This is a genomic window from Pseudomonas salmasensis, assembly GCF_014268375.2.
Classification (GTDB): Bacteria; Pseudomonadota; Gammaproteobacteria; order Pseudomonadales; family Pseudomonadaceae; genus Aquipseudomonas; species Aquipseudomonas salmasensis.
Window position 1 is genome coordinate 1437036 of record NZ_CP077083.1, and the last position, 112103, is coordinate 1549138.

Annotated in this window: 109 protein-coding genes, 1 tRNA gene and 7 pseudogenes (1 of these 117 only partly in view); 50 read left to right on the plus strand and 67 right to left on the minus strand. The window is 58.3% G+C overall.

Annotated elements, in window-relative coordinates:
• On the plus strand, positions 1–339 hold the final stretch of the coding sequence (locus HU731_RS06150; RefSeq protein ID WP_032896123.1) for an ABC transporter ATP-binding protein. 426 nt of this gene lie to the left of the window's left edge; the window shows 339 of its 765 coding nt (coding positions 427–765); its start codon lies off the left edge, out of view; the stop codon is at positions 337–339.
• A 104-nt stretch (positions 340–443) separates the two neighbouring features.
• Here HU731_RS06150 and HU731_RS06155 read toward each other — a convergent pair whose 3' ends face one another.
• The 3 genes from HU731_RS06155 to tspO are packed head-to-tail and all read right to left on the minus strand — an operon-like array spanning position 444 to position 2294.
• Positions 444–935, minus strand: coding sequence for a GNAT family N-acetyltransferase (locus tag HU731_RS06155; protein ID WP_186606718.1), 492 nt, complete (start codon positions 933–935; stop codon positions 444–446).
• Positions 925–1854, minus strand: a complete 930-nt coding sequence (locus tag HU731_RS06160) for an alpha/beta hydrolase (RefSeq protein ID WP_186606719.1) — start codon at positions 1852–1854, stop codon at positions 925–927. The genes HU731_RS06155 and HU731_RS06160 overlap by 11 nt, the downstream gene beginning before the upstream one ends.
• Positions 1854–2294, minus strand: coding sequence for a tryptophan-rich sensory protein TspO (tspO, locus tag HU731_RS06165; RefSeq protein ID WP_186606720.1), 441 nt, complete (start codon positions 2292–2294; stop codon positions 1854–1856). The genes HU731_RS06160 and tspO overlap by 1 nt, the downstream gene beginning before the upstream one ends.
• A 191-nt stretch (positions 2295–2485) precedes the next feature.
• Between tspO and chrA the strand changes: the two genes are divergently transcribed.
• Positions 2486–3682: a chromate efflux transporter gene (gene chrA, locus HU731_RS06170; protein ID WP_186606721.1), complete on the plus strand. Its 1197-nt coding sequence runs from the start codon at positions 2486–2488 to the stop codon at positions 3680–3682.
• Positions 3683–3772: 90 nt separating this feature from the next.
• Here the strand turns inward: chrA and HU731_RS06175 are convergent, their stop codons facing one another.
• The 3 genes from HU731_RS06175 to HU731_RS06185 form a co-directional block, all read right to left on the minus strand.
• Positions 3773–4339 (minus strand): nucleotidyltransferase family protein, encoded by a 567-nt coding sequence (locus HU731_RS06175; protein ID WP_186606722.1) that lies wholly within the window; start codon positions 4337–4339, stop codon positions 3773–3775.
• A gap of 293 nt (positions 4340–4632) precedes the next feature.
• Positions 4633–5145 (minus strand): hypothetical protein, encoded by a 513-nt coding sequence (locus tag HU731_RS06180; protein ID WP_186606723.1) that lies wholly within the window; start codon positions 5143–5145, stop codon positions 4633–4635.
• Between the two features lie 99 nt (positions 5146–5244).
• On the minus strand, positions 5245–6762 hold the full coding sequence (locus HU731_RS06185) for a hypothetical protein (RefSeq protein WP_186606724.1): 1518 nt from the start codon (positions 6760–6762) through the stop codon (positions 5245–5247).
• 388 nt (positions 6763–7150) lie between these two features.
• Between HU731_RS06185 and HU731_RS06190 the strand changes: the two genes are divergently transcribed.
• The 5 genes from HU731_RS06190 to HU731_RS06210 all read left to right on the plus strand — a co-directional run bounded on the left by HU731_RS06190 (position 7151) and on the right by HU731_RS06210 (position 13000).
• On the plus strand, positions 7151–8491 hold the full coding sequence (locus HU731_RS06190) for a cytochrome C (protein WP_186606725.1): 1341 nt from the start codon (positions 7151–7153) through the stop codon (positions 8489–8491).
• Between the two features lie 4 nt (positions 8492–8495).
• Positions 8496–8987: a sorbitol dehydrogenase gene (locus HU731_RS06195; protein WP_186606726.1), complete on the plus strand. Its 492-nt coding sequence runs from the start codon at positions 8496–8498 to the stop codon at positions 8985–8987.
• Positions 8984–11206, plus strand: coding sequence for a GMC oxidoreductase (locus tag HU731_RS06200; protein WP_186606727.1), 2223 nt, complete (start codon positions 8984–8986; stop codon positions 11204–11206). The genes HU731_RS06195 and HU731_RS06200 overlap by 4 nt, the downstream gene beginning before the upstream one ends.
• A gap of 403 nt (positions 11207–11609) precedes the next feature.
• Entirely contained in the window at positions 11610–12353 is a 744-nt protein-coding gene (locus tag HU731_RS06205) for a class I SAM-dependent methyltransferase (protein ID WP_186606728.1), read from the plus strand.
• A complete protein-coding gene (locus HU731_RS06210; protein ID WP_186606729.1) occupies positions 12350–13000 on the plus strand; it encodes a hypothetical protein in 651 nt (216 codons plus the stop codon). Before HU731_RS06205 ends, HU731_RS06210 begins: the two co-directional genes overlap by 4 nt.
• A 192-nt stretch (positions 13001–13192) precedes the next feature.
• Here HU731_RS06210 and HU731_RS06215 read toward each other — a convergent pair whose 3' ends face one another.
• Entirely contained in the window at positions 13193–14110 is a 918-nt protein-coding gene (locus HU731_RS06215) for a LysR family transcriptional regulator (protein ID WP_044274742.1), read from the minus strand.
• Positions 14111–14174: 64 nt separating this feature from the next.
• Here HU731_RS06215 and HU731_RS06220 point away from each other — a divergent pair, with 64 nt between their 5' ends.
• Entirely contained in the window at positions 14175–14780 is a 606-nt protein-coding gene (locus HU731_RS06220; RefSeq protein WP_044274743.1) for a LysE family translocator, read from the plus strand.
• Positions 14781–15098: 318 nt separating this feature from the next.
• Positions 15099–15506 carry a GFA family protein gene (locus HU731_RS06225; RefSeq protein WP_186606730.1) on the plus strand — a complete coding sequence of 136 codons (408 nt, stop codon included), beginning with the start codon at positions 15099–15101 and terminating at the stop codon, positions 15504–15506.
• On the opposite strand, the gene HU731_RS06230 is transcribed toward HU731_RS06225, so the two are convergent.
• Entirely contained in the window at positions 15479–15925 is a 447-nt protein-coding gene (locus HU731_RS06230) for a GNAT family N-acetyltransferase (protein ID WP_186606868.1), read from the minus strand. The two genes, HU731_RS06225 and HU731_RS06230, sit on opposite strands and share 28 nt — an antisense overlap.
• 439 nt (positions 15926–16364) lie before the next feature.
• On the opposite strand from HU731_RS06230, the gene HU731_RS06235 reads away from it, so the two are divergent.
• From HU731_RS06235 to HU731_RS06245, 3 genes and pseudogenes are all read left to right on the plus strand, one after another.
• Positions 16365–16595, plus strand: a complete 231-nt coding sequence (locus tag HU731_RS06235; protein ID WP_186606731.1) for a DUF6124 family protein — start codon at positions 16365–16367, stop codon at positions 16593–16595.
• A gap of 200 nt (positions 16596–16795) precedes the next feature.
• Positions 16796–17087: pseudogene (locus HU731_RS06240) on the plus strand (hypothetical protein); the annotation flags it as partial.
• 169 nt (positions 17088–17256) lie between these two features.
• Positions 17257–17952: a hypothetical protein gene (locus tag HU731_RS06245; protein WP_186606732.1), complete on the plus strand. Its 696-nt coding sequence runs from the start codon at positions 17257–17259 to the stop codon at positions 17950–17952.
• Positions 17953–18593: 641 nt separating this feature from the next.
• Here HU731_RS06245 and HU731_RS06250 read toward each other — a convergent pair.
• The gene (locus HU731_RS06250) at positions 18594–18740 is read right to left on the minus strand and encodes a hypothetical protein (protein ID WP_186527504.1); all 147 of its coding nucleotides are present in this window, start codon (positions 18738–18740) and stop codon (positions 18594–18596) included.
• Positions 18741–18926: 186 nt separating this feature from the next.
• Here HU731_RS06250 and HU731_RS06255 point away from each other — a divergent pair, with 186 nt between their 5' ends.
• Positions 18927–19118 carry a DUF6124 family protein gene (locus tag HU731_RS06255; protein WP_225931680.1) on the plus strand — a complete coding sequence of 64 codons (192 nt, stop codon included), beginning with the start codon at positions 18927–18929 and terminating at the stop codon, positions 19116–19118.
• A 267-nt stretch (positions 19119–19385) separates the two neighbouring features.
• Positions 19386–19961, plus strand: a complete 576-nt coding sequence (locus HU731_RS06260; protein ID WP_003192617.1) for a hypothetical protein — start codon at positions 19386–19388, stop codon at positions 19959–19961.
• A 295-nt stretch (positions 19962–20256) separates the two neighbouring features.
• Here the strand turns inward: HU731_RS06260 and HU731_RS06265 are convergent, their stop codons facing one another.
• The 5 genes and pseudogenes from HU731_RS06265 to HU731_RS06280 form a co-directional block, all read right to left on the minus strand.
• The gene (locus HU731_RS06265) at positions 20257–21294 is read right to left on the minus strand and encodes a GGDEF domain-containing protein (RefSeq protein ID WP_186606733.1); all 1038 of its coding nucleotides are present in this window, start codon (positions 21292–21294) and stop codon (positions 20257–20259) included.
• Between the two features lie 179 nt (positions 21295–21473).
• The gene (locus tag HU731_RS28905) at positions 21474–21980 is read right to left on the minus strand and encodes a methyl-accepting chemotaxis protein (protein ID WP_370706276.1); all 507 of its coding nucleotides are present in this window, start codon (positions 21978–21980) and stop codon (positions 21474–21476) included.
• Positions 21981–22073: 93 nt separating this feature from the next.
• Positions 22074–22757: pseudogene (locus HU731_RS28910) on the minus strand (PAS domain S-box protein); the annotation flags it as partial.
• Between the two features lie 68 nt (positions 22758–22825).
• On the minus strand, positions 22826–23719 hold the full coding sequence (locus HU731_RS06275) for a hypothetical protein (protein ID WP_138762945.1): 894 nt from the start codon (positions 23717–23719) through the stop codon (positions 22826–22828).
• 430 nt (positions 23720–24149) lie between these two features.
• Complete coding sequence (locus HU731_RS06280; RefSeq protein ID WP_186606735.1) at positions 24150–24665, minus strand: GNAT family N-acetyltransferase; 516 nt, start codon at positions 24663–24665, stop codon at positions 24150–24152.
• Between the two features lie 119 nt (positions 24666–24784).
• Here HU731_RS06280 and HU731_RS06285 point away from each other — a divergent pair, with 119 nt between their 5' ends.
• Complete coding sequence (locus HU731_RS06285) at positions 24785–25279, plus strand: GNAT family N-acetyltransferase (RefSeq protein ID WP_186606736.1); 495 nt, start codon at positions 24785–24787, stop codon at positions 25277–25279.
• A gap of 6 nt (positions 25280–25285) precedes the next feature.
• On the opposite strand, the gene HU731_RS06290 is transcribed toward HU731_RS06285, so the two are convergent.
• On the minus strand, positions 25286–25519 hold the full coding sequence (locus tag HU731_RS06290) for a hypothetical protein (protein ID WP_186606737.1): 234 nt from the start codon (positions 25517–25519) through the stop codon (positions 25286–25288).
• Positions 25520–25679: 160 nt separating this feature from the next.
• Here HU731_RS06290 and HU731_RS06295 point away from each other — a divergent pair, with 160 nt between their 5' ends.
• The 3 genes from HU731_RS06295 to HU731_RS06305 all read left to right on the plus strand — a co-directional run bounded on the left by HU731_RS06295 (position 25680) and on the right by HU731_RS06305 (position 27455).
• Entirely contained in the window at positions 25680–26222 is a 543-nt protein-coding gene (locus tag HU731_RS06295) for a GNAT family N-acetyltransferase (RefSeq protein WP_186606738.1), read from the plus strand.
• Between the two features lie 32 nt (positions 26223–26254).
• Positions 26255–26497 (plus strand): hypothetical protein, encoded by a 243-nt coding sequence (locus HU731_RS06300; protein WP_186606739.1) that lies wholly within the window; start codon positions 26255–26257, stop codon positions 26495–26497.
• A gap of 592 nt (positions 26498–27089) precedes the next feature.
• Entirely contained in the window at positions 27090–27455 is a 366-nt protein-coding gene (locus HU731_RS06305; RefSeq protein ID WP_186606740.1) for a hypothetical protein, read from the plus strand.
• Positions 27456–27471: 16 nt separating this feature from the next.
• Here the strand turns inward: HU731_RS06305 and HU731_RS06310 are convergent, their stop codons facing one another.
• Positions 27472–28188 (minus strand): class I SAM-dependent methyltransferase, encoded by a 717-nt coding sequence (locus tag HU731_RS06310; RefSeq protein ID WP_186606741.1) that lies wholly within the window; start codon positions 28186–28188, stop codon positions 27472–27474.
• Positions 28189–28392: 204 nt separating this feature from the next.
• Between HU731_RS06310 and HU731_RS06315 the strand changes: the two genes are divergently transcribed.
• From HU731_RS06315 to HU731_RS06325, 3 genes are all read left to right on the plus strand, one after another.
• Positions 28393–28836 (plus strand): putative periplasmic lipoprotein, encoded by a 444-nt coding sequence (locus HU731_RS06315; RefSeq protein WP_186606742.1) that lies wholly within the window; start codon positions 28393–28395, stop codon positions 28834–28836.
• A 142-nt stretch (positions 28837–28978) separates the two neighbouring features.
• Positions 28979–30739, plus strand: coding sequence for a S8/S53 family peptidase (locus HU731_RS06320; protein ID WP_186606743.1), 1761 nt, complete (start codon positions 28979–28981; stop codon positions 30737–30739).
• Positions 30740–30813: 74 nt separating this feature from the next.
• On the plus strand, positions 30814–31182 hold the full coding sequence (locus HU731_RS06325; RefSeq protein ID WP_005789834.1) for a cupin domain-containing protein: 369 nt from the start codon (positions 30814–30816) through the stop codon (positions 31180–31182).
• Positions 31183–31317: 135 nt separating this feature from the next.
• Here the strand turns inward: HU731_RS06325 and gbdR are convergent, their stop codons facing one another.
• The 4 genes from gbdR to HU731_RS06345 form a co-directional block, all read right to left on the minus strand.
• Positions 31318–32403, minus strand: coding sequence for a choline metabolism transcriptional regulator GbdR (gene gbdR / locus HU731_RS06330; RefSeq protein WP_054896289.1), 1086 nt, complete (start codon positions 32401–32403; stop codon positions 31318–31320).
• Positions 32404–32425: 22 nt separating this feature from the next.
• Entirely contained in the window at positions 32426–33832 is a 1407-nt protein-coding gene (locus tag HU731_RS06335) for an amino acid permease (protein WP_186606744.1), read from the minus strand.
• 131 nt (positions 33833–33963) lie between these two features.
• Positions 33964–35694: an OPT family oligopeptide transporter gene (locus HU731_RS06340; protein ID WP_186606745.1), complete on the minus strand. Its 1731-nt coding sequence runs from the start codon at positions 35692–35694 to the stop codon at positions 33964–33966.
• A 206-nt stretch (positions 35695–35900) separates the two neighbouring features.
• The gene (locus tag HU731_RS06345) at positions 35901–36527 is read right to left on the minus strand and encodes a glutathione S-transferase family protein (RefSeq protein WP_186606746.1); all 627 of its coding nucleotides are present in this window, start codon (positions 36525–36527) and stop codon (positions 35901–35903) included.
• Between the two features lie 130 nt (positions 36528–36657).
• Here HU731_RS06345 and HU731_RS06350 point away from each other — a divergent pair, with 130 nt between their 5' ends.
• Positions 36658–37197, plus strand: a complete 540-nt coding sequence (locus HU731_RS06350) for an AAA family ATPase (RefSeq protein WP_044274776.1) — start codon at positions 36658–36660, stop codon at positions 37195–37197.
• Here HU731_RS06350 and HU731_RS28310 read toward each other — a convergent pair.
• The 3 genes and pseudogenes from HU731_RS28310 to HU731_RS06360 all read right to left on the minus strand — a co-directional run.
• Positions 37167–37283: pseudogene (locus HU731_RS28310) on the minus strand (DUF3144 domain-containing protein); the annotation flags it as partial. The gene HU731_RS06350 and the pseudogene HU731_RS28310 sit on opposite strands and share 31 nt — an antisense overlap.
• Before the next feature lie 23 nt (positions 37284–37306).
• Positions 37307–38002: a tRNA (adenine(22)-N(1))-methyltransferase gene (locus HU731_RS06355; protein WP_186606747.1), complete on the minus strand. Its 696-nt coding sequence runs from the start codon at positions 38000–38002 to the stop codon at positions 37307–37309.
• Positions 38003–38012: 10 nt separating this feature from the next.
• On the minus strand, positions 38013–38726 hold the full coding sequence (locus HU731_RS06360) for a FadR/GntR family transcriptional regulator (RefSeq protein WP_186606748.1): 714 nt from the start codon (positions 38724–38726) through the stop codon (positions 38013–38015).
• A 336-nt stretch (positions 38727–39062) separates the two neighbouring features.
• Between HU731_RS06360 and HU731_RS06365 the strand changes: the two genes are divergently transcribed.
• Complete coding sequence (locus tag HU731_RS06365; protein WP_186606749.1) at positions 39063–40412, plus strand: MFS transporter; 1350 nt, start codon at positions 39063–39065, stop codon at positions 40410–40412.
• A 19-nt stretch (positions 40413–40431) separates the two neighbouring features.
• Positions 40432–41757, plus strand: a complete 1326-nt coding sequence (gudD, locus tag HU731_RS06370) for a glucarate dehydratase (protein WP_186606750.1) — start codon at positions 40432–40434, stop codon at positions 41755–41757.
• Between the two features lie 196 nt (positions 41758–41953).
• Here the strand turns inward: gudD and HU731_RS06375 are convergent.
• The 4 genes and pseudogenes from HU731_RS06375 to HU731_RS06390 all read right to left on the minus strand — a co-directional run.
• A pseudogene (locus HU731_RS06375) lies at positions 41954–42955 on the minus strand (chitinase); the annotation flags it as partial.
• 40 nt (positions 42956–42995) lie between these two features.
• Positions 42996–43631: a lytic polysaccharide monooxygenase auxiliary activity family 9 protein gene (locus HU731_RS06380; protein ID WP_056785932.1), complete on the minus strand. Its 636-nt coding sequence runs from the start codon at positions 43629–43631 to the stop codon at positions 42996–42998.
• 210 nt (positions 43632–43841) lie between these two features.
• Positions 43842–44225, minus strand: coding sequence for an addiction module antidote protein (locus HU731_RS06385; RefSeq protein WP_186606752.1), 384 nt, complete (start codon positions 44223–44225; stop codon positions 43842–43844).
• Position 44226: 1 nt separating this feature from the next.
• Positions 44227–44529, minus strand: a complete 303-nt coding sequence (locus HU731_RS06390; RefSeq protein ID WP_014719210.1) for a type II toxin-antitoxin system RelE/ParE family toxin — start codon at positions 44527–44529, stop codon at positions 44227–44229.
• A 627-nt stretch (positions 44530–45156) separates the two neighbouring features.
• On the opposite strand from HU731_RS06390, the gene HU731_RS06395 reads away from it, so the two are divergent.
• From HU731_RS06395 to HU731_RS06405, 3 genes are all read left to right on the plus strand, one after another.
• On the plus strand, positions 45157–45492 hold the full coding sequence (locus HU731_RS06395) for a DUF6124 family protein (protein ID WP_186606753.1): 336 nt from the start codon (positions 45157–45159) through the stop codon (positions 45490–45492).
• A gap of 188 nt (positions 45493–45680) precedes the next feature.
• Complete coding sequence (locus tag HU731_RS06400) at positions 45681–46421, plus strand: type 1 glutamine amidotransferase domain-containing protein (protein WP_186606754.1); 741 nt, start codon at positions 45681–45683, stop codon at positions 46419–46421.
• 106 nt (positions 46422–46527) lie between these two features.
• Entirely contained in the window at positions 46528–47454 is a 927-nt protein-coding gene (locus tag HU731_RS06405; protein WP_186606869.1) for an acetoacetate decarboxylase family protein, read from the plus strand.
• A 14-nt stretch (positions 47455–47468) separates the two neighbouring features.
• On the opposite strand, the gene HU731_RS06410 is transcribed toward HU731_RS06405, so the two are convergent.
• Positions 47469–47927, minus strand: a complete 459-nt coding sequence (locus HU731_RS06410) for a MerR family transcriptional regulator (protein ID WP_186606755.1) — start codon at positions 47925–47927, stop codon at positions 47469–47471.
• Between the two features lie 175 nt (positions 47928–48102).
• Between HU731_RS06410 and HU731_RS06415 the strand changes: the two genes are divergently transcribed.
• A complete protein-coding gene (locus tag HU731_RS06415) occupies positions 48103–48933 on the plus strand; it encodes an alpha/beta fold hydrolase (RefSeq protein WP_186606756.1) in 831 nt (276 codons plus the stop codon).
• 29 nt (positions 48934–48962) lie between these two features.
• Here HU731_RS06415 and HU731_RS06420 read toward each other — a convergent pair whose 3' ends face one another.
• Both HU731_RS06420 and HU731_RS06425 read right to left on the minus strand, forming a co-directional pair.
• On the minus strand, positions 48963–50324 hold the full coding sequence (locus tag HU731_RS06420) for a hypothetical protein (protein ID WP_186606757.1): 1362 nt from the start codon (positions 50322–50324) through the stop codon (positions 48963–48965).
• Between the two features lie 80 nt (positions 50325–50404).
• Positions 50405–51004, minus strand: a complete 600-nt coding sequence (locus tag HU731_RS06425) for a hypothetical protein (protein WP_186606758.1) — start codon at positions 51002–51004, stop codon at positions 50405–50407.
• Between the two features lie 159 nt (positions 51005–51163).
• Between HU731_RS06425 and HU731_RS06430 the strand changes: the two genes are divergently transcribed.
• Positions 51164–52192, plus strand: coding sequence for an alpha/beta hydrolase family protein (locus HU731_RS06430; RefSeq protein WP_186606759.1), 1029 nt, complete (start codon positions 51164–51166; stop codon positions 52190–52192).
• 43 nt (positions 52193–52235) lie between these two features.
• Entirely contained in the window at positions 52236–52406 is a 171-nt protein-coding gene (locus tag HU731_RS06435; RefSeq protein ID WP_069558568.1) for a DUF2986 domain-containing protein, read from the plus strand.
• Here the strand turns inward: HU731_RS06435 and HU731_RS06440 are convergent.
• The 5 genes from HU731_RS06440 to HU731_RS06460 all read right to left on the minus strand — a co-directional run bounded on the left by HU731_RS06440 (position 52378) and on the right by HU731_RS06460 (position 56589).
• Positions 52378–53373 carry a GlxA family transcriptional regulator gene (locus HU731_RS06440; RefSeq protein ID WP_186606760.1) on the minus strand — a complete coding sequence of 332 codons (996 nt, stop codon included), beginning with the start codon at positions 53371–53373 and terminating at the stop codon, positions 52378–52380. The genes HU731_RS06435 and HU731_RS06440 overlap by 29 nt on opposite strands.
• Positions 53374–53377: 4 nt before the next feature.
• A complete protein-coding gene (locus tag HU731_RS06445; protein WP_186606761.1) occupies positions 53378–53920 on the minus strand; it encodes a cysteine hydrolase family protein in 543 nt (180 codons plus the stop codon).
• 90 nt (positions 53921–54010) lie between these two features.
• Positions 54011–54544, minus strand: coding sequence for a GNAT family N-acetyltransferase (locus HU731_RS06450; RefSeq protein WP_186606762.1), 534 nt, complete (start codon positions 54542–54544; stop codon positions 54011–54013).
• Complete coding sequence (locus tag HU731_RS06455) at positions 54534–55745, minus strand: YeeE/YedE family protein (protein ID WP_186606763.1); 1212 nt, start codon at positions 55743–55745, stop codon at positions 54534–54536. The genes HU731_RS06450 and HU731_RS06455 overlap by 11 nt, the downstream gene beginning before the upstream one ends.
• Positions 55746–55971: 226 nt before the next feature.
• Positions 55972–56589: a TetR/AcrR family transcriptional regulator gene (locus HU731_RS06460; RefSeq protein WP_186606764.1), complete on the minus strand. Its 618-nt coding sequence runs from the start codon at positions 56587–56589 to the stop codon at positions 55972–55974.
• A gap of 134 nt (positions 56590–56723) precedes the next feature.
• Between HU731_RS06460 and HU731_RS06465 the strand changes: the two genes are divergently transcribed.
• Positions 56724–57164, plus strand: a complete 441-nt coding sequence (locus HU731_RS06465; RefSeq protein ID WP_186606765.1) for a hotdog fold domain-containing protein — start codon at positions 56724–56726, stop codon at positions 57162–57164.
• 75 nt (positions 57165–57239) lie between these two features.
• Here HU731_RS06465 and HU731_RS06470 read toward each other — a convergent pair whose 3' ends face one another.
• Both HU731_RS06470 and HU731_RS06475 read right to left on the minus strand, forming a co-directional pair.
• On the minus strand, positions 57240–58550 hold the full coding sequence (locus HU731_RS06470) for a sensor histidine kinase (RefSeq protein ID WP_186606766.1): 1311 nt from the start codon (positions 58548–58550) through the stop codon (positions 57240–57242).
• Positions 58543–59217: a response regulator transcription factor gene (locus tag HU731_RS06475; RefSeq protein WP_186606767.1), complete on the minus strand. Its 675-nt coding sequence runs from the start codon at positions 59215–59217 to the stop codon at positions 58543–58545. Before HU731_RS06475 ends, HU731_RS06470 begins: the two co-directional genes overlap by 8 nt.
• A gap of 137 nt (positions 59218–59354) precedes the next feature.
• Here HU731_RS06475 and HU731_RS06480 point away from each other — a divergent pair, with 137 nt between their 5' ends.
• On the plus strand, positions 59355–59528 hold the full coding sequence (locus HU731_RS06480; protein WP_186606768.1) for a hypothetical protein: 174 nt from the start codon (positions 59355–59357) through the stop codon (positions 59526–59528).
• Positions 59509–59856, plus strand: coding sequence for a hypothetical protein (locus tag HU731_RS06485; RefSeq protein ID WP_186606769.1), 348 nt, complete (start codon positions 59509–59511; stop codon positions 59854–59856). The genes HU731_RS06480 and HU731_RS06485 overlap by 20 nt, the downstream gene beginning before the upstream one ends.
• 120 nt (positions 59857–59976) lie before the next feature.
• Here the strand turns inward: HU731_RS06485 and pdxR are convergent, their stop codons facing one another.
• A complete protein-coding gene (pdxR, locus tag HU731_RS06490) occupies positions 59977–61473 on the minus strand; it encodes a MocR-like pyridoxine biosynthesis transcription factor PdxR (RefSeq protein WP_186606770.1) in 1497 nt (498 codons plus the stop codon).
• Between the two features lie 96 nt (positions 61474–61569).
• On the opposite strand from pdxR, the gene HU731_RS06495 reads away from it, so the two are divergent.
• Entirely contained in the window at positions 61570–62793 is a 1224-nt protein-coding gene (locus HU731_RS06495) for a benzoate/H(+) symporter BenE family transporter (RefSeq protein ID WP_186606771.1), read from the plus strand.
• A gap of 214 nt (positions 62794–63007) precedes the next feature.
• Positions 63008–63559 carry a hypothetical protein gene (locus HU731_RS06500; protein ID WP_186606772.1) on the plus strand — a complete coding sequence of 184 codons (552 nt, stop codon included), beginning with the start codon at positions 63008–63010 and terminating at the stop codon, positions 63557–63559.
• 89 nt (positions 63560–63648) lie between these two features.
• Here HU731_RS06500 and HU731_RS06505 read toward each other — a convergent pair.
• Positions 63649–64008 (minus strand): annotated as a pseudogene (locus HU731_RS06505) (LysR substrate-binding domain-containing protein); the annotation flags it as partial.
• Positions 64009–64050: 42 nt separating this feature from the next.
• Positions 64051–64125, minus strand: a pseudogene (locus tag HU731_RS28915) (transposase domain-containing protein); the annotation flags it as partial.
• Positions 64126–64511: 386 nt separating this feature from the next.
• On the opposite strand from HU731_RS28915, the gene HU731_RS06510 reads away from it, so the two are divergent.
• The 5 genes from HU731_RS06510 to kefC all read left to right on the plus strand — a co-directional run bounded on the left by HU731_RS06510 (position 64512) and on the right by kefC (position 68702).
• The gene (locus tag HU731_RS06510; RefSeq protein ID WP_186606773.1) at positions 64512–64844 is read left to right on the plus strand and encodes a carboxymuconolactone decarboxylase family protein; all 333 of its coding nucleotides are present in this window, start codon (positions 64512–64514) and stop codon (positions 64842–64844) included.
• 45 nt (positions 64845–64889) lie between these two features.
• Positions 64890–65996 (plus strand): alkene reductase, encoded by a 1107-nt coding sequence (locus HU731_RS06515; RefSeq protein ID WP_186606774.1) that lies wholly within the window; start codon positions 64890–64892, stop codon positions 65994–65996.
• A 30-nt stretch (positions 65997–66026) separates the two neighbouring features.
• Positions 66027–66245: a tautomerase family protein gene (locus HU731_RS06520; RefSeq protein WP_094773784.1), complete on the plus strand. Its 219-nt coding sequence runs from the start codon at positions 66027–66029 to the stop codon at positions 66243–66245.
• A gap of 108 nt (positions 66246–66353) precedes the next feature.
• The gene (gene kefF, locus HU731_RS06525) at positions 66354–66875 is read left to right on the plus strand and encodes a glutathione-regulated potassium-efflux system oxidoreductase KefF (protein ID WP_094773853.1); all 522 of its coding nucleotides are present in this window, start codon (positions 66354–66356) and stop codon (positions 66873–66875) included.
• Complete coding sequence (gene kefC / locus HU731_RS06530) at positions 66876–68702, plus strand: glutathione-regulated potassium-efflux system protein KefC (protein ID WP_186606775.1); 1827 nt, start codon at positions 66876–66878, stop codon at positions 68700–68702.
• Between the two features lie 29 nt (positions 68703–68731).
• Here the strand turns inward: kefC and HU731_RS06535 are convergent, their stop codons facing one another.
• The 11 genes from HU731_RS06535 to HU731_RS06585 all read right to left on the minus strand — a co-directional run bounded on the left by HU731_RS06535 (position 68732) and on the right by HU731_RS06585 (position 78380).
• On the minus strand, positions 68732–69061 hold the full coding sequence (locus HU731_RS06535) for a thioredoxin family protein (RefSeq protein WP_029290787.1): 330 nt from the start codon (positions 69059–69061) through the stop codon (positions 68732–68734).
• A 64-nt stretch (positions 69062–69125) separates the two neighbouring features.
• Positions 69126–69824, minus strand: coding sequence for a DsbA family oxidoreductase (locus HU731_RS06540; protein WP_029290786.1), 699 nt, complete (start codon positions 69822–69824; stop codon positions 69126–69128).
• Between the two features lie 3 nt (positions 69825–69827).
• A complete protein-coding gene (locus tag HU731_RS06545) occupies positions 69828–70418 on the minus strand; it encodes a TetR/AcrR family transcriptional regulator (RefSeq protein WP_029290784.1) in 591 nt (196 codons plus the stop codon).
• Between the two features lie 92 nt (positions 70419–70510).
• Positions 70511–71284, minus strand: a complete 774-nt coding sequence (locus tag HU731_RS06550) for an SDR family NAD(P)-dependent oxidoreductase (protein ID WP_029290782.1) — start codon at positions 71282–71284, stop codon at positions 70511–70513.
• Between the two features lie 72 nt (positions 71285–71356).
• Entirely contained in the window at positions 71357–71911 is a 555-nt protein-coding gene (locus HU731_RS06555) for an OsmC family protein (RefSeq protein WP_029290780.1), read from the minus strand.
• Between the two features lie 702 nt (positions 71912–72613).
• Complete coding sequence (locus HU731_RS06560; protein WP_029290777.1) at positions 72614–73174, minus strand: TetR/AcrR family transcriptional regulator; 561 nt, start codon at positions 73172–73174, stop codon at positions 72614–72616.
• A gap of 124 nt (positions 73175–73298) precedes the next feature.
• On the minus strand, positions 73299–73715 hold the full coding sequence (locus tag HU731_RS06565; protein WP_225931627.1) for a ParA family protein: 417 nt from the start codon (positions 73713–73715) through the stop codon (positions 73299–73301).
• Between the two features lie 289 nt (positions 73716–74004).
• Positions 74005–74910, minus strand: coding sequence for a DMT family transporter (locus HU731_RS06570; RefSeq protein ID WP_032896059.1), 906 nt, complete (start codon positions 74908–74910; stop codon positions 74005–74007).
• Positions 74900–76222 carry a diaminobutyrate--2-oxoglutarate transaminase gene (gene ectB, locus HU731_RS06575; RefSeq protein ID WP_186606776.1) on the minus strand — a complete coding sequence of 441 codons (1323 nt, stop codon included), beginning with the start codon at positions 76220–76222 and terminating at the stop codon, positions 74900–74902. The genes HU731_RS06570 and ectB overlap by 11 nt, the downstream gene beginning before the upstream one ends.
• A gap of 64 nt (positions 76223–76286) precedes the next feature.
• Complete coding sequence (locus tag HU731_RS06580; RefSeq protein ID WP_186606777.1) at positions 76287–77630, minus strand: SidA/IucD/PvdA family monooxygenase; 1344 nt, start codon at positions 77628–77630, stop codon at positions 76287–76289.
• 126 nt (positions 77631–77756) lie between these two features.
• Complete coding sequence (locus HU731_RS06585; protein ID WP_186606778.1) at positions 77757–78380, minus strand: glutathione S-transferase family protein; 624 nt, start codon at positions 78378–78380, stop codon at positions 77757–77759.
• Between the two features lie 83 nt (positions 78381–78463).
• On the opposite strand from HU731_RS06585, the gene HU731_RS06590 reads away from it, so the two are divergent.
• Both HU731_RS06590 and HU731_RS06595 read left to right on the plus strand, forming a co-directional pair.
• Positions 78464–79309, plus strand: coding sequence for a helix-turn-helix domain-containing protein (locus tag HU731_RS06590; RefSeq protein ID WP_186606779.1), 846 nt, complete (start codon positions 78464–78466; stop codon positions 79307–79309).
• A 743-nt stretch (positions 79310–80052) separates the two neighbouring features.
• Entirely contained in the window at positions 80053–80427 is a 375-nt protein-coding gene (locus HU731_RS06595) for a hypothetical protein (protein ID WP_044274447.1), read from the plus strand.
• Positions 80428–80755: 328 nt separating this feature from the next.
• Here the strand turns inward: HU731_RS06595 and HU731_RS28320 are convergent.
• From HU731_RS28320 to HU731_RS06605, 3 genes and pseudogenes are all read right to left on the minus strand, one after another.
• Positions 80756–80926, minus strand: a pseudogene (locus HU731_RS28320) (ParA family protein); the annotation flags it as partial.
• Positions 80927–80996: 70 nt separating this feature from the next.
• Positions 80997–81072 (minus strand) — tRNA-Asn (locus HU731_RS06600).
• Positions 81073–81105: 33 nt separating this feature from the next.
• Positions 81106–82029, minus strand: a complete 924-nt coding sequence (locus HU731_RS06605) for a LysR family transcriptional regulator (RefSeq protein WP_186606780.1) — start codon at positions 82027–82029, stop codon at positions 81106–81108.
• Between the two features lie 100 nt (positions 82030–82129).
• On the opposite strand from HU731_RS06605, the gene lldD reads away from it, so the two are divergent.
• Positions 82130–83260 (plus strand): FMN-dependent L-lactate dehydrogenase LldD, encoded by a 1131-nt coding sequence (gene lldD, locus HU731_RS06610; RefSeq protein WP_003192725.1) that lies wholly within the window; start codon positions 82130–82132, stop codon positions 83258–83260.
• Positions 83261–83672: 412 nt separating this feature from the next.
• Positions 83673–84599 carry a GGDEF domain-containing protein gene (locus HU731_RS06615; protein ID WP_186606781.1) on the plus strand — a complete coding sequence of 309 codons (927 nt, stop codon included), beginning with the start codon at positions 83673–83675 and terminating at the stop codon, positions 84597–84599.
• Positions 84600–84642: 43 nt separating this feature from the next.
• Here the strand turns inward: HU731_RS06615 and HU731_RS06620 are convergent, their stop codons facing one another.
• From HU731_RS06620 to HU731_RS06650, 7 genes are all read right to left on the minus strand, one after another.
• Positions 84643–85416 (minus strand): iron-containing redox enzyme family protein, encoded by a 774-nt coding sequence (locus HU731_RS06620; RefSeq protein ID WP_189661118.1) that lies wholly within the window; start codon positions 85414–85416, stop codon positions 84643–84645.
• 78 nt (positions 85417–85494) lie between these two features.
• On the minus strand, positions 85495–87957 hold the full coding sequence (locus HU731_RS06625) for an EAL domain-containing protein (protein WP_186606783.1): 2463 nt from the start codon (positions 87955–87957) through the stop codon (positions 85495–85497).
• 71 nt (positions 87958–88028) lie between these two features.
• Positions 88029–89831, minus strand: a complete 1803-nt coding sequence (locus HU731_RS06630; protein WP_186606784.1) for an ABC transporter ATP-binding protein — start codon at positions 89829–89831, stop codon at positions 88029–88031.
• Positions 89824–90459, minus strand: coding sequence for a DsbA family protein (locus HU731_RS06635; protein ID WP_186606785.1), 636 nt, complete (start codon positions 90457–90459; stop codon positions 89824–89826). The genes HU731_RS06630 and HU731_RS06635 overlap by 8 nt, the downstream gene beginning before the upstream one ends.
• 3 nt (positions 90460–90462) lie before the next feature.
• Positions 90463–91404 (minus strand): oxygen-dependent tRNA uridine(34) hydroxylase TrhO, encoded by a 942-nt coding sequence (gene trhO / locus HU731_RS06640; RefSeq protein WP_014719256.1) that lies wholly within the window; start codon positions 91402–91404, stop codon positions 90463–90465.
• A 101-nt stretch (positions 91405–91505) separates the two neighbouring features.
• Positions 91506–91799 carry a BolA family protein gene (locus HU731_RS06645; RefSeq protein ID WP_186606786.1) on the minus strand — a complete coding sequence of 98 codons (294 nt, stop codon included), beginning with the start codon at positions 91797–91799 and terminating at the stop codon, positions 91506–91508.
• A gap of 6 nt (positions 91800–91805) precedes the next feature.
• Positions 91806–92324: a DUF2059 domain-containing protein gene (locus HU731_RS06650; RefSeq protein ID WP_105227472.1), complete on the minus strand. Its 519-nt coding sequence runs from the start codon at positions 92322–92324 to the stop codon at positions 91806–91808.
• 196 nt (positions 92325–92520) lie between these two features.
• Here HU731_RS06650 and HU731_RS06655 point away from each other — a divergent pair, with 196 nt between their 5' ends.
• The gene (locus HU731_RS06655) at positions 92521–93903 is read left to right on the plus strand and encodes a class II fumarate hydratase (RefSeq protein WP_186606787.1); all 1383 of its coding nucleotides are present in this window, start codon (positions 92521–92523) and stop codon (positions 93901–93903) included.
• On the opposite strand, the gene HU731_RS06660 is transcribed toward HU731_RS06655, so the two are convergent.
• The 3 genes from HU731_RS06660 to pap all read right to left on the minus strand — a co-directional run bounded on the left by HU731_RS06660 (position 93904) and on the right by pap (position 98386).
• Positions 93904–94860 carry a DMT family transporter gene (locus HU731_RS06660; RefSeq protein WP_186606788.1) on the minus strand — a complete coding sequence of 319 codons (957 nt, stop codon included), beginning with the start codon at positions 94858–94860 and terminating at the stop codon, positions 93904–93906.
• Positions 94861–95486: 626 nt separating this feature from the next.
• A complete protein-coding gene (locus tag HU731_RS06665) occupies positions 95487–96671 on the minus strand; it encodes a thiolase family protein (protein ID WP_186606789.1) in 1185 nt (394 codons plus the stop codon).
• A 200-nt stretch (positions 96672–96871) separates the two neighbouring features.
• A complete protein-coding gene (gene pap / locus HU731_RS06670; protein ID WP_186606790.1) occupies positions 96872–98386 on the minus strand; it encodes a polyphosphate:AMP phosphotransferase in 1515 nt (504 codons plus the stop codon).
• 154 nt (positions 98387–98540) lie between these two features.
• On the opposite strand from pap, the gene mnmC reads away from it, so the two are divergent.
• Positions 98541–100520: a bifunctional tRNA (5-methylaminomethyl-2-thiouridine)(34)-methyltransferase MnmC2/FAD-dependent 5-carboxymethylaminomethyl-2-thiouridine(34) oxidoreductase MnmC1 gene (gene mnmC / locus HU731_RS06675; RefSeq protein WP_186606791.1), complete on the plus strand. Its 1980-nt coding sequence runs from the start codon at positions 98541–98543 to the stop codon at positions 100518–100520.
• Positions 100521–100562: 42 nt separating this feature from the next.
• On the opposite strand, the gene HU731_RS06680 is transcribed toward mnmC, so the two are convergent.
• Positions 100563–105377 carry an NEL-type E3 ubiquitin ligase domain-containing protein gene (locus tag HU731_RS06680; protein WP_186606792.1) on the minus strand — a complete coding sequence of 1605 codons (4815 nt, stop codon included), beginning with the start codon at positions 105375–105377 and terminating at the stop codon, positions 100563–100565.
• A 366-nt stretch (positions 105378–105743) separates the two neighbouring features.
• Here HU731_RS06680 and HU731_RS06685 point away from each other — a divergent pair, with 366 nt between their 5' ends.
• The 4 genes from HU731_RS06685 (at position 105744) to HU731_RS06700 (ending at position 110897) form a co-directional block, all read left to right on the plus strand.
• Entirely contained in the window at positions 105744–107516 is a 1773-nt protein-coding gene (locus HU731_RS06685) for an N-acetylglutaminylglutamine amidotransferase (protein WP_034126154.1), read from the plus strand.
• A gap of 3 nt (positions 107517–107519) precedes the next feature.
• Positions 107520–109265, plus strand: a complete 1746-nt coding sequence (gene ngg, locus HU731_RS06690) for an N-acetylglutaminylglutamine synthetase (protein ID WP_186606793.1) — start codon at positions 107520–107522, stop codon at positions 109263–109265.
• A 145-nt stretch (positions 109266–109410) separates the two neighbouring features.
• Positions 109411–110595 carry an osmoprotectant NAGGN system M42 family peptidase gene (locus HU731_RS06695; protein ID WP_186606794.1) on the plus strand — a complete coding sequence of 395 codons (1185 nt, stop codon included), beginning with the start codon at positions 109411–109413 and terminating at the stop codon, positions 110593–110595.
• Between the two features lie 74 nt (positions 110596–110669).
• Positions 110670–110897 (plus strand): YheU family protein, encoded by a 228-nt coding sequence (locus HU731_RS06700; protein ID WP_003192759.1) that lies wholly within the window; start codon positions 110670–110672, stop codon positions 110895–110897.
• A 9-nt stretch (positions 110898–110906) separates the two neighbouring features.
• Here HU731_RS06700 and csrA read toward each other — a convergent pair whose 3' ends face one another.
• Positions 110907–111104 carry a carbon storage regulator CsrA gene (gene csrA, locus HU731_RS06705; protein ID WP_186606795.1) on the minus strand — a complete coding sequence of 66 codons (198 nt, stop codon included), beginning with the start codon at positions 111102–111104 and terminating at the stop codon, positions 110907–110909.
• A gap of 127 nt (positions 111105–111231) precedes the next feature.
• Positions 111232–112047, minus strand: coding sequence for an SDR family oxidoreductase (locus HU731_RS06710; protein ID WP_047711466.1), 816 nt, complete (start codon positions 112045–112047; stop codon positions 111232–111234).
• Positions 112048–112103 lie beyond the last annotated feature (56 nt).

Genomic DNA, 112103 nt, shown 5'->3' on the forward strand with positions numbered 1-112103 from the left:
GGCGAACGCCAACGCGTGCACATCGCCCGCGCCCTGGCGCAACGCCCGCAGATTTTGTTGCTGGACGAGCCGACCAATCACTTGGATATCCAGCATCAACTGGCGATTTTAAAAGGCGTGCAAGGCTTGCCGGTGACCACCCTGATTGCGCTGCACGACCTGAACCAGGCGTTGACCTGCGATCGCCTGGCCGTGCTGGATCGCGGGCGGCTGGTGGCGCTGGGTACGCCACTGGAGGTGCTGACGCCGCAGCGTTTGCAAGAAACGTTCGGAGTGCAGGGGCATTACCTGACGGACCCGTTCGACGGCGCACACATCCTGCGCCTGCGCTCCAACTGAAACTGAACCTGTAGGAGCGAGCTTGCTCGCGAAAAACCCACAGGCGCCGCGTTCATCCAGGAAACACGCGTTATCGTTGACGTTTTTCGCGAGCAAGCTCGCTCCTACAGAAGGCGGTGCATATGGGTTGTGTGCCAGACCGGGTCTGCCTCGACATCCACCACCTCGAAGCCCTGCCGCCGCCAGAAATCAATCGCCCCCGGCAGAAACGGATGGGTGTGCAGGTAAACCACTGCCACACCCGCGTCCCGCGCCAACGCCTCCAACGAGCGGTATAACTGGCCCGCCAGGCCCAAGCGACGGAACGCCGGGCGCACATACAGGCGCACCACTTCCACTGTCTTGCAACCTTGGTAGTCCAACTGGGGAAAGCGACCGTCATAAGGCCGATACCCCACCGCGGCCACGATTTGGCCGTCGGCACGGGCAATCAGAAACTGCCCGCCACCCTGAAGGTAAACGGCTTCGAACTGCGCCAGATCATCGGGTATTCCGGTTGCGCTGAGCGTTGGAAACAGCTCATCGCGAGCCTGCAAAGCGAAGCTCAGCACCTCGGGAATATCAGCGGCTTTTACCGCCCGAATGCTAACGCCCATTGCCAAGGATTCGACCTGTTATCCACTGGCGGCTGTACGCCAACACCCTGTCGGCCATCGCCACCGGAAAATGAATAAAACCATGAGCCGCCTCCGGCAGCAGGTGCGCCTCAACCCCTGCCCATCGTTGGGCGATCAGCAGGGTGTCATCCTTGAGCGGGTCCAACTCGCCCACGAACATCAGCGCAGGCGGCAACCCGTCAAAATCCCCATACAAGGGCGACAACGGCGGCTGCTGGCGCGCTTCGTCGCTGAGCCCCGGCGTCAGCAGGCGCAGCGCGTCGACCATGCCCGGCCCGTCCAACAACAAGGTGTCCGGCCCGGCCGTGCGCACGCTCGGTGTGCCGGTCAGGTCGTAAACGCCGTAGTACAGCACGGCCCCGCTCACCCGTTGCAGCAACTCGGGCCATTGCTTGAGCGCCAACAACGTGGCCGCCGCCAAGTGCCCGCCGGCCGACTCACCGACAAAAATCACCGGCAGGCCGGCAAACTCCGGGCAGTCGGCCAACAGCCAACGCGCCGCCACCAGGCAGTCGTCCAGCAGCCCTTCAATCGGTGTATCGACCGCCAGCCGGTAATCCACCGAAACCACCGCGACGTCGCAGGCGTTGACCATGCCGAGGTTCAGGTCGTCATCCATTTGCGCATTGCCGATCACCCAGCCACCGCCGTGGATATCCAACACCACGCCTTTGGGCTTGCCGCTGGGGCGCAGGATGCGCACGGGCACCGTGCCTACCTTTTTCAGCTCCACCACGGGCGCCTTCTTGAACATCTGGCTGGCGCGCAGCAGTGCCTGGATCAGGCGCGGCGTGACGCGGTTGCGGATCTTGAACCGCGGCGTCCACGCCAGTTTCTGATTGAAGCGGCGCATCTGCGCCAGTTCGGGCTCGCTGGCGGGCCAATGCTGGTAGGCCATCAGCGGTTATTACGCAGGATCGAGAAGTTCAACGCCGCGGCCACGCACAGCCACACCAGATACGGGAACAGGATCAGGCCGGTAATCAGGTCCAGGCGCACGGCCAGCAGCACCATCGCTGCCACGGTCAGCCACAGCAGCACGATAATCACCATCCCGGCGAACAACCGATGGGCGCCGAAGAACACCGGCGTCCACAGCGTGTTCAACGCAATCTGCGCCGCCCACAGGGCCAACACTATTTCGCTGCCGGGGATCAGGGTCAGGCGGTAGCCGGCCCAGGCCAGCAGCAGGTAGATGATCGTCCAGGCCACCGGGAACAGCCAATTGGGCGGGGTGAAGCTGGGCTTGACCAGGGATTCGTACCAGGCGCCCGGTTTGAAGATCACCCCGGTACTGGCGGCAGCGGCGCAGGCAAGCAGGAAGATGAAGAAAGTCATGGTCGGTCCTTGAGGTCGAGTGGGTGGAAAACAACGCTCTGCTTTCAGTGACTCAAATCAGCGCCCATAAATTCAATGTGGGGCGCAAAAATGACATGCGGGCGGCCTCTTCTACGCGTCATAAAAAATGGTTAAGGTGCTGAAACCCTATCGATCTGCGCTGTATTGAACAGCTCGCCCCGAGGCAACCCTTGCCCCCTATCGCCGATCACCGTAGCAGCCCCTGGTCAGTATTTCTGATCTTCCTGCGCCTGGGCCTCACCTCCTTTGGCGGCCCGATTGCGCACCTGGGTTATTTTCGCGAAGCGTTCGTCATTCGGCGCCAGTGGCTGAGCGAGCGCAGCTACGCCGAACTGGTTGCCCTGTGCCAATTCCTGCCCGGCCCGGCCAGCAGCCAGGTCGGCATCGCGCTGGGCCTGTCACGGGCGGGCTACAGCGGCGCCGTGGCGGCCTGGGCCGGGTTCACCCTGCCGTCGGCCATCGCCCTGATCCTGTTTGCCTTGGGGTTGGCCCACTACGGCGGCGCCCTGCCCAACGGCGCGCTGCATGGCCTCAAAGTTGTCGCCGTGGCCGTGGTGGCCCAAGCCGTGTGGGGCATGGCGCGCACCCTGTGCCGAGGCGCCTCGCGGGTGGCGTTGATGTTGATTGCCGCAGGCGTGGTGCTGCTGGCACCTTCCGCCTGGGCTCAAGTCGGGGTCATGATCGCCGCTGGCATGGCTGGCCTGCTGTTGTTCAAGCCCCAGACCCGTGCCGAGCCCGACGCACTGCCCATCGCCATCAGCCGCCGTGCCGGGGCCCTGTGGTTGATGCTGTTTGTGCTGTTGCTGATAGGCTTGCCGATCCTCGCCGGCTGGGTGTCCAACCCCACGCTGGCACTGGTAGACGCCTTCTACCGCACCGGCTCACTGGTATTCGGCGGCGGCCACGTGGTGCTGCCGTTGCTGCAAGCCGAAGTGGTGCCCAGCCAATGGGTCAGCAACGATGTATTCCTCGCCGGTTACGGCGCCACCCAGGCCGTGCCCGGCCCGCTGTTCACCTTCGCCGCCTTCCTCGGCGCCTCCATGACCCACGCCCCGAGCGGCTGGCTTGGCGGGGTGATAGCGCTGCTGGCGATCTTCGCCCCGTCGTTCCTGCTGATCTTCGGCGCCTTGCCCTTCTGGGCCAGCCTGCGCAAAAGCCCGCGTACCCAGGCGGCGCTGGCCGGTGTCAATGCGGCGGTGGTCGGCCTGCTGTTGGCAGCGCTGTATCGGCCGGTCTGGACCAGCGCGATCTTCAACGGCTACGACCTCGCCCTGGCGTTGCTGGCACTGGTCGCGTTGATGGTGTGGAAACTGCCGCCCTGGCTGGTAGTGATAAGTGGCGGCCTACTCGGCGCCGCACTTCTGTAGGAGCGAGCTTGCTCGCGAAAAACTTACAGGCGCCGCGTTTAATCTGAAGGCACGCGTTATCGTTGACGTTTTTCGCGAGCAAGCTCGCTCCTACAGCATTGGGGCTGCAATCTTGAGCCATGGCCAACGCGCCTGATAACTCCTGGCCTTGTGCAAAAACAGCTCCGGCTCCGGATGCAAAGGGTTGATACGCAACAGCCCCTGCTCCACATCCTCCAAGCCATAAGGCGCATACACCTCGCCCGAGGCAATCTCCAGCGCAATGCACGTACCCGCCACCAGGTAACGGTCAACCCCCTGCCGAGCCGAATGCAACTGCGGGTAAGGCCGGCCAAACCGCTGGCCGTACCAAAGGTGAACCCGCGCCTGATTCCTGACCTCGACGTTCACGCCCAGGTCTTGGAATAGCCCCTGCGCCGCACGAATTACCGCGTCTTCCGCCTCGTAGGACAGGTCCTCGTCAAAGTAAAAAACGTCGTAGTCCTTCACGCTCTGAGCCGCCGGCAGATTCGCCTGATGGTTCCACACCGCCTGGAACAAACAGCCCGCCGTGAGCATGCACTGCTGCACACCCAGATCCGGCAGTCGCGCGGTGATTTGCGCATTGATAGGGTTGGCCATGGCCAATTCGAGCAGGGTGTCGACCGTCAATGTCATGTTCAGTCCTCCATCGTCAGCGCCAACCATAACACCGGAATATGCACTTCTGTAGGAGCGAGCTTGCTCGCGAAAAACCCAAACGATCACGCAGCGCCTGAAAGCAAAATTCGATTCCCCCGCCGCGCCTTGCGCCATTGTGCGGACTTGAGCGCCAGGGTGGCCGTCTCTAAGGTATGAAGGATGATCGTTAACACCGGCCCCCATCAGAGATTCAATGAAAGGCCGAATGACGAGAGCGGCGATTGCGTTCGACCTGTTCCGTCATGCCAAAAGCACGGCATCTGCGGTCGTTACTCCACCTCCCAGAGTAACAAGCACACTTCTCCCTGCTCACCATCACTAAAGTCTTTTTTCGAGTCTGGCGCGGCCCAAAAAGGCATATCCTCAAACCAGTAGGCCCACTGGGTCTGAAGGTCTGTTTCTACATCACTGCACAGCAACATCAACTGAACCTTGCGAACCCCTTGTGCAACGGCGCCTTGGAGTTTTGCCCGATCTTCTGTGATTTTGGCTTTCCATTTATTTTGCGTATAGGCATGCACCAACGACGTTTCCACCAACCAGGTTGTACCATCCTTCGCCGAAATCGCGATATCACCCAATTGGCCAGATGCGTGGCCAGTAAAGTGTGTCTTGTAGCCAGGTTTGGGATTGCACTCGAACGCTAGAGCGGTAAACGCGCTGAACTGTTCCCAGTTGAACCACTCTTCAAACGAGTAGCCGGTGCCTGCAAAGCGCGTGATGTCACGGGCCTTGGGCCTGAAGTGGTCTTCCAATATCTGAGCGAGATCACCTAGGGTCATGCGCATCGTCCTTGTATTGCTAATGGGGAAACACCCAGCGTGCGCCTACAGGTGCCTTGTAGAACCACTTAACTAATTTGTAAGGCGACTAACAGCCGCCTAGCTCAACCGCACCAGTCCGAGGATGGCCTCGCTGAGGCTAGTCGCGCCTTTGTTGCTTTGGGTCAGCACCACATCCACATTGGTTCCGTCACGCTTGACCATCGTCAGCTTTTTATTCATTAGACCGCTGATGGTCACGTCGGCAATATCGGCAAGTGCCACGCGGTGCGACTCCTTGAATTGCAGGCGCACGTATACGTACTCAAGATCAACCAGTACGCCCTTGTCGCCAGAGCCGAACACTGTTTCGTCGAAGAAGAACACAACCTCGTCCTTGGCAATGTTCAACGCGTTCTTGGATTCGAAGGTCAGGACCTTCTTCATCGGCAAGTCCGGCGCCACATAGAACTTGTGATCGGCGTTGGACCTGAAACCTTGGGCGGCAGTCGCCACGGTCAACCCGCAGCCGCCGCGTTTCGCTGAGCCTGGTAGTACAGGTGTAACAACCGATAGCGCGCTTGCCTGCGTCTCGCGCGCCACGATTTTCTCGATCACTCGCTCACAGTATTCATCGAAACGTTCATAATTGATAAATTGCGCATAGCGCTCGATGTCCGGGCGACTGGCGCTGAAACTTTCAACAGTGCTGAGGTCGCACTGGCGCAATTGCTCCTGGATAAGAGCTTGCTTTTCCTTGAGCAGGCCGCCCATGCCGAAGTACTCCACAACGCCATCAAGTCGTCCTTGATCACCGCCAAACTTTCGTAGCAGGATCGGATAGATACGCTCGTTGTAGGGATAAACGCTGATCGCCTTGACCGCCGACGGCAGCACGGCCTCGTCGGGGATCAGGCCTTTTTCAATATTCTCGGTAATCGCCTGGGACTTTCTGATCTCGTCCTTTGAATAGCTGTGCAACTTGCCGGGCGAATCGGCATTGATCGCGTCGAGGGTCGCAAGGTAGGCCGCATTAATGATCTTGCTGGCACCGTCTGCAAAAGCCTTGACCGTTGCCGGGCTCTTGAAAATCTCATCTTTCTTGAACGAGTCGCCGAGTGCGCTGACCCCTTTGGCCATCAAGTTGAATACGCCATGACCAATATTGGACATCAGGTTTTTTGCGTCGGCATCGTATACCGCCTTCTCTGAGCCATAGCCTACCCATTGGCGACGACCACGGCGACGATTGGTGCGATGCGCATCCACCTCGGCTGAACGCTCGACAATGGCTTCGTATTGCTCGGCCAATACGCCGAAGTCTTCGTCCCATGAGTCGTAGCGCTGCATGAACATGTCGTAGAAGCGTTCTTCGTCGATATCGTAGATCCCGTGGGCCACGGTGAGCTTGATACTTTGGCCTATTGCCTGGATGCGGATCTTGTCTGCCAGATCATCGCCGCCTTCGTAGAGGTTATCCAGGTTGGAAAACAGATCGTAAAAGCCGGCATTGATTTTCTGCGACCACGTCGCAGCAATCGTCGAGAATGCTTGCCGGACCTGGTTTGTATCAAGCTTGCTTTGCGGTGTTTCAAGTGCGTGGCCGTAAAGTTCAATCGTCCGAATGCTGGCATCCATTGCGTGTCACCGTTCCAAGATCGCGGGTAGAAGGAGGGAGTAAGGCAGCTTTATCAAAGGCGAGGCGCAGCCCTCAGCAAGGGTAGCACAAGGCCACTACCCAATATCTGTATTACTCCCCGTTTCGACAACAACCAAAGTCGCTGACAGCCCACCGCGTCGTTTTTGTGGAGTACTTGCCTTGGAAAAAACAGGTGGGGAGATATTCAGAGTAAGGCCCGCACTTTATGCGCGATCCTGCTTATCCCTACCTTTAGTCGGATATTGCTGAGGGTTTTAGCGCAACGGCTAGCCTTCAGCCTAGCGTAAGGGATAACGCTGAACTATCGGTCCATGAAGGGCCAGTACGCCTCGTCGTCCCGACGCTTTATCTGCTGAGGAGACGATAATGAAAATAACCTTGAAACGGTTGGCGTGCCTGGGTGCAAGCTTCACCAGCGTGCTCGCCATGGCCGATGCGGCCAGCCCGCCGCTGCTGTCACCTGCGATCCCCTTCGACGTCACCGCCAATGCCCCCTTCACTCTGGACAACCTGCAACACGATTTCGACGTGCTGTCGTGGCAGACCTTCGTCGCCCTGAACTGGCCCGCCAACGCCGACGGCAGCGCCAACACTTCGGCGCAGATCGGCGCGCCGGGGCAGACGGTTTGGGAGTCGTGGAAGGAGAGCTACGAGATTTTCCTGCCCCAAGGCCAGAAGCCTGTCGCCTGGAACCAGAAGGCGCCGCTGCCCCCGGCCTGCCAAGGCAAGGGAGACCTGCCCGTGCTGCAGCAGATGGGCAAGGTCGCCGGTGTGCTCGACGAGACCATCCAGCCGTTCAAGACCGGCCCACTGGTGGATCAGAGCGGCACTTACACGCGCAACGCGATCATGGTCAACCAGCCAATGTTCGACAACATCGTCAACAATGGTCTGTACAGCAAGGAAGGCCAACAGGCTTTCTTCACCAAGGCCGACAACCGCATCGCCTTCTCCTGCGGCACGACGGAGACTAAGCAGGTCGGCGCGATCATGGTCAAGTCGGCCTGGAAGGTACTCGGCGGCAACGACAACCCGCAGGACTTCCACGCCATCGACGCGCTGGTCTACACCCCAGGCAACGCCGACCCGAGCAAGGGCGCGGTGATCCCCGAATCGTGCAACGCGCAGAAGGTCGGGCTGGTCGGCCTGCACATCGTGCACAAGACCAAAGATGCGCCGCAGTGGGTGTGGTCCAGCTTCGAGCACGTGCGCAACGTGCCGGAAAAAACCACCCCCATGAACGAGCGCAAGGGCCCCTACCTGTTCTACAACGCCCAGGCCAGCAACCTCCCGGTGAACGAGCCGCCCGCGCGGCCGTGGGACCCGTCGAAGAAAGCAACACCCTCGCAGATCGTGCGAGAAATACCGCTCACCCCCGCGACCCACCAGCTCAACGCGCAGTGGCAAGGCGCACTCAAGGGTACGGTGTGGGCCAACTACCAACTGATCAGCACTCAATGGCCAACCGCCCCCGCCGATGACTGCCTTGTGCCGTCGCCAACCAACCCGCTGGGCACGCCTGCGCCGAACTTCCTGGCCAACGCCACGCTGGAAACCTACAACCAGGGCACTACGCCGCAGGCCTCATCCAGTTGCATGGAGTGCCACAACAACGCAACCACCCGGGTGACCCAGTCACCGCGCACCAGCTTCGCCGATTTCACCTTTCTGCTTGAACGTGCCCAATCCACCGGTGCCAAGGAGTGATGCCATGAGCGACCCGAACCTGCAAGACTTCGTCGACCTGTCCGCCGTGCTCACTGGCCTGTCAGCCAAACTGCTGGCGCCCTCCCTCGACCCGATCAAACTGCCGCCGCTGTTCTTGGCCACAGCCCAGCAAGGCATGGGTACCGCAGCGTTGAACAACCTGCTGGGGCTGTACGCCAGCATCAAGAGCCAACCGCCTGAGCAAATCGCCAGCACCGTGCTCGGCAACTCAGACCCGCAAATCGCCCAGGGCGCCCGCTCGATCATGAAGCTGTGGCTGCTGGGCAGCTGGTACCAACCTTATGACCAGGGCACCGCCCACAAGGGTGACATCCGTGTGGTCTCCGACCAGGCTTACAAGGAAAGCTGGGCGTGGAAAATCGCTCAATCCCACCCCATGGGCTACAGCGAGTACCACTTCGGCTACTGGGCCGAGCAGCCACCGACCCTCAAGCAATTCACCGGTGTCGACGCCAAGGAAGGGCAGCAGCCATGAGCACTCTAAACACCCAGAACATCGAAACCGCCGACGTGATCGTCGTGGGCGCCGGCATGGCCGGCAGCGTCATGGCCTACCAGCTGGGCCTGGCCGGCTTGAAAGTGCTGGTGCTCGAGTCGGGCCCGGCGATACCGCCTAACCGCAGCGAGTACCTGGAGCGTTTCTATACCGCCGTGCTCAAGGCGCCCGAGTCGCCCTACCCACCGGAGCAGAGTGAGCAGACCCCGGCCAAACAGTTCGCACCGCGAGCGACTATCCAGGACTTGATCACCGCCGGCAGCCACGACAAGGACAAGGTGCAGAAGAGCTATCTGGTACAGAACGGGCCGCAACTGTTCGCCAGCACCTACGAGCGGGTAGGCGGCGGTACCATGTGGCACTGGATGGGCACGGCCCTGCGCCTGTTGCCCAACGATTTTCGTATGCAGAGTGTGTACAAGGTTGGGGTCGACTGGCCGATCAGCTACGACGACCTGCAGAGCGCCTACTGCCGCGCCGAGGAAGAGATGTGCGTCTCCGCCGATGTGGCGTCGCAGACTTACCTGGGCGTGACCTTCCCCCAGGGCTACCAATACAGCATGCACGGCATTCCTCCATCGTTGGTCGACCAGGGCGTGGGCAAGGCCATCAATGACAAGCAGTACCAGGGCTTCACCCTCAACGTGCGGCAAACGCCAGCCGGGCGTAACTCGCAGGACGACAACGGCCGGCGGGTATGCGCCGGCAACACCAGTTGCACGCCGATCTGCCCGATCCAGGCCAAGTATGACGCCACCGTGACCATGGCCAAGGCGCTGGATACCGGTAACGTGCGGATCCTCTATCAGTGCGTGGCGAGCAAGGTGCAGGTGGATGCCAATGGGGTCACGGGTATCGATTTCATCCAGTACCAGAACAACGGCACGCAACAGAACGGCACGGCTCAGGGCAAGCGCTACGTGATCGCCGCCCACGCGATCGAAACGCCCAAGCTGCTGCTTAACTCCATCGGCCCGCACAGCCCCAACGGCGTGGCCAACAGCAGCGGCCAGGTCGGCAAGTCGTTGGCTGACCACCCGGTGTACCTGGCCTGGGGCCTGATGCCTGAAGGCAAGCCGTTGTTCCCGTTCCGTGGGCCACTATCCACCTCGGGGATCGAAGACATGCGCGATGGCCCGTTCCGCAGCGAGCGTGCCGCCTGGCGTATCGAGATCGGGAACGAGGGCTGGAATTGGTCGGCGAATGATCCGTACGCTTCAGTCTGCGATTTCATCGACGGCACCAACATAGGCGGCGCTAACCCCAGCAAGCTCAAGTTGTCCGGCCAGGCGCTGGTGCGGCAGCTCAACAGCGTGCTGACCCGCCAATTCCGCCTGGGCTTCCTGATTGAGCAGGTGGAGAAAGAGCCCGACGAAGCGCTGTGCCGGGTGGAGAGTAGCAAGCATTTCACCGACGGCTTGGGCCTGCCTCGGCCAGAGATCGCCTACGAACTGTCCGACTACACCAAGGAGGGCTTCAAGCAGGCGCGCCTGGCCGCCACGCATATCATCACCAAACTGATGGGCGCCACCGAGCTGACCGACCTGAAGCCTGAGCTCAAGCCCGGCTCGCAAACGGTGTTCGAACACGGCGGTCAGAACTACGCGTTCTACGGCGCTGGCCACCTGATGGGCACCTACCGCATGGGCTCGGACCGCAACAAGTCGGTGGTGGACAAGGACCAGCGCAGCTGGGACCACCCCAACCTGTTCCTGGTCGGCGACGGCGTGTTCCCCTCCACCGGCACCGCCAACCCGACCTTGACCATCACCGCGCTGACCTTCCAGGCCGCCGACGTGGTCGCCAGCGACCTGCTCAAGCGTACCGTGCAGGTGCAGGCCAGAGACCCCTGGCAGGGCACCGGCGTGCAGATCAACGGACAGAGCTGGCAACTGGCGGTGTGCACCGGTGGGCAGTGGACGGCCAACCCGGGCACCGGCATGGTTGGTGCGGCGGGCCACCCAGGCCTGACCGCCAAGCCCGGCTATACCTTGCCCGGTCAAGCGGAAGGCGCATTGATCGGGCGTATCGGCACCAGCGGCGCGCCGTTCCTGGTCGGCAACCAGGCGCAATTGCCGCGTGGCCAGCAGGGGGAGTTGCAGTTGTGCATCAATGACGACCTGGCCGGGCGTTACGGGGCTGGCCTGAGCGATAACCAGGGCAGCCTGTCGGTGGAGGTGCGTTTCGGGGCCGTGTAGGCGCTGGCATAGCAACTCCACCGTGCTGCGGCGAGTCCGCAGTATTGTGGGGTTGCTCTTTCAATCCAAGTGAATCAAGCGACTTGGCGAATTGGCTTGACGGGAAAGCGTATAACCAAGGTGTACCAAGGAAGCTGCTTATGCGCAGCCGTCACTTGCGAGAGCCACACCTGTGCACAGACGAAACGCTCAAAATGACACTGCAAGGAGACCTCTATAGACTAAGATGCCAGCGCAATGATGGGTTCCAAGGCACAGTATTTCCAGAAACTTGATCGTTGAAGCCCCGACCCTGAGCATGAGAGGCGGCGGTGGGAGCGCTTGAGTATGGGCTGCCCCACCCGCAACCGCGCAGCAAAAATAAATATGCATTCCACCAGCAGTTAGCAGATAGGGATATCACATGAGCCTTCCCCACACCCCAGACGTAACCATAGAGTTTGCTGAGCCGAACGGGCGTTGTGCCCAGGACGTATGGGATCGAGAGTATGAACAAGCGCCTACCATTCCATCATCGCTAAGAGCTGCACCGGCACATGCACTCGTCGAGCTGATGAAAACCTGTGAATTCCCCACTGCACGGGTCTTGGATCTTGGTTGCGGTAACGGTCGTAATAGCCTTTTTCTCGCGAGTTTGGGTATGCAGGTCGTCGCTCTGGACTTCTGTCCAAAAGCGGTGGCTTTGACACGTAGGCGTGTTGAGGAAGCCGGACTGTCAGGTGCTGTCGAAGTTGTGAAGCAAGACCTGCTAGAGGGAATCCCAGGGGGCGACGGGACTTACGATCTTGTAATGGATGCTTATTCGCTTTGCCATTTCACCCGCGACGAAGATCAACAGCGTGTTCTGCATGAGATTGCACGCGTGCTGAAGCCTGGGGGTCACTTTATCAAGATACATATCGACAGCTCGGACGCTTATTACTTAGAGCGGCTTCATACGCGAACACCCTACGGGCACATCAGCTTTGACCCCGCCAATGGCTTAAAGAAGATGCATTGCAGCTTGGCGACTTACACCGAGCAGGTCACTCCAAACTTTACCCTTGTCAAGGCTGTAAACGTCAACTTTCCTGACGACGTCCGCGGCAAAGTATATGAGCGAAGCATATTTGCCTGTTTGATGCAGAACGTTAAGGGGGTGATATGAACGAAAAGAATCTGGACCCCTCGACGGGCCAATTCATCGATCCAATGTTTGCAGTCATGATCGCTGCTGCCGTGGCCGAGACCATTTTAGTGTGGGTCAAGGAAGGCGCTGTCCCTGACTGTTTCACATTACTGGTGGTGATGGTCGGTTATGTGAATCTGCTATTGAGTTGGTTTGGCTATCATAAGTCGGTATTGAAAAGCCCAATACTTGGCAGCCTTCGATTTATTGTAACCATCGTACTCTTGCCCCTCTACTTGCTCACCGTAGTGCTGGCGACAAAACCTTTTTATTGCGTCGCCTTGACCTACACAAGCATATTTTTTCTATGGTCTTTTTGGGAGTACTTAAAATACCGAGAACGCTCGTCAGACGAGAGCTTTTTATCATTGCAGTTCAGGCCATTCAATATGATGGTCTATTTTGCGACGATCTATGTCGTCATGGCCAAGTTTATCCCTGCCTCAAGTATCTCAATACTGCCTGAGTGGCTTTTCACGCTTGCCGACCCTATAGGCCTATTTTTGATTATCTGTGCCATCGTCGTGCTCCGCGCGAAGAAAAGCAGTAAAGATAGCAATGCGCCCCTTTCGAAGATTCTCGGCCAGATCAAGATTTTGCTATTTGGTGATCAGGCGGGCGCTTAGAGGATGCCCTTAACCATCTTCATCGCCTGACCCACCGCTTTCGCAGCCTCGCTAAAGCTCGACAGCTCCCACAGGGGATTGGCGGTGCTGCGAAAAGGGAACAAGGGGACAGATTTATTTTCTAGAGATAAATCCGTCCCCTTTTCCATTAGTTAAATGCCCACAGCTTATTGAAAGGCGGCTAAGCCCCGCTCATTCGACAGTCTGCAGCCATTTGAGCAATTCCATTTCCAAGCTGCCATTCTTGAGCGCTGCGGGAGAGAGCAGGCAATAGCGTGAACCGTCCTCGACAAAGCCCAGTGGTGCGGCCAACACACCGCTATGAACATCGTCACGCACCAAATGCCAAGGACCAATGGCCACTCCTAGTCCTGCAACCGCTGCTTGGATGCTGAAATAGAAGTGCTCGAAAGATTGAACCTGCATAGCTGAAAGACTGAGCCCTTTGGCAGCGGCCCATTCCTGCCAAGCTGCAGGTCTGCTGATAGTCTGCAGCAATGGAGCCGTTGAGTGCAGACCCTTTCTGGCTTTGCCAAACCATTGGTCTAGCTTTTCTGGCCGGCAGACCGGGCCAACCTTTTCAGTGAACAGTGTCTCGACATGGTATTCGGCCGGCCGAGGAAAATCATCTCGCCGAATGGCCAAGTCTATGCCGTGGTCAAACGAGAAGTAGCCACCACCGGCCACTAAGTGGATGTCCTGTCCTTGATGATTTTTTTGGAAGTCGCTCCATCGAGGGATCAACCAACGCATCAGCAACGTTGGTTCGCAAGACAATACAAGCGGACGGACACGCCGGGCCTCGGTGCGTATTTCGCGAACTGCCTGACTCATCATGCCGAGCCCCTCGCTCACCGCGCGAGATAAGTGCTTTCCCGCTTGCGTTAAATAAACCCTTCGACTGCGCCGCTCGAATAGGTCGACACCCAGATCCTCTTCAAGCAAGCGTATTGCTCTGCTGATAGCACCCGGTGTCAGGTGCAATTCGTGAGCAGCTCGGGCAAAGCTTTCGAATCGCCCAGCTGATTCGAAGCAACGTAATGCTAGTAATGACGGCATTCTCGCCTCAGTGATGCGTGACTTATAGTCACTATTCCCATCAGAAATCATCGTTAGTGCTCAGTAAAATACTTTGCAAATATTGGCTTCAATTTTAATAACCGCAGGGCTCATCATGAGCGAATGGATAGCAGTAGTCACTATTACAATTCTCGCGTGCATCAGTCCCGGGCCCGACTTCGCACTGGTTTCACGCAATGGGCTGTTACTGTCTCGACGTGCTGGCTTGCTTACAGCTGTGGGAATTGGAATTGGGGTTCTCGTTCATATTTGTTACACATTGCTCGGTCTGGGCTTGATCCTTCAGCAGACACCTTGGCTGTTCAGTGCACTCAAGCTCGCTGGAGCTGCATATCTCATTTACCTGGGTATCAAGATGATTTTTTCAAAGCCGGAGGTCGAACAGCAAAACGTGTCTCCACCAGCGATCTCGGGCCTATCCGCTCTGCGGTCGGGGTTTCTGACAAACGCGTTGAATCCAAAAACATCGATCTTCATAGTCAGTCTGTTCATGGGCGTAGTTCGACCAGACACCGGCGTAACTGTGCAAATCGCATACGGTATATTCATCGCGAGTGCGCACATAATCTGGTTTGGTTTGGTCGCACTGTGTTTCTCAACTGGCAAAATGCGAGAGAAATTGCTGTCTTCACGACAATGGATTGACCGAGGTTTTGGCGGCCTGCTTGTGAGCTTTGGAATAATCCTAACAATTTCGTAGCGCTCCGACTGAACTGCCTCAGCTTTGGAGAAGAGACGACTCCCTACAGCGGGGAAGCCTCCGAAAAAGGGACAGATTTATTTTTCCTAGAAATTAATCCGTCCCCTTTTCCCCTGATGATCAATCCTTCAATTCAATAGCTCGATAACTCGCCGCGTCGTCACAAGCCACCTACAACGACTCGGCGATTTGGCTTGATGGGCGTGTGATGGGAGAGTCGGCTGACGACAGCCACGTCTGCTCCTGACTAGCAGCTGTAGGTCGACTGACTAGAGCGAGACGGTTACGCTGACGTTTTTCGCATGACGGGAAAAACGCATGACAACGGTGTACCAAGGAAGCTGCTTATGCGCAGCCGTCACTTACGAGCTATCCGCCACGCCCAAATCAGTGAGCCATTGCCATTGCCGCCAGTGCCGCAAGAGTCACGGGGCCGCATTCGCTTCTTACGGCAGTGTTCCCCGTAACGCACTACGCCTACTTTCCGGTGCCAACAGCATCAAAACCTATGCATCCTCAGAGGCGGTGCTGCGCGAGTTTTGCGCACACTGTGGCTCGACATTGTTCTGGTCACGGTCTCAAGGCGAGTTTGCCGACTGGGTGTCGATAGCGCTGGGCACGCTCGATACGCCTTTCATAGCTGAAAAGCAAAAACACGTTCATCTCGACTCCGCAGTCCACTGGTGCAGCTACCCGCCTCAGAAACCGCCAAGCTGCATAATATGAGTCGCCTGAGCCTCATCTGTTCGCGTGAAGCCACAGCGCTCATAAAAGGCGCTTCCTTCAGCCGTATCCGTAAAAAGACGCACGACCTGAAACCTGAAAGCGGCACGTTCAACAAGCGCCTTTACCAGCGCCTGCCCGACATGTTGCCCCCTTGCCGAAGCTGCGACGTACACCCGTCGCAGTCTGGCCACATTATTGTCAGCATAGGGATCAACTGAAAGACCGCCGATGCCTATCAATTGCTGATTCAAATAGGCCGCCATCAGACACTCGCCGGGTGCATCAAAACGGTTTGCTCCAGAGTGCCATTCGTTAATCAGACGAGTGAGGAACCTGAAACCCTCGCCAACGGCTTCCTTTTCCAGCGCTAGTATCTGGCGCGGAAGGTGTGTGATCGGCTGAACCTCATATCGTTTCATTCCATCCCTGCCTCCAATATGAAACGCGTTCAATGCTAACAATTTCGTTTGAAGGCCACTCCTGTAGGAGCGAGCTTGCTCGCGAAAAACCCAAACGATAACGCAGCGCCTGAAGGCAAAATCCGATTCCCCTGCCGCACCTTGCTCCATTGCCTACGCCTGCGTCAGAATCCGCCGGCTTGTGCGCTGAGGTGGCCGTCTCTAAGGTGGCTCGGTCGCTGAATTGTTCAGTGATCGGGTTTAGTAGCCCACCTTAGACCTAACAAGTGCACACGCTTCATCCATCAGACGCTCCCGTCTGTGCTTGATGGTGGCTGTGCGTAGGGCGTCCTCGGACGCGCCGGTTTTGTTAGGTTCCACCGGTCTACTAACCTGCGTACAGCTACCGCCCTTATTGTTTAGTAGCGATGGGGAAGTGGCCCAAGCAAGGAACTTAACCATGGTTAACGATTCAACCACCCTCTTCAACGTTGCCCCCAACGCCAGCAACGAAACCCTCCTCACCAACAGCTACGAAACCTTCACCAGCGTCAGCACCCTGCTGCTCGACCTGTCCGAAGACCTCAACGGCAAACACCGCGACATCGCCCTGGCTATTCACCAACTGAGCGAACTGGGCGTACTCCTCACCGCCAGACTCCTGGATCGTGAAGTGCCCTGCCCCGGGTGATGGTTACCCCTTCGATTCAATAGCTAGATAACTCGCCGCGTCGTCGTAAGCCCCCTACAACGACTCGGCGATTTGGTTTTTGGTGGTTTCGGTGCATTCAGCCTTAACAGAAGGTCCTCTGCAATGACTGGAGCGGCGACTGCTTTCGGCCAAAATCGGACACTAGAAAATAATCTGTCCCCCTTTCGCCTTTTCGAACGCTGTGGGATGACGGTGGCGTGCCGACGGACGTTGAACAGGCAAGACTCAAACTCGAACGTACGGGCGAGATACAGAGCTATTACAACCTGATCACCCACACCTCCGAACACAAGATCCGCGGCTACGCGTCGTTCTGCCGGGCGGGCGTGGATCTAGGTGAAGGTTTCGAGTTTATTTTTCAAATTTCGTCAGACGCAAAGATCCGGCCTGAAAGTGATCGACAGCGGCAGCCTGATGTTCTGGAAGCACATCGAAACCGGCGAATGGGCGCTGTACTATGACTTTTACTAAGTTTTAGAGCGCTCAATGCATGAAAAGCGGACATTTCGTGGAAATAAATCCGTCCCCTTTTCCGCAGAAGCGGCCACTGGTGATACAGCCACTCGCGATACGCGGCTTACCCAAAAGTGGTGGTAACATTATCAGTAGCACAGTGCACTGACTAACGGACTACCAAGTAATGAGCGATTTCCAAGCAAAAGTATCCAGAGGTGAGCACAAAGGAAAGCCGCTTTATCCACATTTGCACGAGGACGGAAAATACGTAGCAAGCCCTACTCGTTTTGAGATTCACTACATCCGAGTCGATGAGCTTAATGAGCTTGAAGTTCTGGTTCGATCTGGTTACGCCGCGCGCATGTCTAATCCTGAAATCCCCAATGCCCCATCGCTCATCGTTAGTAAAAACATCCACTTCACTGAGGTTAGTACAGTGCTCACTCCGGCCGAGCTATTGCCCAGCATAATCGACCAAGTGGACTTGGACCGCGACTGTATTTCAAAAGCGAGGAAGGAACAAGCCTTCCTAAGAGCCCATCTGCTAAGAGGATCTATCACAGGAGAATGCGTCATTTGTCATCACATCTTTCCCGTCGACATGCTTGTAGCTGCTCACCTTAAAATGCGATCAGCCTGTAACAACTCTGAGCGCAAGGACATCGACCATGTCGCCGCCCTGATGTGTAAAACAGGCTGTGATGACCTTTATGAGCGTGGATATATATCAGTGGATGCGGGGAGGGTTATATCCACAAACGCAAAACCTGCAACTCCGCGTCTGACTGATCTGATCACAAGCATTGAGGGACGTGTCGTTGCAAACTGGGCGGCTAGCTCTCATTACTATGAATGGCACCGAGGGAAAACAGCTAAGTAATGCTCTCGGCATCCGACACCCTCTCTGTCAGTCCCAGGGGCGGTCAGTACAGTGGTTTTCTCCCGCTATTTGACGATTACTCTCCATTGCCAGGTAGTGGTGGAATAAATGCGGGCCAGTTCCTGATAGCGACTGTAGTCCGTTTTGACTCGCAAGCTGTCGGTCATCACTGACAGCTTGCGAGCCAAAGCAGACGGCCATACAACTCATACGAAGCTTCACCAGACATCCAAGCCCTCATACAAACCTACAAAACATGATCACCCGTTCTAGTAATTTTATTCATAAAACGTGGGCTGATCAAACCAACTAAGCTCTACCCTCAACAGCCTTAGCCTTTTCCGATTGCTGATAACTCGCTTTAAGTGCCTTAAAAACTCTTTCACTTTTTCTCCTACCCACCGAATAGATGACCGGAGGACTGCCTGCCCTCATCAACTTATCGTAAGTGACTGGTCATATTCGAAATAAAAGTCCAACTACATATTGGAAAAAAACAGATTTTCACCACTCTTCATTGGAAACACTGTGTCGCGTAGCGCGCCCGAAAAGGGGACAGATTTATTTTCTATAGACATAAATCCGCCCCCTTTTCCGTCATAAGCCGGGCTACACAGTAAACCTACGTTGCCCGGCGGGGCTTACCCCTGTTCCCAATGAACGTACGGGATAGTGCAGCCGTCGTCTGCACGACATGGCTCATTGAAAGGATTTTTGCCAACGGCTAGCGCGTTGGTGCCGAAGCCTAAAGCCAGCAAAGCAGAAAAAAGAACGATATGTAGTTTCATGAGGTTCTCCTTGAGCGACATTGCTCGCCTTAAGCATAGTACGTGCTAGGCGGCAGATCGCCCGCCCACAAAGCGCTTAAAACTCAATTCAGATTTTTCCTACACACCGTCGTGTTGATCGCGGAGCTGGGCGAAAGCGGCGTCGACTTTCTTTTCAGCCATGGCGAAAAGGGAAATTTCCTAGAAATAAATCCGTCCCCTTTCCCACCAACAGCTACATACGAAATCTTCACCAGCGTCAGCACCCTGCTGCTCGACCTGTCCGAAGACCTCAACGGCAAACACCGCGACATCGCCCTCGCCATCCACCAACTGAGCGAACTGGGCGTACTCCTCACCGCCAGACTCCTGGACCGCGAAGCGCCCTGCCCTGGCTGATGATCAGCCCTTCAACTTGCTAGCCCGATAAACCGCCGCGTCGTCATGAGCCACATACAACGACTCGGCGATTTGGCACTTGATGGCTTTGGTGGATTCAGCCTCGACACAAAGCCCTCTGCGATGACGAGAGCGACGACTGCTTTAAAAGTGCGCTTGTACTTTCGCTGGCTCGAAACTGATGGGCGATGAGTTTCCTAATCCGCTCAAGTACTAGCTGGCTTCGCGATGCGGTATCCTAACCAACTCGTTAAACAAGGAAGAATAATGCGCTCGTCGTCATTTTTGTCGTATCTCAAACTCCCAGCTGTTCTGCTGATTGCCGGTCTCACAACCGCTTGTTCCAACTACCACTACAAGGATTACCAAGGCGATTGGGCACCGGAGTTGATGACGCCATATGACCTGTCCAATAACGCGGCCAATGCGCCAGTGGTGTATTTCGCCACCACCCGTTTTCGCGGATTGGGAGTAAAATTCCATCGATTGTTGCTGGCCACACATGTGGACGACCAACTACTAGAGGGTTCCGGGCGGCGCTCAATCCTTGACGTTTCAGGCAAGCAGGCACTGCGCTTGACCCCAGGCAAACACTCCTTGAGCTGGTGTTGGGTATCGATGAATGCCTTGGGTACCGGTGGCGCGAAGTGCGGCTTCGGTGCTCGCGATGTGGAATTCCGCGCAGGCCAGCGATATGTCGTGGACTTCACCACCCGCGACGACATCAATGGGCCCCCAGGGCGTCAGGTCTCGACCATTACTATCGAATCCGAGATTCGAAATCTGGACACCCATGAAGTGATCTACCCGGTGAGAGGTATTGCAGAGCTGGAGAAGGAATAACGATTGCGACGATCACCGTCACAAACTGAGTTGGGCGGTGATCGAATGCTACGTGGCAAAGGAGAGCATCCGACGCTAACCTACCCTTCACGAAGGGCAGCAATCGGCCAGAAGCAGACATTCAGCGATTGGGGCTAAACGATGTCTGCGCCCCCATCAGGAGCTTGAGAAAGCTTTCAGCCTCTGAGCGGTTCTGGAACATTAAAGTGAAGGTGCCCAGAGTAAGCAAGCAGCAAGGGGGAGATTCGATTTCTTCGAAAACGATTTTCACAGACGTCCTCCAGTCAAACCTTAATTACGTAGTTACAGGACGTAGCGGTTTGACCTGCCTTCCATCCTGAAACACCCGATCCTTACCATCATGCTTCGCTTTATACATATTGCTGTCGGCGCATTTGAGCACTGCGGACATGTCCGATGTCGCTCGGAACTGCGCGACGCCCGCGCTGCAAGTGAAGTGATGCGGAGGCAATACACTGCAACGGATGTTGCCCAGCAGGCGCAATGCGTACTCATGAGCAACCGCATCATCTTCGCCCAACAACAAGACACCGAATTCCTCACCTCCAATCCGCCCGACACTGTGGCTGCCAGGGGTGGATTTCAGGCACGCGGCCATGGCACACAAAATCTTGTCACCGACATCGTGACCGTACTGATCGTTTTTTAATTTAAATTCGTCAATGTCCAACATTATAAAGTAGCCGCTGTGGCCTTCTGCCAATGCATTTTGGAAGAACCCCATAAAGGCCCGTCGATTAAGTAAGGAGGTGAGAAAATCTGTCTCCGCCAATGTCCTGAATTCACTTTCGACCAACAACACTGAGCGCATGTTTCTTAGATAGGTAAAACTGAGAGTAAACCCTATGGACATGGAAGCAACGCAAAAAATGACCAGATAAACTTCCAGTTCCCGGTAAAAGCCAACGTCCAAATTGGGCCACATCAGTATCCAGACCAGCAATGTAGAGAGAAGATAGTCCTGAACCGTGACGAATAAGATAGCACTGCTTACCACGATGATCACAGCTAGGGGCAGCGTAAAGACGCGCAGCTGCACATTGATGTCAATCACATGCGCAAAGCCGAGTGACAAAATCAATATATACACGCCGCCGAGCATTCTCCATATGCGAAAATCAGCAACTACGCGATGAACGTACCAAATAACCAACAACGATGCTGTAACCAACATATTTAACAGATTTAACGTTGTCGCAGGCTCAATCAGCAACACACAAAGCCAGGAAACAATTCCCGCCATTTCAATCTTGGTTACCGCTGGTGACAGCAGTGTTCGCATTCTTGGTCTGATTTTGAAAGTCGCCGGCATCCCTAAACTCCTTTTCCGAAACGGCCTGAATGTGATGTCAACGTCTGGGCAATACCTAATCAATGAATTAAGTGTGCTTTGGCATCCAAATTCCTGTTATCAATCGGAAAACCGTACGCAAAAACTTCCATATTGCTTTCACCAAAGGAGGAGGCGTTAGCGCGACGCAGATAAAGCGTTCAATGCAGATCGCTGGTGACTCTACCAATGGCTTTCACTACTTGCTTTGCGCCTGACTGGATAGCTGCCATCGCCATACCTGCCTGTTCGGACAGTTCCAATAAAACGTTGGCTTGGTCTCTGCTGCACTGGACATGCAACGCGGCTTCGCCGGCCAATTCTCGATTTTGCCTGACCACACCGTTAATCTCCTGGGTGGCCGCACTGGTACGGCCGGCGAGCTTGCGCACTTCATCCGCCACGACAGCGAATCCTCGTCCATGCACTCCAGCGCGTGCAGCTTCGATAGCGGCGTTAAGCGCCAAGAGATTGGTCTGGGTGGCAATGGCGCCGATCGTGTCGACGATGGAAGCGATCAACTGCGACTGCGATTCAAGCGCGGTCATGCTGTCGGTCACCAAGGCCATCTGTTGGGAAATATTCTGTGTGCCGAGCACGGAGTCGGCGACCAGTTCCATCCCTCGGTTAGCTTTCACATCGGTATCTAGCGACACGTCGTAAGCCATGGTCGCTGCTTGTTTGATTCCGTCGGCTTTTTCAACTTGCTCGGTCACTACGCTGGCGAATTTGGCAATTTTATAAACCCGACCGGAAGCGTCTCTGATGGGATTGTAAGTGGCCTCCAGCCAAACCACTTTTCCGCTTTTATCTACCCGGCGAAAGCGACCAGCGTTAAACACGCCCTTGTTCAGACTCTTCCAGAATTCGTCGTAATGCGCCGACGCCACGTCCTCCGCCAGGCAGAACAGACGGTGATGCTTGCCCTGTATCTCCGCAAGGCTGTAACCCATCGCCTGGACGAACGATTCGTTGGCGTAGACGACCTCACCCGCGAGACTGAACTGGATCATCGCCATCGAGCGGTTCAGTGCGCTGAACATTTCGATAACCTCCTGTTCGTCCCGCGCCAGCGGAGGTGCAACCATGCCGTAGCCTTGAAACGTCCGGTTCGCTGCAGCGATCCAGCCTATATTGAGTGTCACAGCACGGCCGTCGGAGGCACGATAGCGTTGCCGTTCGATGGCGCACAGGTTGGGTGCAAAATCATTCTGCGGTTGCGCGTTGATGTCACTCATTACCATTTTTGAAAGCTGTTCCACCGAGTATCCCAGCGTTTGCGCAAACCGCTGGTTGGCCGAGATAATCCGGCCAGCTCCATCGACACGTACTGAAAGAAACACCGCTTCGACGTCGGCGACTGTCCCGAGCGCCAGGCACAATTGCTCTTGGCAGGTAAAAAGAGCATTCTTCAACTGGCGATTAAACACGCTAAACTCCGGCATAAAAATTACAACAAAAAGGACATTGCTTAGTGATTAAATCGCTCCCCAAAATAACAAGCGAACTCGCGCTAACGCTCACACACACAGCGAATACCGCCAGGCTCGTTTCCTACTTCGCTCTTATCAACTCCCAACTCCATGCTGACACGGGCAATTGCAAAGTAGATTGACATGGCCCGCCGCATCAATTCGAGAAAGGCCGGACTCAACCCCACCAAACGTTTGTCGCATTTGAAATAGCCCTGTAACTGGCCTTCTTTGATCATGCGCTGCATGTGTGTTTTGGACACGCCCAGACGCGATGAAAGCTCCACGTAAGAGGATACGTTGTAGCCGGTCTCTAACGAGCCGGTGCGCAGGGCATCGGCATAGAGTGCGAGCATCGGCAGATGACCGCCGTCCCGATTGAGAATCCATTTCGCTTCAGGCAACAGCTTGTCGAGCAGGAAGTCCCCTTCAAGTATCTTGGCAAACCCTCGAAAAAATACGCGCAATAGATCAACATTCTTCCCCACAACCGATAACCCACTGTCGTATGGAGAGATCATCTGCGAAGGCAGCAAATAAGATTTGATTAGCTGCACGGTATTGCTTAGCGCTTTTTCCGTAGGTCGGAAACTACGTTGACGCCCGTCCTGCACATGTAACCGAACATCCAGATATCCGGCAATGGACAAAAATGAACAATAAGAATCCAGGCTATTTCGAGACATATAGCCACGTTCGTAGCAGAATGCCTTTACTCTGGACAAAGGAACTTTCTCGTCTTTGTAGCTGAAGCTCAATAAAGACAGGGCAACCATGAATCGGTCATATTTCAACAAATTTTTATAAAACGAAGGCTTTTCTCGATAGCTTTCCATGACCAAATCGAAATGCAGCAGAACAGCTTCATCTATATTGTCTCGGGTCATTTCCGAACTGGTCTCTTTCAAATACTCAAGCAGATCAGTCTTGTTCATCGAAGTTACACAACCTTTAGCCGGCAATATCAAACTGCTACCATTCGCAATACGCACAGTATATGCGTATTCGAACCGCTGGCAGGTTCACCCCAAAAATGTTTTATGACCTGACGCGCTTCGATCGCAGCTCACCCGAGCGTGTCTGATCGATGCCCACCGGCCTAAAGGTGAGCTGCGTGCAAGAATCTCTTCGACCAATAGCAGCCATCAACGCGTCACTATAATTCCCGCCCTTGCATCATGATGCTCGCCACGATCCATCAGGTTGGTAGAGCGGTTGGGTGAGAGGCGGATTTGCTCAATCTGAATTTGAATCTGAGCCAAGCCGATATTCAGGTTTGGAGTTCAGCGGACGTCGTTCAACGTCCGCTAATGGCCGATTTCTGCCGTTCGTGCAGGCCAGCAATCGCAAACCCGATGCCCAGAGCTAACCCCCCGGTATCTGATACACAACCGAATCATATTTTTCCGCCGTCCGCCTTTCGATGACGACTCCCCCCAGAGCTTCAGCAATACGTCGACTCGCACGGTTCTGCGTCGCAACAGGGTAAATGAAGTGCTTTGCTGCCACCCACTGGCTAGCCCATTGAACAACCGCCCGCACCGCTTCACCACCAAAGCCCAACCCATGTTTATCTTCACGAACCCAGATCCCCAACTCCGGTGTTTCACTGCCGGTATGGTGCAGCCCGACCAAGCCGGTAAAACGAGCACCTACCCGCTCCCTGACCGTGAACACGATGTCGCTGCCATCCGCTATCGCAGGCAGCCACCGTCCCCAGACTTGCGCGTACTCTTCCAGCGAGGCAGGCGCTTCCCAGGACATGTAGCGAGTCAAAGACGGTGTGATACAAGCGAAAGACTCAGCAGCGTCCTGCTCGCAGAAGGGCTCGATGCTCAGGCGTTGCGAGAGAATGCGGATTGGGTGGGTGTCCACTGGCATGGCAATTTCCTTCCTGGGGTCCGTTACTCCATGTATGCCGTGAACATATCATGCGGGTCGCTTCATCAGTATCAGGCTCTCTATACTGAGCCCCAAAGATGGTAGTTGGAGCACCCAATATGCCCGTCGCACCCAATCAAAATTCCCCGATCATTTTGGTCCCGGTTCAACAAAGCGACTTGGATAATCTGGTAGCCATTCGAATCGAGGCCATGCGCGAAAGCCTGGAGCGTGTTGGGCGATTTGATCCAGCCCGTGCGCGGGAGCGGTTTGTTGGCGGCTTTGAAGCTCGCGACACACGCTATATCGAGGCATCTGGAGAGCGGGTGGGTTTCGTAGTGGTCAAACATCACCCCAATGAACTCTTGCTCGACCATTTGTATGTAAGGCCGAGCGCACAAGGGTCAGGGGTGGGGTCTGCTGTTCTTACGCAGATTTTCAAAGAGGCGGATGCGGCTGCGCGTCCCATTAAAGTGGGGGCTCTCAAAGAAAGCGCTTCGAATCGCTTTTATACCCGCCATGGCTTCCAGTTCATCGAAAGCAGTGAATTCGACAATTATTATGTTCGTCAGCCTATTCCGGCGATTGGCGCTCATTCCGGAACCATGGACTGACTTGTACTAGCCCTTCAACTCTGCGGCCCGATTGCTCGTCGCGTCGTCATACGCCACATACAACGATTCTGCGATTTGGCTTTTGATCGCCTTGGTGGCCTCCAGCCCCAGCACAAAACCCTCGGCTTTTCCGCCAGCACGGTTGAGTTCTTCATGGGTGGAAGCGCCAGTAATAGCGTCGAGAAGCTTGGCGGCGTGAGGGCCGACGCCTTTGGGGAGGGAGATCTGGTCGATGGACATTATCGCTACCTTGAAAAATTGAGTTCGGGAGCGAGTGGAACCACTGCCGGGGCTGGCATGGTAGACCTGTTTGCCTTGAAAGGGGTCGCTTTACGCGCAGCGGCGCTATTCTTTGCGGCTATGCAGTCAGATGGGGCCATTGGTGAATCTGGAGGGGTTTATGGCGTATTGCGTTGAGGGCTACTGCCTTCGGGCATTGGCATGTGACGATTTCGAGAGGGTCAGCCGTTACGAACGCGTCAATCGCAGGCATCTGCAACCCTGGGAGCCGCTCAGGGACGAGGAATATTTCACCACTGGCAACGCCAAGGCCAGGGTGGAGCAGCAGGTCAACAATATGCAGGCTGGCAACGCTCTATGTTTCCTCTTGCTTGAATCCGAGAGCGGAGAGGTTCTAGCGCGGTGTAACTACACGAACATTGTGAGAGGCGTTTTTCAGGCCTGTCATCTTGGCTTCTCGCTGGCGGAATCAGCCCAAGGCCGTGGCCTGATGAAAAGAACACTCCAGGTCACTAACCGTCACTGCTTTGAGCAACTGGGTCTTCATCGGATCATGGCCAATCATTTACCCCGCAATGTACGCAGTGAACGTCTTCTGGAGTCGCTGGGGTTTGAGAAGGAAGGACATGCGCGAGCCTATCTGAAGATCGCTGGCATCTGGGAGGACCATACGTTGAGATCGTTGATCAACCCTGAACAATAAGCGCCCCACCCACCCCGCTCAGGAAAAAGCTGATGTCTACCGAGCCCCTCTGCCTGGTTTTCGTACCCTCCCTGGCAGCCTTGCTGACAGCCGCCGAATCGAAAAAAGGTGCCACTCTCAGCGAAGTCGAAGTGTGCGATATCCGCGACCAGGCCACCTGCATTGCGGTAACCTTCTCCACCGCGTTGGCGATGGAACAAGAACGGGGTTACCCGGATATCGTTGCCGAGGATTGCTGGAATGAGTGGCAACGCTTGCGTCCCTCGCTTCAATAGCGCCCGCTCTGATGAGCATAGGTATCTACACAACTCTGTAGCGCTCAACGGTAACCACGATGCGAAGCGAGCCGCTGTTGATCTTGCTTTTGCTCTGCTTTTGATCTTAGGCGCCCCGTTAAACCACGCTGGCCGGAATTCGACAGGGATTTGGGGGGTAAACCGGCAGGGATGCCGGTTTAGCCGCCGTCAGGGCGGAACCCTAAGTGGCCGTTACCGCAGGAATGGATATGTACGCAACCCAACTGTGTCGACTGTCAGGCCGCCTTCGCGAGCAAGCCCGCTCCCACAGTGGATCGTGGAGTGTCAAGTAGTAAGGCGTCGGCTAGTAGGCCGCCATCGCAGGCAAGCCAGCTCCCACAGTTTGATTGCGGGGTGTCAGGTAGATTGGCGTCGACTAGCAGGCCGTCTTCGCAGGCAAGCAATCTCCCACATTTGGATTTCGGAGCGTCAGATGGATATGCATCGGCTGTCAGGCCGTCACGGGAGCAAGCTCCCTCGCCACAGATTTAGCGTCGTGCCGAAGTTGTGTAGATAGCTATGCTCTGATCAGCGCCCCAACCCACTCCCGGGATTCACGGACCTCCTTTTTATGCCGCCAGCCTCACGCGACCACGCCCGTATCGAACGCCATCTCATCGCAGCCCTGACCGACGCCTGCGAAATCGCAAAAGCTGAAATCCCGGGCTTCGAATGGCTGACTCACACCGTCGACTACCGCGCCTTCCCCCAAAGCCTGCGGGTGATCTGGGTGTTCGACAACGTCGCGAGCAAGGCTCACGCCTTCGCGACCGGCGCGGACGCCCGTATGCGCGAGCTGACCACCGCCGCGCTGGATGACGCTGACGTGCACGTCCCGAACATCGCCCGCTGCGTCAGTTTCGATTCCGAAGAGGAATGCCACCTTCGGCATGGCGGCGATTGGCGTCGGCGGCTGGCTACTCTCTCGGCTCACTGAGCAAGGTGAGACCTTGCTACCCCACCTTGCACGTCAACCAAGCCCCCCAGAACAGGCTGCTGAAGAAACGGGTCGCGTCGCCAAACCCGGCGTCGTGCAACAGCTTCTGAACCGCGGCCTCGGAATGTGGCGGGTCAGCGCCTTGAAGGATTTTGCCGAGCTTGGCCTTCACTTCGTCCGAGGTGGCGCCATGCTGACGCCAGCGTTGGCCCCATGCCGCCAGCAGTAACGGCTGGCTGGCATAAGCATATTGATTGCCCGCGACAATCAGCGGTGCACCCGGTTTGAGATGCATCCGAATCGAACGCAGTATCTGGCGCTTGGCTTCATCACCCTCCAGATGGTGGAGCACACCGATCAAGGTGGCGGCGTCGTATGACGCGTTTGCTGGCAGGTCTTCGAGCTGCCCGAGATGCAGGGTGGTTCTGTCCAGCAAGTGGTTGGCTTCCAGCTGTTGCCTTGCCGCTTCCAACATCGGCTGGGAGGGATCAACCGCCATAAAACGCCAGCCCGGTTCAAGGCTGGCCATGGCAATGATCTCCTGCGCCGTACCGCCCGCGCCGACCACAAGTATGTTGGCCGAGGGCGCATCGCCAAGGCTTGCCGCCAGCATGCAGGCTGCCAGATCCTGGCAAGCGTCATATCCCGCCAACGCAATACGGCTCTGGCGGGCGTACTCATTGGCTCTTGAGGTATCGAATTTTTCAGCAGGGTTGGATGGGGTCGAGTTCAAGGCGGTTCTCCGTGGCCTTGAAGCAAATTACGGCACCTACAGAGATAAGAAAAATTCATTAATTTTATGCGCTGCATTCCCATGGGGAATACGCGCAAAGGCCCTCGCTTGCATGCCCAACACTCGGAAGGCTCTATAGTAATTGCCCCACTCGATCCCTATCATGCCTGCGTAAGGAGCGCCCGCCCCATCAAGGAGAATGCAATGAAAGCGTTAATAGCCGCGGCCTTACTGGTCACCCTGGCAGGTTGTGCATCATCGGGTAAAAGTGACCAGCAGATTTACCAGGAAGCCGCTGACGCCCATGTCATGACACTTGCTGCCGGCCAGAACACCGTGAGCCTGCCCAGTGTAAAAATTCCAAGTCATGGCCTGATCGGCGACAGCATGGCGATTGCTGCGGGCGGTGGGGCCAATGCAACGGCTCTCAAGCAAGCCGTGCTGCAGGCAAAAAGCGCGGGCGACAGCGGCTTTTTAATTATGGGTGCGGGTACCGCGCTCGACGTGGCGATTATCAAGAATGCGTTTGATTCGGTCGATTTGAGTGGCATGCGTATCTATTACGCCGGTAATGAAGCGCAAAAAGACGCAGTGCGCAGCGCAGTCGAAAAAGCGCAGGCGCATTTCCAGTACATCAGCATGCAGTAACGGGTCATTGCCACATCCATCCTGTGCACTTGCTCCTTCGTTATGAGTCAGCCCGCGCAGCGGGAGTTCAGTTGCGCAGGCTGAACGAAGCAGGCCCTGGCGCAGTCGGAACAGCAGGCCCTAAAGGCAAGGAACCCTGCTCATGCCGTTACGCTGCGCCGCCCTCCTCAGCGTGTTCACCTTGGCTGCCAGCTCGTACGTAGTGGCCCAGGAGCCGTTGCGCCTGGAAAACCTCAAGCGGTGTGGCGACCTGCTGGAAAACCGTCAGCAGCACTGGTGCCTGACCGTGCGCGGCCTCGGCGCTGGCACCCCGCAGTTGAAACTGGCGGGCCAGGCATTGCCGGCCAAGGCCCTCCAGCGCGACGGGAACCAGTTGCGCTTGCACCTGGACAGTGCCGCTTACCAGAGTGGCCCGCTGTGGCTGGAAGACGGCCCGCGTACCAGCAATGCGGCCTGGTTGACCCTGCGCTACAGCCAGGTGGTGGCCGCCGGGCCAAGTGAAGTCGCCAAGAACATGGATGGGTTGACCACCTATGTTGACCTGGTCAGCGTGCTGATTGAAGAAGACCACGACGGTCGCCAAGAAGCCGAGCGCCTGGCGCGCAAATACGGCGCAACCGTGGTGGGCAGCATTGCGCCGCTGAACGTCTACCAGCTGCGCCTGCCGGCCAAGGACCTGATGCAGCGCGATGCACTGGTGCTGCGCCTGGGCAGCGAGACCAGCGTGGATGCGGTGGTCATCGAAGAGTCCGCAGCCGAAGAAGCCGAGCAGGCGCCCCCTGAAAAACCAAGCAAGCCGGCGCCAGACTCTGACGAGTGGGCCGCCAACCGCTTTCTTGACGCCGTGGCTTACTATCAGCGACGCATCCCTGGGCAGCACACGCCTATAGCGCCCAAACCGGTGCGCATCGGCGTGATCGAGCGCGGGGTGGATTTCGACACCGCGGATTTCGCCGACTACCTCGGCCCCTGCCCGCCCAAACGCACCTGCGTGTATGCCCGCGATACGCAGGCGCCGGACAGCCATGGCACCACCGTCACCGGCGTACTCGCGGCAGGCTGGGATAATGGCGGCAACAGCGGCTTTCTGCGCGGGCTGGACAAGGCCAGTAATGGCTTTGAGGTGATTGTCGACCGCAACGCTGATGCCGGCATTACCGCCAACATCGCCGCGTCAGTCAACCTGGTAGAAGACGGCGTGCGCGTGCTCAATTGGAGCTGGGGCATTCATCGCGTCGGGGCCAAAAACGTCCATGGCAACGACGTCGATTCCCTGGTGCGCTCGGGCATTGCCATGAGCGGCTATGAAGAACTGCTCGAAGAGTTTTTCCTGTGGCTGCGCAAGGAACATCCCGACGTGATCGTGGTGAACTCTGCCGGCAATGGCTCGGCGTTTTCGGGCAGTGATGACTACCGCCTGCCCTCCTCCTTCATCACCGAACAATTGCTGGTGGTCGGCGCGCACCAGCGCAACCAGCGCACCGGCATTGCCGTTGAAAACCCGGCTTACGCCGTCACACGCAGCTCTTCGAATGTCGACATGCGCGTGGACATCACCGCCGCCGCCTGCGCCCATGCCTCCACCGCCACGGCCGGCGAGGAAGGCGCGGTGCATTGCGGCACCTCCTACGCCACGCCGATGGTCGCGGGGCTGCTGGCGGCGATGCTGTCGATCAACCCGCAACTTGAACCCGAACAACTGCGCATGCTGCTGCGCCGCAGCGCCATGGCGATTGGCGACAACCATGATTTCGAACGCAGCGATGCCCAGGACCTCACCGCGCCCATCCTACCCTCAGAGCGCAACTACCAACTCAATGACAAGGACGTGGGCCGTTCGGCGCGGCTGGATATGCAAAACGCGTTGGACCTGGCGGTGCAGAGTCGTACACGGGTGCGCTGAGGTTGCAGGATCGTACAAGCCTGCCGACCCGTTGGCTGGGTAGTCTGGCCTTCTCATCGACAGGAAGACCCCGCATGACTCAAGCACAGCCTGTAAACCTCGCGCAAAAAGCCTCGCTTATCGACCAGCAATGGAGCCCGAGGGTGGTTGCCGAAATGAACGACTACCAGTTCAAGGTGGTGCGCATCGAGGGCGAATTCATTTGGCACTCGCACCCGGAAACCGATGAAGCCTTCCTGGTGCTCGAAGGTACGCTGCGCATCGACCTGCCGGACGGCCCGGTGTATGTGAAGCCGGGTGAGTTGTATGTGGTGCCGCGTGGCATTGAGCACAGGACGGCGGCCGAGGGGGAAGCCAGGCTGATGATGATCGAGCCACGGGGCATTTTGAATACCGGGCATGAAGGTGGAGAGCGTACCGCGTTGAATGACCAGTGGATTTGAGTATGCCGCTGAACCCTGTAGGAGGGAGCTTTCTCGCGAAAAACGTCAACGATAACGCGTGCTGCCTGAATGAACGCGGCGCCTGTGAATTTTTCGCGAGCAAGCTCGCTCCTACAGGGGGCAAGAGGGCAAGCCCTATCGCCTTTGAATCTGCACCGTGGCAAACGTCGGCTCGTCGCGCGCCTGCTCCAGTGTATTCCTAGGCTGTTGCGGGGCCCGGGATTGCCCCTCTGGCCGTAACGCAGGCGGCGGATGCAGGCGCATGTCCGAGCGCTCATCGCTGGGCGCAACGCCGAAGAAATCCCGGTAGCACTTGGAAAAATGCGGCGTGGACACAAAGCCGCAAATCACCGCCAGCTCGACAATCGAAATGGGCGTCTGCATCAGCAACTGGCGGGCACGGGTCAGGCGCAGTTTGAGGTAATAGCGCGATGGCGTGCAGTACAGGTGCTTCTGGAACATGCGCTCCAACTGGCGGCGGGACACGTGCACGTAGGCCGCCAGTTCGTCGAGGTCGATGGGTTCTTCCAGGTTGGATTCCATCAGGGCGACCACTTCTTGCAGCTTGGGCTGTTGCGTGCCGAGCAGGTGCTTGAGCGGCACGCGTTGGTGGTCGCGCTCGTTGCGAATGCGCTCGTACACGAACATCTGGGAGATCGCCGCCGACAGCGTGTGCCCGTGATCGCGGCCGATCAGGTGCAGCATCATGTCCAGCGGCGCAGTGCCGCCCGAGCTGGTGAAACGGTTGCCATCGAGCGTGAACACGCTGGAGCTGACTTTGACGCGGGTAAACGCCTCCTGCATCGACGCCATCAGCTCCCAATGCACGCTGCACTGGAAGCCATCGAGCAACCCCGCCTGGGCCAGTGCCCAACTGCCGGTGCACACCGCGCCAAGACGTTTGCAGTACAGGCGCGCCTGGCTGCGCAACCAGGCGATGAGCGCAGGGCTGATAGCCTGTTGAATGCCCACGCCGCCGCACACGATCACCGCATCGAAGCCGCGCTGGTCCTGCGCGCACGCGTCCGGGGTCACCGACACGCCATCGCTGGCCCACACCGGCTGGCCGTCCAGGCTCAGGGTTTGCCAACGGTAGAGTTCTTCGCCCGCCAATTGGTTGGCCATGCGCAGCGGCTCGACCGCACACGACAGCGATATCAGCGTGAATTGGTCCAGCAGCAAAAAGCCGATGGTCTGGCAAACAGGTGCCTCGGTTTCCATCACCGCTACCCCAGAGGCGTGATCAGGAATGTTCCAGCGCCACCGGCTTGGGTGCCCGGTTGTGCTGACGCGCCGTGACTAGGCCGATAAAGGAAATCACCAACGCCAAGCCAATGGTCGAAGACACTTCGGTGCGGTGCTCGGGCGTCACCATCATCACCCCCAGGGCCAGGCAGATGAACACGATTACCAGGTAAGTCAGCCACGGAAACAGCCACATGCGAAAGGTCAGCTCAACCTTTTGCCGCACCAGCAACCGACGCATGCGCAGTTGCGAGATAGCGATCACCAGGTACACCAACAACGCGATGGCGCCGGAGCTGGCGAGCAGGAACTGGAACAACCCGGCAGGCATGAAATAGCTCAACAACGTAACGCCCGCGCCGATGATGGTACTGGCGATCACCGCCGCCCGGGGCACGCCCGCCTTCGAGGTAATTTTAAGCGCCGCTGGCGCATCGCCGCGCTTGCCCAGGGAAAACAACATGCGCGAAGAAATGTAGATCGAGGAGTTCATGCAACTGGCCACCGCAATCAACACCACCACATCGACCATGAACTTGGCGTTGGGGATGTTCATAATTTCCAGTGCGCGCTGATAGGAACCCACGGACGCCAGTAGCGGGTCGTTCCAGGGCACCACGGAAATCACGACGGAGATCGACAGCAGGTAAAACACGCCAATGCGCCAGATCACCGAGCGGGTGGCCTTGGCGATGTTCTGCGCCGGGTTGCTCGATTCGGCTGCGGCGATGGTCACCGCTTCGGTGCCGATGAAACTGAACATGATGGTGATAAAAGCCCCCACCACCGCCGACAAGCCGTTGGGGGCAAACCCGCCGTGCTCCTCCATCAAACGGCTCAAACCACTGGCTTCGCGATCCGGGATCCAGCCCATGAGTACGCTGAACCCCAGGCCGATAAAGCCGACGATGGCAATCACCTTGGCCATGGCAAACCAGAATTCGAATTCGCCGTATTTGGCCACGCTGAACAGATTGGTGATCACCAGCAAAACGATTGAGATCAACGCAAACAGCCACGCATCCACCTGAGGGAACCACTGGTTGAGCACATGCCCGGCAGCCAATGCCTCGATAGGAATGACCAACACCCAGAACCACCAATACAACCAGCCGATGGTAAAACCCGCCCAAGGGCCGATGGCCTGGTCGGCGTAGGTGGAGAACGAGCCGGTGTCCGGTCGCGCCACCGCCATTTCCCCCAGCATGCGCATGACCAGCACCACCAGCAGGCCGGAGAACAGATAAGCCAGTAAAACGGCCGGCCCCGCTGCGGCGATGGCATGACCGGAGCCGACAAACAGCCCCGCGCCGATGATGCCGGCGATGGACAACATGGTCACATGGCGCGGCTTGAAGCCCTGCGCCAGTTGACCGTTGGAATCGTTGCAGTTGAGGCTAGTCATTGTTTTTGTTGTTCTCGGGCGGCCAATGACCCACACCTTAAGTGCCCGAAGCCAGGCACAAGTAGCCTGGTTACGCCACCATCGTGTCTGATATCGACATGGGTGATGGCGATTGAGAGCCGCATGTAGCTTCACCCAACGCCCAGCATCTGCCACAACGACGCGCCTACGCCGGTAATGCTCTCACCGGCGATCAGCCCCGCCGCTGCCGTGATCGCAAAGCGCTGCGTCACACTCGGCCAGCGACAGCTCATCGCCCAGGTCATCACCGCGCCCAGCGCCATCATCAGCGACACCGACGCAGGCAAGACGAAGGCCAGCCCCAAGGCTGCCGCACTGGGCAGATAGCGGGCGCGATGGGTGGGTAATGTGCTGTCGAGTATGCCCAGCAGCACGCCGAACAAGCTTGCAATGCCGATGGCCCAGCGGATGCTGGGGGACAGTGAATCCAAACCGTGGGTCAGGGTTTGGGCCACGGCTTTCCAGGTGGCGACGGCCGGGGCTGGCCATTGTTCGGTGAGCAGCATGGTTTGCGGGTCGGGGATCAACGCCAGGTACGCGAATACACCGACGATGCTGCCGACAAAAATTCCGAGGATCTGGGCGATCACTTGCTTGTGCGGCGTGGCGCCAATCGCCTTGCCCACCTTGAAGTCATTCATCAGGTCTGTGCACTGCCCCGCCGAACCGCCAGCGGTGTTGGCGCTCATCAGGTTGATCGGCACATGGCCCGGCGCAACGATGCCGAAACTCAGTTGGGACAGTTGCCCGATGGCGCCAATCGGTGGAATGCCGGTGGCGCCCACCACCCGCGCCGCCACGGCGGCCAGGCAGATCGCCAGGGGAATGGTCAGCAGCGCCATCCCGAGGTGGATACCGAACAACAGCGCTTGCAGGCTCACCACCAGCACGATCGCCAGGGCAAAACCGGCGGCCGGCCCGGGCTTGGGAACAGCCCAGGGCGTGCCGCCAGCCGCTCGGGTTGAGCGATGCAACGCCCACAAGCGAATCGCCAGGGACGCCAGGGTTGAACACACCATCAGGCTCACCCCAGGCCACAGCAGCCATTCCACCAGCGCGGCAAATTGCGGGCCGCTGCTGTCGCCGGGCAGGCTCACCAGGCCGTTGGCCAACAGCCACGGCCCCAGCCCGCCCCAGGCCAGCAAGGCGCCTAGCAACAGGGTCAGGCCCACGCGAATGCCGATAATGCCGCCGAACCCCAGCAACAGCAGCGAAGGGTCTGCGGTGAAGGTCAGGCGCTCCAGCTGGGCGTTCGGCGACCAGCGTGGGAAGGCCCACATAAAGGTATCCACCCACTTGACCAGCCCGGACAACAGCGCCGCGCCGAGCAGCACTTTTAAACGCGTGGCGGCTTCGCGGCCATGGTTGTAGATGTGCAGCAGGGTTTCCAGGGTGGCCATGCCTTCGGGAAATTTCAGCGCCTTGTCATTGAGCAATGAAGGCCGCAGGTACCACGCGATCCAGATCCCCAGGAAGCTCACCGAGAACACCCAGGCGATCATCGGCAGCGCCGCCAGTTGGTTACCCGTGAGCAAGGTATACGCCGGGATGGGTGCGACCAGCCCGCCGGAAATGATCGACGCTGCGGCCGAGGCCACGGTCTGGTTGATATTGCTTTCGTGCAGAGTCCACGCCAGGTGCTCGCCGGAGCGCCGGGCCAGGCCTTGCCAGATGCCATAGCCGACCAGCAAGGCGATGATCGACATGTTGAACGACCAGCCGATCTTCAAGCCTGCGTAAACATTGGAAGGGGTGAGCAGGATACCCAGCACGATCCCGGTGATGACCGCCCGCAGGCTCAATTCGCGTTCTACCGGGACGCTTGAGGAGGTGGAGTGCATGCAGATTCCTTTCGAGAAAAGCCAGTGCCACCTTTTAAGTGAGCACCGGGAGACTCGAAGGTTCACCTGCCGAAGCGGGTTCTGTAGGAGCGAGCTTGCTCGCGAAAAACCCAAAGGCGCCGCATTCATCCAGGAAACACGCGTTATCGTTGACGTTTTTCGCGAGCAAGCTCGCTCCTACAGGAGGCGGTGTGTCGGTGGGCCCGCTATTTGGCGAACGCGTATTCCCCGCCTCGCTCCACCGCCTTGCGATAAGCCGAGCGTGCCTGGAGCTTTTGCAGCCACGCCGCCAGGTTCGGGTAGGCCTGCAATTTGCCTTGAGCCTGGGCGACTTCACCAATAAAGCTCATCTGGATATCCGCCCCGCTGAGTGCGTCACCCACCAGATACGGCGTGTGCCCCAGCACGTCGTTCAGGTAGCCGAGGTAGTTGGCCAACTCCGATTCAATCCGCGGATGCAGCGGTGCGCCCGCTTCACCCAGGCGCCCCACGTAGAGGTTGAGCATCAACGGCAACATGGCCGAGCCTTCCGCAAAATGCAGCCATTGCACATAGCTGTCGTAGGCGTCGGTGGCCGGGTCGGGTTGCAGTTGGCCGTTGCCGTGGCGGCGGATGAGGTAGTCGATAATCGCAGCGGATTCGATCAGCACGCGGGAACCGTCTTCGATCACCGGGGACTTGCCCAGGGGGTGAACAGCCTTCAGTTCAGGCGGTGCAAGGTTGGTTTTCTGATCGCGCTGGTAGCGCTTGATGTCGTAGGGCAGGCCCAGTTCTTCAAGTATCCAGAGAATGCGTTGTGAGCGGGAATTGTTGAGGTGGTGGACAGTGATCATAGCGGGCAGCTCCGTTAGGGTTAAGCACAAGACTACACGACGGAGGTGGAGTGCCCTGAATGTTGTTCGCCTCAAGAGCAATCACGTAATATCGCTCAAGGCTCGACTGTTCCACAGCAAAGGACTGCACATGCAACGCATCGTGATACTGGGTAACGCAGGCAGTGGCAAATCAACCCTGGCCCGCGACCTTGGCAGGCGCCTGAATTTATCCGTGGTGCACCTGGACAGATTGTTCTGGGAGCCTGATTGGGTGGAGGCCGACAATGAGGTCTTCCGCGCGCGGGTACGGCAAGCGGTTGCATTGGACCGATGGGTCTGTGAAGGCAATTACGCCCGACGGACTTTCGATCTACGCCTGCCGCGCGCAGACCTCATCATATGGCTCGACACCCCTCGCACCACCTGCTTGCGACGAGTGCTTATACGCAGCCTGCTGGACCGGCCGCGTGCAGATAAGCCCGCAGGCTGCAAGGAGAAACTGGACAGGGAGTTTCTGAACTTCCTGAGCTTTTGCTGGAACTACGACCGGGTGAGCCGACCTGGCATTGAAGCGGCGCGCATGAATATCGGGCCGCAGATTCCAGTGATTCACTTGCGCAACGTACGAGAAGTAGACGAGCTCTTACAACGCGCGGATCAACCCTGTGGGTTCACCAGCCTGTACTGACTGAAATTATTGATGTGATCAACCAGATTGCCTTCAAGCATCATCCGGTACTGGTCGCAAAAATACGTGAGCATGGCTTCGTGCGCATCGCGCCATGAACCGGTGGCATTCAGGCGAGCAACTGGTTGATCCACGCTATCTGTTGCTCAATCTCCTGCACCTTCTGCACAGATAGCCCCTGTCGCGCCTGTTCAAGGCTGGCCAAAGCCTTGCGTTTCTGGCGCAGCAGGCGTTGCCATTTCGCCAAAAATTGCGGGGTACGGGCCTGCATTTGCACGGGGCCGAAGTACAGCTGCTCGGCACTGTAGCTCACGCCCTCTGCACATTCGGCAACGATGATTTCGTAGTAAAAACGGTTCTCCCGCAATACCTCTTCGTGCAGGATCTGGTAGCCGTTCTCCATCAACCATCGTCGCAGCGGCTGCTCGCCGCCGTTGGGTTGCAGGATCAGGCGTTCCCGGCCATTGAGGTGCGCCTTGCCGCTGTCGAGAATGTCGCGGATGGTCTCGCCACCCATGCCGCACAGGCTGATGGCGGTAATGTCATCGCCGGCTTGAATCGCCGCCAAGCCATTGGCCAGGCGCACGGTGATGTGCTGCGCCAAGCCGTTGTCGGCCACGGTACGGTTGGCCGCCTGAAACGGTGTAGCGGCCACTTCCCCCGCCACGGCCGCCGCAATAGCGCCACGGCGCATCAGCGCCACCGGCAGGTAGGCGTGGTCCGAGCCGATATCGGCCAGGCGGGCACCGGCCGGTACATGCGCGGCCACGCGCTCCAGGCGCTGGGACAAGGTGTGTTCGTTCAACGGTGGTTCCTTAAGAGTGCCCGGAAAATCGATCCCGGCTGTTGGTCAAGTGCAGCACCATGGCCGCCCGTGCGGCGTCTGGGTCCTGGCGCTTGATAGCGTTGTAGATGGCCTCGTGTTCCAGGTTCGCCAACTGCCCCAGTTGGGCAAAGTCCGCGCCGCCGCGCTCGACGGCATTCACCTGGGTGCGCGGAATCATCGCCGTGCCCAGGTGCTGCATGATGTCGGTGAAAAACGTATTGCCGGTGGCCTCGGCGATCAGTTGGTGAAAGCGCTTGTCCTCCTCCACACAGCTGTCGTTGTTGGCCAGGGACGCCTGGTAGTCGTCCAGCGCCTGGCGCATGTGGGCCAGTTGCACTTCGCTCCTGCGCAGCGCGGCCAAGGCCACCGCTTGCACTTCCAGGCCCAGGCGCAATTCGAGCATGTTGCGCACGCTGGCAACCGTGTCTACGTGCAAGCGCAAGCCTGGCTGGGTGTGCGGCTCGAGCACAAAGGTGCCGATGCCGTGACGCGTCTCCACCAGCCCCGACGCCTGCAGCTTGGACAAGGCTTCACGCACCACGGTGCGGCTCACCCCATGCTCAAGCACGATGGTGGATTCGGACGGCAGTTTTTCACCCGGCTTGAGCTGCCCCAACTGGATGCGCTGGGTCAGTGCCTCGACCACACCCTGGGCCAGGTTGGCGGAACGTTTACGCACAGGCGGTGTGCTTTTAATCGGCATCGAGACGGGTCCACGGGGTTGGGCTGGGGGGAGCTTATCACCCTGAGCGCACGCGGCGAGGAGTGGCGGCGAAAAACACGCAACTTGTATGACAACACACTCATCCCACCACACCGGACCATGTCTTCGCTTTGAGAGAAGCGCACATCCCGCCCCGTCAACAGCGGAGATAAACCCAATAAAATCTAGCAAATAACCAAAATAGCCAATCTCAATACCGGCTTATAAGAACAAAAACACCCCTCACAGGATTGCGGCTTTCAAAAAACAACTTGTATGATGTCTGGCAACAAAACACCAAACCCGCATAAAAATAATCAGGGGGAGTTTTCATTCGTGAAGCATTCAAGCCCAGCGTCAGCCGCACCCGAAAATGATTCAGCACTCACCCGCGCCGTGAGCAAAGTGAAGGGCCATGTGCTCCCACTGTTCGTGGTCATGTTCATCCTCAACTACATCGACCGGGTCAATATCGGCTTCGTGCGCACGCACATGGAGCATGACCTGGGCATCGGCGCAGCCGCCTACGGCTTCGGCGCCGGGCTGTTTTTCATTGGCTATGCGTTGTTCGAAGTGCCGTCCAACCTGCTGCTGCAAAAAGTCGGTGCCCGTATCTGGCTCACCCGCATCATGTTCACCTGGGGCATCGTTGCTACGCTGATGGCGTTTATCCAAAACGAAACCCACTTCTACATCTTGCGTTTCCTGCTGGGTGTGGCGGAGGCAGGGTTCTTCCCCGGCGTGATCTATTACTTCACCCGCTGGTTGCCCGGCGTGGAGCGTGGCAAGGCCATCGCGATCTTCCTCAGTGGTTCGGCGGTGGCGTCATTGATCTCCGGGCCGTTGTCGGGTGCGTTGTTGCAGATCGAAGGCTTTGGTTTACATGGCTGGCAATGGATGTTCGGCATCGAGGGCCTGGCTTCAGTGGCGCTGGGCTTCTTCGTGTGGTTCTGGCTGGACTCCAAGCCCCACGACGCCAAGTGGCTGAGCCGCGAAGAACAGGATGCGCTGGTGGGCGCCATCGATCAGGAGCAACGTGATCGCGAAGCCCTGACCACGGTCAAACCTACTATCGGCAAGCTGCTCAAGGACCGCCAGATCCTGCTGTTCTGCGCCTTGTATTTTTGCATCCAACTGACGATCTACGCCGCCACCTTCTGGCTGCCGAGCATCATCAAGAAAATGGGTGACCTGAGTGATGTGCAGGTGGGGTTCTTCAACTCGATCCCCTGGCTGATATCGATCATTGCCATGTACGCCTTCGCGTCGCTGTCGGGCAAGTTCAAGTTCCAGCAGGCCTGGGTCGCGGTGGCCCTGCTGATCGCGGCGGCCGGCATGTTCATGTCCACCACCGGAGGGCCGATCTTCGCTTTCGTTGCGATTTGCTTTGCGGCCATTGGCTTTAAATCTGCGTCTTCGCTGTTCTGGCCGATCCCCCAGGGCTACCTGGATGTGCGCATCGCCGCCGCCGTGATCGCGCTGATCAACTCCATCGGCAACCTGGGCGGTTTTGTGGCGCCGACTACCTTTGGCTTTCTGGAGCAGACCACCGGCTCGATCCAGGGCGGGCTGTATGGCCTGGCCTGCACGTCGGTGCTCGCGGCCATCCTGGTGTTCTTTGCCAAGACCTCACCCTCTGCCGTAACGGCCGTGCCCAGCGGCGCCGCCATCAGCAAACCTCTTTGAACTCAGCTAGGAACGCGCCATGAATACCCCTGTAGTCACGCATTTCCAAGTCGTCCCCGTCGCCGGCCACGACAGCATGCTGCTCAACCTCAGCGGCGCCCACGGGCCCTACTTCACGCGCAATATCGTCATCCTCAAGGACAGCAGCGGCAACACCGGCGTGGGCGAAGTGCCCGGCGGCGAGCGCATTCGCCAAACCCTGGAAGATGCGCGCAGCCTGGTGATCGGCCAGCCGATTGGCCAGTACCAGCGCGTTCTCAACCAGATGCGCAGTACCTTTGCGTCTCGAGACAGCGCGGGCCGCGGCCTGCAAACCTTCGACCTGCGCATCACCATCCACGCCGTCACCGCCATGGAGGCCGCGCTGCTCGACTTGCTCGGCCAATTCCTTGAGGTGCCGGTGGCGGCCCTGCTCGGTGAGGGACAGCAGCGCGATGCGGTAAAAATGCTCGGCTACCTGTTCTATGTGGGGGATCGCAACGCCACCGACCTGGCCTACCGCAACGAGGCCGACGCCGATGATGAGTGGTTCCGCCTGCGCCATGAAACAGCTCTGACCGCCGACGCGGTAGTGCGCCTGGCCGAAGCGGCCCAGGCCAAATACGGCTTCAACGACTTCAAGCTCAAGGGCGGCGTATTGAGTGGCGATGCAGAAATCGAAGCCGTCACCGCGCTGGCCGAGCGCTTTCCCGATGCACGCATCACCCTTGACCCCAACGGCGCATGGTCGCTGAAGGAAGCCATCCGCCTGTGCCGCGACCAGCATCATGTGCTGGCCTACGCCGAAGACCCCTGCGGCGCAGAAAACGGTTATTCAGGCCGTGAAGTCATGGCCGAATTCCGCCGCGCCACGGGCCTGAAAACCGCCACCAACATGATCGCCACCGACTGGCGCGAAATGGGCCACGCCATCCAGTTGCAATCGGTGGACATTCCCCTCGCCGACCCGCACTTTTGGACCATGCAGGGCTCGGTGCGCGTCGCGCAAATGTGCAACGAGTGGGGCCTGACCTGGGGCTCGCATTCCAACAACCACTTTGATATTTCCCTGGCAATGTTCACCCAGGTGGCGGCGGCCGCACCGGGCGAGATCACCGCCATCGACACCCACTGGATCTGGCAGGACGGCCAGCGCCTGACGCGGGAGCCGTTGAAGATTGAAGGGGGCTATGTGAAGGTGCCGGCCAAGCCTGGCCTGGGCGTGGACATTGATATGGACGCCGTGGCCCAGGCTCATGAACTGTACAAAGGCATGGGCCTTGGAGCGCGGGATGACAGTGTGGCGATGCAGTTTCTGATTCCGGGTTGGGGCTTTGATAACAAGCGGCCTTGTCTGGTGCGGTAAATCGGCTTTAGGAATGCTCAGCGCAATTTGAGCGTGACGCAAAAAATCCGATGCCCAAACAGGCATCGGATTTCAGTCAGATCAGAAGCTTAGCGGTTTGACCTCTGGCACGTCTGCCAGATGCCTCTTTGCGCTACTGCTGATTGGCGACCTCCAGATCCGCCGCATCCTCTTCCAGGCCAGAGAGAGCAGTGCCATTGATCATCGGCCCATAACGGCGGCTGAATTCCCAGTTGTAGGGCACGCGGTCTTTGCTGATCCCGTTGTCCCAATTCACCGACCAGGTCATCAGGCCCTTGATCGACAATCCTTTGTCGTGCAAACGCTTAAATGTATTGGTCACGGCTGTTGGGTTGATCACATAACCGGTGGCAGCCGCATCGACGTTAGCGGGCAGGCCAATGACGAACTTGTCTGCCGGGATTTTGGTAAACCCGCGCGTCCCGCTCACCAGGCTTTCGGTCAGGTAAAACAGGAAGTCCTCTTTCATCGCGTCGTTGTTCTGGGCAATCCAGGCGCCGTTGCCGTTGTTGACCTCCTGCACCCAGATGCCGTCGCCACCCTGGTTGTAATACTGCGGGGCAATGAAGTCGTAATAGCCTTCCAGCGCCTGGATGTAACCGACGTATTTGCCGGCGGTGGTCAGATACGGAAACTCCGGCGCCATGCTGATGATGAAGTGTTTGCCTTGACCCGCGTAGTGGTCCTTGACCAATTTCAACGCGGCGGGCAGGACCGTCTTATTGTCGGCGAAATCAATCGCGCTCTGTTCAAGATCGATATCCAGGCCATCAAAGCCATAGGTTTCCACCAGGCGGATAATCTCGTTGGCCAGTGGCTGTTCGTTGCCTTTACGCAGTTCGATGTGTGCATCGGCGCCGCCAAGGGAAATCAGCACCGCCCTGCCCTGGCTGTTCAGCACGCCCACCTGGCGACGGAACTCGGCGTCGGACAGGTTGTACGGCTTGAAGGTTGGGATACCGTTGCCTTTCATGAAGGCCACGGCCACCACGTTGTAATCCTTCGGCACATCCGCCAGGCTGATAGTGGCGAACTGGCCACGCTGGTAGCCATCGCTCGGCCCGGCAGGCCAGTTGTGCCAGAAGCCCATGAGGATCTTTTTGCCGGCCATGCTCGGCATCAGCGAAGCGGCATCGTTGAGCGGCGATTGCAGTGAGGTAAAGTCAATCTTTGACATGTTCTAATCCTTCAGAACGTGGGGGTTTAACGGTGCGGGCTTATTTGAAGTCCACATCGAAGGCTTGATAGAAGGCGTTGCCGGTGTTGGCGACGATCCACATCAACACAATCACATGCTGGCCCTTTTTGTTGGCCGGCAGTTTCACTTCATGATTGACCTTGGCCTTCAACTCGCCTGCATGGCTGTAGTAAGGCACCTGGGCATAGAAGTCTTCAGCGAACGGCTGGGTTTCCAGTTGTGCGCGGGTGATGCGCTGTTTCGGGTCCCAGCCATCCTTGGTGATCAGCCAGCGATAGCCACGGGTGGTGTGCGGCGCGGTGTATGCCCAGGTGACCTTGAAGGTCTGGCCCGGCTCGACATTGAGCAACGGCCAGGTGAAGGCACGGCCGAGTTTCTTGGCCATTTCCTCGTGGGTGAAGTTGACGCAGTCACGGGCATCGGTCTTGCCACCGCTGAGGATGAAGCCGTCGGCTGGCGGGGTGACGCTGTCACTGTCGGTTTGATAAGGCGCCGGGAACGGACCGGCCGTCAGTGCCGGGAAGTTCTTGCCGCCTTCCATTTCATTGACCTGCCAGGTCTCCAGCAGGCCGAGATCCACGGCGACTGCGCCACGGCTGGAAGGGGATGTGACACGACCATGGCGAAGAGGTGTCTGGGTTTGTGGTTTGTTCATTTTGTAACTCCATTGATTTGATTAAGAACTCTCCTTTCCTTGAAGGAGAGGACCTCAACCTAACGGAGTTGCTTTTTTTTGCTACAGGCGCATTTTTCACTCATTTTCGGTTCATGAGCGCGCAGACCCGCAAATACTGGATATATAACCAGCACTATAGGGGAACCCTTACGCTTACAGAGGTCGATTTCCTACAAGACCATGCGCATTTCAATACAGCTTCTCTGTACCGATGGCAGCCGTTTTTTTAGGGGTGGTCGCGGTAATCGGTCGCACCGTCAGCTCCACCCCCAATGCCAACATCAGCTTCTGGACCGTCTCATAACGCGTCTTTGAGCCGCCTTTCAGGGTTTTATACAGGCTCTCCCGATTCACCCCCGCCGCTTCGGCAACCTTGTTGACACCCAGGGCCTTGGCAACCTCGGCCAGCGCCTTCATAAGGACTTGCGGGTCATGGCACGCCATGCTTTGCGCAAGATAAGCACTGACGGTTTGCGGGCTATCAAGGAAGCGCGAAGCCTCATAGGCACTGGTGCCGGATGTATCCAGCTTGAGGATCGGCATGTCCTCTGGTTTGAATGTTGACTGACTCATGTCATTGACCTCTCAGGGCATCAAGAATCTCTTTTGCCCGCTTGATTCCTCGTTTCTGGTCGGTTTTATCGCTTCCCCACAGCATCAGGTAAGCGGTGATGCCCGTGCGCACAAAGTAAATCCTGTAGCCGGGCCCGACAAACACACGCATTTCACTCATGCCATCGCCTACAGGCTGGCAATCGCCAAAATTGTTTTCTTCGGCTCGATCCAGGCGGATCAGTACAGCCGTCTTACCCCACACATCCTTCATACCGTCGAGCCATGTATCGAACTCGGGCGTCCTGCCGATCGTATTGGTCACAGATTCAAATGTAGCCTACTGGCTACTCCTTGTAGATGCCAGTGAATTTTTAATGTCGGTGTGCACCGCCAGAAAAAATCCTAGTCCAGCCGCCGCGCAGGCAGCCGAGCAATACTATTAGCGCTTGTGTCCTCAAGGCCGAAACGTTGCGTCGCAACTGAGGCATCCTCTCTGTAGGAGCGAGCTTGCTCGCGAAGAACGTAAAGATAATGTGTTCATCCAGAATGAACGCGGCGCCTATGGTTTTTCGCGAGCAAGCTCGCTCCTACAGGGAGGGAGTGAGTGGGCCGGCGTTGATGTAGACCCGTCCTACAGCAAGCTGCACCACCTTGCTCCATTGCCTACAGTTGCGTCAGAATCCGCCGGCTTGTGCGCTTGGATGGGCGTCTCTAAGGTGGCCCGGTCGCTGACAACTCAGTGATCGGGTTTAGTAGCCCGAGGGTCAATTACACTTAGTGCATGAGCTTCATCTATCAGACGTTCCTGTCTGTGCCTAATGGTGGCTGTGCGTAGGGCGCCTTCGGGCGCGCCGGCTTTGTGTAATTCCCCGGTCTACTAACCTGCGTACAGCTGCCACCCTTTCGTTTAGTAGCGAAACGGTGTCGGCCCCACTCAGGAATTACGCATATGTACAAAGTCACGCCAAACCCTCCAAACGATCCAAACCTAAAGCTTGATCAAGCAGCCCGTCGTGCAATCGATCACGCCCTCAACCCCAACGCCGAGCCCCCTCCTCCATCCTCGACACCGCTGTTCAGTGTTGCCGACGACGCCAGCAATGAAATGCTCGTCGCCAATAGCTATGAAACCTTTTCCTCAGTAACCGCCCTGCTGCTCGACCTGTCGGATGAACTGACGGGCAAACAGCGCGACGTCGCGTTGGCAATTCATCAGCTAAGTGAATTGGGAATGCTGTTGGTCGATAAGTTGATGGAACGCGAGGCTGCTGTAGCGGCTGGCTAAACGTTCAACACGCCCAAAAAAAGCCGAGCCGTCGCGCCACAAGACGACTCGGTTTTTTTTGCCAAAGCAGGGGTTGACCTTAAAGCGAGGTTTAAGGTGAGCATGCACGAACCGGCAGGATTACTGGACCCTGGATCATGCTCAAAACCCTTATTTCTTTTGCGTTGGTCGTGATAGGTGGCGCGCTTATGACATTTGCACAGGCTGAACCCGGCCCTTCCACGGCCGCTGCGAACAATCGCCAGATCCTGGTGATCATGACCAACCACGCCAGTTACCCCTCAAGGACCGATACCACGGGCCTGTGGCTAACCGAGCTGACGCATTTCACCGAGGTCGTGGAAGCGGCTGGCTACACGACGGTATTTGCCAGCCCCAAAGGAGGTGTTGTGCCACTGGACGAGCGCAGCCTCGGTTGGCTGTACATGGATAAGGCGGCGCGTGAACAGTTGCAGTCCACGGCCTTTCGCGCCCGGCTGCAAAACACGCTGCCCATCGTCAATGTCGATCCGTCGCAATTTCGCGCGATCTACTTCACCGGCGGCCACGGTGTCATGTGGGACTTCCCAGGCAACCTCGACCTGCAACGTGTCGCCCAAACCATTTACAACCAGGGCGGCATCGTCTCGGCCGTGTGCCACGGTGTGGCAGGCCTGCTGGATCTGAAGGATGAACAGGGCAATGCGATCATCAAGGGCAAAAACATCACCGGCTTCTCCAATCGCGAAGAACTGCTATCGGGCATGAAGCGTGAGGTGCCGTTCTTGCTTGAAGACCGGCTGCTGAGCCAAGGGGCGCGTTACCGCAAGGGCTGGGTGCCGTTCACCTCATTTGTCATCACCGATGGCCGCCTGATCACGGGCCAGAACCCGCAATCGCCCAAGGCCGTCGCACTCGCCGTGATAACCGAGCTGTCCCACGAACGATAGCGCCTAGCCCCTCCCTGGAGAAAACCGATTGAACATCCCAAGCGCCGTTTTAACCGCATTGCTGCTCACCCCTTTTGCCAACCTTGCGTTGGCGGGAACACCCGAGATGCCCAGCCCGAACGACACAACCCACATCGATATCGCCGGCCAGCAGGTGCCCGTCGTCAAGGGCGGCTTGTACGACCGCTTTCGCTCCAACCCGCCGTTGTCGGTGGTTGCAGCAGAATTACCAGGGGTTGATTTAAGCTGGTTCAAAGGGTTGCAAAAGCACAAGGTCGACATCGGTTTTGAATCCTACTCGCCCAATTTTTACTACCAGAACAGTCGGGTAACAGCGGTCTATACGGCTGACATCGATAAGCTTCGGGCGTTGATGCCACCGCAGGTACTGGCCGCCGTGCAGCCCTTGCAAGTCTGGCCGGGTCGCGGACTGATCGCGTTTACTGCGTATACCTATGAGCATTGCGATAACGACGCCTATAACGAAGTCGCCGTGTCGATCATCACGAACAAACCTGGCAAAGCCAACCTGGGTCCCTTCACGCTGGTGGGCCAGTCGATGTCGCAGGATTTTTGGGGCTATGTGCTCAAGCTGCCGGTGAATACCGAACTGGCGCGGGTGCGCGGGGTGGTCGGTTACAACCTGCCGAAATGGCTCACCGGCATTGATCGCAAAGAGGATGGGCACTCGGTGGTGTATGACATTACCGATAGCCAGACCGGCAAACTGGACGTGTCGTTCAAGGTTAAAAAGCTTGAGAAACTGTCCCGTGATGTGGACCTGGTCACCAGCAGTTTCACCAATCTGGATCACCACGGCCAACTGGCCTATGGGTATGCGGTTTCCCGCCAGCTCAGCCATGGCTCCAGCCGTGACGCAGACTCAGCCACCCTCACGCTGGGCGATGGCAGCCTGTCCGATTACCTGCGCGCCCTCAAGCTGGGGAAAATGCTGAAGTACGAATACGTACCCGAGTTCCAGAGCGCACTCTATGCGCCAGAGCCGCTCGCCAACCTGGTTGGCGAACGCTGAACCTTGTGCGCCGGTCAGGTCCTCGGGGCCCGGCGGGCGCTTTTTCTTGTGGATGAGGCTGGAGCGCCCCCTTCCTCGCGCAGACGGTTAATCAGCATCTGCGCATTCTCCGCACAGGCCATGCCCTCGGGCTTGCCTTCGATGCCCTTGATGACGTTCAGCAACTGCGCCTTGTTCTGGGCCAGCCGTTGTTGCAGCACCTCGATTTCCTCGACCTTGTGCTTGAGCCCGCTGAGCAACTCGTCATGCTGCCAACCACCGGCACTGCGGGGCATTAGCTGACGGATTTCTTCCAGTGAAAAACCGGCTGCCTGGGCACCCTTGATGATCTCCAACACCGCCTCGGTGCCGGGCGTATAGTCCCGATAGCCGTTGGATTTACGCTCAACCGATTGGATCAGACCGCTCGCCTCGTAGAAACGGATACGTGAAGCCGCCAACCCGCTGATTTTTGCCAACTCGCCTATTCTCATGTACCACCCACAAAAAACCATTGACCTTAAAGTTGACTTTAAACCTAAAGTCATTGGGCGGCCAAGGCGGCAATTCGTGGACGGCACTTGCCAGACACGAATGGGCTGCAGTGGGTCAATCCAGCGCCATGATCGCGATTCGATCAGGCCATCATTTCATTTGGGAGAGGCGAACATGGGCTACGTCACCACGCGGGACGGTGTTGAAATTTTCTACAAAGACTGGGGCCCACGCGATGCCCAGGTCATTTTCTTCCATCATGGCTGGCCACTGAGCGCAGACGACTGGGACGCGCAAATGCTGTTCTTCCTGGGCGAAGGTTACCGGGTCGTTGCCCACGACCGGCGTGGCCACGGGCGTTCCAGCCAGGTCTGGGACGGGCACGATATGGACCACTATGCCGACGACGTCGCGGCCGTGGTCGAGCACCTGGGCGTACAAACTGCGGTGCATGTCGGTCACTCCACCGGCGGCGGTGAAGTGGTTCATTACATCGCCCGCCACGGCGAAGACCGCGTCTCGAAGGCCGCCATCATCAGCGCCGTGCCACCGTTGATGGTCCAGACCCCGAACAACCCTGGCGGCCTGCCCAAGTCAGTGTTCGACGACTTGCAGGCGCAGCTGAAAGCCAACCGGGCACAGTTTTACCAGGACGTTCCCGCCGGCCCTTTCTACGGCTATAACCGCCCAGGCGCCAAGCCTTCCGAGGGCATCATCCTGAACTGGTGGCGCCAAGGCATGATGGGCTGTGCCAAGGCGCACTATGACGGGATCGTGGCGTTTTCCCAGACCGATTTCACCGATGACCTGAAGAGCATCCAGATACCCGTATTGGTCATGCACGGTGACGACGACCAGATCGTCCCCCATGAAAATGCCGGGGTGCTGTCCGCCAAACTATTGAAAAACAGCACGCTGAAAATCTACCCGGGCTTCCCGCATGGCATGCCTACCACCCACGCCGATACGATTAATGCGGATTTGCTGGCGTTTATAAGGAGCTGATTGATTGGGGGCGGGTAACCGCCCCTTCTTCAGGGTTTTAGATTCTTCATCCATTTGAGTAAATGCCCAGGCCAGAGCCATTGCGCACTGGACTGGTCTTGGTTGACTGCAAGGGTGTCTACAAGAGAGCGCGTCGTCAGGGCGTCTGCTACAGCACCCGCAACGCCACTGTGCGCCTGTCGTTCGTCGACCGTCGGCGCAACCGCCCGACGCGGCTTGCCGGTCGCCGGGTCCATCGTGTAGCCAGCAGCCTTGCCTTTTTCGGTAATCGTCCATAGGCCATCCGTGTTGATAAGCACGGGGTCATCGAATATAAGCGTCACCTCTTCGGCCACTGTGACTACCATGTTGTCCTTGATACTTGTCGGCACGTAAGTGGTGAACTCGCGGCCCAACGAAGCTTGCGCGGCGCCCTCGCTGGAAAATCTCAGCACCATCTGTTCAAGGAAGGCAATGCTCCCCATGTTGCTCAATGCGCCGAAGTCCGGGTTCAGGACATGCCGCAAAAAACCCTGATCGAGCCGGGTTGAGTCAATCGCCGAACCGCTCAGAATGCGTGAGGCTGTCGCTATATCGTGTGCCTTGAAATTGAACGTCACCCTGCGCCCCTCTTGGTTGTAGCCTTCATTGCCACTCAACAGTTGGCGACCGTTATCATGATGACGATAGTTGCCGAGGTCGTAAGCCAACATATCGACATACGCCAAGTCGGCACCTTGTTCCTGCGCATAAGCGTACATATCAGACAGCAGAGTGCGATCATCGCGAGTGAGAAAGTCGTAATTGCTTTGGGCCATGTTGCTGCGGTTCAGGGTGCCTTCGGCCACCGCAGGCTCATGTCCCAGAAAGAGGCGAGAAATCATCAGTTCACGACCTATGGTAGAACCTGAAGAAGCGCTGGCCCTCTGCTCATTCAAGCGAGCCTCTTGCCAGGCAGCCCGCCGTTCGTTGACGGTGAACGCACCGCTGTCGTCGCGGGCAATCAGAGTCAATTGATCGACCGTAAGGCCTGTGAATGGGTTACTGGCAGAACCGTTGGCGAAGGCAGTGGCTTGCTTGGCGCGCTCATGCAATTCCAAGAACGGCGTATCGGGGACTTCGGCATCATGCTGAGCCTTGTTAGCGAAATATCGCTCGTCACTTATCCCATCGAGCGGATTGAGGGCGTTGTGCCTTGGGTCCAGCTGGCGAAGGCGGACTTCACGGCTAGCAGCATCACTTAATTGCCCCGCCAGGATCGAAACGGTACTGACGGTACTGGCTTGAACCTTATCGCTGGAGGAGCCGGTATTGTCTTGAATAGACGACACAGAAACCGGGCTAGGGCGGGTGGGAACAGCACTGCCCAAGTGGTTATTAGTTAACGATGTATAAACACTGACGTTCATCATGATTACACCCGCCATCGACAAAGAATGTTTCCTGATCGGCAAGTAAGCCCCGCAGGCGGACCTTACGCGAGCCTCGCAACCTAATCTCTGTACCGAACCGTCACCGCATCGCTGCCAGCAGGGTAACCCACTCGCGCACCGCCCCCCAGGACATGGTGTTTTATCGTAATACGTGCGCCTTGCCCGAAGCGCTGATCATTGAAGTTGGTCAGCGTTCCGGAAGTACCTGGCCAGATCGGCACACATGTTTGCTGGGCTCCGTTATAGGGCTGCGAATAGCACAACTCAACGCTCTCCTTTATGTTTTCGGGATAAGACGTTGTGCTCCAGTCGATCCCTAACAACTGCTTGGGAACGCCAAAGGACCCTGCAGGAAAATAGGCGTGGGACAAGTCAAAGACAGCGAGTCCAGTACCTCCGATAGAAATGACGTTGATAACACTTGGTGTGACCGTTTTGCTGATCACTTTTTCTTCGGCACACACTGCGCCGTAGGGGAGTAAAGATATTCCAATCAATAGAACAATTAAATAACGACGCATGGATATACCCAGCATCAGTTTTGAATCTGGTAGCGCGTTCATAGCTTCCATAACCATCACCCTCAAGTTAAAAAGCATAAAACTCAGATCATCATCGATACGGCAGTAGGACTCACGCTCAGACAGTGCACGATTCATAGCGCCAAGTAAGCCGGCCACTTCCTAAAAACATGAAGTCCCCATCTGTAATACCCGAAAGTAGGAATTCGTAGGCCACCTCCTAGTCCCGCCTGCCCTCTACCTAAACCGCCCATTTCAGTTCATGCTGCGCACCTCATTTCAAGGACGATAAAAACAATGAAAGCCATCCTCGCTGCCCTGCTCCTGATAGGTTTTACCGCGCCTGCACTCGCCAACGACAACCCCATCGGCTTCCAAACCACCACGCTCCCCGACACTCACAACATTCGCCCATTGGAGATGGCCGTGTGGTACCCCGCCACCAGCACCGCCCAACCCAAGCTGATCGCCGACAACCTGGTGTTCATCGGTGTGCTTGCGGTGCCTGATGCCGCACCGACACCCGGCAAACATCCGGTGGTGGTGCTCTCCCACGGCTACGGTGGCAATTGGGGTAAACAGGCGTGGCTGGCCAGTGCGCTGGCCCGGCGGGGTTATATCGTGGCGGCAGTGAATCATCCTGGCACCACCAGCCAGGATCGCAGCGCGCAAGCCGCCGCGCAGTTGTGGCAACGGCCCAGGGATTTGAGCCGGGCCATTGATGCGCTGCTGGCGCAGGCCACGCCATTTGGCGCGGTAGATAGCAGCCGGATCGCGGTGATAGGCCATTCCCTGGGCGGCTGGACGGTCATGGAGAGCGCGGGGGCGCGTTTTGACCCGGCGTTGTTTGCCCGGGACTGCGACGCCCATCCGACGTTGGTGGCGTGCACGGCCTACCGTGAGATGAACCCTGAAGGTACGCCGAGCGGAAAGGCTCAAGTGGCCGCGGACTTGAGCGACAAACGCGTGAGCGCTGTGGTGTCCCTGGACCTGGGCCTGTCACGCGGTTTTACCGATGCGAGCCTGGCGGCGTTGCCAGTGCCGGCCCTGGTGATCGCCGCCGGTGTGCCGTCAGCGGATTTGCCGGCGCAGATGGAATCGGCCGACATGGCCAAGCGGCTGCCAAAACCGTCGACTCAGTACGTGGAGATCCAGGACGCCAACCATTTCAGCTTTATGTCCCAGTGCAAACCGGGCGCGGCAGCGGTGCTTGATGCGGATGTGCCCGGCGACAGCATCATTTGCCAGGACGGCGAAGGCGCGCGGCCACGGCCCGTGATCCAGCAGCAGGTGATCACGCTGATCAGCGAGTTCCTGGTGCGCTGAACCGGTAGTATCATCCGCGTCTTTCCCCTTCAGGCAACGGAACATGAACCGCCAGAAAAAACTTCAGCAGCTCTTCAAAGCCAAAGCGAAAAAGGCCAGTGCCAAGCTGGCGCCTAAAAGCAAAGACAAATACATCAGCAAGGCGGATCGCTTGAAGCTGGCGACCGAAGCCGGCCAGGAGCCGGTCACGGCTGTCGAGACGCCTGCTGAGTAAGACGCATGGCTGAAGGGGTTGCCGCTTCGTATTTGCCCCAGATACGCCGCAGATGCCGCGCCGAGCCAAAGCCTGCGCGCTCGGCGATGGTTTCAATGTCCAGGGCCGACTCGGCCAGCAGTTCCCGCGCCACCGCCAGGCGCAGGCGATGCAGGTAATCCAGTGGGCTGATCTGCACATGTTCCTGGAACAGGCGCGCCAGGTGTCGGCTGCTGGTGCAGGCCAGGCTTGCCATGCGGGTGAGCGTCCAGGCCTCACAGGGGGCGGCGGCGATGGCGTCCTGCACGCGATGGACCGCCGGGTGCAGGTGATTGCGCCCGGTCACCCAAGGCGATAGCTGCGGGTCGCTGCCGCTGCGGCGCAGGTACACCACCATGTCTCGCGCCACCGCGCAGGCCAAGCGTGGCCCGGCCAGTTCGGCGACCAAGTGCAGCATCAGGTCGATACCCGCCGTGATACCGGCGCTGCAACTGACCGGGCCATCGGTGACGTAAAGGCGGTTTTCCAAAACCCGGGCCTTGGGGGCGAGGGCCTGCAAGGTGGCGCACAGCGAATGGTGCGTGGTGCATTGGCGCCCATCGAGCAGCCCGGCCCTGGCGGCGCTCAACGCGCCGGCGCACACGCACACCAGGCGTTCGGCCGAGGGCGCGAAGACGTTTTGCAACCACAGGGTGAGCTGATGGCTGGCCGATTCGAAAGCCTTTTGGTGGGCCTTTGATACGTTCATCGTGGAGCCCACCAATACCACCAGCGTGCCGGGCGCCAGGGTCGATGGCAGTGGCGCCAGCCCGGTCAGTGGCAAGCCGATGGAGCTGTGCAGCGACTCCACCGGGCTGACGTACTGCAAGTCGAAATCCACCGCCGCCGGGTCCTCGGCTTGCGCGGCCAGGCGCAACACTTCGGCAGGCCCGGCCAGGTCGAGCATCAGCACATTGGGCAGCAGTACAAACAGCACCGGCACGCTCACGGGTTCATCCCTCCAAGGCCAGGTCGACCGTGACGATGCGCGCAAAACGCTCTTCCAGCACCAGCTCCGTGCGTTCGCGGATTTGCGCCGGGGTGTACTCACGGCCGCTACGCAGGTGGGTCATGGGGAATGTCAGTGTGGCTTCACTGACAAAGTCCACCTTGAAGCCGCTGTCCGACGCCTGCCGTGTGGTGGTCTCGCAGCATTGCTCGGTCCGGATGCCACTGATGATCAGCGTGGTGACGCCCATCTCCGTAAGGCGTGCGGCCAGTGGCGTACCGGCAAAGGCGCTGTGGTAACGCTTATGGATCACCAACTGTGGATTGATCGACAGCTCGCTCAAGGCCCTGACGTTGCCCGATTGCATGGAGAAATGCCCTTGGTCTTCAACATGGAAGACTTGTACCACCGGGATGCCTTGCTGAACACAGCCATCAATGAGGGCCTGCTGTTTTTCCAGGTAATCGGGCAGGTCATTTTCGGACCAGTAGGTTGAATGACGGAACGAATGTTGGGCGTCGATCACGATCAGGGCTTTATGACTCACGGGTTGTCCTTCTGGCTTGTGTCTATGGGGAGACGATAGAGCCATGGTAAGAACAACGTCGAGAGACCGACAGACACAAGGCGGACCACTTCAGGACGGATTCGGACCTGACACTGTGTACGCCATGGCACAGCGGCTGCCGGCGGCGAAGCCCTGGGCGTACTCATTCACCAAGGTGTTTTCCAGGCGCTGATCGGTATGGGGTTCAAAGCCCAGGCGCCGATAGAACGGCGCATTCCAGGGCACATGCTTGAAGGTGGTCAAGGTCACCGCACGCAGTTGCTGGGTGCGTGCATGGTGGATCGCCGTTTCTACCAGCCTGCGTCCCCAGCCCTGGCCTTGCAATGGCTGGGCAACCGAGACTTCATGGATATGCAGGTCATCGCCAAAGCGTTCTGCACTGAGGAAGCCTTGGAGCTGGCCGTGGGTGTCGACCACCACCCAGCAGGTCGATAGCGCGATCCACTGGCGATGGCACTCGACACTGATCGACGCAGCATCCGCCAGCCAACCCAGGCCTTCAATGGCCCGGAATGCCTGGGCAGCGCAATGCTCGATGGCGGGTAATAACCCAGCCTCTTGCGCTCGCGCCAGGCGAATGTGAGTGCACGGCTCAGCAGCCACTCAAGGCCACCTTGGGCCGCTCACCCGCGAAGAAAAAGGGCCGCAAGCGCACACCCACGCTGTTGCCGATAAAGGCCGCCACCAGCCACACCCAGCCATGCAGGCTGCCCGAGGCGATGCCGCTGAAGTAGGCGCCGATGTTGCAGCCATAGGCCAGGCGCGAACCGTAGCCGAGCATAAGGCCACCGATCACAGCCGCGATCAACGAGCGCCGCGGGATGTTCAGGCTAGGCGCAAAACGCCCGGCCAGGCCTGCGGCCAGCAGCGCGCCGAGGACAATGCCGATGTCCATGACGCTGGTGATGTCTTCCCACACCGGTGCAGCCAGGGCCTTGGCATTACCGGGCATTTGCCAGAATGCCCAGCTGGCGACGTCCACGCCCAGCCCGCTCGCCACCTTGGCGCCCCACAGCGCGAACGCCGAAGTAATGCCCCACGGCCGCCCGGCCAGAGCCAGGGTGGCGTAGTTGAGCAGCGCCAGGCCGATTGCGCCCCACACTAAAGGCCATGGCCCGCGCAGGAAGCGGCGTAGCCCTTGGTGCTCGCTTTGCACGCCTTGTTCAAGTTGGCCGTGACGACGCTTTTCCAGGCGCACGGTCACCATTGCAATCAACGCGAACACCGTCAGGCTCAGGCCCAATGCAGGCAGCACACCGAAGGTTTTGACGATGGAAACCGCCGGAAACGATGGCAGTGCAAACCACCAGTCGACGTGATGGGTGGCGATCAACGAGCCACAGATAAAGAACAGCAGTGTCACCAACATCCGCGCATTACCACCACCGACAGTGAACAAGGTGCCCGACGCACACCCGCCGCCCAACTGCATGCCGATCCCGAAAATAAACGCCCCGAACACCACCGACACACCCGCCGGCGCCACCAGCCCGGTCACCGGCTGGCCAAACAAAGTGCCCGCGCCCAGCGCCGGGAAAAACAGCACCACCGCCACCGCCAGCATCACCATCTGCGCACGCAAGCCGGCGCCACGCCGATCATTGATAAACACGCGCCAGGCCGAAGTAAAACCGAAGGCAGCGTGATACAGGGTCAGGCCCAGGGCGGCGCCGACCACCAGCAACAATACCTGGCGCGCGCCCACCGTGTTTTGCAGGAACAGAGCGCCCACCACCAGGATGATAAAGGCGATCAGTGGCGCGACGGGCTTGCGCACGGGCGACAGGGAAAGAGAGGTGCTCATGGAGATCTCGATTGGTTGGAAGGAGGCAAGTATAGCCTTAGACGGAATTTGATCAGGTGGGGGCATTGCCGAAAGGCTCATTGTTTGAACCACCGCTATCGCAGCCTCGCTAAAGCTCGACAGCTCCCACAGGGGGTCGGCGGCGTATGTGGAATATCGGTTTGCAGGGCCATCGCGCCAAACACAACTCTCGACAACAGCTCCCACAGGCGATGAACAGGCCTGACTAACCCAGGCTGATCGACTTCCACGCTGCTTCAGCCAGCAGTTCGCGGTAGTCAAATGGACTCTTTTTGACCTTCGCCGACAACCACGCACGCGAGTAACTTTCCGCCGCGCCGATGATCAGCGAGGGAATCAGTTCTGCCGGCAAGTGGCTGAAATGCTCCTTGCGCCCTTCCCCGCTCATCCATTCCTTCAACTGCTGGTTGCGCTGTTTGTTGCGCGCAAGCAGCTCTTCCTTGAACGGGCCGCTGGACACGGCAAAGCGGCTTTGGAACACAAACCGCGCCCAGTCCGGCTGCTCGGTTACCCATTCAACATAGCTGTACACCAGCCCGACGACGCCAGCGTGGGCGGTGTCCGCTGCTTGCAGATAGTGGTCACGCAGGCTGGCCTGGTCCTCCAGCGCCGCAAAGAACAGCGCAGCGACCAGCCCTTCTTTATTGCCGAAGTGGTGATAGATAGCGCCCACGCTGGTGTCGCAGCGCGCGCGAATGGTTTCGATAGAAGTCGCCTCGATGCCCACCTCGTTAAAACACGCCAGTGCTTCGCGCAGGATGATGCGCTTGAGGTCGCTGCGCCTGCCGGGGAAGGTGCGCTCGATAAGATCGGTGGAGTGCATGGAAGAGGGCCAAATCAAAACAGTTTATAGGCTGAGCGCCCGGCAGAGAAAGCTCAGGTTGACAGGCAGAGAATTTACAGAATATTGTTCCGTTACAGAATATTATTCTGCAACTGACCCTTGAGGATATTTCGATGAGCCAAGCCCTGAGCATGTTCAATAGCGTAGGCCCCGCTGCATTCAGCAACCTGGCCTGCCAGATGGCCCCCTACTTCAGCACCATCACGCCCGAGATCGCGGCGCTCAAACCCAACCATGCGGTGGTCACCGTGCCGTTTCGCAAAGAAATCACCAATCACCTGGCCTCCGTGCACGCCATCGCGCTGTGCAACGCCGCCGAACTCGCGGGCGGCATGATGACCGACGCCTCCATTCCCGCCGGGGCGCGCTGGATTCCCAAGGGCATGACTGTGGAATACCTGGCCAAGGCGAAAACCGATATCCGCGCTGTCGCCGATGGCAGCGCTATCGACTGGCAAACCGCCGGCGACAAGATCGTGCCGGTAGAGATCTTCGATGCGGGTGGCGTCAAGGTCTTCACCGCCCACATCACCATGAATGTGAAACTCGCTTAGGCACTCAGTCGTTCAGTACCCCGCCACCGCGCAGGCAGGCCAGCTCACTCACCCGGTGAAATGCACAGCCTGCCTTTACCCTACCGACTCCACAGCCCGCAACTTCACCACATCAAGCATGACCGTAAACCGCTGCTGTTCACGAATCACCTCAATCTGCCAGCCCAGCTTTGCGCATAACTCGCGCATCAACTGCAACCCCAGCCCATAGCCAAAATCATCGGACTCCTGCTGTGGCCCCGTCTCCCTGATGTGATTGGCGATCATCAGCCGGGGGTATTTGAAGCGGATTTCCACGGTGCCTTCTTCGGCATATTGCAGTGCATTGCGCAGGAAGTTGCCGATCACGATGCGGCATGCGGTAGGAGGCAATCGGCAAGGTCCGTCGTGGATGTCGATACTCAACTCGATATCGCGGTTGCCGATCAGGTAGCGGTGTTTTTCAATCAGGTCGCCCACCAGCTCGCTCAGGTCAACGTCTTCTTCCGGCAGCGGCTCGGGACGCTCGCGGCTCATCCACAGCAATGTCTCGGCGATCAGTTGCATGTTCATCACCGAACGTTCTATGCGCTGCAATGAGGGTGGCAGGGCACCGCCCGATTGCAGGGCCAACAATTCGATCGTGGCCTTGAGCACCGCCAGGGGCGTGCGCAATTCGTGGCTGGTGTAGCGCAACAAGCGGCCTTCTCGCTCGCTGGCGGCCTGCACCTGCTCAACACTTTTGGCCAGGGCATCGGCCAGCATATTGAACTCCTTGAAGCTGAAACCCGGCCGTGTGCCGGTCAGTGCCTCAGGGTCTTTGAGTGTGCCGGACCATTGCACCAGGCGCCCCAGCGGCCGAACCAGCCACCAGACCAGCAAGGCGATGATGATCAGCGCCGGCACGAATACCGCCAGGCTGATGAACTTGACACTCTCTATGACCTGATCGAAATAGGCGTCAGACAACGGCGTCTCCACCTCCCCGCCTGCTTCCTTATCGTGGTCGATGTCGTACATGTAGAGGGTGTTGCCGTCACCCAGGGGCTGTTCGAGGATGATCTGGAACGGCTCGTCGTCGTCATCGGAATAAAGATCGCCGAAGATATTCACCGCGCCGAAGGACAGGCTCGGCGATGTCTTGAGCAACTCGCGCACGTCCTGCGGCAACGCCTCCTTGCCGATGACGCTGGTATAAAAATAATTGTGCGGCGTCGGCGTGGTCGGGTCCTGTTTGTAGTGCCGGAGAAAATACTGAGCCTCCTCCTCCATCATCGCGCTGGCGGTGTAGAACAGGCCGCGCACGGTGAATTCAGGCAGCAGCTTGCTGTAGATCACCAACACCACCGCAATCAGACACAGGAAACTGCCACTGATCACCCACTTCAAGCTCAGGCCGTTACGCATGGGGTTTTACCTGAATGCCGACACCCGCCAGAGTGTGGATCAATGGCCGGCCAAACGGTTTGTCTACCGCCTTGCGCAGCCGGTGCATATGCACTTTGAGGGTATTGCTGTCGGGTGGCTCATCGCCCCAGATTTTGCTTTCCAACCGCTCCCTGGGAACAGGCTCGGGACTGGCGCGCATCAAGTGCTCGAGCAAGGCCCAGCAGATGGGTGACAGATGCAGCTCCTGCCCTGCCCGGCTGACTTTGCGGGTGGTCAGTTCCATGATCAGGTCGTCCACTTGCAGGCGGCTGGTCTGGCCGCTGCGCCGCAGGCTCAAGGCGCGAATCCGCGCCACCAGTTCGGCGAGTTCGAACGGCTTGACCAGATAGTCGTCGGCGCCCGCGGCAAAACTGGCGAGCTTGTCGGGCAACGCATCCAGCGAGGTCAGCATCAGGATGGGGGTCTGGATGCCTTGCTGGCGCAACCCTGCGCACACCTGCTGGCCGTCCAGTCGCGGCAGCATGATGTCCAGCACAATGACGTCGTAATGCTGGTTGAGCGCCAGGTTGAGCCCGGCCTGGCCATTGCTGGCGTGATCGCAGACGATGCCGCTGATCTCCAGGTACTCGATGACGGTGGTGGCCAGGTCCAGGTTGTCCTCGACCAGCAGCAGATGAATATGCACGGAAAAAACCCCTCGGGCAGGCAGTGCGCAGCGGTGTGAAGGATAGCGGAAGTCGGGCGGTTTCCCGTGATGTTTACCTGACGTTAACCCCGTGCTGCTTAGGCTAAGGCTCTTCTTATCCAGAGCTCGTCACCGTCATGAACCTGTATTCGATGATCAAAGGGGTGCTGTTAGCCGTGATTTTCTTCGCGCTGATGGTGGGCATCCTTCCACAGCAAACGCAGTTGGTACGCATGGGAGGCAATGGCTGGTTTCTGGTTGGCCAGAATGTTGAGCAGACAGGGTCGTGTGATGTCGCCCGTGCGTCGTGATGAGATTGGCGCCAGCTATACCGGCCAGTTGGTCGCCTGCGTGGTGCTGGTTATTGGTGTGGCGGTTTCGATGGGCATCTATATCGCGCGCTTGAATACGCACCTGGATGCGCAACGCGACCTGTCTTCGGTGTATCTGCCCGACTGCCCTGACGGGCGCGGTGGTTTTATGGTGTATCCCGATGACAGGCGCAGTGGTGACCAGTGCTACACAGCCAATGATGAGGAGTCGATGGAGGTCGATGAGGTGCAGCGGCTATCAGGCTCGAACCTGGCGCAATGGTTCGACTACCTCCTGCCTGCAATTCAAACCCCGAGCAGGCTCTAGATACGTAATACCGTTCAGTGACCTCTGTAGGAGCGAGCTTGCTCGCGAAAAACGTCCACGATAACGCGTGCTTGCTGAATGAACGCGGCGCCTGTGCGTTTTTCGCGAGCAAGCTCGCTCCTACGAGCCTATTGCTCTGGCCAGCCGCCGCATGGCTGTTTCGATTTCATGGGCGGTCAAGGATGAATACCCCAACAGCCAACCTTGTTTCTTCTCCTGGCCTGCGTACAACCGACTGAGGCCGGGCAACTGCACGCCTGCGCTGGCAGCTTGGCGGATGGTGTTTGCCTCCGACCAGCCATCGGCCAAAAGGCAGGGCATCTGCAGCCCGCCATGGGGGCACAAGGCTGTGGCAATTCCTTTCAAGTGTTTGCCGATGGCGGTGAGCATGACGGCACGGCGCGCAGCGTAAAGTTTGCGCATGGCCCGGACATGGGCGTGGTAGTGGCCGTCCTCCATGAAGCGCGCCAGCGTCAGTTGGAGGATCTGTGGCGTGTGACCGTCCATGATGCTTCGTGCATAAGTGAAGGCGCTGACCAGCTCGGCAGGCAGCACCATGTAGCCCATCCGCAACCCGGGATAGAGGGTTTTGCTAAAGGTGCCGAGGTAGATCGTGCGCTGGTACGGGTCCAGGCCCTGGACGCAGGCAATCGGCGGCCCGTCGTAGTGGAACTCGCTGTCATAGTCGTCTTCGATGATCCACTTGCCCTGCTCGGCCGCCCAGTTGATCAAGTCCAACCGGCGCTCCAGCGCTAACGTGGCGCCGGTGGGGTATTGATGCGAAGGCGTCACATAGACGCAATTGGCACCGCTGCGGTCTGCCCGCAACAGGTCGGTGCGGATACCCAGTGCATCGACATCAATAGGCACCACCTGGGTCTGGGCCGCTTCAAAAGCCTTCTTGGCACCGTAGTAACCGGGGTTTTCCAAGAGGATGGGCTTGCCGGCATCCACTAACAGTTGGGCACACAGGTACAAGGCCTGGCGAGTGCTGCTCAATACCAGAACCTGGCTGGGTGAGCATTTGGCGCCGCGTTCGAGGTTCAAGTAGGTGGCGATCGCCTTGCGTAAAGGCTCGGCGCCTTGCGGGTCGCCATGCAGCAGGACGTTACCCCGGTAGTCCTTCATGGCCTGGCGTTGCAGGCGTTCCCATATATCGACAGGAAAGGTACGGGTTTCCGGCAGCCCTGTGGCAAAGGCCTTGACCGCCTGTTGATCGGTCACGCCACCGGTGTCGAATATCATCCGGCCGCGCCGGCTCAAGCCCGACCCTGGCGCTGCATCGCTGCGTTGGGTGTCTTGCATTTTGATGTGCCGACGCGCAGCCCCGCGTAACTCTGCGCCCACAGCCGCCGATACATAGCTGCCCGAGCCCTCGCGCCGCACTATGAAGCCATCACGATGTAAATGCACGTAGGCGTTCTCGACCGTGTCGCGGGCAACGCCGAGCGTTTTGGCCAGCACCCGGGTCGCCGGCAGCTTCAGGCCTGCATCGAGGACGCCCTCCAGAATCAATGCACGCAGGGCGCGCTGGATCCGCTGATGCAGATCCAGCCGCTGAAACTCGGCATCGTTGAGCCGGATTTTCAGTGTTTCGAGCTCGAAGGTGTGCGCCATGCGGTCTGCTCTATCTGAATAAATTGGCAGGAAGGAGCAGGCCAGTTTATCCGTAGACTCTGCGCATCGCCATTAGCAATGGAGCACCGTAACGCCATGCCTACGTCAACATTCCACTCATCTGTTCGCCTCAGCGACCTCATCCCGCCGATTGTGGCCGGCCTGATCTCGGTCATCGTCAACTATGGCGGTACCTTCATTCTGGTGTTTCAGGCCGCCAAGGTCGCTGGGCTGAGCCCTGAGTTGACGGCTTCCTGGGTGTGGTCGGTGTCGATCGGCGTGGGAGTTACCGGGCTGTTTCTCAGTTGGGTTTCCCGCACCCCCATCATCACCGCTTGGTCGACACCGGCGGCAGCCTTTCTGGTGGTGGCCTTGTCCACTACCCCCTATGCCGAGGCGGTGGGCGCCTACATGATCTCGGCCGCAGCCTTCGTGCTGCTGGGCTTATCCGGCTATTTCGAAAAAGTCATCCGGCTGATCCCGCCAGGCGTGGCCGCCGGGTTGCTCGCCGGTATTCTGTTGCAGTTCGGCATCGGTGCTTTCGGCGGCATGAGCCTCGACCCGATGCTGGTCGGCTTGCTGATTGTTGCCTACCTGGTGCTCAAGCGCCTGACCGCACGCTACGCGGTTGTGGGTATTCTGGCGTTGGGGCTGGCCTTCTTGCTGGCTCAGGGACGGGTCGACTTGTCGGGCGTGGAACTGCAACTGGCGGCGCCCATGTTCACTCGGCCTGAGTTCTCGCTCAATGCCTTGCTCAGCGTCGCGCTGCCGCTGTTTTTGATCACCCTGACCGGCCAGTACATGCCCGGCATGCTGGTGCTGCGCAACGATGGGTTCACCACCAGTGCCAACCCGATCGTGACCATCACCGGGCTGGGCTCCTTGCTTATGGCGCCCTTTGGTTCCCACGCCTTCAATATCGCGGCAATCACCGCCGCCATCTGTACCGGCAAGCAAGCCCACGAAGAGCCCTCCAAGCGTTGGATCGCCGGGATTGCCGCGGGCGTCTTTTACATCCTCGTCGGGGTTTTCGGCGTGACCCTCGCCGCGCTGTTCATGGCCTTTCCAGCCACCTTCATCACCACCCTGGCCGGGCTCGCCCTGCTCGGCACTATCGGCGGCAGCCTGGCCGGCGCCATGGCCGATGCCAGCTCCCGTGAAGCCTCGCTGATTACCTTTCTGGCAGCGGCCGCCAACATCACGTTGTTCGGGATTGGCGGGGCGTTTTGGGGGCTGCTGATTGGGTTGGTGGCGTACGTCGTGCTTAATGGTCGGTTGCCGCGTCGGGGGCTTGCTGCTCGTGAGAACGCGGCTAACTGAGGCACGCCCAGTTTTTTGATTTCTTCTGGCCCACTTTGGGTTGACGGGCCAAATCCCAGATAAAAAAGCCTGCATCTCTGCAGCGCGCCTTCCGAGCAAGAGTCTCTCCCCGGTATCCTAGCTGAGCCAGACGCTACCAAGGCGGCTAGGAAAAAATTCCGTTTTGTGGAAGTTGTTTCTATCAGGTCGATGTAATTCATAGGAAATGAGAGCCATGTACTTCAAGTTCATCACTCTGCTCGCACTCGCATTGCTCACTGGCTGCACGGCAATCCCCTACGAAAAACCGCAAGACCAATTGAGCATCCAGAAAGACTTGTCTTTAAAACCTGAGGAAATCGTCACAATGACCCAAGTGAATTGGTGCGCCTACGCCTATGGAGAAGTGACGCCTTGCCACCCTCAGGAAGCGCTGGGGGTTCAGACTCGTACGAAATTGATATTGGCCAGTTACGACAAGCCCCACTACAAAACAATGGTTGAAGTACAAGCCAGCGACGTCATGTGCGCGCACTTACAAACGCCGGTAGATACCGCTCCAAATCTGATTTTGTTCACCCAAGACTACGCCGTGCAGATTTGGCCAGTAGAGCCGAGTTTTAAACCGGATATCGCGAAGAAAAAACTCATCGTCGATACCATGCTCCAATCTGGAAAGCGAACCTTGGTGGGCACTGAAAAGGATTACGTGAGGGCCACGGGGCGAGGGAGAGCGGGGATGACGATGACCTCCATCGTAAACCTGGTCAATCCTTGTTCGATTTGAAGGGTAACCGTCCGGCTCCCCCACCGTAAGCGTCTACCGAACACATCTTGCTAGCCCGTCTTGGTGCGGAGTCAGCCTATGAGCCAAGGTTAGTGCGCGGTGAACCAATTGGGGTGTAGCACAGGAAAATCTTCCTTCAGCCAATCCACAAATGCGTCCACCTGAGGCGCAAGATGCGTTCTGCTTGGATAAAGCACGGAAACCAGGCGAGGCTTTGGACGAAATGCCTTGAGCACTTCAACCAGTTCTCCGCTTGCGAGGAATGTCTCAACGGTAATTCCAGGCGCTTGAACAATGCCGAAGCCTGCAACACCGCATTGAACGTAGGCATTTGATTCATTCACGGTGATTCCACCCCGAGGCGTATGTGGACGATCTTCGCCGTCTACCGAGAAGTGCCAAGGCAGCGGTCTGTTATTTTGACCGGAAAGGAAGCTGACACATGGGTGGTCTAAGGTAGTAATCAAAATCGCGTAAGACCAAGCCGCTTCAATCTCACTCGCCCGCTGCGACGGCAGGCGCGTGAGCACGGCCTTCAAATAAGCATGCGGATCATGCCCGTTGATGGCGTCATGCTAAGCGCGCTAAGCGTCTGGATTGCTGGGTCAAATCCCAAGCAAAAAAAGCCTGTATCTCTACAGGCTTTTCTCTATCTGGCTCCCCGACCTGGACTCGAACCAGGGACCCAATGATTAACCGTCATTTGCTATCTGTTAGTCACAACGGTGCCACGAAAAACGTGGTGGAGACATAGAAACGCTGTGTAGCGCGAGCGCATGAACGCATCACGCCATGAAAGTTAGTCTCCTTCCAAAAAAACAGCGTAAAGCCACCTATTAAATTGCATTGATATTAAAAATCGATATGAACTCGTTGAAACCCTACCAACTGGATGGTAGCGTTGTTGCAGATTTTAAACTCCTGCAACCCACGACATCCCTGCGAGAATCCCATGCAAGACTGGAAGCAAACCCGAAAAGACATCAACACTCGTTTGGTAGAGCTGAATAGCTTGTCACCTGAAACCATGAAGGGTATGGCTGCTCTCGGTGCCGCCGCAAGCAAAACCAATCATCTGGACGCCAAGACTCGAGAGCTCATCTCCCTCGCAGTGGCCGTGACGACTCGCTGCGATGGCTGTATTGCATTTCACGCCGCTGAAGCAAAGAAGCTCGGTGTGACCAGTGAAGAGGTCGCCGAAGCACTGGGTGTAGCTATCAACATGAATGCCGGTGCCGCGCTGGTCTACAGCACTCACGTACTCGACGCGTTCGATAAGTCCTAATTCAAACGCCGATGTTCTTCCCCTTCAACGACGTCGAGATTAATTATGAATAAGCTGTTTGCACCTTACGATCTGGCCGGTACTCCGCTGAAAAACCGTGTTGTCATGGCCCCCATGACTCGCACCCGAACCTTGAACAACATTCCGAATGAATCCAACGCGCTTTACTACGCGCAACGTGCTTCTGCAGGTTTGCTGATCACCGAAGGCCTGCCTATTTCCGATGAGGCTCGGGGCTATCTGTACACCCCTGGCATTTACGAAGATGTGCACTTACCAGGCTGGCGCAGAGTGACTGACGCGGTGCACGCCAAGGGCGGGAAGATTTTTGCGCAGCTCTGGCACGTAGGCCGTATGTCCCACACCTCGGTACACAGCATGGTGCCGGTCTCCTCGGGCACGGTGCCTGCGGTAGATACCACTGTGTATGCCTGGATTGAGCCTGGCAAATCCGGCCCGGTACAGCCCAGCATTCCACGTGCGTTGGAAACTGAGGAAGTGAAACGCGTCATCGCTGACTTCGTGAAGTCCGCACGGATGGCCATGGACGCCGGCTTTGACGGTATTGAAATCATGGCAGCCAACGGCTTCCTGTTCGACCAATTCCTGAGCAGCGCCCTGAACACTCGTACTGATCAGTACGGTGGCTCTATTACGAACCGTCAACGCTTCCTGCTGGAAACGATTGATGCGATTGCTGCTGAAATCGGCGGATCGAAGATTGGTGTGCGGTTCTCTCCGTTTGGTCGACTGTATGACTTCGGTGTGTACGAAGGCGAAGAAGAAACCTGGATGAGTATGGCGGCTGCCCTCAACGAAAGAGAGCTGGCATTTGTTCACCTGAACTACCAACCGACCATCCTCGCCGCGCAAACGCCACCAGGTTTCGGCGCTGCGATCCGTGAAGCGTACAAGGGCACCTTGATGGCTGCAGGCGGCTTCACCAAAGAGATTGCAGAGTCTGAGTTGGCCAAAGGCGAGCTAGACCTGATTGCCTTTGGCACCGCCTACATTGCCAACCCTGATCTGGTAGAGCGCATGCAGAACGATTGGCCATTGGCCGAGGGTGATCGCGCAACCTACTACGGTGTAAGTGGTTCGATTGATAAGGGCTACACCGACTATCCGGAATACGCAGCGACCAAAGCCTGATATTCCTTCACAAACATTTAGGAGAACACCATGCCACTCGTAACTATCAAAGGGATTGAAGGCGTTTTTTCCGACGAGCAAAAGGCTGAAGTGATTCGCAAAGTGACTGACGCTATGGTGTCGGTTGAAGGCGAAAATATGCGCGCCCTCACCTGGGTCATCTTCGAAGAGGTAAAAAGTGGAGACTGGGGTATTGGTGGCAACCCCGTGACCGCGCAGGAAGTATTGAAGCTGCAAGCCGGCCAGTAAGGCTTCACCTTCAGGTCATTAGCTCCCTGTTTGTTGAGTGCGATTATGCTCAGCGAACAGGGAGCTTTTTCCGTTCTTAAAGAACGCCAGGTTTGTGGGGATTACTCCGTGATTCTGATCATTTACGCCCATCCTTACCCTGACAAATCTCACGTCAACAAGCTGATGCTTAAGCTAGCAGCCAATCATCCTGATGTCGTAATACGTTCGCTGTACGACCTATATCCCGATTTCAATATCGACGTTGAAGCTGAGCAGAGGGCGGTGGAACAGGCAGATCTCCTCGTTCTGCAACACCCTCTGTACTGGTATAGCTCCCCACCTCTCCTGAAGCTGTGGATCGATAAGGTTTTCACACAGGGCTGGGCCTACGGCGCGGGCGCTACTGCCTTGAAAAACAAAAAAATGCTGTGGGCCGTGACCACTGGCGGTGAGCATGATCATTTTGAAGGCGGCGACTACCCAGGTTTTGCCGTACTGTCTCAGCCCCTTCAGGCAACGGCGAGTTACTGCGGGATGCATTGGCTAAGCCCAGTTGCAGTCCATGGCGCTTACAGAGCAGATCAAACCGCACTGCTCAAGCAGATCCATATTTATGGCGAACGCCTGACGTCATGGAAGGAAGATTGAATGGACACTCATAGTCTGATTGAAATGCTGATCTACCTGGGCTCAGCTGCCTTGATAGTCCCAATCGCCGTTCGGTTAGGGCTTGGCCCGGTTCTAGGCTACTTAATAGCCGGCTGCCTGATCGGCCCATGGGGTTTGAAGCTTGTGACCGATGTCGAGTCCATCCTGCACTTTGCTGAAATTGGCGTGGTGTTGATGCTGTTCATCATTGGTCTCGAACTCGACCCCAAACGTCTTTGGGCCATGCGCCGCATGGTCTTCGGCGGCGGCGCGTTGCAGATGCTGGTATGCGGTGCGGCCATCGCAGTGTTTTGCGCTGCACTTGGCTTGAATTGGACGGCTGCGTTGTTGGTCGGGCTAACATTGAGCCTATCTTCAACCGCTATTGCGATGCAGGCCATGAACGAGCGAAACATGACCTCGACCGCCGTGGGCCGCAGTAGCTTTGCTGTGTTGCTTTTCCAGGACATCGCAGCGATTCCCCTCGTGGCCATGATCCCACTGCTAGCCGCAAATGGTGGTACGCCCTCAGGTGCAGAGTTGGCCCTGTCCATCGCAAAAATCGTCGGAGCGATTGTCGCAGTGGTTCTCCTGGGCCAATACGTATCTCGCCCTGTCCTTCGCTTTGTAGCGCGCTCCGGCTTGAGGGAAATCTTCAGTGCCGTCGCATTGTTCCTGGTGTTCGGGTTCGGTCTCTTGTTGGAAGAGGCCGGCTTATCCATGGCCATGGGCGCTTTCCTCGCCGGCGTTCTCTTGGCCAGCTCGGAGTATCGCCATGCTCTGGAAAGCGATATCGAACCCTTCAAAGGACTGTTGCTAGGTCTGTTTTTTATCGGTGTAGGGATGTCTATTGACTTCGGCACGCTGATCGATTCGCCACTGAAAGTCATCACCCTGACCTTGGGCTTCATCCTGATCAAACTGCTCGTGATTAAGCTCCTGGGTCGCTTTCTGAATGTCCCTAGTGACCAGCGTTCATGGCAGGCGGTGTTCCTTGGCCAAGGCAGTGAGTTTGCCTTTGTAGTCTTTGGCGCAGCGACCGTCGCCGGCATCCTGGTCGACCCTTGGTGTAAGAGTCTGACGCTAGCGGTGGCGTTGTCGATGTGCGTGACGCCTTTGTTGATCCTTTTGCTCAATCACCTGGAGTCGTCGAGCAAACAGGGCAGTAATGAAGCTGACACCATTGATCAGAGCAATCCTCGGGTCATCATTGCTGGTTTCGGTCGATTCGGTCAGATCGCTGGGCGTCTGTTGATGTCCTGTGGTTTTGAGGTAGTGGTCTTGGATCATGATCCAGACCACATCGAGACGCTGCGTAAGTTCGGGGTCAAGGTGTTCTACGGGGATGCCACCCGCCTCGATTTACTGCTCGCTGCGGGTGCTGCCCAAGCGGTGGTGCTGATCAACGCCATCGACAATCAAGACGATAACCTTGCACTGACCAAGTTGGCCCAGGAGCATTTTCCATCCCTAAAACTGGTGGTGCGCGCTCGAGATATGGGGCACATCATTACCCTACGTCAGATGGGTGTGGAAGAAGTCGAGCGAGAGACATTTGAAAGCGCATTGTCCCTGGGGCGCAGGGCTTTGGAGCAACTCGGGATAGGACGCTACGAAGCTCGTGAGCGTGCGGATCGATTCCGTCGCCTTAACTTGGAAATGCTAGAAGAGATGGCCGCTCAGCCCGAGGACGATACCGAATTCAAGTACGACGCTTACAAACGAGCCAACGCTTTACTAACGGAAATATTCAATGAAGACCGCGCTCATCCAATTGACGCAGGCCCAGGAAAGGTGAGCCTTCCACGCAGCGAGTCAGATAGCTGACTGACTTACCGGTCGAGGAGGATGCTTGTTTAGCTAGCGTCCTCCAGCTCAGTGACGATTGCTTTTTTCAAGGCTGAAACTGATTTAGACCCGGCGAAGACTTTCAACAATCGGCCTTCGTGGAACACTGCCAAGGACGGCACAGTACGAATGCCATACATCTGCGCAATCGTCGGTGATACCGCAATATCAATTTTTCCAAACACTGCCAGAGCATGGAGCTTTGCTTCCAAGTCCACGAAGACTGGCTTCATCTCTTTACAAGGTTTGCACCAAGATGCTGAGAACAGTACGACACTGCTGCCTTTGGCAACAAAGCGGGCAAATTGGGGAGCGCTCAACTCAACGATACGGCTCATTTGGGTCTCACGTGTTGTGTTAAGGAAAAGGGGGCACCTTGTGAGTGCCACGTTCCGTTGCCGATCAAACTTTGCAGCCATCGACGCCGCAGACTTGGCCTATCAATGAGCTATCGTCGACTTTCGCGCTTTCTACCATTTGATTGAGCGCGTCAAGAAAAGCAGCTTCAGGTTGTGCACCGGAAACAGAGAATTCTTCGTTGAAGACAAAGAGAGGCACGCCAGAACCCAACTGGGCGGCGAAATGCTCATCCGCTTCCATCTCTACGCGCAGTTCTACAGATGACCACGCCAATTGAATTGCCGCATCCGACACACCTGCATCTTTCGCAATCACCGCCAAGCTGGCGCGATCAAAAAGTGACTTACCGTGGCTGGTGCTTTTTTCGTACAGCGCTTCCACAAGGCGCTTTTTCACTGCCCCGTCTTCAACCGCTTTCACCAAGACATGAGCATCAGCAGTATCGCCGAACATCATAGTGTCGAAGCGGTAATCCAGCCCGTCGGCCTGGCCATATTTACTCACAGTGTTCATCATCGCTGCTGCGGAATCTGGGTTGCCGAGCTTACGTTTCAGTGCTGCGACCATCGGTTCAGGGGCGTGATTTGCAGCCAGTCGATAGGCCCGAACGTTGACCTGTACATCGTCTTTCTGCGGGAAGTTTTCGAGCGCTTTTTCAAAACGACGCTTGGCAATCCAGCACCAAGGACACACATAATCAGACCAGATATCGACTACATATTTTTTCGAAGGGGTTTGCATAATTTATCCTGCACGGAGAAGTGAAGATTGCATTGCGGCTATTTCAAGCAGATGGTTAAAGCCAGCCAACGGGTCGGCTGAGCGGCCCAGTGTCCAATCAATGAGGCTTGCTCCCTCCAGCATGCTCAGCAGCATGAAAGCGAAGTGCTCAACAGATGTTCCCAGCAACCAGCTGTGCTGCCGGACTGCGTCATTGAGGGTGCTTTGGAGCCAGGTGAGCTGCGAATTGAAGAAGTCCCTTGTGAGGCCTTGGAGCGACAAAGGCAACGCAGCCATTTCTGCCGCCAAGGCGCCGCATAACGGCAGCAGCCCCTCATTCGCGCTTATCACGAAAAGTCGGGAAAAAGCCTGTAAGCGCTGCTGTGGCTCGGGATGCATGATCTCGATTGACACCAACGTCTCGTTGAACCGAGCGATGTAGTCGTTGATAAGCTCCGCGCCTAAGCACTCCTTGGTAGGAAAGTGATGGTGAATACTGGCTTTTCTAATACCGACTTTCGCTGCGAGATCCGCGTAACTGAACGCTGAGTAACCCTTTGAGCGCATCTGGGTTTCCGCGTAGCTCAGCAGCGCGGCTTTTGTCGTGATAGACATTTGAAACTCCTACAGCCAGCACCCTTGTCACCGAAGCAACTGCTGGAACGCGCCCCAATGAGAGGCGCTTCACGCAGCGCTTGCCTCGGTGTTTAGGCACGTACCGCCATCACCCCTGCATCAACATCCCAGATAGCACCGGTCACCCAGGAGGTTTTATCGGATAGTAAGAAGAGGATGGTATTGGCGACGTCTTCAGGAACACCGACTCGACCCAGTGGGTGGAAATCGTTTAGCGACTTCATCGCATCCGGGATCGCTTCCTTGTCCATGAAGCCTTCATAGATCGAGGTGTGAACGATGCCAGGCGAAACGGCATTGACTCGGATACCTGAGTGAGCCAATTCAATTGCCAGGTTTCGAGTGACTGCGTGCAGGCCCGCCTTGGCCATCGAATAAGCAGTTGCTGGAGAGCCGGCCAGCGCAGCTTGCGCGCCAATCGAACCGACGTTGACAATGGAGCCTTCGCGCTTGGCAGCAAGCATATTTTTGACCACTGCCTGCGTGATAAAGAATGTGGCGCGGTTCAGATCCAGGTACATGTCGTAGTCAGCCTCATCGTGCTCGATGAAAGGCTTCGGAATGAATATGCCTGCAGAGTTCACCATAAAGCCGATGTCACTGTGGTTGGCATTGATTTCGCTGCGTACATGATTCATCCCTTCCTCGGTCATGAGGTTGGCAACGATCACTGATACGTTCCCCAGCGGACTCAGCTCGGCGCGCACAGCATCGGCTTTATCCTGTTTACTGCCGGTGAGAACCACGCTGCCACCCGCCTTTAAAAACTGGCGCGCTGTTTCCAGACCCATGCCGCTCGTGCCGCCGACGACCAACAGTTTTTTGCCTTTAAAAAAATCGTCCATTACAGACTCCGGTATCAGATAAGTGAGAGGTGGTCAGCGGCCAGGTGCCGTGCTGACCTGTGACCAGGACAGTTAGCCTTCGATGACTTCGAGCTTAGGGAGCATGCGGATGGCTTTAGAGAAGTTGGCGTAGTTGACCGAAGTCTTGAGCACCACGTTGTGCAGCTCCTCAACACGCTCACGCGAAGCATCTGTGTGCAGGCGAATCACGACACTCACCTCGTCGTAGCCTGGGTTAACGCTTTCGTCGATCCCCAGGAAGCCACGCAGGTCGAGAGTGCCGTCGGTCTCAATTTCCAGGCTGTGAATCTTGATGCCCATCATTGCGGCATTGGCGGCATAGCCGACCGACATGCAGGCGTTTAGAGCAGCCATCAGCAGCTCCTGAGGGTTGGGCGCGGTGTTCTCGCCCAGCAATTCATTCGGCTCATCGGCTGCAATTTCAAAATCGCGGGAATAGGTCTCACCGGCCAAGCTGTAACGGCTGACTTTGGCTACAGAACGGGTCTGACCCTTCCAAGCGGTTTTAACGTTGAAGCTTGCGTGGCGCTTGGTCGCATCACCAGCAACGCCTTCGGCGAAATTCTGGAGTGCGGCGACATCGATACCATTCAGGTTGCTGCTCATGTGGACGTTCCTCTTCAGATAAGCCGGACGATTAGACCGGAAGAGAAACAAGCCTACCAAGTAGTAGGTTGGCTTACAAGAGAGGTGACGATACCAATAGTTTTGAAAAGCTAGGCTGCATAGAGGAATTGGGAATATTGATGACAACACAGTGAGTGTCGTGACCAACAGAGTCACTTCGAAAGCGACGCCATGAAACGATCTTTCACACCTCTATGCATCGGGTGAAATTTGTGTGATCGTACGAATTGATGGCATAAGGCCGTCACCACATGGATAAAAATCAGGGAGGTTTTATGGCTGCTTATGCACCAGGGCACGTGTTGGGGCGAGATGGAGGTTCGTTTCAAGAAGTCACTTTGAACGCAGCCAAGAGCGCGGTCGTCGCTAAGCATGGACGGTACTGTACAATTCGCGATCACGAAAAAGCGCCGCCTACAAGCAAGCCTTCGCGTCATTGGCTGCAAATCTACCGCACACCAGATAATACCGAGTGATCTATTCGGTGGATTTTAGTCTGCACTAATTGATACAAGCGTAGATCGGCACGCGGCCCTGAATCAAATAACTCAAGGCCGCCTGCTCTTGGCAGGCGACCAAATCGAGAAGCTTTTGAAAGATGTACTAAAGATACAGCGATGAAAGATGCCCCCTGGAAAGGGAATGCAGCGATAGAGTCGATAAGTGTGCTTGCTAGAGTTTTCAGTGACGAAGGGTAGATAAAATCAAATCAAATCCCGAAGATTTCTCGTAATCATCGCTCATCGCCCAAGAAACAAAGCTCGCACCTTCCAAAGTATTCAATATGAACCTTGAAACTCTGATTACATCCAGGTCGGCTTTAAGCTCTCCTCGATCTTGACCCTGCTTAATGTTTGCTTGGAGCCAAGTGAGATGGATCTCAAAGAAATCCTTTGTCATTTCTTTGAGGCTTTCAGGCAGGGCCAGAAGCTCTGCGGCGAGGGCTCCACAGAGTGGGAGCATCCCGTTTAGACTGCTGTGTGCGAACATCAAGGCGAACGCATTCAGCCGGTCGACAACACTGACGTGTTCATCATTGATAGCGTCCAGCTGCTTTTTAAACCGGAACAGGTAGCTCTCGACGATGGCAATTGCCAAGCCTTCCTTGGTGGGGAAGTGATGGTGAATACTCGCCTTTTTAATGCCGATGTCGTCCGCAAGGTCGGCATAGCTGAAGGCCGCGTAGCCCTTCGTGCGCAGCAGAACCTCGGCGCTGGTCAAAAGGTCTGAACGTGTACTCATGATTCTGAATCCAAATTTATCATCTGGGCATCATAAATTAGTCACACATCATAAGACAGCGTCCGAACTCTGAACTGAGCTAGCTATGCGATTTGCCGATTTCGAGCACAACGGAGCGTGCGCCCTAGGTGTCGACAAGGATCAGATCGAAATCCTGAGCGAACGTCGTTATCAAATTCTTGAGGCGAAAGCGTCCATCAGCAGCATGAAACAACAAACTTCCAAGCTGATTTAACGGATCATTCTGATGGATCAGTGAGAGATTAGGGATGTAGGTCTTGGAAATGACCTGATTGGCACGCGTCTCGTCATTGGCGATCAGTTGGCAGTTCCCGCCCCGAGTCTCATACGTTAGCGTATAGAACGAGGACAGTGACGGCTGGGTATCGAGATCGATGAGTAAGGTCCGAAGACCCGCGTCGGCGCAGAACGCGCCTAGATTGACACCAGCCGTGGTTTTCCCGGCCCGCCTTTGGTTGAAACGACTGCTGCGACTTTCATTGGCCTTACCTCTAAATCGAAGGATTAGAGATGGCGTCATGCTAAGCGCGCTAAGCGTCTGAATTGCTGGGTCAAATCCCAAGCAAAAAAAACCTGCATTTCTGCAGGCTTTTCTCTATCTGGCACGACCCGGGCTCGAATAGAAAAATAAGTAAAAGTTTTACAAAGACATTGTACAAAATATATAAAATTATATCCCTGAGGTTATCCTAATTAATCCGATACTTTATGGAAACTCCTGGATCACCATGAACACCGCAGTTGCGTGCATTCCGCTTACCGATTGGGGGCACGCAACCCGGTTCACAGATGCCGTGACACCCCATCCGTCAGATAGCCTCAGGTAAGTTCTGAGCCTTTTCCGGCGGCTTGATTGAGCCGATGTACACCGCGAAGATAGTCAGTAGCGCGCCAGCGATCTGTAGCGAGGAGCTTGCCTTGCCGAGAAAAGCGACGTCGATGAAGTAAGTGATCACCGGTTCGAGCAGCAGGATCAGTCCGGCCAACCCCAGGCTGAGGGCGCCGATCGAACGATTGACCAGCAGCCAACCGACGAATTGCACCAGTACCCCGTAAATCACCAGCATCACCAAGGTTTGTCCGTCCACGATGGCCAGGCTTTCCCCGGTCGCCAGCGCGTATACCAGCAATACCAGGGCTGCCCACAGACTCAAGTTGAGCATCTGCGCAATCTTGTCACCGCCACCATCAGGCAGCTGAGTATTGAGCTTCAGGAAGTACACGCAAATGGCATACGCCAGCCCCGACAGCACCCCATACACCACGCCTTTGATCCCGACTCCGCTGGTCATTTCCGGCAACAGCAAAAGGTACAGCCCGACGAAGGCCAGCGAGATGGAAATCAGGAAGTAGATCGAGGGCTTTTCTTTCAACAGGTACAGCCCCAGCAAGGTCATGAAGAACACCTGGCAGTTGGTCAGGATCGATCCGATGCCCGGGCCAACGATGTAGATGCTCTGATGCCACAGCACCAGGTCGATCGCCAGAAATACTCCGGCCAATGCAGTGTAGAGCTGGGCCTTGGCGCTTTTGAGTCGCACCGGCGTCTTGCGCACCTTGAGGAGCAGGAAGAACAGGATCGAGGCGATCAGCATCCGATAGAATCCGGCACCACCAGCGCCGATATGGGCGAAAGCCACCGCCAGTGCTGACAGGCTGAGCATCAGCCCGCCGATGGTCAGCTCGATGATTGCCCGGTTGTTATTAGTCGACATGGGAGACCTCATTGGTAAAGCGCAACGTATCTGTATCAGTGTCCGATTCGCTGGACGGGGGGCATTCCAGTACCTGCTGCATGGCCTCGAAAATGCTCGCCAGTCCGCTCTGCAGGGTGTCTGCATCGATGGTCAGGGCCGGCATCAACTTGAGCACCTGATCTTGCGGGCCGCAGCGCTCGATGATCAATCGGCGCGTAAAGCACGCGCGCGTGACCGCGGCGGTCAAGGACGCATCGTAGAACTCGATGCCATAAAACAGCCCGCGCCCACGCACCTGCTTGATATGCACAGCGAAGCGCTCGGTGACCTTGGCGAACCAGGTCTTTAGGAGCGTTTCATTGGCATGGATATGCTTGACCAGACGGTCGTCGCTCCAGAATTCCTGCAAGGTTTTGGTCGCTGCGACGAAGGCCAGGGTGTTGCCACGGAAGGTGCCGTTGTCTTCGCCGGGCGACCATTGATCCAGCTCTGGACGATGCAGCAGCAGGGCGAACGGCAGTCCGTAACCACTGAGGGATTTCGACAGGCAGACCATGTCCGGGGTGATACCGGACGGCTCGAAACTGAAGAAGGTCCCGGTGCGGCCGCAACCGGCCTGGATGTCATCGATGATCAGCAGGATGTCGTGCTCAGCCGTCAGTTTGCGCAAGCGCACCAGCCAGTCGGCGGACGCTACGTTGATTCCGCCTTCGCCCTGAATGGTTTCCAGAATCACCGCCGCCGGAAGATCCATGCCAGAGCTATTGTCGTTCAGCAAACGTTCGAAATACTCGACGGAATCCAGACCTGTTAGGTAACCGTCGTAGGGCATGCGGAACACATAGGGGTCGACGCCAGGTTGGCGATTATCGCGGTTGCCGGTCAGCCCCAGCGAGGTGTTCGACATCCCGTGAAAGCCATTGGTGAACGCTACGATGTGCTGCCGCCCGGTGACCTTGCGCGCCAGTTTGATGGCCGACTCCACCACGCTGGTGCCCGTGGGCGAGGTAAATTGCATTTTGTAAGACAGCGCCCGTGGCTCAAGAATGATCTTGCGCAAGTTGAAGAGAAACTCCTGCTTGGCCCGGCTGTGCATGTCCAGCGCCGCCTGGATCCCGTCACGCTGCAAGTAGTCGATTACCGCTGCCTTGACCGGTTTAGGGTTGTGACCATAGTTGACCGAGCCGGCGCAACTTAGAAAGTCGATGTAGGCCTGACCCTTGAGGTCGTACAGATAGCTGCCCTGAGCCTGGTCGAAGACCACGGGGAAACTGCGGCAATAACTTCGCGCCTGGGACTCGACCTCGGCAAATATACCCAACTCATCCATTCCTGAAATTTCCATTTACGGCCTACTCATATAAGGGGTCGAGGTGCGTGCGATCAAAGGCGACTCAGGCGATTTTTTCTGCGGCGTCTTCCAGCCCCAGTTGTTCGCTCAACGACGTGAAAATTTCCCGGGCCCGCAGCGACAACAGGCTGAAGGAGCCTGCATCGCCGTAGCCGTGGGACGACTCGCACAAACCGTTGAGGTAAAGCGCCGGTAAGTTGCAGCCTGCGCGCGCGGACAGGCGATAATCACGTCCGATGCGAATCACGCCCTGGGTATCACAGTCCAGGCTTTCGGCCAGGTCGCGCAGAATGGCGGGGAAACGTTCGTCTTGGGTGCCGGTGCCCAGGTTGCGGAATCCGGTAGCCAGCACGACAGCGTCCAACTCAGGCAGTTGTTCGGTGGTCCCGGCCTGGGTGTCCAGTAGCGTCAGCGAGTAGCTGTGGCCGGTGGCTGTGCAAGCCTGGATGTCACTGAAACTCTTGATGGTGGTTCTGTTTTTACCCTGCAACTTGTCTTCATACATGCCTACATACAACTCCGAGATCACGTCGGCGTCGGCAGCGGAGTAGTTGGTGTAATGCAAGTGGCGGTTGATGTTCTTCTTCGCTTCGGCGGAACTGTTGTAGTACTGGTCAACAAAGGACGGGAAGTACACATGCTCGCTGAACTGGCTGGTGTCCTTGAGGCGGAAACCGTAGCCGCGCTGGATGTTGATGATCTCGAGGTGTGGGTAGCTATGGCGCAGGTGCAGCATGATCTCGATCGCACTCTGGCTGCCGCCTACTACCGCGACCCGCTTCAACTCGCGCTGTTGCGCTAGTTGCGCCAACCGCCCGAGGTACTGGGTCAAATGGAAAACCTGATCGGCGGCGCAGTCGGTGAATGCCTGCGGGATCACGGGTGTCCGCCCGGGTGCGACGACCAGCGAGCGGGCAAAAAACTTGCTCCCGGTTTGCGTAGTCACGCAATACAGGTTGCTGACAGGGTCTGCCTGAATCGATGTCACGGCCTGGTTGTAAACCACGTCTTTGGCAAAGAAACCCGCGACCCAGCGCACGTACTCGGCGAATTCGCTGCGCAGCGGAAACTCCAAACCAAGATTGAGGTGCTCGAAAAGCCGATCATTTTCGAACAGGAAGTTGGTGAAGGTGTAGCGGCTGCGCGGGTTGCGTGGCGTCACCAGATCGCGGCTCGGATGATTCTGGATATCGCTGCCCGACAGCATCATCTGCGGTTGCCATTTCGTACTGCCCTGGCGCTCCAGGAACAGGCGTGTTCCCGCAAAGCCTAATTCTTCCAGGGCAATGGCCAAGGCGATGTTCGCGGGCCCAAAACCTATACCGATGACATCGTAGACTTGCCCGTCACGCCCTGAATCACTGGTATTAACGTTATGAACACTCACAGCTTTATCCCCATTTATTACAAAAGTCAGACTCGGCAAAGCAGAAAAGCCCCTGAGGTCTTTCCTGCATGCGGTCAACAAAAGTTGTTTGTCGTTATCTTTAATCGATATCGGTAGTGCTGTTCTTTAAACTTCTTGTGCCGCCAGCTTCAACCATTGTTGTACCGGTGCATACGCCAGGATGTTGTCGACATATCCCTGCAGTTGTGCCGGTATGGCAATACCATAACGACGGAAACGAAATACCACCGGAACAAACATGGCATCCACAATGCCGAAGTCGCCGCAGAGGAACTGCTTCGAACCGCTCAGCGCGCGCAGGTTGTTCCAGATATCGAACACGCGCATGACTTCTTCACGCGTCTGTGCGGTAAGCGTTTCAGGGGTATCACCGGTGTTCAGTCCGAACGACATCTGTGTGCGCAGGTGCGTGAAGCCGGAGTGCATCTCCGCCGCTGCGGCGCGCGCGAGTGCTTTGACCTGCGGGTCTTGGGGCCAGAGGTTGGTGCCAGGATAGGCGTCGGCAACGTATTCGCTGATGGCCAGGCTGTCGTTGATCACTATGCCATTGAGTAACAGTGCCGGGACTCGGCCAGAAGGCGAGTGTTCGAGGATTTGCTGGCGGGTGTCGCTCTGTTCCAGTTTCAGCTGAAGGGTTTCAAACGAAACGTCGGCTGTCACAAGAACCAGCCACGCACGAAATGACCATGACGACTTATTAAAATCCCCAATTACCAGTTTTGTAGACATCGCATCCCCTAGCTTGTTTTATGAAATAGGTGCTAAATTTAGCGACCTTTTTTTCATACGTATTGCACAAAACTGGACAATGGATGGACGGGATTCGCAGTGAAAAAGCCCCTCAAAAAGATAAGGATTTTGTTCAATTCTGGCGTATACCCGAAGGCGACTGCGAGTTGCTATCTGCGCGTTATAGCACCCAATCTTTCGGCCGACATTCACATGACAGATACGCTATCGGCGTTATAAGTAGCGGTGTTGAAAAGCTATTTTATCGCGGCAGTTACTACATGGGGGTCGCTGGCAGTGTGGTCACCATTACCCCTGGGGAGATCCACGACGGCTTGCCAGGCCACGACGAGGGCTGGATGTATCGAATGCTCTATATCGACCCCGAATGGGTCAATCGTGTGGTGTTTCAAGGGCGCTTTTCAAAGGATCATATTCACCTTTTTCAAACAGCTCTGAGCCAGGCCCCCGACTTCGCCCGGATCTTTTTGCATCAACATCAACTCATTGAAAAATCCCCACCCAGTCTTGAGCGGGAAACTATCCTTCTGGATCTGGTGACAGCGCTTTTCGAGCGCAGCGGAGCGCCCATCGAACCAGTCACTGCGGCTGAGCAACACGCCGTGCAAAAGATCAAGAAGAAGCTCGAAGACGAGTTCGATAAACATCTGTCGCTGGAAGAACTGGCGCAACTGGTGAACCTCGACCCTCTTTACCTGATCCGGGTGTTCAAAAAAAGCGTTGGCATCTCCCCTCACAGCTATCAAATCCAGAAAAGAATCGCCCAGGTCCAAAAACTGCTGCGCACCGGGTCCAGTCTCGCAGAAGCGTCATTCACTTGCGGCTTCTTCGATCAAAGCCACATGACCCGGGCCTTCAAAAAAGTAGTCGGCATTACACCGGGCAGTTTCCGTAACAGCAGTGCCTGAGCCTGTAAGTGCCATCTTGGATGTTGACCTTGCCGTAGTGCTCGGTCTCACTTTTTAAGCGCGTTAATTCGGCCAAAAAATGGCCTCGCGCAGCCGCATGCCGGTGGCTCACTTGCGCAGAAGTGCGCGGGTGGAGACTGCACTGGCTGACGAAACCGACGCCGCGAGATTCTGAGTCGGGTGAAGGCAGTGAAGCGATGACTGGGGCATGCCTGACTGTCAGTCAGGTGCACTCCATTGCGTGGGCTGCAGCACCATTATCTGTATCGCCGTTGCGGGTGACTTCGGTGTTTGTCACGCCGATTGTCATGAGGGGGATGCCGCAAAGCCTTGTAAGAGTAATTACAGCGATAGACTTACAGAACACCAGTCTTAAACTAAGGCGGAGCCACAGGCAAACCGGATCAATTTGGCTGTCATTAACTCCCCCCAAACGGGTCCAGAACGCGCAGCTCACTAGATGCCGCACGTTTCCTACAATATTCCAAGAAATGTCTGACTGGATCGCCATAACGTTTAAGTCGATTATCTGGACTGGTTCGCTGTCGTAGACAGCAGTTGCCTAGGTGACATGGATCTTGAAGGTCACCACGCTATCCGCGTTGATCAGCTGTAGTTCGCAAAGCATTCGGTAGCGCGAACAGTCGTCGACATTCTCGCCGATCGGATGCAAAACCCTCACTGTGACGGGAACCTGCCGTCAGGTGGGGTCTTTACGTCACTTGCCAATCGCAGGAGACATGATGAAAATATCGCTTGCCTTATATGACGCGCTGACATCCATCAGTGTGCCAAATAACAAAGCTAAAGCTGTTGTAGATGCATGGGAGGACGATGTGAAAGATTTCGCTTCAATATCCGACTTAGAGCGTACCGAGTCGCACCTTCAGGGTTCGATCACTGCATTACGTACTGACCTCACCGCCTTGATTAAGGAGCAAGGCGCGGATTTGCGAACACTGGTCGAACGCCAAGCCAGTCAATTTCAAAGCTCAGTGTCAAAACTAGAATCAAACATAACGGTGCTTCGTTGGCAATTCTGGCTCCTGGTTCTCTGTTTTGGCTTCCCCATTTTGAAGAGCCTTTACGAGGTTTACGGGAAAGTCGTCACATCTTGATCCATCGCGACACCCTCAGCCATCACTAACCAACCTGTGGTCTATTAGCTCTAAGGCATCGGCCATGTCTGTGTCCTGATACATACCTATTCAGCCCATGCGGGTAACACTCCCCGTACGGGCGACGTGTCTCTCCGTTTTGGGCTTTTTTCGGAGAGACACATGAAACTCGAAAAGCTCACCCCGCTGCAAACTCAACGGTTCAAACTGCCCGTCGTCTTCACAGAGTGCGCTTGGTACGAAGCTGCCTACCTAGAGCAACCTGCGAGCTTCGGCGACTTGGGCAGCCGCTTAGGCGACACCCTCGAAGCTGCCTATACATGCCTCTTCCCCCCGTGTCGACAAGGATCAAATCGAAATCCTGAGCGAACGCCGGTATCAAATTCTTGAGGCGAAAGCGTCCATCAGCAGCATGAAGCAACAAACTTCCAAGCTGATTTATCGGATCATTGGAATGGATCAGTGAGAGATTAGGGATGCAGGTCTTGGAAATGACCTGTAAGCGTTTGGATTGCTGGGTCAAATCCCAAGCAAAAAAAAGCCTGCATCTCTGCAGGCTTTTCTCTATCTGGCTCCACGACCTGGACTCGAACCAGGGACCCAATGATTAACAGTCATTTGCTCTACCAACTGAGCTATCGCGGAATGCGCCGTATGTTACTGATTAAAAAGAAGAAGTCAAGCATCCTCTGACACTTTCCGTAAATCGCCCCCCTGCTCGCTTGAATACGACGGTTCCCTGGCCAGCTCCAACCAGGCTCGCGCTGCCGGTGGCAGGTGGGCGCTGGCGCGCCAGGCCAGGGCGATGTGCCAATCGGTGTGGGGTTCGTCCAGGGGGATCAAGGCGATGCCGGGGTGTTGGTGTTTGTGCGCCAGCATCCGGGGCAGGAAGGCGACGCCCAGCCCAGCGGCGACCAGGTCGACGATAAAATCTATCTGCCCGCTGCGGGCGGTGACTTTGGGGGTCACGCCTTTACGCTCGCACGCGCTGAGGATCTTGGCATTGAGGGCAAAGCCGGCCTCGAACAGGATAAACGGTGAGTCGGCCAGATCGGTAAAGTCGATGCGTTCGCGCTGGGCCAGTGAGTGGCCTATGGGCAACACGGCAATCAATGGCTCGTTGCGCACCGGTTGGTAGTCGAAGCCTTCATCAACCGGTAGCAGCAAGGCGGCGAGGTCCACCTCCCCTGCTTCCAGGCATTCGCGCAGCCTTTTACTGCCGTATTCGGTCAGTTCGATGTCGATGCCCGGGTAGCGGCTGCGGTAAGTGGCAAACATGGCCGCGAACAGTACGCCGCACCCTACCGGCGGCAGGCCGATGCGTAGCACGCCGCGCTTGAGGCCGCGCAGGTCGTTGATTTCAGCCATCAGGTCGGTGCGTTCGGCGAGCATTACCAAGGCGCGGCGGTAGGCAATTTCGCCGGCGGCGGTGAGTTCGTTCTTGTGGCCGAGACGATTGAGCAGTGGCATGCCCAACTCGTCCTCAAGGGTCTTGACCGCTTTGCTGACGGTGGACTGGGTCAGGGCAACCACTTCGGCTGCCTGGGAGAACCCGCCCTGGCGCACCACTTCGACAAACGCACGCAAGGTTCGCAGGTTCATCAGTATTCCTTTTGCGACTGGATGGAAGTGATAAAAGTTGTTTTCATCATGGCATAACTTTGCTTAGGGTGTAGCACTTTGCCCTGTGGAGACACCGTCGATGATCATCTCGTCCGCTTCCGACTACCGCGCTGCGGCCAAGCGCAAGTTGCCGCGCTTTCTGTTCGATTACATCGACGGCGGCGCCTACGCCGAGCACACGCTGCGCGCCAACAGTTCGGACCTGGCCGAGATCAGCCTGCGTCAACGCATCCTGCGCAATGTCGACGACCTGAGTCTTACCACCCAGCTGTTCGGCACCGAACTGGCGATGCCGGTGATCCTCAGCCCGGTCGGCCTGACCGGCATGTACGCGCGACGCGGTGAAGTGCAGGCGGCCAAGGCGGCGGCCAATAAACATATCCCCTTTTGCCTGTCGACGGTGTCGGTGTGTTCGATTGAGGAAGTGGCTTCGCAGAGCCCGCAGTCGATCTGGTTCCAGCTGTATGTGCTCAAGGATCGCGGTTTTATGCGCAATGCTCTGGAACGGGCGCAGGCCGCCGGGGTGACTACCTTGGTGTTCACCGTTGACATGCCGACACCGGGCGCACGCTACCGTGACGCGCACTCGGGCATGTCCGGCCCCTATGCGGCGCAGCGGCGCATGTTGCAGGCGGTAACCAAGCCGCAATGGGCCTTCGATGTGGGCTTGATGGGCCGCCCCCACGACCTGGGCAATATCTCCAAATACCTGGGCAAACCCACCCACCTTGAGGACTACATTGGCTGGCTGGCCAACAACTTCGACCCGTCGATCAGTTGGAAAGACCTGGAGTGGATCCGCGAGTTCTGGAAAGGCCCGATGATCATCAAGGGCATCCTCGACCCGCAGGATGCCAAGGACGCGGTGAGTTTCGGGGCCGACGGCATCGTGGTCTCCAACCATGGCGGCCGCCAGCTCGACGGGGTGCTCTCCACGGCCAAGGCGTTGCCGCCGATTGCCGAAGCGGTGGGCGATGACCTGACCGTGCTGGTGGACTCGGGCATTCGCTCCGGGCTCGACGTGGTGCGCATGCTCGCCCTGGGTGCCAAGGCGTGTTTGCTGGGGCGCGCTACCGCCTACGCGCTGGCCGCCGAGGGCCAGCATGGGGTGGAGAACCTGCTGGACATCTTTGCCAAGGAAATGCGCGTGGCCATGACCCTGACCGGGGTCACCTCCATCGCGCAAATCGACCGTACCACCCTGGTCTAGTGGTGATGGGTGCGATGTACTTTGTTCACGAATAACCGAAGCGTTGTTTATTTGCGACAAACAACTCGCCCCACCGAAACAGTAAGGTTAACCGGGCCGGCAGTAACGCCGGCCCAAATCAGCCAAATAACTGGCGCCATGCTTTAACGGACTTTTCTTACTTAAAAATTAGTTAATTGATTTATAAGGATTTTCACCATCCAAATACACTTGGCATGAATCTCGCTCTAGTACTGTTCAAGCAGGTTCGGCGATGACAAGACGTGCGGCAGTGCCCCGGGGTTATAACCCAAGGAAAAGCGGTTTAAACTGTTTCCAATGTTTTACGGAACTGACGGATCAGTAAGACGCTTGGCACTCGCCACTCTCATCCCGCCTGTAAGACAGCCCAGTGCTTAGAGGCCACCCGCTTATGAAAACCCCCACCCAGACCAACGCAATTGACTTTGACAGTGCCAAATTGCAACGCCTGGGATTTGGCCAGCCATCCTTACGTCCACGCCGCCCCGCCACCCTCGCCGAACTTCGCCAGCAACTGAACCAGCAGTTGCAGACCAGCCTGGAGCCGGAGCGCATCCTGGGCCTGTTCTTTCGTGAGGTTCAGCGCCTGGTGCCGCTGGACGCGTTGCAATACCGTCACGCCGCGAGCGACCTGCGTCTGGAGTTTGGCCACCGGGGTCATCACTCCGTCAGCTACACCCTGAGCCATGAAGGCGAGCATCTGGGGGAACTGGTCTTTCGTCGCAACCAGCGGTTGCTTGAAGAGGAACTGAGCCAGCTTGAACTGCTGCTGGTGACCTTGCCTTATCCGATGCGCAACGCCCTGCTCTACCGCGCCGCCACCCGCAGCGCCCTGCGTGACCCGTTGACCGAAACCGGCAACCGTGTGGCCATGGACCAGACGCTGCAGCGAGAAATCGACATGGCACGCCGGCACCTGCACCCGCTGTCGTTGTTGATGCTGGATATCGACCACTTCAAGAAAATCAACGACACCCATGGGCATGCTGCCGGTGACAATGTCCTGCGCGCCGTGGCCGGGGCGATCAAACGCCAGCTGCGCAACGTGGACATGGTGTTCCGGTTTGGTGGGGAAGAGTTTTTGATCCTGCTCTCCAACACCGGGCGCGATGCCGCGCGGATGGTGGGAGAGCGCCTGCGCCAGGCGGCACAAGCCCAGGACTACTGGGTGGAGGGCACGCGAATCGAACTGACCGTGAGCCTCGGTTGCTCGACATTGCTGGCGGCAGAATCGGCTGAAAGCCTGCTGCGTCGGGCCGACAATGCGTTGTATGTAGCCAAGCGCGAAGGTCGTAACCGCTTGGCTATGGCGGGGTAAGGTCAGTTGTGGAGAGGGAGCTTGTCCCTCTCCACAGTTACCGCTACGCCTCGCTGGCGATGCGCACAGGGCGCTCGCGAACGGCTGGCGCCTTGTCTTTCTCCGCATTCTCTAGACGCATGCAGCTTTCCAGGAACAAGTGCATGTAGTCGTAGCTCTTGCACACCGCCTGGCGCAACTCTTCCTGCAAGACCTTGCTCGGGTTGGTCCCGGCCAGGGTGCAGATGATTTCCAAGGCTTCCCAAGGGTGGGCATCGTCGTACTGGGCGTGCATCTTCAGCCACTTCATCGCCCGCTTGCGATCTTCCTCCGGGAAGGCGGCGGCATACACACCGGTAGAGCAGACCACGGCGGACCACTCCCCCGTCGCCCCCTCGATCGCGTAGTTGGTGGCGGCAATCGCGACGATCAACGCATCCGCCGAGCTGGTGTGCCAGCACCAATGGCTCAGGGCGTGCAACTCGGGCGGCACCTCCTGCGCTTGCAGTTCTTCAAGGCTGACGCCGTGAGCCCGCGCCCAATTGACCCAGTAGTCGGCATGGTTGAGCTCCACACGAATGTTGCGCATCAGCCAACGGCGCGCCATATCCTCCCCTGGATGGCGGGCAAACTTGGTCTTGGTCAGGTTCTGCGCCATGTACAAGGCAAACTGTTCCACCACCGGCCAACCACCAATGAGGTAGTGGCGCATGGTCTTGGCGCTGAGGGCGTTGTCACGCATGCGCTGATACAGTTCGTGCTCGACAACCCGACGCTTGCTCTCGCTACAGTCCTGGATCAGTTGCTGCGCCCAGGCGGGGTAACTCGAGGCTTCCATAAGCGGGCCGGTTCTGTTGAAGGTGTCGATCACTGTGGGGCTCCTTTTCAAGTGTGATTGTACAGACCAGCAAATGTTTCAGCGGAAAGTGCCGGGCGCCTTGAATAACAGTGGCTGCGGCCGCTCAGGGCGGCACTGCAGGCTATCAAAGGTAAACAATTGCGGGCGTTCAATCAGGTAGCCCTGAGCGTAATCCACACCTATCTCAAGTAAAGCCTGTTCGATCTGCGGTGTTTCAACAAACTCGGCAATTGTGCGCTTACCCATGACGTGGCCGATGTGGTTGATCACTTCGACCATGGCGCGGTTAATCGGGTCGTCCAGCATATCCTTTACGAAACTTCCATCGATCTTCAGGAAGTCTACAGGTAAATGTTTCAAATATGCGAATGAGGACATTCCGGCGCAAAAGTCATCGAGGGAAAAATGGCAGCCTAACGCTTTGAGTTCATTAATAAATCGAATCGCGCTGCCCAAATTGGCGATAGCGCTGGTTTCAGTTATTTCAAAACAAATCATTTCCGGTGGAATGTTGTAAGTATCGAATTTCTGACGTAAAAATCCTAAAAAGTCATCGTCGCCAATGGTTATTCCTGACAGATTAATCGCACACATGGCCATGGGTCGGCCCGGACGCTCATGCATGCAGCGGGCGATAATCTTGAATACGTTTTCCACTACCCAACGGTCCAGGGACGTCATTAAACCGTAACGCTCGGCCGCCGGAATAAAACTGTTGGGCAAAATGATCCGCCCCGCTTCGTCATGCAGGCGCAAGAGAATTTCGATGTGCCCATTGCCGGCGTCGGTAGTGCCCAACGGCGCAATTTCCTGGGCGTAGAGGCAAAAGCGGTCTTCCTCAAGGGCGATATGCAGCCGCTGCACCCAGGCCATCTCGCCAAACCGCAGAGACAATTCCGAGTCATCGACGTGGTAGACCTGCACGCGGTTGCGCCCTTTTTCCTTGGCCATATAGCACGCCATGTCGGCGGCACGCAGGGAGGTTTCCAGGGTGGTCGGGGTTTGCGTGATATGCACCAGGCCGATGCTGACGGTGGTCATGAAGGGCCGCCCCTTCCAAACGAAGTGCAAGCTCTGCACGGTATGGCGCAGGCTCTCGGCGATTTTTTCCGCCACCGGCGCCGGGCAGTTTTCCAGCAGGATGCCAAACTCGTCGCCGCCCAACCGAGCCAGGGTGTCGCCCTCGCGCAGGTCCGACTGCAACAACGCGCAGATGTGGCGCAGCAGCTCATCACCCGCCGCGTGGCCACAGGTGTCATTGACCAGCTTGAATTGGTCGAGGTCGAGGAACATCAAGGCATGGCGCCCACTTTGCTGGCGCGCGACCTGTTGCAGCACCTGTTCAAGGCGGAACTCGAACTCGCGACGGTTGGCCAGGCCGGTCAAGGCGTCGTGGGTGGCCTGCCAGGAAAGGTTGGCGATGTACTGGCGTTCCTGGGTCATGTCGTGCAGCACCAGCACCGCACCGCTGATCTTGCCGGCGCTGCGGATCGGCGCGCCCACCAGAGTGACCGAGACCGTGCTGCCGTCCAGGCGCTGGATCAGCTTGGAATGCTCGCTGCCGCCGCTGAACTGGCCCTTGACGATGTGTTCAATCAGGGTGAAGCCGTCGGGCTCGGCGTTTTCATCCAATAGCTTGAACAGCGCCGCCAGCGGCAGGCCCTGGGCCTGCTCCGAGCGCCAGTGGGTCAAGGCTTCGGCTGCAGGGTTCATGTAGGCAATAGCCCCGTCGACGTCGGTGGTAATCACCCCGTCGCCAATCGACTCCAACGTGATCTGCGCCCGCTCCTTCTCCGCTTGCAGCGCATCGGCAAAGGCATGACGCTGGGCCAGCAACTTGTGGGTGCGCAGCAACGCCAACACGATCAGGCCCAGGGCGGTCGCCAGGTTGGTGATCAACAACAGGCGCAGGATCATCCGCGAACCTTCGCCCAGGGCATCGCTGAACGCCTTGGCGGCGGGCGTCACCCCTTCATTGATGGCCGTGATGCGCGCCTTCCAACTATGGACATCGTCATCGCTGACGTAGCCGGAGGTAATGGCGCCGTGCATCTCCTGGGCCAGCTCATCCAACTGCACCAGATAGCCGTCACCCACTGTCCACAGCTCAATGGCTTTTTCCAGGTAACTGAAATGGCGGAAGTTGAGGTACAGCCAGATCAGGCTGGAAACGTCGTCCGGATGATTGCCGCCCTTGAGAATCCCCAGGCGGGCGGCCTCCATGTCGGGATTGGGACGGTCCAGGGCAATGCGCAATTCATGCCCGCCCTGGGGCACGGCAATGGCCTGCTGGTATTTGAGGTAGGTGGCGTCGTTGCGGTTATCGGCGTAGAGGGTCAGGTAGTAAATGGCATCTTTCTGGCCCTTGGACCACAGGCTTTCGCCCGCCACATAGCCCCGCACTGCCGAAAGCACGTAGAGACTGACGCAGCCTAACAATGCCTGGAACAACACGACGGCGATAAAGGGCCAGACAATACCCAACAGGCGTGGCGTTCCGAGAGTCCGCTTTTGCTTCATGAAGTCCCTTACACATGCACAGCTTAATACGCACGCGAAAATCCGCTCCCGATAGCACAGCCTAAGCTAAATCAACGTACTTGTTGCAAGTGTCCGTACAGTTTGGCGTACAACCCGCCATCGGCAATCAACTGCTGATGGTCGCCGTCCTCGGCAATGTGCCCGCCATCGAACACCAGCACTCGGTCAGCCTGCTTCACCGCAGACAGCCGGTGGGCGATGATCAGTGTAGTACGCCCGCTGAGAAACCGCGCCAGTGCCTGGTGCAGGTTGTACTCGGTGGCCGCGTCCAATGCAGACGTGGCCTCGTCCAGAATCACCACTTTAGGCTCGGCGAGCACCATGCGGGCAATGGCCAGGCGTTGGCGCTGACCACCGGAGAAGCGCACGCCCGAGCGCCCGACCACGCTGTCCAGGCCCAAGGGCAGTGCCTTGACAGTAGCATCCAGTTGGGCGATTTCCAGCGCCTGCCAGCAGGCTTGATCGGTGCGGGTACGGCCCATGGTCAGGTTGGCGCGCACGGTGTCGTTGAACAGCGCCGGGTGTTGCAGCACCACCGCGACGTTCTCGCGGATGGTTTCCAGGCCGATCTCCTGCTGGGTGGCAGCGCCAAAACGAATACTGCCGGCCTGGGGCGTATAGAGCCCCAACAACAGTTGCACCAGGGTGCTTTTACCGCCGCCGCTGGCGCCGACAATCGCCACCTTCTCACCCGGTGCGATGGCCAGGTTCAACTGATTGAGCACTAGGTCTTCGCCGTAGCCAAAGTCGAGGCCACGCACTTCGATGCCGACCGTTTCGCGCCCGCTAAACGGGTCTGCGCCGCCTGGGTATTGCGGCTCATCGGCACGCGCCAGCAGCTCGTTGATGCGCGACAGCGCACCGCCCGCCGCGTAATAGGCGTATTGCAGGTTCAGCAGTTGCTCCACCGGGCCAATCATGAACCACAGGTAACTGAACACCGCGAGCATCTGGCCGATGGACAGGTCGGAAAACAACACGGTGAGCATGGCCGCGGCGCGGAAGATGTCGATGCCGAACTGGAACAGCAAGCCACTGGCGCGGCTCGATGCGTCGGTTTTCCACTGGGAATGAATCGCGTAGTCACGCACTTCCTGGGCACGTTGGCCCAGGCGCCCGAGGAAAAAGCCCTGGCGGTTGCCGGCGCGCACTTCCTGGATGGCATCCAGGGTTTCGGTCAGCGCCTGGGTAAAGCGTGAGGTGCTGTCGTTTTCCAGCTTCTTGAGGTGCTTGACGCGCTTGCCCAACTGCACCGTGGCGTAGATCACCAACGGGTTGAACAACAGGATCAACAACGCCAGTTGCCAATGCATCCACACCAGGATTGCCGAGGTGCCGACCAGGGTCAGCATCGCCACCAGGAAACGGCTGAGGGTTTCACCGACGAATTTGTCCAGGGTGTCCAGGTCGGTCACCAGGTGGGTGGTGACCGTACCGCTGCCCAGGCTTTCGTACTCACCCAGGGAGATACGCTTGAGGCGTTCGATCAGGCGCACGCGGATGCGGTACACGATGTCCTTGGCCAAGCGCGCAAACAGCCGCGCCTGCACCACGTTGAACACCAGCGCGCCGCAGCGCAGGGCCAGGGTGACCATGAGCATCAGGCCGATATAGCCAGCAGCTTTTTGCCAACCCAGGGGCAGCGCGAGGTTCATCACCTTGAGGGCCGCATCGCCATGGCCCAGCAGCACTTCGTCCACCAGCAACGGCAACAACAGCGGGATAGGCACGCTGCACAGGGTGGCGAGCACGGCGACACCGTTGGCGACCCACAGGGATTTCTTGTGACGCAGGGCCAGGCGGCGAATTTCCGCCCAGGTCAGGCGGTCGGTGCGTGGAGGCTGTTCATACACAGGCAGCTCGCTCCAGCCATCGACCCAGTAACGGCGACAGCTCGGACAGCGGCTGGTAACCATTGGTCAGCAAGGCCAACTGGCCGTTGCGCTCGGCCAGCAGGGTCGGGAACCCGGCAATGCCCAGGTCCTGCACCCAGGTAAAATCAGCCGCCGTGGCCGCGTGCTGATTGGCACGGTCGAACTCGCCGGCAAACTCGATGCGTGGAATCCCAGCCTGCTCGGCCAGTTCCACCAGCACAGGAGCCAGGGTCACGTCCCGGCCTTCGACGTAGAACGCGCGCTGGATCAGCCCCAGCAGCTTCCAGGCGCAATCCGGCGCCAGGCTGCGTGCGGTGACGATCGCGCGGCACGCAGGCTCGGTGTCGTAGACAAAGCCGTCGGGCAACGCGCCTTCTCGCTTGAACGGCTGGCCGGTGGCGTCGGTGACGGCCTGCCAGTGTTCAAGGATATAACGCCGGGTAGTCGGCTCCAGCGCAGCGCCGCTGCCGGTGCGCAAGCCGCCCACCACCAGGTGCACGTCCACGCCGGCCGCCTGGGCCTGCTCCACCAGCGCTTGTGCCACCGGGGCAAAGCCCCAGCACCAGGAACACATCGGGTCCATTACATAGAGCAGGCGCGCAGACATGGCTCAGGCCTCGGAAGGGGTTTGCTTGTAGTTGTAACCAATCGGGTGCGGCATGTTGCGGGCCTTGGCCAGTTCGATCTGCTTCTGGCGGTCGATTGCGCTGCGACGGGTCTTCTCCGGCAGCTTATCCCAGCAATGGGGGCAACTGATGCCCGCCACGTAATGCTCGGAGGCGCGGTCTTCTACGCTCACGGGTGTGCGGCAGGCATGACATTGATCGTAGTCGCCTTCGCTCAAGTCGTGGCGCACGGTCACGCGATTGTCGAACACAAAGCAGTCGCCCTGCCATTTGGTTTCTTCCTGGGGCACCTCTTCGAGGTACTTCAGGATACCGCCCTTGAGGTGGTAGACCTCATCGAAGCCTTCGCTGAGCATGTAGCTCGACGCCTTCTCACAGCGAATGCCGCCAGTGCAGAACATGGCGACCTTCTTGTGCTTGGCCGGGTCGAAGTTGGCTTTGATGTAGTCGGGAAATTCGCGAAAACTGGTGGTTTTCGGGTCGATTGCGCCTTCAAAGGTGCCAATGGACACTTCGTAGTCGTTACGGGTGTCGATCAACAGCACTTCCGGGTCGCTGATCAACGCATTCCAATCCTGCGGGTCGACATAGGTACCGACTTTTTTATTCGGGTCGACGCCTTCGACGCCCAGGGTCACGATCTCTTTCTTGAGCTTGACCTTGGTGCGATAGAACGGCTGGTCATCGCAGTAGGATTCCTTGTGGTCGATGTCGACCATGCGCGGGTCTTTTTTCAGCCAGGCCATCAGGCCGTCAATGCCTTCGCGGCTGCCGGAAACGGTGCCGTTGATGCCTTCTTCGGCGATCAGCAAGGTGCCTTTGATGCCGTTATCGACCATCGCCTGCAGCAGAGGCTCGCGCAGGGCGACGTAATCTTCGAGGGTGACGAACTTATACAGTGCCGCCACGACAATCGGTTGAGTCATGGGTGTTCTCTCCAGGTGGCTACCCTCGTAAGGGGTGAACCGGATGCAAAAAAAACGCGCCGGCTAAGCGGCGCGTTGCGGATTCTATCAGGGTTACCCCGTCAATGTCCGCCGGCGCAGGTCGGCGAGGCCGGGGCTGCGTCGATTGTCGCCCATTCTTCGGGCGTATAGGTATGCAGCGCCAGCGCATGAAATTCGCTCATCAGGCTACCCAGGGTGGCGTAGACCTTCTGGTGGCGCTTGACGCGGTTGAGCCCCTCGAACTGCTGGCTGACCAGCACGGCCTTGAAGTGGGTCTGCAACCCACGGCTGTGCATGTGACTTTCATCCAGCACGCTCAAATATTCCGGGGCCAGGGCGGCAAGGGCCGTTTCGATACGCTGTTGCATGGTCATTCCTGCTTACTTCTTCTTGGCCGGTGCGGCGGCTTTTGGCGCCAGCTCGTTGGTCATGTCTTCCAACAGCTTGTTCACCACCGGTACGGCGCTTTCCAGCTTGGCCTGGGTCATCTGGGCCGATTGTTGGGTCAGCTGTGGCATTTTTTCCAAAACTTTCTTGCCCAGTGGCGACTTGTAGAACGCTACCAGGTCCTTGAGCTCCGATTCGCTGAAGTTGGTGGTGTAGAGCTTGACCATGTCAGGCTTGAGCTTCGGCCAGCCGATGGCCTGGTCCAGAGCGGCGTTGGCCTTGGCCTGGTAGCTGTCCAGCACGGACTGCTTGGCGGCAGGCGCCTTGGTCTGTTCGAAACGCTGGGCGAACATTTGCTGCACTTGCATGTACACCGGGGTCCCCAGCTTGTCAGCATGGGCCAGGGTAAGGAAGGCTTCGGCACTGGCGTTGTGGCTGGCGGTATCGGCAAGAACCTGGCCGCTGGCGCAAACCAGAGCAACCGCGGTACAGATGGCACGAAGACGAGTCATCGAGTTTCCTTTTCTAGCAGGCGAGGTAAGACCCCAAGGGCGACCATTCTGCGCCTAAAAAACCTCGCGGCTCAACCCCACCCCATGGCAAGCCCCGGTTTCACGGGGCGCGGTGACACAAAAGCGCTTTTAGGGAACCCACGCTGGCCGCCAGGGCCTAAACTGACCAATCACGACAGCATAAGGAGGGTGACCGATGAGCCGTATCGAAACCGACAGCCTGGGGGAAGTACAGGTCCCTGATGACGCCTATTGGGGCGCGCAAACCCAACGTTCGCTGGTCAATTTCGCGATTGGCGAGCAGCGCATGCCGCTGGCGGTATTGCATGCCCTGGCCTTGATCAAGAAGGCTGCGGCGCGGGTCAACGACCGTAACGGCGACCTGCCCGCCGAGATTGCCCGCCTGATCGAGCAGGCTGCCGACGAGGTCCTGGACGGCCAGCACGATGACCAGTTCCCGCTGGTGGTCTGGCAGACCGGCAGTGGCACCCAGAGCAACATGAACGCCAACGAAGTGATCGCTGGCCGCGCCAACGAACTGGCCGGCAACAACCGTGGCGGCAAGAGCCCGGTGCACCCTAACGATCACGTCAACCGTTCCCAGAGCTCCAACGACTGCTTCCCCACCGCCATGAGCATTGCTGCGGTGCAAGCGGTGAACAAGCAACTGCTGCCGGCGATCGCCACCTTGTCCGGTGGCCTGGCGGAATTGGCCGCACGGCACATGAAGTTGGTCAAGACTGGCCGCACCCACATGATGGACGCCACGCCGATCACCTTCGGCCAGGAGCTGTCAGCGTTTATCGCCCAGCTCGATTACGCCGAGCGGGCAATCCGCAGCGCCCTGCCCGCGGTGTGCGAACTGGCCCAGGGCGGCACCGCCGTCGGCACCGGCCTCAATGCCCCCCATGGTTTTGGCGAAGCGATTGCCTCCGAATTGGCCGCGTTGTCGGGCTTGCCCTTTGTGACCGCGCCGAACAAATTCGCCGCCCTCTCCGGCCACGAGCCGCTGGTGACCCTGCACGGCGCGTTGAAAACCCTGGCCGTGGCCCTGATGAAAATCGCCAACGACCTGCGCCTGCTGGGTTCCGGCCCTCGCGCCGGGCTGGCCGAAGTCAAGTTGCCGGCCAACGAACCGGGCAGTTCGATCATGCCCGGCAAGGTCAACCCCACCCAATGCGAAGCGCTGTCGATGCTGGCCTGCCAGGTGCTGGGCAACGACGTGACCATCGGCATGGCCGCCAGCCAAGGGCACTTGCAATTGAACGTGTACAAACCGGTGATCATCCACAACCTGCTGGAGTCGATCCGCCTGCTGGCCGATGGCTGCAACAACTTCCAGGAGCACTGCATTGCCGGCCTCGAACCCGACGCCGAGCAAATGGCCCAACACCTGGAACGCGGGCTGATGCTGGTTACCGCCCTCAACCCGCATATCGGTTATGACAAGTCCGCCGAGATCGCCAAGAAGGCTTACGCCGAAGGCCTGACACTGCGCGAGGCCGCACTGGAACTGGGCTACCTCACTGATGCCGAATTCGACCAGTGGGTACGCCCGGAAAACATGCTGGGGAGCTGACTACACCGCCGTACGCAGCCGCCGGGCCTTGAGCCCGGCGAGCAGCGAAGGCGCCAGCGCCACGGTCGCCGACCCCAGCACCACCACCAAGGCACCGAAATACCCCAGGGCATTGATCTGCTCAGCCTGCACATAATCCGGCCATAGCCACGCCGCCACGGCCACTGCCACAAACGTCACCAAGGGCGTCAACGCCAGGGTTGCACTGACCCGCGAGGCCTCCCAATGCGCAAGGGCTTCGGCAAATGCGCCATAGGCCACCAGGGTATTCATGCAGCACGCCAGCAGCAGCCAGCCTTGCAACGGGCTCAACTGCAACGCCTCCAACGGATGTGCCCAGGGCGTGAGCAACAGCGCGCACGACAGGTAGATCACCATCATCACCTGCAGCGAATTCCACACCGTCAGCAACTGCTTCTGCCCCAATGCGTAGAACACCCAGATGGTGGTGGCGAGCAGAATCGTCAGCACACCGGCGGTATAGGTGCCCATGGACGTCAGTAGTTCCACCAGGCGTTGGTTGAAGAACAAGCCAAAGCCTGTGATCAACACCACCAGCCCGATAACTTGCCCCAGGCTAAAGCGCTCCTTGAACACAAACACACTGGCAACCATCAAAAAGATCGGCCCCATCTGCACCACCAACTGCGCCGTGCCTGGGCTGAGCATTTTCAGGCCCACCAGGTACAACACGTAGTTGCCCACCAGGCCACACACCGCCATGCCCACCAGCCAACCCCCCTTGGGGCCAAGCACTTTGCGGCTGGGCAGGCGCTTGGTGGCGGCCAGGTAAACGAACAGGCAAGTGCCCGCTACCATGAGGCGAAACCACGTCACGGTGATGGGGTCCATCACCTGCAACACTTGCTTGAGCTTGATCGGAAGAATGCCCCACAGAAACGCGGTCAGCAGGGTCAGGAAAAAACCGTAGACCCAGCGGCCGGAAGAGATGTGCATGAGAGCCCCAGATGCCAGAGGAAGTGGAGCAGGCATTCTAGGGGCAAGTCACTGAGTTCGGATACGTCACAGTCTTGAATGTGAGGGCTGGCTTGCCTGCGATGGCCATAGGTATCTATACAATGCTGTTGCGATCAACGGTAACCACGATGCGAAGCGAGCCGCTCTTGATCTGGCTCTTGATCTGCTTGTGATCTTGATCTCAGGCGCCCCGTTAAACCACGCTGGCCGAACACAGGCTTGAATTCGTGGGTAACCCGGCAGGACGCCGGGTTAGCCGCCCCGCGCCATGGATGGCGCGTGGCGGCGGCCCACGGATTCAAGCCTGTGTTCGGGCACACCGAGCCCAAGCGAGGTGCCGAGTGGTGGGGCAAGAGCGTTTTGCTTACTTTTGCGCTTTTCAAAAGTGAGCCGCTGTCAGAGCGGAACCCTAAGTGGCCGTTACCTAAATAACGGATATGTACCCGGTCCACCTGTGTTGACTGTCAGGCCGCCTTCGCGAGCAAGCCCGCTCCCACAGTTGGATCGTGGGGTGTCAGGTAGAGAAGTATCGGTTGGCAGGCCGCCATCGCAGGCAAGCCAGCTCCCACATTAGCCCTCCCACACTGGCGCTGTTCCAACCGCAGTCAGCGCACGGCTTCGAAAAGCCCGGTAGCGCCCATCCCGCCCCCCACGCACATGGTGACAATCCCATAACGCAGGTTGCGCCGTTGCAACTCCCTCACCAAATGCCCCACCTGCCGCGAACCAGTCATGCCGAACGGATGCCCGATGGAAATCGAGCCACCGTTGACGTTGTACTTGGCATTATCAATCTCAAGGCGGTTGCGCGCATACAGGCACTGGGAAGCAAAGGCTTCATTGAGCTCACACAGGTCGATGTCCGCCACCTGCAAGCCCTTGGCCTTGAGCAACTTGGGCACCGAGAACACCGGGCCAATGCCCATTTCATCCGGCTCGCAACCAGCCACGGTAAAGCCCCGGAAAAACGCCTTGGGCTTGAGGCCTAACTCCAAAGCTTTTTCCAGGCTCATCACCAAGGTCATCGACGCACCGTCGGAAAGCTGCGAGGAGTTACCTGCCGTCACCGAGCCATCCTCGGCGAATACCGGCTTCAAGCCGCTGAGGCTGGCCAGGGTGGTGTCCGGGCGGTTGCAGTCATCCCGGTCGACCACACCGTCCAGGATCTGCACCGCGCCAGTGTTCTTGTCCTCGACCTTATACTTGACCGCCATCGGTACGATTTCATCATTAAACAAACCATCAGCCTGGGCCTGGGCAGTGCGCTGCTGGCTTTGCAGCGCGTAAAGGTCCTGCTCTTCGCGGCTGACGTGATAGCGGCGCGCAACGATTTCGGCGGTCTGGCCCATGGGGAAGTAAATACCTGGCACCTGTTCTTTAAGCAGCGGGTTGATCAGGTTATCGGTGTTGACGCTCTTCATGGTCAGGCTGATGGACTCCACGCCACCGGCAACAATGATGTCGCTGCAGCCCGAAGCGATCTGGTTGGCGGCAATGGCAATCGCCTGCAAACCCGACGAACAGAAACGGTTGAGGGTCATGCCCGCCGTACCGGTGCCCAGTTGCGAGAGCACCGCCACGTTACGCCCGATGTTATAGCCCTGGGCGCCTTCGTTGGAGCCGGCACCGACGATGCAGTCTTCCACCGTCGCCGGGTCGATACCGTTGCGGGCCAGCAGGGCATTGACACAATGGGCCGCCATGTCATCGGGACGGGTCTGGTTGAACTTGCCGCGAAAGGATTTGGCCAGGCCGGTTCGCACGCTGTCGACGATCACTACTTCACGCATGGGCTACCTCGATCTTGTGGTGGTGGATCGAGGATAGATCCATGCCTGGCCGACCGCGATGATCATTCACTGCGTGGATGCAAAAGCATGGGGGCCTCTGTAGGAGCGAGCTTGCTCGCGAAAAACTCACAGGCGCCGCGTTCACTCAGGAAGCACGCGTTATCGTTGACGTTTTTCGCGAGCAAGCTCGCTCCTACAGGCTATTTCTTTTTCTTCTTGTCGTGCTTGTCGCTTTGATCAAACGCCTCTTCCAGCGCAAGGTTGATGGTGCGCAGCACCTTGACCCGCGCCCAGCGCTTGTCGTTGGCCTCTACCAGAGTCCACGGCGCCACCTCGGTGCTGGTGCGGTCAACCATATCGCCCACCGCCGTGCGGTAGTCGTCCCACTTGTCGCGATTGCGCCAGTCGTCTTCGGTGATCTTGAAGCGCTTGAAGGGGATTTCTTCACGGGCCTGGAAGCGCTCCAGCTGCGTCTCCTTGTCGATAGCCAGCCAGAACTTGACCACGATCACCCCCGCATCGCGCAGTTGTTCTTCGAAATCATTGATCTCGCCATAGGCGCGCATCCAGTCCGCCGGGGTGCAGAAACCTTCGATGCGCTCCACCAGCACGCGGCCGTACCAGGAGCGGTCAAACACGGTGAACATGCCGCGCGCTGGGATTTTCTGCCAGAACCGCCATAGATAAGGCTGGGCCCGTTCATCTTCACTGGGTGCGGCAATCGGCACGATATGGTACTGGCGCGGGTCCAGTGCTGCCGCTACACGGCGGATCGCCCCGCCCTTGCCCGCCGCGTCGTTACCCTCGAACACGCTTACCAGCGCGTGCTTGCGCATGCGTTTGTCGCGCATCAGGCCAGAGAAGCGTGCCTGTTCGGTAATCAGTTGTTCTTCGTAATCGTCCTTGTCCAGGCGCAGGGTCATGTCGAGGCTGTCGAGCAGGCTCTTGCGGTCCACCGAGGCCAGCAACGGTGCCGGGTTCATGCCGCTGGCCTTGACCTTGGCCTGCTTCAGGGCGCTTTGCAGCCCATCGAGCAGGATCTTGCCCACGGTCAGCCCACGGTAATGGGGGTCGACGCCTTCGATCACGTGCCACGGCGCGTAATCGCGGCTGGTGCGGCGCAGCACCCGCTCACCGAAATGCACGAACTTGTCGTAGGTCTTGGACTGCTGCCAGTCCAATGGGCTGATGCGCCAGCTGTGCAGCGGGTCGTCGGCCAGGGCCTTGAGGCGCGCCTTCATCTGTTTTTTGGACAGGTGGAACCAGAACTTGAAGATCAGCGCACCTTCATCGCAGAGCATCTTTTCCAGGCGTTCGGCGCCGGCGATAGCCTGGTCCAGGCGCGCATCCTTGATCTGCCCATGCACACGGCCTTGCAGCATCTGGCTATACCAGTTGCCGAAGAAAATGCCCATGCGGCCCTTGGCCGGCAGTTGCCGCCAGTAGCGCCAGGCCGGAGGGCGCGCCAGTTCTTCGTCGGTTTGCTGGTCGAAGGTGCGCACTTCGATCAGGCGCGGGTCCATCCATTCATTGAGCAGCTTGACGGTTTCACCCTTGCCCGCGCCCTCGATGCCGTTGATCAGGATGATCACCGGGAAGCGCTTCTGCTGTTGCAGCTCGTATTGAACTTCCAGCAAGGCTTCACGCAGGGCCGGCACTTCGGCGTCGTAGGTGTCTTTGTCGATGGCGTGACCGATTTCGGCGGATTCGAACATGGGCAGCTCCGTTTCAAGATGGCTCAAGACTAGCGGATTGGGCCCCGACACGCGCAAGGAAATACAACCCAGCCTTGCCATAGGTCAATTCAACGCCTGTTGATCGGCTAGAATGGCCGCCTTGTCTTTGCCCGCTTTCATTTTATGAGTCGCCATGAACCCCATCACCCACGCCCAGCTCGACTGGGATGACCAAGGCCGCCCGCATTCGCGGGTGTTCGACGATGTGTATTTCTCCGACCAGTCGGGCCTGGAAGAAACCCGCTACGTGTTCCTGGAACAGAACCGCTTGCAGGAACGCTTCGCCGCCTTGCCGGCAGGTGGGCGCCTGGTGATTGGTGAGACTGGCTTCGGCACCGGCTTGAATTTCCTCTGCGCGTGGCAGTTGTTCGAGCAGCACGCGGTGGCCGGTGCGCGGCTGCACTTTGTCAGCGTGGAAAAATACCCCCTAAGCCATGCCGACCTGCAACGCGCCCTCGCCCTCTGGCCTGAACTGCAACCCTTGGCCGAGCAACTGCTGGCGCACTACATTGCCATTCACCAGGGCTTCCAGCGCCTGGTACTGGACAACGGCCGCGTGACCCTGACCCTGCTGATCGGCGATGCGCTGGAGCAGTTGCCGCAACTGGATGCTCAGGTTGACGCGTGGTTTCTCGACGGGTTCGCCCCGGCGAAAAACCCCGACATGTGGACCGCCGAGCTGTTCGCCCAACTGGCACGCCTGGCGGCTCCAGGCTCGACCATCAGCACCTTCACCAGCACCGGCTGGGTAAGGCGGTTGATCAATGCCGCCGGGTTCAAGATGAAACGCACGCCGGGCATCGGGCATAAATGGGAGATCCTGCGCGGGGAGTTCCTCGGTTGGCCCGAGGACACCCCAAGGCCCGCCGCCACCGCGCCGTGGTTCGCCCGCCCGGCACCGCACGCTGGCGAACGCCGCGCCTTGGTGATCGGCGGTGGGCTGGCCGGGTGTGGCACGGCGGCCAGCCTGGCGGAACGGGGCTGGCATGTGTGTCTACTGGAACGGCACACCGCCCTGGCGCAGGAAGCATCTGGCAACCCCCAAGGCGTTCTGTACTTGAAACTGTCAGCCCACGGCACGGCGCTGTCGCAATTGATCGTCAGCGGCTTCGGCTACACCCGTCGGCTGCTTGAGCATTTGCAACGTGGCGTCGATTGGGATGCCTGCGGCGTGCTGCAACTGGCCTTCAATGCCAAGGAAGCCGAACGCCAGGCGCAACTGGCCAACGCGTTTGCGCCCGATTTGTTGCACAGGGTGGACGCGGCCCAGGCCCAGGTGCACGCGGGCATCCCGCTGGAGCTGGGCGGGTTGTTTTTCCCCGAAGGCGGCTGGGTACATCCGCCGTCATTGTGCGAGTGGCAAGCCCGGCATCCGAATATCGAGGTGCGTTTGCATCAAGAGGCACTGACGTTGCAACGCGTCGATGGGCAATGGCAAGCCTGGGACGGTGATACCCAGGTGGCGGCTGCGCCCGTGGTGATACTGGCCGGCGCCGCCGAGATCAAGCGTTTTCCCTTCAGTGCCGCGCTGCCGCTCAAGCGTATTCGTGGGCAGATCACGCGCTTGGCGCAAACCGCCGAAAGCCAGCCGTTGAGCACCGTGGTCTGCGCCCAAGGCTACGTCGCACCAGCACGGTTAGGCGAACATACCCTGGGCGCCAGCTTTGACTTCAACAGCGACGACCTGACGCCCACCCTTGCCGAGCACGCCGACAACCTGGAGATGCTGAGGGAAATTTCCCCGGCGCTGCTGCACGCCCTGCACCCGGATACCGCGGCGCTCGACACCCTGGAAGGCCGCGCCGCCTTCCGCTGCACCAGCCCCGACTACCTGCCGATTGTCGGCCCACTGGCCGATACCGAAGCCTTCGCCCAGGCCTACGCGATACTGGCACGGGATGCCCGACAAGTCCCGCAAACGCCCTGCCCCTGGCTGGACGGCGTGTACATCAACAGCGGCCACGGCTCGCGCGGCCTGATCACCGCACCGTTATCAGCACAACTGTTGGCGGCATGGCTGGACAATGAACCGCTGCCCTTGCCCGTCAGCGTCGCCCAGGCCTGCCACCCCAATCGATTTGCCTTGCGCGAGTTGATTCGGCGCAAGGCGTAATACCAGTCAATTTAGAAGGTGCACTTCAATCCACCGTGGGCGCTAGCGAATTTCACACACCCCCAGCTCGTCCGCGCGCATGGCAGCCAGGGTCAGGCGCTGTAACTCGGCGTCTTCAGCCACTGTCTGCTCTGCCAGGATGCTGTCCATGCGCGAACGGTAGAGCACATCACTGAGCGTTTCACGCTGGTCGAACACCGCCTGTATACGTGTTTCGAATGGCGCATAAAGCTGCGAAAAACGCGTGGCATAGGCGCGCTTGAGGTAGTCCGTCCAGAACGGCAACTCATTCAGAAACCGCAAGAGCGCTGGCGACACCTCGGCCGCCTTGACCTGAAGTTCAGCCTCGCTCAAGGCCGCCGGCGTTACGCCGCTCAACCGGGCATAGCGCATATGCCGCGGTTGCCCCGGCAGGTAAAATCGGCTGGCCAAGCCGGTACGCAAGGCCAGGCTGACTTCCAGCGGATCGGTGCCGGGATGGTTGAGGCTGTGATTGAGGGCAATGCGCTCCAGGCGATCGAGTCGGAACAAACCCCGCCCCAGTGCCAACAAGGGCCGTGCGGAGATCTGCCCACCCTCGATCTGTTTTCGCGCATCACTGATTTCCACCAATATTTCCAAGGCACTGAAACTTACCGCCGCGCCATCGTCACAGTTGAATGGCGTAGCGGCGCGCTCAAACACTTCCTCGGCCAGGTCAGCACGCTGGCTGCTCGCCTCAAGCACTCGCCATACCCGCTGCGCCATATCTTCATGTACGTACTTGCTGTCTGCTGTGCCTCCCAGTTCGGCCAACAGCTTGAACAGCCCGTCACTGCGCGGCTCGTCCTTGAGCATTTGCCAGATCGTCTCTTTGCGCGGGGAGTCCGCCAACCGTGAGTCGGGCATCCACAGCGCTCGCGCGGCTTGCTCGTTCAGACGCGCGATATCGTCTTCATAGAACCCCATGCCCACACCGTGCTGGCGCCGGTAGTCGAAAACTTTGCGGCTGGTTGCCGCCGACAGCGGGTTGTGGCGCAAATTGATGACCTGGGTTCTTTCCCGTTTGGCGTCGAACAGCCAGGCCGGCAGTTCGGTTATATCGTTCTGGCGCAGGTCGACATTTTCCAGGTAAGGCAAGCGCCAGAGGTTTTCGGGAAAGGTCTTGAGCTTGCACTCGCGCAACACCAATTGGCGCAAATCGAGCATCCGCTCAACCAGCGGCGGATCGATCAACGGGTTGCCCGTCAGGTTAAGTAGCTTGAGCTGCCGCAGGTCCGCCAGCTTGGTGCGTGTGTAGGCCGTCAGCACCAGTTGATTGCCATCAAGGTACAAGGATTCAAGTTGGGACATGTGCGAGAGGATTTCCGGCAGGCGCGTCAAACGGTTGCCCGACAGGTCCAGGGATTTGAGGCGGGTGAAATGCTTGAGAAAGTAAGCGACCCCATCACCGGCGCCCATGTTTTTCAGGCTCAGGTGGTGCACATGTTCGAAGTTGATCTGGGCCGGCAAGGTCGGCAGCGGCCCGCCGAGCATGTCGTCGAGTGACAACCGCGACGCCTCCCCCGCACCACTCATGCGCCGCCAACAAGCCTCAATCCTCTGCGCGATGATCTTGCGGCTCAGGCGTGCATCCGCCAGTGGGCCGGCGACCTTCGCCAGTGCCGCCTCATCACTGCGCCATGCAGCGAGCACCGAACGCAAGGTTTCATAGCGCTGCTGCAACACTTTGAGCGCTTGCGCACGAGCCAGATGATCCGCTCCCAGCGCCTCGATAAAGGTCGACGCCTGGGCGTTATCGAACAAGGGAAAGAGTTTTTTCGCCTTGCGCAGCAGTGCCGGTGGCTGGGGTGCAATCTCGGGTGGAGCGGCCTGCACGCATCCCTCGCGCCACGCGGGCAAGGGTTCAGAGGACGGCTGGCGCAGGTAGCGGGCGATCCCAGCGCGTTCATCCGCGACCCGCCAACGCAACTTCAATTGCAGCTTCATGGCGCCCCGCTCGCCCGTGTCATAAATACCCAGGCCGGTGCGTTGTGCGGGCGACAACGTACTGAGCAGTGCCTGGTAAAAGCCGGACGGGCCCGGTACCGGATCGTGCAAAGCGACACCGCGCTCATCAAAGGCCTGATAGCCGTCCGCGGACTTCACCACTTTGCGTAAAACGCTGGCGGACGCACTTTCCTGCTTGCCCAGCAAGGCGCCGTCCAGGGCCTGCGCGTGAAGCTGCACACGCAAGGCTGCCGGCCACCCCGGCAACTTGCCGAGCAAGGCAATCGCTAGGCGCTCGGTCGGCGTGGTTGCCAGTTGCGGCAAATAAAACCCCGCCACCGCCCGGTCCTCTTGCAGCGCTTGCAGCGCCTGCTGCGCACGGTGTGCCAGGCCCAGGGGCACTCGGCGGGTGTTATGCAGGTGCAGGCGTTCCAGTGAGGAAGACTGGGCTACCAAGTGCTGTGCCATGGGCGTCGGCAATTGCGGGAAGTAACTCTTGAGCACCGTCGCGCTGCCCCGAGGGAGTGGGTCTGCGGCGGTGCAAAGCTGCTCGAACAACGCCCCGTAGTGCTCTTTGACCACGCTCAACAGGCGGGCCGACAAGACCTTTTGGGCCTCATTCGGCGTTAAGTTTTTCCCCAACAACGTCATGCGCTCTTCATGACTCAGGGCGTCGAGCAAGGTAGGCATCAACTGCCCGTTGTGTATCTGCTGTTCGCTGACGTGAATGCTCAAGTCTTCGTAATCAAACGGCGCCGTATCCGGGAACCGTCGGAGCAAGTTGCCGTGTTCATCCAGCAGCTCGAAAAAGCGCCCCTGAGGCCAGCCCTTCAACAGGGGCAAGGCCAGCATTTGCAAGCGGGCGGTCGCTGGATCGGTGTGGCTTTGAAACTGCAACTGCCAGATCAGGTCGCGAATCAGTTGTTCCTGGCGCCAGCGCACCACACTGTCATGCAGACGTTGCGGCAAGGCCTGGTTGTATTGCGCCAATTGCCGCAGCCAGGGCAATTGGCTGTCGGTGGTGCTGATGATTTCATCCAGCCGCCCCTCCGGCAGCGACTTCAGGCCAGGCGCCAGGCGCTCAAGTACATAGGCTGGCGTGTGCCATTGATCAACTTGCTCGGACTGATGGCGCCACCCGCCGAAACCGTTGTATTCGAGCAGCGGGCTGTAAGCGGTTTCTCGTAGCGGATGAGCCACACGCCAGCGCCCCAGCGCGGCATCGAAAAAAATGCGGTAAAGCGCGCCGTCAATCTGGGCATAAGAGCGGCCCTTGTGTTGATAAATACCTCGGTAACTGGGCGTGGCAAGCACTTCATCATCGATAGTTTGTTGATAGGGGCGCAGGTCACGCCGCCAAAGCCTGGGCTTACCGCCCGGCGCTCGCACCGCCTCAAACTGCTCGAAGAAGGCCGCGGACGACGCCGGCGTATGCCTGAACAACGACCCCACCACCTTGCTTCCCGCCGCCAGCAGCATCATTGAGCCCACGCTTTCAGCTACGTTGAACAGGTGCTCCAACGCCTCGGCTTTGTGTTGATGCCGCCAGTCCTCAACGCCTTCATAGACCTCCCCCAGCAACTGCCCGACCCCCACGCCCAGCATCAGCTGGCCCAGGACGGGAATGAATAAACCGGCGACATTGGCCAAGGTCAAACCCAGCTCCACATAGCGCTCCAGCAACGCCGTACCGGCCTCTTCGTCCACTTCCGCCACCGGCACCGCCAGTACCCTGGCGTCCAGTTGCGCCTTGCCTACATACACATCAAAAAAAAACCGCGACAGGCTGACGGCAACCGACACCGGCTCCAGGCTCTCCACGGCATCACGGGTATCGAACCGCAGGAAGAAATCCAAGCGTTCGGACTCATCCAGATAGCCCTTGAAAAACTCACGATACGCAGGCACCTGCAGCTTGGAGGACAGGTAACCCTTGAAGTCCTCCAGAGCGTCGTATTCGAACCACGGTCGTTCCGGCTCGTTGGGCATGTACACCACGCAATGCCCCGTAGGCAGACTGCTTGTGGCGCCGCCGGAGAACACCAGTACGCTCCAGATGCACGCCTGATCGACATTCAGCCCCTGCCAGGTCAACGCCTGCCCATCCATCAGCACATGCTTGATGGGCGGGGTGTCGCCATTGCTCCTGAGCACCTTGGTCAACAGCTCACCCGTGTCCTTGCTCACATGCCCCTTGCCCAAGGCCATGTGCAGATCCAGGCGCATGTCACACAGCTTGAGCTCGCCAACGTCCCGTGCCACCGGGTTGTACAGGTCGGTACTCGACATCTCGGTCGGTGCCGGTAAATCAAACACCTCGCGCAGATGGCGTTGATAAGTGCTGCCCAGATCCAACTCACGGCAGCACCGCACAAATTCAAGGGCGCTGAGGGAGTCGACCTCCAGGCCGGTGGCGGCGCTGCGAATCAATGCACCGACCGCCAAGCCATTGGCCTGCGCGCGTGCGGCGCTGAAGTTCTGCATGGCGGCCTGCAACAGGGTGTGCTTGACCACAGTGACCGTCACCACCATCGGCCCGATCAGGTCAGGGTTGAGGTTCGTCAATTCGCGGTGCGGCAGTTCCAGCACATCGTGCTGCACATCCAGGGTGTGCCCCTTGGACAGCAAAAAGGCTTCAAGACGTTCCAGGCAAAACTGATCGAGCGGTTCCAGGGCCGCCAGCCGCGCGCTGACGCTGCTCTGCAGCGGCCCTCTGAGTCGGTGCCCGCGCCAAATGTGCACGAGCGTTTCGGGTTCGGCCTTCACCACCCAGCCGGGCAGGGTCTCGAGGAGCGCTTGGGCAATATCCAGGTCCTGGGTCATTTCAAGTAGCTTGGCCGGCAATTGGGCATTCACTTGCGGGCTGACTGATTCGCTTATCTGCGGCATGCGCACTCCCTGGGCCCGAGCCCGCCGCACCGGCCTTGTTCTTGGTTTAAATGCATCGATAACCTTCCTTGATTGCACTGACTGATAGCGCTCCACGATAAGCCCGGCGCGATGCTCGATGGGTTTGAATACTCGCTGGGTTCACCCGGTTAACGACCCGCAATTCGTATCGAATCCAAATGTAAGTACCGCGCTTTGCACGCAAGCCGCGCCGGTCGGCAGATCGGATACGGGCCATTAGCCATAAACCCCTTATAACTTATCGTTCTAAAACTCCCTGGTTTTGCCTGGGTCAGTTTCTGGGTACGCGCCTTTTCGGCGTATTGAGTGTTGCCCCTCCCCAACGGAAAAACCGGTAAGGAATTTATGTGTGGACTAGCTGGCGAGTTACGCTTTGATCATCAACCTGCCGACCTGGCAGCCGTAGAACGCATCACCCATCACCTCGCCCCCCGAGGCCCCGACGCCTGGGGCTTTCATGCCCAAGGGCCGATTGCCCTGGGCCACCGCCGCCTGAAAATCATGGACCTGTCGGACGGCTCCGCCCAGCCGATGGTCGACGCCCACCTAGGGCTGTCACTGGCGTTCAATGGCGCCATCTATAACTTCCCGGAGCTGCGCCAAGAGCTGGAAGCCCTGGGTTACGCCTTCTATTCCGGCGGCGACACCGAAGTGTTGCTCAAGGGCTACCACGCCTGGGGCGAAGCGTTGCTGCCCAAGCTCAACGGCATGTTTGCCTTTGCCATTTGGGAGCGTGATGCCCAGCGTCTGTTCATCGCTCGCGACCGTCTGGGGGTCAAACCTCTGTACCTGTCGCGCACCGGCCAGCGCCTGCGCTTTGCCTCGGCGCTGCCAGCGTTGCTCAAGGGCGGCGATATCAACCCGATCCTCGATCCGGTAGCGCTCAACCATTACCTGAATTTCCATGCCGTGGTGCCCGCACCGCGCACGCTGTTGGCCGGCATCGAAAAGCTGCCGCCCGCCAGCTGGATGCGCATCGACGCCAGTGGCAAGACCGAACAGAAAACCTGGTGGACCCTGCCCTACGGGCCCCATGAGGACGAAAAACACCTGACCCTGGAAGACTGGACCGACCGCGTGCTGGACAGCACCCGCGAAGCCGTGGCCATTCGCCAACGTGCGGCGGTGGATGTGGGCGTGCTGCTCTCTGGTGGCGTCGATTCGAGCATGCTCGTCGGCCTGCTGCGCGAAGTGGGCGTGGAGGATTTGTCGACCTTCTCCATCGGTTTTGAAGACGCTGGCGGTGAGCGTGGCGATGAGTTCCAGTACTCAGACCTGATCGCCAAACACTACGGCACCCATCACCACCAACTGCGCATCGCCGAAAGCGAGATCATTGAGCAACTGCCGGCGGCCTTCCGCGCCATGAGCGAGCCGATGGTCAGCCATGACTGCATCGCCTTCTACCTGCTGTCGCGGGAAGTGGCCAAGCATTGCAAAGTGGTGCAAAGCGGCCAGGGCGCCGATGAATTGTTCGCCGGTTACCACTGGTACCCGCAAGTGGACGGCGCCAGCGACCCGTATGCAGCCTATCGCGAGGCGTTTTTCGACCGCAGCTACGACGACTACGCAGCCACCGTCGCGCCCAAATGGCTGACCGCCAACGATGCTGCCGGCGACTTCGTGCGCGAGCATTTCGCGATGCCCGGCGCCGACGCGGCCGTGGACAAGGCCCTGCGCCTGGACAGCACCGTGATGCTGGTGGACGACCCGGTCAAACGCGTAGACAACATGACCATGGCCTGGGGCCTGGAAGCGCGCACACCGTTCCTCGACTACCGCCTGGTAGAACTGTCAGCCCGTGTGCCGGCCCAGTTCAAGCTGCCCGACGGTGGCAAACAGGTGCTCAAGGAAGCGGCGCGCCGGGTGATCCCCAGCGAAGTCATCGACCGCAAGAAAGGCTACTTTCCCGTGCCCGGCCTCAAGCATTTGCAGGGCGATACCTTAAATTGGGTGCGTGAGCTGCTGCTGGATCCGAGCCAGGACCGCGGGTTGTTCAACCCGGCCATGCTCGACCGCTTGCTCACCGACCCGCAAGGCCAACTGACCCCGCTGCGCGGCTCCAAGCTGTGGCAGCTGGCGGCGCTGAACCTGTGGCTGAGCGAACAAGGAATCTGATCCATGAAACCGAATGCCGCGGCTTACAGCCAACGCTTACTCAAAGGCCAGGCGCCGACCTACGAGCGCCTGCAAGCGCGCCTGGCCGAAGATGGCAGCGCACTGGCCGCCGACCCGATTGCCGTGCACTGCGGCTGGGGCCGTTTGTTGATCGGCCACACCTTTCCCGACCCGGCAAGCCTGGCCCAGGAACTGCTCAACGAGCAGCCCGGCGAGCGTGATATCGCGCTGTACGTGGCCGCGCCCCAGCAGATCCTGGGCATTGACCCGCAGCAACTGTTCCTCGACCCGTCCGACACCCTGCGCCTGTGGTTCTCCGACTACCGCCCGGCCACCCGGGTGTTTCGCGGTTTTCGCATTCGCCGAGTGCAGAGCGAGGCCGACTGGCAAGCGGTCAACCACCTGTACCAGGGGCGCGCAATGCTGCCGGTTGACCCGGAACGCCTCACCCCACGTCATCAAGGCGGCCCGGTGTATTGGCTGGCCGAAGATGAAGACAGCGGCGCGGTGATTGGCAGCGTGATGGGCCTCAACCATCACAAGGCCTTCCACGACCCGGAGAACGGTTGCAGCCTCTGGTGCCTGGCCGTCGACCCGCAATGCACACGCCCTGGGGTCGGTGAGGTGTTGGTGCGCCACTTGGTGGAGCACTTCATGAGCCGAGGCTTGAGTTACCTGGACTTGTCGGTGCTGCACGACAACCGCCAGGCCAAGAGCCTTTACGCCAAGCTCGGCTTTCGGGCGTTGACCACCTTTGCGATCAAGCGCAAGAACGGCATCAATCAACCGCTGTTTCTAGGCCCGGGGCCCCAGGCGGAGTTCAACCCTTACGCGCGCATCATTGTCGAAGAAGCCCATCGGCGCGGTATTGATGTGCAAGTGGACGATGCCGATGCGGGCCTGTTCACCCTCAGCCACGGCGGGCGTCGCGTGCGTTGCCGTGAGTCCTTGAGCGACCTGACCAGCGCCATCAGCATGACCCTGTGCCAGGACAAGAGCCTGACCCACAAGGTGCTCAAGGCTGCGGGCCTGCAGGTGCCGGTGCAACAGTTGGCGGGCAGTGCCGACGACAACCTGGAGTTTCTCGACGAACACCAGCGCATCGTGGTCAAGCCGCTCGACGGCGAGCAAGGCCATGGCGTCGCCGTGGATTTGCAGAGCATCGAGGAAGTGCAGCAGGCGGTTGAAGCGGCGCGCCAGTTCGACAGCCGCGTATTGCTGGAAAGCTTCCACGAAGGCCTGGACCTGCGCATCCTGGTGATCGGTTTTGAAGTGGTCGCGGCTGCGATTCGTCGCCCTGCCGAAGTGATCGGCGACGGCCAACATTCGATTCGCGCGTTGATCGAAGCCCAGAGCCGTCGTCGCCAGGCGGCCACCGATGGCGAGAGCAAAATCCCGCTGGATGCAGAAACCGAGCGCACCCTCAAAGCCGCAGGCTACGACTACAACAGCATCCTGCCCCGTGGCGTGCAACTGGCCGTGCGACGCACCGCCAACCTGCACACCGGGGGTTGCCTGGAAGATGTCACGGCGCTCCTGCACCCCACGCTGGTGGACGCGGCCGTGCGTGCGGCCCGTGCCCTGGATATCCCTATGGTCGGCCTGGACCTGATGGTGCCTGCGGCCGACCAGCCGGAGTATGTGTTTATCGAAGCCAACGAACGAGCCGGCCTGGCCAACCATGAACCGCAACCTACGGCTGAGAAGTTTGTGGATTTGTTGTTTCCACACAGTCAGCCGGCTACTTGAGTGATGTGTCGCCTGTACCGGCGCTATCGCGGGCAAGCCCGCTCCCACAGTTGACCGCATTCCAATGTGGGAGCCGGGCTTGCCCGCGATGAGGCCGGGCCCCCTCATCGAAACCATCGATGCCCTCAACTCATCAGGAGTTTCCATGACCCGAACCATTCCCGAACCCGATCTCGCGTACCTGCAAAAAGTGCTGCTGGAAATGCTCGCCATTCCCAGCCCCACCGGTTTTACCGACACCATCGTGCGTTACGTCGCCGAGCGCCTGGAAGAGCTCGGCATTCCGTTTGAAATGACCCGGCGCGGCACCATTCGCGCCACCCTCAAGGGCCAGAAAAACAGCCCTGACCGCGCCGTCTCCGCGCACCTGGACACCATCGGCGCAGCCGTGCGTGCAATCAAGGACAACGGGCGCCTGACCCTGGCGCCGGTGGGCTGCTGGTCGAGCCGCTTTGCCGAAGGCAGCCGTGTCAGCCTGTTCACCGACAACGGTGTAATTCGCGGCAGCGTATTGCCGTTGATGGCCTCCGGACACGCGTTCAACACCGCCGTGGATGAAATGCCGGTGAGCTGGGACCATGTGGAACTGCGCCTGGACGCCTACTGCGCCACGCGTGCCGACTGCGATTCCCTGGGTATCAGCGTCGGCGACTATGTGGCCTTCGACCCACTGCCCGAGTTCACTGAGAGCGGGCATATCAGCGCCCGCCACCTGGACGACAAGGCCGGCGTTGCCGCCCTGCTCGCTGCGCTCAAGGCCATCGTCGACAGTGGCCAGCCCCTGCTGATCGACTGCCACCCGCTGTTCACTATTACCGAAGAAACCGGCAGCGGCGCAGCGGCCGCCCTGCCCTGGGATGTGAGTGAGTTTGTCGGCATCGATATCGCCCCGGTCGCCCCCGGCCAGCACTCCAGCGAACACGCGGTGAGCGTGGCCATGCAGGACTCCGGCGGGCCCTATGATTATCATCTGTCCCGCCACTTGCTGCGCCTGGCGTCGGACAACGACCTGCCGGTACGCCGCGACCTGTTCCGCTATTACTTCAGCGATGCGCACTCGGCGGTCACCGCCGGCCATGATATTCGCACGGCGCTGCTGGCCTTCGGTTGTGACGCCACCCACGGTTACGAGCGCACCCATATCGACAGCCTCGCTGCCCTGAGCCGCTTGCTGGGCGCTTACATCCTCAGCCCGCCGGTATTTGCCAGCGATGCGCAACCGGCCCAGGGTTCCCTGGATCGGTTCAGTCATCAGATCGAGCATGAAACGCAAATGGAGAGCGACACCCGCGTGCCATCGGTGGACAGCCTGGTCGGCCAGAAGTCCTGACACGGGGTGAGTGGATACTGGCAACAACGGTCCCGGCACAGTAGCATCGCCGGGACCTGACACCTGAGGCTTGTATGCTGATTCCCTACGATGCACTTGAAGTCGACACCCTGACCCGCCTTATCGAAGACTTCGTCACCCGCGACGGCACCGACAATGGCGACGACACGCCCCTGGAAACCCGCGTACTGCGCGTGCGCCAAGCGCTGACCAAAGGCCAGGCGCTGATCGTCTTCGACCCCGAGAGCGAGCAATGCCAACTGATGCTCAAGCACGATGTGCCCAAGCATCTGTTCGACTGAAAGCTGCGCCTAAGGATTGGGCGCCGGCACGGGAGCCGGGCCCTGGCGCTTGAGAATCTTGCGGTACACCTCGGCGCGGTGCACGTTGACGCCCACCGGCGCCTCGATGCCGAATTTCACATGAGTACCGTTCACTTCCAGGATATGCACGGTGATGTCATCGCCAATGGCGATGGCTTCGCCTACGGCACGGCTTAAGACCAGCATGGCGGTTGTCCTTTTCCAGTAGCAGGACCTCGACCATGCCCCCTTGGCGCCGGGCCGGCAATGGCTTGCGGGCAAATCAGGCACTGCCTACGCAGGTAGGTAATTTGTCTGACAGACCCCAGCCGAATCAGCCCTTCACAGCCTGCGCTTTGGCGCGCATCTTGTCGGCCATCAGTGTCATTTCGTCATACAGCAGTTGCGGATTTTTCTGTTTCAACGCCCAAGCCATGCGGCCTTGCTCATGAGGCAGGATCATGAATTCGCCTGCGGCCACGCGCTGGTAAATGTAGTCGGCAATATCCGCCGCCGAGATGGGCGAACTCTCAAGCAGTTTGCCCACTTGGGCCTTCATGGCGGGGGTTGGCCCACGGAAGGAGTCGAGCAGGTTGGTCTGGAAAAACGACGGGCACACCACATGCACACCCACTTCCTGTTGCTTGAGTTCCACCAGCAGGCTCTCGGACAATGCCACTACGCCCGCCTTGGCCACGTTGTAGTTGCTCATGGCCGGGCCTTGCATCAGCGCTGCCATTGACGCGATGTTGATGATGCGCCCCTTACTCTTTTCCAGCAGCGGCAGGAACGCCTTGCAGCCTTTGACGACGCCCATCAGGTTGATTGCAATCTGCCAGTCCCAATCCTCCAGGGACAATTCAGCGAAGAACCCACCCGAGGCCACACCGGCATTGTTGACGATCACATCGATGCCGCCGAGCTTCACTTCACAGGCCTGGGCGAAGGCCGTGAGCTGACTGTAGTCACGCACGTCACAACGCTGGGTAAAACCATCACCGCCCGCCTCGCGAACCTGCTTGAGGGTTTCCTGTAAACCGGGCTCGCTGACATCGGACAACGCCAACTGCCAGCCTTCACGGGCCCAGCGCAGAGCGATTTCGCGACCCAGGCCAGAGCCGGCGCCAGTGATCATCATGCGGTTTTGCATAGGAGGTAGCCTTGTGGTTCACGAAAGAAGTGACCGGCAGTGTAGCGAAGGTTTTT

Coding starts and splice junctions, on each gene's coding strand:
- HU731_RS06155 (WP_186606718.1), bottom strand. CDS start 935: ATGGGCGTTAGCATTCGGGCGGTAAAAGCCGCTGATATTCCCGAGGTG.
- HU731_RS06160 (WP_186606719.1), bottom strand. CDS start 1,854: ATGGCCTACCAGCATTGGCCCGCCAGCGAGCCCGAACTGGCGCAGATG.
- tspO (WP_186606720.1), bottom strand. CDS start 2,294: ATGACTTTCTTCATCTTCCTGCTTGCCTGCGCCGCTGCCGCCAGTACC.
- HU731_RS06175 (WP_186606722.1), bottom strand. CDS start 4,339: ATGACATTGACGGTCGACACCCTGCTCGAATTGGCCATGGCCAACCCT.
- HU731_RS06180 (WP_186606723.1), bottom strand. CDS start 5,145: ATGACCCTAGGTGATCTCGCTCAGATATTGGAAGACCACTTCAGGCCC.
- HU731_RS06185 (WP_186606724.1), bottom strand. CDS start 6,762: ATGGATGCCAGCATTCGGACGATTGAACTTTACGGCCACGCACTTGAA.
- HU731_RS06190 (WP_186606725.1), top strand. CDS start 7,151: ATGAAAATAACCTTGAAACGGTTGGCGTGCCTGGGTGCAAGCTTCACC.
- HU731_RS06195 (WP_186606726.1), top strand. CDS start 8,496: ATGAGCGACCCGAACCTGCAAGACTTCGTCGACCTGTCCGCCGTGCTC.
- HU731_RS06200 (WP_186606727.1), top strand. CDS start 8,984: ATGAGCACTCTAAACACCCAGAACATCGAAACCGCCGACGTGATCGTC.
- HU731_RS06205 (WP_186606728.1), top strand. CDS start 11,610: ATGAGCCTTCCCCACACCCCAGACGTAACCATAGAGTTTGCTGAGCCG.
- HU731_RS06210 (WP_186606729.1), top strand. CDS start 12,350: ATGAACGAAAAGAATCTGGACCCCTCGACGGGCCAATTCATCGATCCA.
- HU731_RS06215 (WP_044274742.1), bottom strand. CDS start 14,110: ATGATTTCTGATGGGAATAGTGACTATAAGTCACGCATCACTGAGGCG.
- HU731_RS06220 (WP_044274743.1), top strand. CDS start 14,175: ATGAGCGAATGGATAGCAGTAGTCACTATTACAATTCTCGCGTGCATC.
- HU731_RS06225 (WP_186606730.1), top strand. CDS start 15,099: ATGACAACGGTGTACCAAGGAAGCTGCTTATGCGCAGCCGTCACTTAC.
- HU731_RS06230 (WP_186606868.1), bottom strand. CDS start 15,925: ATGAAACGATATGAGGTTCAGCCGATCACACACCTTCCGCGCCAGATA.
- HU731_RS06235 (WP_186606731.1), top strand. CDS start 16,365: ATGGTTAACGATTCAACCACCCTCTTCAACGTTGCCCCCAACGCCAGC.
- HU731_RS06245 (WP_186606732.1), top strand. CDS start 17,257: ATGAGCGATTTCCAAGCAAAAGTATCCAGAGGTGAGCACAAAGGAAAG.
- HU731_RS06250 (WP_186527504.1), bottom strand. CDS start 18,740: ATGAAACTACATATCGTTCTTTTTTCTGCTTTGCTGGCTTTAGGCTTC.
- HU731_RS06260 (WP_003192617.1), top strand. CDS start 19,386: ATGCGCTCGTCGTCATTTTTGTCGTATCTCAAACTCCCAGCTGTTCTG.
- HU731_RS06265 (WP_186606733.1), bottom strand. CDS start 21,294: ATGCCGGCGACTTTCAAAATCAGACCAAGAATGCGAACACTGCTGTCA.
- HU731_RS28905 (WP_370706276.1), bottom strand. CDS start 21,980: ATGGCTTACGACGTGTCGCTAGATACCGATGTGAAAGCTAACCGAGGG.
- HU731_RS06275 (WP_138762945.1), bottom strand. CDS start 23,719: ATGAACAAGACTGATCTGCTTGAGTATTTGAAAGAGACCAGTTCGGAA.
- HU731_RS06280 (WP_186606735.1), bottom strand. CDS start 24,665: ATGCCAGTGGACACCCACCCAATCCGCATTCTCTCGCAACGCCTGAGC.
- HU731_RS06285 (WP_186606736.1), top strand. CDS start 24,785: ATGCCCGTCGCACCCAATCAAAATTCCCCGATCATTTTGGTCCCGGTT.
- HU731_RS06290 (WP_186606737.1), bottom strand. CDS start 25,519: ATGTCCATCGACCAGATCTCCCTCCCCAAAGGCGTCGGCCCTCACGCC.
- HU731_RS06295 (WP_186606738.1), top strand. CDS start 25,680: ATGGCGTATTGCGTTGAGGGCTACTGCCTTCGGGCATTGGCATGTGAC.
- HU731_RS06300 (WP_186606739.1), top strand. CDS start 26,255: ATGTCTACCGAGCCCCTCTGCCTGGTTTTCGTACCCTCCCTGGCAGCC.
- HU731_RS06305 (WP_186606740.1), top strand. CDS start 27,090: ATGCCGCCAGCCTCACGCGACCACGCCCGTATCGAACGCCATCTCATC.
- HU731_RS06315 (WP_186606742.1), top strand. CDS start 28,393: ATGAAAGCGTTAATAGCCGCGGCCTTACTGGTCACCCTGGCAGGTTGT.
- HU731_RS06320 (WP_186606743.1), top strand. CDS start 28,979: ATGCCGTTACGCTGCGCCGCCCTCCTCAGCGTGTTCACCTTGGCTGCC.
- HU731_RS06325 (WP_005789834.1), top strand. CDS start 30,814: ATGACTCAAGCACAGCCTGTAAACCTCGCGCAAAAAGCCTCGCTTATC.
- gbdR (WP_054896289.1), bottom strand. CDS start 32,403: ATGGAAACCGAGGCACCTGTTTGCCAGACCATCGGCTTTTTGCTGCTG.
- HU731_RS06335 (WP_186606744.1), bottom strand. CDS start 33,832: ATGACTAGCCTCAACTGCAACGATTCCAACGGTCAACTGGCGCAGGGC.
- HU731_RS06340 (WP_186606745.1), bottom strand. CDS start 35,694: ATGCACTCCACCTCCTCAAGCGTCCCGGTAGAACGCGAATTGAGCCTG.
- HU731_RS06345 (WP_186606746.1), bottom strand. CDS start 36,527: ATGATCACTGTCCACCACCTCAACAATTCCCGCTCACAACGCATTCTC.
- HU731_RS06350 (WP_044274776.1), top strand. CDS start 36,658: ATGCAACGCATCGTGATACTGGGTAACGCAGGCAGTGGCAAATCAACC.
- HU731_RS06360 (WP_186606748.1), bottom strand. CDS start 38,726: ATGCCGATTAAAAGCACACCGCCTGTGCGTAAACGTTCCGCCAACCTG.
- gudD (WP_186606750.1), top strand. CDS start 40,432: ATGAATACCCCTGTAGTCACGCATTTCCAAGTCGTCCCCGTCGCCGGC.
- HU731_RS06380 (WP_056785932.1), bottom strand. CDS start 43,631: ATGAACAAACCACAAACCCAGACACCTCTTCGCCATGGTCGTGTCACA.
- HU731_RS06385 (WP_186606752.1), bottom strand. CDS start 44,225: ATGAGTCAGTCAACATTCAAACCAGAGGACATGCCGATCCTCAAGCTG.
- HU731_RS06395 (WP_186606753.1), top strand. CDS start 45,157: ATGTACAAAGTCACGCCAAACCCTCCAAACGATCCAAACCTAAAGCTT.
- HU731_RS06400 (WP_186606754.1), top strand. CDS start 45,681: ATGACATTTGCACAGGCTGAACCCGGCCCTTCCACGGCCGCTGCGAAC.
- HU731_RS06405 (WP_186606869.1), top strand. CDS start 46,528: ATGCCCAGCCCGAACGACACAACCCACATCGATATCGCCGGCCAGCAG.
- HU731_RS06410 (WP_186606755.1), bottom strand. CDS start 47,927: ATGAGAATAGGCGAGTTGGCAAAAATCAGCGGGTTGGCGGCTTCACGT.
- HU731_RS06415 (WP_186606756.1), top strand. CDS start 48,103: ATGGGCTACGTCACCACGCGGGACGGTGTTGAAATTTTCTACAAAGAC.
- HU731_RS06420 (WP_186606757.1), bottom strand. CDS start 50,324: ATGATGAACGTCAGTGTTTATACATCGTTAACTAATAACCACTTGGGC.
- HU731_RS06425 (WP_186606758.1), bottom strand. CDS start 51,004: ATGAATCGTGCACTGTCTGAGCGTGAGTCCTACTGCCGTATCGATGAT.
- HU731_RS06430 (WP_186606759.1), top strand. CDS start 51,164: ATGAAAGCCATCCTCGCTGCCCTGCTCCTGATAGGTTTTACCGCGCCT.
- HU731_RS06435 (WP_069558568.1), top strand. CDS start 52,236: ATGAACCGCCAGAAAAAACTTCAGCAGCTCTTCAAAGCCAAAGCGAAA.
- HU731_RS06455 (WP_186606763.1), bottom strand. CDS start 55,745: ATGAGCACCTCTCTTTCCCTGTCGCCCGTGCGCAAGCCCGTCGCGCCA.
- HU731_RS06460 (WP_186606764.1), bottom strand. CDS start 56,589: ATGCACTCCACCGATCTTATCGAGCGCACCTTCCCCGGCAGGCGCAGC.
- HU731_RS06465 (WP_186606765.1), top strand. CDS start 56,724: ATGAGCCAAGCCCTGAGCATGTTCAATAGCGTAGGCCCCGCTGCATTC.
- HU731_RS06470 (WP_186606766.1), bottom strand. CDS start 58,550: ATGCGTAACGGCCTGAGCTTGAAGTGGGTGATCAGTGGCAGTTTCCTG.
- HU731_RS06480 (WP_186606768.1), top strand. CDS start 59,355: ATGAACCTGTATTCGATGATCAAAGGGGTGCTGTTAGCCGTGATTTTC.
- HU731_RS06485 (WP_186606769.1), top strand. CDS start 59,509: ATGTCGCCCGTGCGTCGTGATGAGATTGGCGCCAGCTATACCGGCCAG.
- pdxR (WP_186606770.1), bottom strand. CDS start 61,473: ATGGCGCACACCTTCGAGCTCGAAACACTGAAAATCCGGCTCAACGAT.
- HU731_RS06495 (WP_186606771.1), top strand. CDS start 61,570: ATGCCTACGTCAACATTCCACTCATCTGTTCGCCTCAGCGACCTCATC.
- HU731_RS06500 (WP_186606772.1), top strand. CDS start 63,008: ATGTACTTCAAGTTCATCACTCTGCTCGCACTCGCATTGCTCACTGGC.
- HU731_RS06510 (WP_186606773.1), top strand. CDS start 64,512: ATGCAAGACTGGAAGCAAACCCGAAAAGACATCAACACTCGTTTGGTA.
- HU731_RS06515 (WP_186606774.1), top strand. CDS start 64,890: ATGAATAAGCTGTTTGCACCTTACGATCTGGCCGGTACTCCGCTGAAA.
- HU731_RS06520 (WP_094773784.1), top strand. CDS start 66,027: ATGCCACTCGTAACTATCAAAGGGATTGAAGGCGTTTTTTCCGACGAG.
- kefC (WP_186606775.1), top strand. CDS start 66,876: ATGGACACTCATAGTCTGATTGAAATGCTGATCTACCTGGGCTCAGCT.
- HU731_RS06535 (WP_029290787.1), bottom strand. CDS start 69,061: ATGAGCCGTATCGTTGAGTTGAGCGCTCCCCAATTTGCCCGCTTTGTT.
- HU731_RS06540 (WP_029290786.1), bottom strand. CDS start 69,824: ATGCAAACCCCTTCGAAAAAATATGTAGTCGATATCTGGTCTGATTAT.
- HU731_RS06545 (WP_029290784.1), bottom strand. CDS start 70,418: ATGTCTATCACGACAAAAGCCGCGCTGCTGAGCTACGCGGAAACCCAG.
- HU731_RS06550 (WP_029290782.1), bottom strand. CDS start 71,284: ATGGACGATTTTTTTAAAGGCAAAAAACTGTTGGTCGTCGGCGGCACG.
- HU731_RS06555 (WP_029290780.1), bottom strand. CDS start 71,911: ATGAGCAGCAACCTGAATGGTATCGATGTCGCCGCACTCCAGAATTTC.
- HU731_RS06560 (WP_029290777.1), bottom strand. CDS start 73,174: ATGAGTACACGTTCAGACCTTTTGACCAGCGCCGAGGTTCTGCTGCGC.
- HU731_RS06565 (WP_225931627.1), bottom strand. CDS start 73,715: ATGACGCCATCTCTAATCCTTCGATTTAGAGGTAAGGCCAATGAAAGT.
- HU731_RS06570 (WP_032896059.1), bottom strand. CDS start 74,910: ATGTCGACTAATAACAACCGGGCAATCATCGAGCTGACCATCGGCGGG.
- ectB (WP_186606776.1), bottom strand. CDS start 76,222: ATGGATGAGTTGGGTATATTTGCCGAGGTCGAGTCCCAGGCGCGAAGT.
- HU731_RS06585 (WP_186606778.1), bottom strand. CDS start 78,380: ATGTCTACAAAACTGGTAATTGGGGATTTTAATAAGTCGTCATGGTCA.
- HU731_RS06590 (WP_186606779.1), top strand. CDS start 78,464: ATGGACGGGATTCGCAGTGAAAAAGCCCCTCAAAAAGATAAGGATTTT.
- HU731_RS06595 (WP_044274447.1), top strand. CDS start 80,053: ATGAAAATATCGCTTGCCTTATATGACGCGCTGACATCCATCAGTGTG.
- HU731_RS06605 (WP_186606780.1), bottom strand. CDS start 82,029: ATGAACCTGCGAACCTTGCGTGCGTTTGTCGAAGTGGTGCGCCAGGGC.
- lldD (WP_003192725.1), top strand. CDS start 82,130: ATGATCATCTCGTCCGCTTCCGACTACCGCGCTGCGGCCAAGCGCAAG.
- HU731_RS06615 (WP_186606781.1), top strand. CDS start 83,673: ATGAAAACCCCCACCCAGACCAACGCAATTGACTTTGACAGTGCCAAA.
- HU731_RS06620 (WP_189661118.1), bottom strand. CDS start 85,416: ATGGAAGCCTCGAGTTACCCCGCCTGGGCGCAGCAACTGATCCAGGAC.
- HU731_RS06625 (WP_186606783.1), bottom strand. CDS start 87,957: ATGAAGCAAAAGCGGACTCTCGGAACGCCACGCCTGTTGGGTATTGTC.
- HU731_RS06635 (WP_186606785.1), bottom strand. CDS start 90,459: ATGTCTGCGCGCCTGCTCTATGTAATGGACCCGATGTGTTCCTGGTGC.
- trhO (WP_014719256.1), bottom strand. CDS start 91,404: ATGACTCAACCGATTGTCGTGGCGGCACTGTATAAGTTCGTCACCCTC.
- HU731_RS06645 (WP_186606786.1), bottom strand. CDS start 91,799: ATGACCATGCAACAGCGTATCGAAACGGCCCTTGCCGCCCTGGCCCCG.
- HU731_RS06650 (WP_105227472.1), bottom strand. CDS start 92,324: ATGACTCGTCTTCGTGCCATCTGTACCGCGGTTGCTCTGGTTTGCGCC.
- HU731_RS06655 (WP_186606787.1), top strand. CDS start 92,521: ATGAGCCGTATCGAAACCGACAGCCTGGGGGAAGTACAGGTCCCTGAT.
- HU731_RS06660 (WP_186606788.1), bottom strand. CDS start 94,860: ATGCACATCTCTTCCGGCCGCTGGGTCTACGGTTTTTTCCTGACCCTG.
- HU731_RS06665 (WP_186606789.1), bottom strand. CDS start 96,671: ATGCGTGAAGTAGTGATCGTCGACAGCGTGCGAACCGGCCTGGCCAAA.
- pap (WP_186606790.1), bottom strand. CDS start 98,386: ATGTTCGAATCCGCCGAAATCGGTCACGCCATCGACAAAGACACCTAC.
- mnmC (WP_186606791.1), top strand. CDS start 98,541: ATGAACCCCATCACCCACGCCCAGCTCGACTGGGATGACCAAGGCCGC.
- HU731_RS06680 (WP_186606792.1), bottom strand. CDS start 105,377: ATGCCGCAGATAAGCGAATCAGTCAGCCCGCAAGTGAATGCCCAATTG.
- HU731_RS06685 (WP_034126154.1), top strand. CDS start 105,744: ATGTGTGGACTAGCTGGCGAGTTACGCTTTGATCATCAACCTGCCGAC.
- ngg (WP_186606793.1), top strand. CDS start 107,520: ATGAAACCGAATGCCGCGGCTTACAGCCAACGCTTACTCAAAGGCCAG.
- HU731_RS06695 (WP_186606794.1), top strand. CDS start 109,411: ATGACCCGAACCATTCCCGAACCCGATCTCGCGTACCTGCAAAAAGTG.
- HU731_RS06700 (WP_003192759.1), top strand. CDS start 110,670: ATGCTGATTCCCTACGATGCACTTGAAGTCGACACCCTGACCCGCCTT.
- csrA (WP_186606795.1), bottom strand. CDS start 111,104: ATGCTGGTCTTAAGCCGTGCCGTAGGCGAAGCCATCGCCATTGGCGAT.
- HU731_RS06710 (WP_047711466.1), bottom strand. CDS start 112,047: ATGCAAAACCGCATGATGATCACTGGCGCCGGCTCTGGCCTGGGTCGC.